83 protein-coding genes, 3 tRNA genes and 2 pseudogenes (2 of these 88 only partly in view) are annotated in these 115,343 nt (G+C 66.4%); 28 read left to right on the plus strand and 60 right to left on the minus strand.

The window, feature by feature from the left end:
- On the plus strand, window positions 1–2,027 hold the 3' portion of the coding sequence (locus LCY71_RS05455) for a 3-keto-alpha-glucoside-1,2-lyase-like domain-containing protein (protein ID WP_225335349.1). It extends 3,004 nt beyond the left edge of the window; only the last 2,027 of its 5,031 coding nucleotides appear in the window; its start codon lies beyond the left edge, outside the window; it ends in the stop codon at window positions 2,025–2,027.
- 709 nt (window positions 2,028–2,736) lie between these two features.
- A pseudogene (gene nirK / locus LCY71_RS05460) lies at window positions 2,737–3,786 on the plus strand (copper-containing nitrite reductase); the annotation flags it as partial.
- Window positions 3,787–4,244: 458 nt separating this feature from the next.
- On the opposite strand, the gene LCY71_RS05465 reads toward nirK, so the two are convergent.
- Both LCY71_RS05465 and LCY71_RS05470 read right to left on the minus strand, forming a co-directional pair.
- Entirely contained in the window at window positions 4,245–5,243 is a 999-nt protein-coding gene (locus LCY71_RS05465; protein ID WP_225335350.1) for a sugar phosphate isomerase/epimerase family protein, read from the minus strand.
- 499 nt (window positions 5,244–5,742) lie between these two features.
- Window positions 5,743–5,949, minus strand: a complete 207-nt coding sequence (locus LCY71_RS05470; RefSeq protein WP_225335351.1) for a hypothetical protein — start codon at window positions 5,947–5,949, stop codon at window positions 5,743–5,745.
- A gap of 443 nt (window positions 5,950–6,392) precedes the next feature.
- Here LCY71_RS05470 and LCY71_RS05475 point away from each other — a divergent pair, with 443 nt between their 5' ends.
- The 3 genes from LCY71_RS05475 (at window position 6,393) to LCY71_RS05485 (ending at window position 13,844) form a co-directional block, all read left to right on the plus strand.
- Window positions 6,393–7,538 carry a Gfo/Idh/MocA family protein gene (locus tag LCY71_RS05475; RefSeq protein WP_225335352.1) on the plus strand — a complete coding sequence of 382 codons (1,146 nt, stop codon included), beginning with the start codon at window positions 6,393–6,395 and terminating at the stop codon, window positions 7,536–7,538.
- A gap of 563 nt (window positions 7,539–8,101) precedes the next feature.
- On the plus strand, window positions 8,102–9,190 hold the full coding sequence (locus LCY71_RS05480) for a hypothetical protein (protein WP_225335353.1): 1,089 nt from the start codon (window positions 8,102–8,104) through the stop codon (window positions 9,188–9,190).
- Between the two features lie 70 nt (window positions 9,191–9,260).
- Complete coding sequence (locus LCY71_RS05485) at window positions 9,261–13,844, plus strand: 3-keto-alpha-glucoside-1,2-lyase-like domain-containing protein (protein ID WP_225335354.1); 4,584 nt, start codon at window positions 9,261–9,263, stop codon at window positions 13,842–13,844.
- A 363-nt stretch (window positions 13,845–14,207) separates the two neighbouring features.
- On the opposite strand, the gene LCY71_RS05490 is transcribed toward LCY71_RS05485, so the two are convergent.
- Window positions 14,208–14,900: an O-methyltransferase gene (locus tag LCY71_RS05490; protein ID WP_225335355.1), complete on the minus strand. Its 693-nt coding sequence runs from the start codon at window positions 14,898–14,900 to the stop codon at window positions 14,208–14,210.
- A 958-nt stretch (window positions 14,901–15,858) separates the two neighbouring features.
- Here LCY71_RS05490 and LCY71_RS05495 point away from each other — a divergent pair.
- The 4 genes from LCY71_RS05495 to LCY71_RS05510 all read left to right on the plus strand — a co-directional run bounded on the left by LCY71_RS05495 (window position 15,859) and on the right by LCY71_RS05510 (window position 29,469).
- Entirely contained in the window at window positions 15,859–17,025 is a 1,167-nt protein-coding gene (locus LCY71_RS05495; RefSeq protein WP_225335356.1) for a hypothetical protein, read from the plus strand.
- 65 nt (window positions 17,026–17,090) lie between these two features.
- Entirely contained in the window at window positions 17,091–22,715 is a 5,625-nt protein-coding gene (locus LCY71_RS05500) for a ThuA domain-containing protein (RefSeq protein ID WP_225335357.1), read from the plus strand.
- Window positions 22,716–23,063: 348 nt separating this feature from the next.
- The gene (locus LCY71_RS05505) at window positions 23,064–24,149 is read left to right on the plus strand and encodes a hypothetical protein (protein ID WP_225335358.1); all 1,086 of its coding nucleotides are present in this window, start codon (window positions 23,064–23,066) and stop codon (window positions 24,147–24,149) included.
- A gap of 70 nt (window positions 24,150–24,219) precedes the next feature.
- A complete protein-coding gene (locus LCY71_RS05510) occupies window positions 24,220–29,469 on the plus strand; it encodes a ThuA domain-containing protein (protein WP_225335359.1) in 5,250 nt (1,749 codons plus the stop codon).
- Here the strand turns inward: LCY71_RS05510 and LCY71_RS21390 are convergent.
- The 12 genes from LCY71_RS21390 to LCY71_RS05565 all read right to left on the minus strand — a co-directional run bounded on the left by LCY71_RS21390 (window position 29,466) and on the right by LCY71_RS05565 (window position 46,072).
- Window positions 29,466–29,600 (minus strand): hypothetical protein, encoded by a 135-nt coding sequence (locus LCY71_RS21390; protein WP_263654233.1) that lies wholly within the window; start codon window positions 29,598–29,600, stop codon window positions 29,466–29,468. The two genes, LCY71_RS05510 and LCY71_RS21390, sit on opposite strands and share 4 nt — an antisense overlap.
- 791 nt (window positions 29,601–30,391) lie before the next feature.
- The gene (locus LCY71_RS05515) at window positions 30,392–30,991 is read right to left on the minus strand and encodes a YqaA family protein (RefSeq protein ID WP_225335360.1); all 600 of its coding nucleotides are present in this window, start codon (window positions 30,989–30,991) and stop codon (window positions 30,392–30,394) included.
- A 136-nt stretch (window positions 30,992–31,127) separates the two neighbouring features.
- Window positions 31,128–36,137: a PVC-type heme-binding CxxCH protein gene (locus tag LCY71_RS05520; RefSeq protein WP_225335361.1), complete on the minus strand. Its 5,010-nt coding sequence runs from the start codon at window positions 36,135–36,137 to the stop codon at window positions 31,128–31,130.
- Between the two features lie 371 nt (window positions 36,138–36,508).
- Entirely contained in the window at window positions 36,509–37,768 is a 1,260-nt protein-coding gene (locus tag LCY71_RS05525; protein ID WP_225335362.1) for an outer membrane protein assembly factor BamB family protein, read from the minus strand.
- A 116-nt stretch (window positions 37,769–37,884) separates the two neighbouring features.
- The gene (locus LCY71_RS05530; RefSeq protein WP_225335363.1) at window positions 37,885–38,628 is read right to left on the minus strand and encodes an ABC transporter ATP-binding protein; all 744 of its coding nucleotides are present in this window, start codon (window positions 38,626–38,628) and stop codon (window positions 37,885–37,887) included.
- Entirely contained in the window at window positions 38,625–39,383 is a 759-nt protein-coding gene (locus LCY71_RS05535) for an ABC transporter ATP-binding protein (protein ID WP_225335364.1), read from the minus strand. Before LCY71_RS05535 ends, LCY71_RS05530 begins: the two co-directional genes overlap by 4 nt.
- Entirely contained in the window at window positions 39,383–40,471 is a 1,089-nt protein-coding gene (locus LCY71_RS05540) for a branched-chain amino acid ABC transporter permease (RefSeq protein ID WP_225335365.1), read from the minus strand. Before LCY71_RS05540 ends, LCY71_RS05535 begins: the two co-directional genes overlap by 1 nt.
- Window positions 40,468–41,400, minus strand: a complete 933-nt coding sequence (locus LCY71_RS05545) for a branched-chain amino acid ABC transporter permease (protein WP_225335366.1) — start codon at window positions 41,398–41,400, stop codon at window positions 40,468–40,470. The genes LCY71_RS05540 and LCY71_RS05545 overlap by 4 nt, the downstream gene beginning before the upstream one ends.
- A 254-nt stretch (window positions 41,401–41,654) precedes the next feature.
- Window positions 41,655–43,061: a substrate-binding protein gene (locus LCY71_RS05550; RefSeq protein ID WP_225335367.1), complete on the minus strand. Its 1,407-nt coding sequence runs from the start codon at window positions 43,059–43,061 to the stop codon at window positions 41,655–41,657.
- A gap of 140 nt (window positions 43,062–43,201) precedes the next feature.
- Window positions 43,202–44,413, minus strand: coding sequence for a Tm-1-like ATP-binding domain-containing protein (locus LCY71_RS05555; protein ID WP_225335368.1), 1,212 nt, complete (start codon window positions 44,411–44,413; stop codon window positions 43,202–43,204).
- Window positions 44,414–44,444: 31 nt separating this feature from the next.
- Complete coding sequence (locus LCY71_RS05560; RefSeq protein WP_225335369.1) at window positions 44,445–45,278, minus strand: phosphoenolpyruvate hydrolase family protein; 834 nt, start codon at window positions 45,276–45,278, stop codon at window positions 44,445–44,447.
- Between the two features lie 383 nt (window positions 45,279–45,661).
- On the minus strand, window positions 45,662–46,072 hold the full coding sequence (locus LCY71_RS05565) for a cupin domain-containing protein (RefSeq protein ID WP_225335370.1): 411 nt from the start codon (window positions 46,070–46,072) through the stop codon (window positions 45,662–45,664).
- A 399-nt stretch (window positions 46,073–46,471) separates the two neighbouring features.
- Here LCY71_RS05565 and LCY71_RS05570 point away from each other — a divergent pair, with 399 nt between their 5' ends.
- Window positions 46,472–47,236: an IclR family transcriptional regulator gene (locus LCY71_RS05570; protein WP_225335371.1), complete on the plus strand. Its 765-nt coding sequence runs from the start codon at window positions 46,472–46,474 to the stop codon at window positions 47,234–47,236.
- Window positions 47,237–47,335: 99 nt separating this feature from the next.
- On the opposite strand, the gene LCY71_RS05575 is transcribed toward LCY71_RS05570, so the two are convergent.
- The 3 genes from LCY71_RS05575 to LCY71_RS05585 all read right to left on the minus strand — a co-directional run bounded on the left by LCY71_RS05575 (window position 47,336) and on the right by LCY71_RS05585 (window position 53,808).
- Complete coding sequence (locus LCY71_RS05575; RefSeq protein ID WP_225335372.1) at window positions 47,336–50,314, minus strand: FAD-binding and (Fe-S)-binding domain-containing protein; 2,979 nt, start codon at window positions 50,312–50,314, stop codon at window positions 47,336–47,338.
- Between the two features lie 723 nt (window positions 50,315–51,037).
- A complete protein-coding gene (aceB, locus tag LCY71_RS05580) occupies window positions 51,038–52,345 on the minus strand; it encodes a malate synthase AceB (protein WP_225335373.1) in 1,308 nt (435 codons plus the stop codon).
- A 668-nt stretch (window positions 52,346–53,013) separates the two neighbouring features.
- The gene (locus LCY71_RS05585; RefSeq protein ID WP_225335374.1) at window positions 53,014–53,808 is read right to left on the minus strand and encodes a DUF8054 domain-containing protein; all 795 of its coding nucleotides are present in this window, start codon (window positions 53,806–53,808) and stop codon (window positions 53,014–53,016) included.
- 567 nt (window positions 53,809–54,375) lie between these two features.
- On the opposite strand from LCY71_RS05585, the gene LCY71_RS05590 reads away from it, so the two are divergent.
- The 3 genes from LCY71_RS05590 (at window position 54,376) to LCY71_RS05600 (ending at window position 57,939) form a co-directional block, all read left to right on the plus strand.
- On the plus strand, window positions 54,376–55,107 hold the full coding sequence (locus LCY71_RS05590; RefSeq protein WP_225335375.1) for an IclR family transcriptional regulator: 732 nt from the start codon (window positions 54,376–54,378) through the stop codon (window positions 55,105–55,107).
- Window positions 55,108–55,223: 116 nt separating this feature from the next.
- Window positions 55,224–57,167, plus strand: a complete 1,944-nt coding sequence (locus LCY71_RS05595; RefSeq protein ID WP_225335376.1) for a coiled-coil domain-containing protein — start codon at window positions 55,224–55,226, stop codon at window positions 57,165–57,167.
- Window positions 57,168–57,504: 337 nt separating this feature from the next.
- Window positions 57,505–57,939, plus strand: a complete 435-nt coding sequence (locus tag LCY71_RS05600; protein WP_225335377.1) for a hypothetical protein — start codon at window positions 57,505–57,507, stop codon at window positions 57,937–57,939.
- Between the two features lie 370 nt (window positions 57,940–58,309).
- Here LCY71_RS05600 and LCY71_RS05605 read toward each other — a convergent pair whose 3' ends face one another.
- Complete coding sequence (locus tag LCY71_RS05605; RefSeq protein WP_225335378.1) at window positions 58,310–59,038, minus strand: hypothetical protein; 729 nt, start codon at window positions 59,036–59,038, stop codon at window positions 58,310–58,312.
- A 639-nt stretch (window positions 59,039–59,677) separates the two neighbouring features.
- Here LCY71_RS05605 and LCY71_RS05610 point away from each other — a divergent pair.
- Window positions 59,678–61,576, plus strand: coding sequence for a multicopper oxidase family protein (locus LCY71_RS05610; protein WP_225335379.1), 1,899 nt, complete (start codon window positions 59,678–59,680; stop codon window positions 61,574–61,576).
- 144 nt (window positions 61,577–61,720) lie between these two features.
- On the opposite strand, the gene LCY71_RS05615 is transcribed toward LCY71_RS05610, so the two are convergent.
- From LCY71_RS05615 to LCY71_RS05630, 4 genes are all read right to left on the minus strand, one after another.
- The gene (locus LCY71_RS05615; protein WP_225335380.1) at window positions 61,721–62,572 is read right to left on the minus strand and encodes a sugar phosphate isomerase/epimerase family protein; all 852 of its coding nucleotides are present in this window, start codon (window positions 62,570–62,572) and stop codon (window positions 61,721–61,723) included.
- A 75-nt stretch (window positions 62,573–62,647) separates the two neighbouring features.
- Window positions 62,648–63,586: a UbiA family prenyltransferase gene (locus LCY71_RS05620; RefSeq protein ID WP_373325154.1), complete on the minus strand. Its 939-nt coding sequence runs from the start codon at window positions 63,584–63,586 to the stop codon at window positions 62,648–62,650.
- Window positions 63,587–63,609: 23 nt separating this feature from the next.
- The gene (locus tag LCY71_RS05625) at window positions 63,610–64,485 is read right to left on the minus strand and encodes a sugar phosphate isomerase/epimerase family protein (protein ID WP_373325144.1); all 876 of its coding nucleotides are present in this window, start codon (window positions 64,483–64,485) and stop codon (window positions 63,610–63,612) included.
- A gap of 2 nt (window positions 64,486–64,487) precedes the next feature.
- Window positions 64,488–65,267: a TatD family hydrolase gene (locus tag LCY71_RS05630; RefSeq protein WP_373325155.1), complete on the minus strand. Its 780-nt coding sequence runs from the start codon at window positions 65,265–65,267 to the stop codon at window positions 64,488–64,490.
- 484 nt (window positions 65,268–65,751) lie between these two features.
- Here LCY71_RS05630 and LCY71_RS05635 point away from each other — a divergent pair, with 484 nt between their 5' ends.
- Window positions 65,752–66,939 carry an inositol-3-phosphate synthase gene (locus tag LCY71_RS05635; RefSeq protein WP_225335384.1) on the plus strand — a complete coding sequence of 396 codons (1,188 nt, stop codon included), beginning with the start codon at window positions 65,752–65,754 and terminating at the stop codon, window positions 66,937–66,939.
- A gap of 1,282 nt (window positions 66,940–68,221) precedes the next feature.
- On the opposite strand, the gene LCY71_RS05640 is transcribed toward LCY71_RS05635, so the two are convergent.
- Window positions 68,222–69,355: a PKD domain-containing protein gene (locus tag LCY71_RS05640; RefSeq protein WP_225335385.1), complete on the minus strand. Its 1,134-nt coding sequence runs from the start codon at window positions 69,353–69,355 to the stop codon at window positions 68,222–68,224.
- A gap of 182 nt (window positions 69,356–69,537) precedes the next feature.
- Complete coding sequence (locus LCY71_RS05645; protein WP_225335386.1) at window positions 69,538–70,569, minus strand: glycosyltransferase family 2 protein; 1,032 nt, start codon at window positions 70,567–70,569, stop codon at window positions 69,538–69,540.
- Between the two features lie 339 nt (window positions 70,570–70,908).
- Here LCY71_RS05645 and LCY71_RS05650 point away from each other — a divergent pair, with 339 nt between their 5' ends.
- A complete protein-coding gene (locus LCY71_RS05650) occupies window positions 70,909–72,426 on the plus strand; it encodes a lipopolysaccharide biosynthesis protein (RefSeq protein WP_225335387.1) in 1,518 nt (505 codons plus the stop codon).
- 46 nt (window positions 72,427–72,472) lie between these two features.
- On the opposite strand, the gene LCY71_RS05655 is transcribed toward LCY71_RS05650, so the two are convergent.
- The 4 genes from LCY71_RS05655 to LCY71_RS05670 form a co-directional block, all read right to left on the minus strand.
- Window positions 72,473–73,444: a glycosyltransferase family 2 protein gene (locus tag LCY71_RS05655; protein ID WP_225335388.1), complete on the minus strand. Its 972-nt coding sequence runs from the start codon at window positions 73,442–73,444 to the stop codon at window positions 72,473–72,475.
- Between the two features lie 682 nt (window positions 73,445–74,126).
- Window positions 74,127–76,751, minus strand: coding sequence for a CARDB domain-containing protein (locus LCY71_RS05660; RefSeq protein WP_225335389.1), 2,625 nt, complete (start codon window positions 76,749–76,751; stop codon window positions 74,127–74,129).
- A gap of 462 nt (window positions 76,752–77,213) precedes the next feature.
- Window positions 77,214–78,401 carry a glycosyltransferase family 2 protein gene (locus tag LCY71_RS05665; RefSeq protein WP_225335390.1) on the minus strand — a complete coding sequence of 396 codons (1,188 nt, stop codon included), beginning with the start codon at window positions 78,399–78,401 and terminating at the stop codon, window positions 77,214–77,216.
- A 756-nt stretch (window positions 78,402–79,157) separates the two neighbouring features.
- Window positions 79,158–79,493, minus strand: a complete 336-nt coding sequence (locus tag LCY71_RS05670; RefSeq protein WP_225335391.1) for a DUF5789 family protein — start codon at window positions 79,491–79,493, stop codon at window positions 79,158–79,160.
- A gap of 49 nt (window positions 79,494–79,542) precedes the next feature.
- On the opposite strand from LCY71_RS05670, the gene LCY71_RS05675 reads away from it, so the two are divergent.
- The gene (locus LCY71_RS05675; protein ID WP_225335392.1) at window positions 79,543–79,722 is read left to right on the plus strand and encodes a hypothetical protein; all 180 of its coding nucleotides are present in this window, start codon (window positions 79,543–79,545) and stop codon (window positions 79,720–79,722) included.
- 126 nt (window positions 79,723–79,848) lie between these two features.
- On the opposite strand, the gene LCY71_RS05680 is transcribed toward LCY71_RS05675, so the two are convergent.
- Window positions 79,849–81,117 carry a glycosyltransferase family 2 protein gene (locus LCY71_RS05680; RefSeq protein WP_373325145.1) on the minus strand — a complete coding sequence of 423 codons (1,269 nt, stop codon included), beginning with the start codon at window positions 81,115–81,117 and terminating at the stop codon, window positions 79,849–79,851.
- A gap of 377 nt (window positions 81,118–81,494) precedes the next feature.
- Complete coding sequence (locus tag LCY71_RS05685) at window positions 81,495–82,580, minus strand: Gfo/Idh/MocA family protein (RefSeq protein WP_225335394.1); 1,086 nt, start codon at window positions 82,578–82,580, stop codon at window positions 81,495–81,497.
- Between the two features lie 150 nt (window positions 82,581–82,730).
- Here LCY71_RS05685 and LCY71_RS05690 point away from each other — a divergent pair, with 150 nt between their 5' ends.
- A complete protein-coding gene (locus tag LCY71_RS05690) occupies window positions 82,731–83,117 on the plus strand; it encodes a hypothetical protein (protein WP_225335395.1) in 387 nt (128 codons plus the stop codon).
- Here the strand turns inward: LCY71_RS05690 and LCY71_RS05695 are convergent.
- Both LCY71_RS05695 and LCY71_RS05700 read right to left on the minus strand, forming a co-directional pair.
- Window positions 83,099–83,353 carry a hypothetical protein gene (locus tag LCY71_RS05695; RefSeq protein WP_225335396.1) on the minus strand — a complete coding sequence of 85 codons (255 nt, stop codon included), beginning with the start codon at window positions 83,351–83,353 and terminating at the stop codon, window positions 83,099–83,101. The two genes, LCY71_RS05690 and LCY71_RS05695, sit on opposite strands and share 19 nt — an antisense overlap.
- A 153-nt stretch (window positions 83,354–83,506) precedes the next feature.
- Complete coding sequence (locus tag LCY71_RS05700) at window positions 83,507–84,535, minus strand: phosphoribosylaminoimidazolesuccinocarboxamide synthase (protein ID WP_225335397.1); 1,029 nt, start codon at window positions 84,533–84,535, stop codon at window positions 83,507–83,509.
- Window positions 84,536–84,619: 84 nt separating this feature from the next.
- Here LCY71_RS05700 and LCY71_RS05705 point away from each other — a divergent pair, with 84 nt between their 5' ends.
- The 5 genes and pseudogenes from LCY71_RS05705 (at window position 84,620) to LCY71_RS05725 (ending at window position 88,464) form a co-directional block, all read left to right on the plus strand.
- Window positions 84,620–85,624: a sodium:calcium antiporter gene (locus LCY71_RS05705; RefSeq protein ID WP_225335398.1), complete on the plus strand. Its 1,005-nt coding sequence runs from the start codon at window positions 84,620–84,622 to the stop codon at window positions 85,622–85,624.
- A gap of 40 nt (window positions 85,625–85,664) precedes the next feature.
- Window positions 85,665–87,017: a 7,8-didemethyl-8-hydroxy-5-deazariboflavin synthase subunit CofH gene (gene cofH, locus LCY71_RS05710; RefSeq protein ID WP_225335399.1), complete on the plus strand. Its 1,353-nt coding sequence runs from the start codon at window positions 85,665–85,667 to the stop codon at window positions 87,015–87,017.
- 455 nt (window positions 87,018–87,472) lie between these two features.
- Window positions 87,473–87,839: pseudogene (locus tag LCY71_RS21805) on the plus strand (helix-turn-helix domain-containing protein); the annotation flags it as partial.
- 134 nt (window positions 87,840–87,973) lie between these two features.
- Window positions 87,974–88,123 (plus strand): helix-turn-helix domain-containing protein, encoded by a 150-nt coding sequence (locus tag LCY71_RS21810; protein ID WP_444542726.1) that lies wholly within the window; start codon window positions 87,974–87,976, stop codon window positions 88,121–88,123.
- 200 nt (window positions 88,124–88,323) lie between these two features.
- Window positions 88,324–88,464: a hypothetical protein gene (locus LCY71_RS05725; protein ID WP_225335402.1), complete on the plus strand. Its 141-nt coding sequence runs from the start codon at window positions 88,324–88,326 to the stop codon at window positions 88,462–88,464.
- 71 nt (window positions 88,465–88,535) lie between these two features.
- Here the strand turns inward: LCY71_RS05725 and cofG are convergent, their stop codons facing one another.
- The 5 genes from cofG to LCY71_RS05750 form a co-directional block, all read right to left on the minus strand.
- On the minus strand, window positions 88,536–89,642 hold the full coding sequence (gene cofG / locus LCY71_RS05730) for a 7,8-didemethyl-8-hydroxy-5-deazariboflavin synthase subunit CofG (protein WP_225335403.1): 1,107 nt from the start codon (window positions 89,640–89,642) through the stop codon (window positions 88,536–88,538).
- Between the two features lie 34 nt (window positions 89,643–89,676).
- Window positions 89,677–90,291 carry a 2-phospho-L-lactate guanylyltransferase gene (gene cofC / locus LCY71_RS05735; protein ID WP_225335404.1) on the minus strand — a complete coding sequence of 205 codons (615 nt, stop codon included), beginning with the start codon at window positions 90,289–90,291 and terminating at the stop codon, window positions 89,677–89,679.
- Complete coding sequence (locus tag LCY71_RS05740; RefSeq protein ID WP_225335405.1) at window positions 90,291–91,031, minus strand: hypothetical protein; 741 nt, start codon at window positions 91,029–91,031, stop codon at window positions 90,291–90,293. The genes cofC and LCY71_RS05740 overlap by 1 nt, the downstream gene beginning before the upstream one ends.
- A 7-nt stretch (window positions 91,032–91,038) precedes the next feature.
- Window positions 91,039–92,214, minus strand: coding sequence for a tubulin/FtsZ family protein (locus tag LCY71_RS05745; RefSeq protein WP_225335406.1), 1,176 nt, complete (start codon window positions 92,212–92,214; stop codon window positions 91,039–91,041).
- Between the two features lie 145 nt (window positions 92,215–92,359).
- Entirely contained in the window at window positions 92,360–93,262 is a 903-nt protein-coding gene (locus LCY71_RS05750) for a complex I NDUFA9 subunit family protein (protein ID WP_225335407.1), read from the minus strand.
- Between the two features lie 194 nt (window positions 93,263–93,456).
- On the opposite strand from LCY71_RS05750, the gene tmk reads away from it, so the two are divergent.
- On the plus strand, window positions 93,457–94,044 hold the full coding sequence (gene tmk, locus LCY71_RS05755) for a dTMP kinase (protein WP_225335408.1): 588 nt from the start codon (window positions 93,457–93,459) through the stop codon (window positions 94,042–94,044).
- 29 nt (window positions 94,045–94,073) lie between these two features.
- Here tmk and LCY71_RS05760 read toward each other — a convergent pair whose 3' ends face one another.
- Window positions 94,074–94,394, minus strand: coding sequence for a DUF7991 family protein (locus LCY71_RS05760; RefSeq protein ID WP_225335409.1), 321 nt, complete (start codon window positions 94,392–94,394; stop codon window positions 94,074–94,076).
- A gap of 124 nt (window positions 94,395–94,518) precedes the next feature.
- Window positions 94,519–94,749: an Lrp/AsnC ligand binding domain-containing protein gene (locus tag LCY71_RS05765; RefSeq protein ID WP_225335410.1), complete on the minus strand. Its 231-nt coding sequence runs from the start codon at window positions 94,747–94,749 to the stop codon at window positions 94,519–94,521.
- Window positions 94,750–94,834: 85 nt separating this feature from the next.
- Between LCY71_RS05765 and LCY71_RS05770 the strand changes: the two genes are divergently transcribed.
- Window positions 94,835–95,521, plus strand: a complete 687-nt coding sequence (locus tag LCY71_RS05770; protein WP_225335411.1) for a potassium channel family protein — start codon at window positions 94,835–94,837, stop codon at window positions 95,519–95,521.
- Between the two features lies 1 nt (window position 95,522).
- Window positions 95,523–95,753 (plus strand): Lrp/AsnC family transcriptional regulator, encoded by a 231-nt coding sequence (locus LCY71_RS05775; protein WP_225335412.1) that lies wholly within the window; start codon window positions 95,523–95,525, stop codon window positions 95,751–95,753.
- 223 nt (window positions 95,754–95,976) lie between these two features.
- On the opposite strand, the gene LCY71_RS05780 is transcribed toward LCY71_RS05775, so the two are convergent.
- From LCY71_RS05780 to LCY71_RS05800, 5 genes are all read right to left on the minus strand, one after another.
- A complete protein-coding gene (locus tag LCY71_RS05780; RefSeq protein WP_225335413.1) occupies window positions 95,977–96,489 on the minus strand; it encodes a DUF5813 family protein in 513 nt (170 codons plus the stop codon).
- Between the two features lie 53 nt (window positions 96,490–96,542).
- Complete coding sequence (locus LCY71_RS05785; RefSeq protein WP_225335414.1) at window positions 96,543–97,001, minus strand: low molecular weight phosphatase family protein; 459 nt, start codon at window positions 96,999–97,001, stop codon at window positions 96,543–96,545.
- Between the two features lie 3 nt (window positions 97,002–97,004).
- On the minus strand, window positions 97,005–98,165 hold the full coding sequence (arsB, locus tag LCY71_RS05790) for an ACR3 family arsenite efflux transporter (RefSeq protein WP_308444692.1): 1,161 nt from the start codon (window positions 98,163–98,165) through the stop codon (window positions 97,005–97,007).
- A complete protein-coding gene (locus LCY71_RS05795) occupies window positions 98,158–98,559 on the minus strand; it encodes an ArsR/SmtB family transcription factor (protein WP_225335415.1) in 402 nt (133 codons plus the stop codon). Before LCY71_RS05795 ends, arsB begins: the two co-directional genes overlap by 8 nt.
- A 420-nt stretch (window positions 98,560–98,979) precedes the next feature.
- A tRNA-Met gene (locus LCY71_RS05800) sits at window positions 98,980–99,054 on the minus strand.
- A 159-nt stretch (window positions 99,055–99,213) separates the two neighbouring features.
- On the opposite strand from LCY71_RS05800, the gene LCY71_RS05805 reads away from it, so the two are divergent.
- Window positions 99,214–99,396 carry a DUF5786 family protein gene (locus LCY71_RS05805; RefSeq protein WP_225335416.1) on the plus strand — a complete coding sequence of 61 codons (183 nt, stop codon included), beginning with the start codon at window positions 99,214–99,216 and terminating at the stop codon, window positions 99,394–99,396.
- Between the two features lie 120 nt (window positions 99,397–99,516).
- Here the strand turns inward: LCY71_RS05805 and LCY71_RS05810 are convergent.
- From LCY71_RS05810 to LCY71_RS05880, 15 genes are all read right to left on the minus strand, one after another.
- Window positions 99,517–99,601: transfer RNA gene (locus tag LCY71_RS05810), tRNA-Leu, on the minus strand.
- Between the two features lie 246 nt (window positions 99,602–99,847).
- Window positions 99,848–99,971 (minus strand) — tRNA-Pro (locus tag LCY71_RS05815).
- A gap of 43 nt (window positions 99,972–100,014) precedes the next feature.
- Window positions 100,015–100,536 (minus strand): DUF7529 family protein, encoded by a 522-nt coding sequence (locus LCY71_RS05820; protein ID WP_225335417.1) that lies wholly within the window; start codon window positions 100,534–100,536, stop codon window positions 100,015–100,017.
- 36 nt (window positions 100,537–100,572) lie between these two features.
- Complete coding sequence (locus LCY71_RS05825; protein WP_225335418.1) at window positions 100,573–100,965, minus strand: DUF7555 family protein; 393 nt, start codon at window positions 100,963–100,965, stop codon at window positions 100,573–100,575.
- Window positions 100,958–102,295, minus strand: coding sequence for an ABC transporter ATP-binding protein (locus LCY71_RS05830; RefSeq protein WP_225335419.1), 1,338 nt, complete (start codon window positions 102,293–102,295; stop codon window positions 100,958–100,960). Before LCY71_RS05830 ends, LCY71_RS05825 begins: the two co-directional genes overlap by 8 nt.
- Window positions 102,292–103,419 carry an ABC transporter ATP-binding protein gene (locus tag LCY71_RS05835; protein ID WP_225335420.1) on the minus strand — a complete coding sequence of 376 codons (1,128 nt, stop codon included), beginning with the start codon at window positions 103,417–103,419 and terminating at the stop codon, window positions 102,292–102,294. Before LCY71_RS05835 ends, LCY71_RS05830 begins: the two co-directional genes overlap by 4 nt.
- Complete coding sequence (locus LCY71_RS05840) at window positions 103,416–104,882, minus strand: ABC transporter permease (protein WP_225335421.1); 1,467 nt, start codon at window positions 104,880–104,882, stop codon at window positions 103,416–103,418. The genes LCY71_RS05835 and LCY71_RS05840 overlap by 4 nt, the downstream gene beginning before the upstream one ends.
- Window positions 104,879–105,922, minus strand: a complete 1,044-nt coding sequence (locus LCY71_RS05845; protein ID WP_225335422.1) for an ABC transporter permease — start codon at window positions 105,920–105,922, stop codon at window positions 104,879–104,881. Before LCY71_RS05845 ends, LCY71_RS05840 begins: the two co-directional genes overlap by 4 nt.
- Window positions 105,923–106,027: 105 nt before the next feature.
- Window positions 106,028–107,884 carry an ABC transporter substrate-binding protein gene (locus LCY71_RS05850; protein ID WP_225335423.1) on the minus strand — a complete coding sequence of 619 codons (1,857 nt, stop codon included), beginning with the start codon at window positions 107,882–107,884 and terminating at the stop codon, window positions 106,028–106,030.
- A 178-nt stretch (window positions 107,885–108,062) separates the two neighbouring features.
- On the minus strand, window positions 108,063–108,404 hold the full coding sequence (locus LCY71_RS05855; protein ID WP_225335424.1) for a ferredoxin: 342 nt from the start codon (window positions 108,402–108,404) through the stop codon (window positions 108,063–108,065).
- A 58-nt stretch (window positions 108,405–108,462) separates the two neighbouring features.
- On the minus strand, window positions 108,463–109,920 hold the full coding sequence (locus LCY71_RS05860) for an aryl-sulfate sulfotransferase (RefSeq protein ID WP_225335425.1): 1,458 nt from the start codon (window positions 109,918–109,920) through the stop codon (window positions 108,463–108,465).
- Between the two features lie 44 nt (window positions 109,921–109,964).
- Window positions 109,965–111,128: an MFS transporter gene (locus tag LCY71_RS05865; RefSeq protein WP_225335426.1), complete on the minus strand. Its 1,164-nt coding sequence runs from the start codon at window positions 111,126–111,128 to the stop codon at window positions 109,965–109,967.
- 192 nt (window positions 111,129–111,320) lie between these two features.
- Window positions 111,321–111,869 carry a peptidylprolyl isomerase gene (locus tag LCY71_RS05870; protein WP_225335427.1) on the minus strand — a complete coding sequence of 183 codons (549 nt, stop codon included), beginning with the start codon at window positions 111,867–111,869 and terminating at the stop codon, window positions 111,321–111,323.
- Between the two features lie 159 nt (window positions 111,870–112,028).
- Window positions 112,029–113,015, minus strand: coding sequence for an alpha/beta fold hydrolase (locus tag LCY71_RS05875; RefSeq protein ID WP_225335428.1), 987 nt, complete (start codon window positions 113,013–113,015; stop codon window positions 112,029–112,031).
- A gap of 54 nt (window positions 113,016–113,069) precedes the next feature.
- On the minus strand, window positions 113,070–114,155 hold the full coding sequence (locus LCY71_RS05880) for an anthranilate phosphoribosyltransferase (RefSeq protein ID WP_225335429.1): 1,086 nt from the start codon (window positions 114,153–114,155) through the stop codon (window positions 113,070–113,072).
- Window positions 114,156–114,540: 385 nt separating this feature from the next.
- On the opposite strand from LCY71_RS05880, the gene ahbB reads away from it, so the two are divergent.
- Window positions 114,541–115,343: the 5' portion of a siroheme decarboxylase subunit beta gene (gene ahbB / locus LCY71_RS05885; protein WP_225335430.1), read on the plus strand. Its footprint extends 286 nt past the window's final position; 803 of the gene's 1,089 nt are visible here — the first part of the coding sequence; its start codon is at window positions 114,541–114,543; the stop codon falls past the right edge of the window.

A 115,343-nucleotide genomic window follows, 5' to 3' on the forward strand; every position in this document is an offset into this window, starting at 1 on the left:
TCAACGGCGTCGTCGTCCAGCAGCACCTCAACATCCCGGGTCCCGTCTGGTACAAGACGCTGTACCCGTTCGATCACGAGGACTTCGGCCACCCGCGCGACGAGAACGGCGACTTCCTGACGGAAGCGCCGTTCCACCTGCAGAACCACGGCAACGAGAACGACATCGTGCAGTTCCGGAACGTCTGGTACCGCGACCTGCCCGAGCGCCCGGTCACCGAGAGCGAGCACCCGGACAACGTTCCGGAGTACTCGACCTCCGGCGGCCCCTGGACGCTCCCGTCCGGCGACCAGTACCAGCCGCAGCAGATTAGCCCCGGTGGATCCAGTACCACCGGCACGCCGCCGGGCGACGCCGACGTGTTGCTCGACGACTCGATCACCATCCAGCCCGGCGACGGCGACTGGGTGAGCGACAGCAAGTACGGCGACGCTCAGGTGCACGTCGAGTACCGCATCCCCGAGGACGTCGAGGGCGAGGGGCCGCTGCGCGGCAACAGCGGCGTCCTGATGATGGGCAACTACGAGATCCAGATCCTCGACACCTGGGAGAACCCGGTCGAAGCCGACGAGTGGGCCGGCGCCTACACCCACCAGAACGGGCCGCATCACGACGCGGTCCGCGAACCCGGCGAGTGGCAGCAGCTGGACCTCGTCTGGCAGGCGCCACGGTTCTCGGGCGGCGAGCTCGAGAAGCCGGCGCAGGTCACGGCGTTCCTCAACGGCGTGGCCGTCCAGACGCGCCTCGTCGTCGACGGACCTAACAAAGGCTTCACCGTCAACCCGTACAGCGAACACGGGAAGATGCCGCTGCGCCTCCGGGAGGAAGGCAGCGAGATCGACTTCCGCAACGCCTGGATCCGGGAGGAGCAAGCCGAACTCGTCAGCGACGAACCGACGGACACCTCGGTCTCGGCTCCGTTCGGATTCGACGCAGGCGGCGAATTCCTCGACGGGACGGTCACCATCGACGGACTCGACTTCGTCGCCGACTCTCCCGCGGTGGAAGCGTCGGGCGACCCGAGCGCGAGCTCGACCAACACGGCGGCACAGGCGAGCATGTACCCGGACCCGCCGAATTCGATCGAGGGGACCGAGCACGACGCGCTCTATCAGACCGAGGTCTTCGGCGGCGACCTCACGTTCGACATCGACATCGAGAACGGTGTCTACGACGTGACCCTCCACTTCGCGGAGACGAACAGCGCGCTCACCGCGGGCGACCGCGTGTTCGACGTCTCCGTCGAAGGGCAACAGGTGCTCTCCGAGTTCGACATCTACTCCGCGGCCGGCGGGCACAACATCGCCGTGACGCGGACGTTCGAGGGAGTCGAAGTCACCGACGGTGTCCTCACCATCGCCACCGATACGATATCGGACAACTCGAAGGTCGACGGAATCGAGATCCGCCCGAGCGACGGCGGCGGCGACGGCGCTCTCGAGTACACCGTCCCGCAGACGGGCGGTGGCACGGCGGACGAGGCCGCCTTCTCGCTGGCGCCCGAGGGCGACGTGTTCGAGGACGTCGACGGCGACGGCGACCCCAGCGACGCCGACGACCTCTCGGCGGACGTCTACCTCGGCTACGACGCCGACAACCTCTACCTCACGGTGGAGGTGACCGACGACACGCACACGGCGATCAGCGGCACGGACATGTGGCAGGCTGACAGCATCCAGTGGGCCGTCGGCAGCGGCGATACGTACGGCCCCGAGTACGGCCTCAGCCACGCCGACGGCAGCACGTCCATCCATCGGTGGTTCGACGGTGACGCCGCGGCGGACGCGTCGGCCGTCGACGCCGCCACGTCGCGGTCCGGGTCCACGACGACCTATGACGCGACGATCCCCTGGGAGGCGCTGTTCGCCGAGAGCAAGGGGCCCGGCGACTCCTTCCCGTTCAGCCTCCTCGTCAACGAGAACGACGGCGACAGCCGCGACGGCGTCCTCGAGTGGGCGCTCCCGGCGATCAGTTCCGACAAGTCGGCGGACGCACTGGGCACGCTCGTGCTCGAAGACAGCGGGTGACTGGCGTCGATCACCGCCGTGACGGACGAATAGCGCGGTAGCTGGGAGGGACCGATTCCCTCCGAACTCCAGGGAAACGACGAGCCCGACGCCAAGGCCGGCGTCGGGACGCCGTTTACGAACGGTGACGTCGGTAGTTCCGATTTTCTCTTCTCTTCGACGACGACGGCCCGAGTGACGGGAGAGCGGCAACGGCAGCGATGGAGCGCCGTCCAGGAGTGACGCCCAGTGCTTTCACAGGACGCTGGCCATCACGTCTGAACCATCTGCGACGCCGGCCGCTCCAGCGTCGGTGAACGCTTGCTCCCTCGTCAGCCCCGAACCGTTGCTGCACCCGCCGACTGCAAGACGGCCGGATCAGCGGCGAAAGCAGTCCTCAGTGACGGGTACGCTGTCTGTTCGGCGTGCCTCACGGCGCGCTCACCGGTTTCACCAGCCGACTCCGCCGACGCGGCCAGAGCAAACGGACCGAGACCGCAACGCGAGCGTCGATCGCGAGTTTCCAGCTGGATCGAAGTCACGCCCTGGTCCTCTCGAACAGCTACCGTCCTGGTGCCCCCGTCCACGGGACGAAGGTTCGTGCCCTATCGATAATGATGGTCGTATAAACGATCTGGAGAACATGTCTGCCAGCGTTCTCGTCTGCCAGGAACCTCCCCCCGGTTAAAGCACCTCTGCACGGCCATCATTTGATTGAGGTATTCGAACCATGTTCGAGAGTACCAGGCGGACAGTGCTGCGAACGCTCGGTCTCGGTACAGCGGCGTCCCTGGCCGCTACCGGGACGATGCAGGCCAGCGAAGCAGCGCAATCGACCGCGAACGAGAGACAGACCGACACTGAGCGTGTCGCCGCCGATCCGACCGACGTCCCCGATCCGATCACCCGCGACGAACCGACACACCACGACGTCACGCTGACGGCGGAGGAACGCGTCGCGGAGATCGAGGACGGCGTCTCGTTCCGATTCCTGACGTTCGACGGCCAGGTCCCCGGGCCGATGCTCCGCGTTCGGCAGGGGGACACCGTGTCGCTGACCCTGGAGAACGCGTCGGACAGCAGGCTCCCCCACAACGTGGACCTGCACGCCGTCTACGGGACGGGCGGGGGTAGCGACGCCACGACCGCGGCCCCCGGCGAGCAGGCCAGTGTGCGATTCAAAGCGATGTACCCGGGCGCGTACATCTACCACTGCGCCGTTCCCAACCTCGATTACCACGTCTCTTCGGGGATGTTCGGGCTGATCCTCGTCGAGCCGACGGACGGGCTCCCCGAGGTCGACAGGGAGTTCTACCTCGGCCAGCACGAGGTGTACACCGACAAAGCCGTCGGCGAGGAGGGGCGCCACGACTTCAGCTTCGAGCGGATGACGGCCGAAGAGCCGACGTACGTCCTCTTCAACGGGGAGAAGTACCCGTTCACGCCGGACCGGTACGGGACGCTGACGGCACAGCGCGGTGAGCGCGTCCGCGTTTACCTGGTCGCCGGCGGTCCGAACTATCCCTCGAACTTCCATCCCATCGGTAACGTCTGGGCGCGCGCGTGGCCGAACGGGGCGCTCGCCACGGACCCGGACGAATACGTGCAGACGATGACGGTCCCTCCGGGGAGCTGCTTCGTCGGAGACATGGAGACGCCGGTTCCCGAGCGCATCAAGCTCGTCGACCACGCCTTGACGCGCGTCGCGCGTCGCGGTCTGCTCGCAGAGATAGACGTCGAGGGCGAGCAACGGCGCGACGTCTTCGATCCGTCGCCCGACGGGTCGACGGGCGGCGACCAGGACGACAGCAACGGAGACGAGAACGGAGGCAACGACGAGGGCGAGGACGGAGACGATGGGGACGGAGACGACGACAGCGACGACGGAGGCGACGATGGAAACGAAGACGGCGACGGGGACGAGAACGATGACGGAAACGGCGACGAGAACGAGGACGGAGAAGACGAGAGTGGGGAGGTCCCGTTGTACCTCGAATCGAACACCTGTTGACGCAGGCGGGGAACCGATCTACCACCGGAGGCGCGCACGCCGCAGAGAGCGGTATCGGCGTCCGGACAGCTACGTCCGGTCCGATAGAATGACGTCGCGTACGCGATCCGCGGACGGGTCACTGCGGCTTGCCCCTGTCACGTGGTGACCCCGTTACCTATCGCTTCTCGAAACTCGAGCGGACCAGAAAATGGGCGCAGGGGTGATCGGTGGGGACGAGTCGCCGATCAGGCCGGATTGTGCAGCTTGGCGGGGTGGGTGTCAGCGTCGACGGCGCAGATGCCGCCGGGATGCCAGGGCTGGTTGACCTTCTCTAGCCCCTCAGCACCGAGCTGCATGGACTCGAGGGGATTCTCGGGCTCGTCGTGTTCGAATACGAGGTACTCTGGATTACCCGCGTTTCGGATGGTGTTCGCGACCGCACGCATGTTGACGTCGCCTTCGTGGAACTCGGTAAACGCCTCCGGATCGACGGTCATGTTCTTCATGTGCAGCGTCCGGACGTTCTCCGGGTGGTCTGCGATGAAGCGGATCGGGTCGGCCCCGCCGACGAGGACCCAGCCGACGTCGAGCTGGATCTGGACCTGGTCCTCGAGGTTCTCGGCGAAGACGTCGTACCCGGTCGTGTCGCCGATCTGCGCGAACTCGGCGTCGTGGTTGTGGTGGCCGAGCGCGAGCTCGGTATCGGAGAGCAGATCGGCCGCGGCGTTGAATCGCTCGGCCAGGTCGATGACCGCCGATTCGTTGCCCCAACCGCCGTCGGGGGCCACACCCGGATCGATGAGGATGGGATCTCCGAACTGCGAGAACGTATCGATCATCGCCTGGGTGTTGTTTTCGATCTCACTGAGACTGATGTGCGCGCTACTCATCTCCAGACCGGTGTCGTTCGCCGCCTGGAGGATCGGATCCACGTCAGTCCCGGCGCCGACCCGATAGGTTTCGAACGCGTCGTAGCCGACGTCTGCGGCTTCGTGAACCAGTTCTGCGGGCGAGAGGCCCGTGTCCCGGTACGAGTAGAACTGCGTGGAGGTCGGGATGTCGTCCGACGTCTCCTCCGCCGCACCGGCCTGGGATTGCCAGGAGTCCGTCTGTCCGCTGGCCGCTCCGGCGGCGAACGTCGCCGCCATACCGGCTGCTCCGATGCCCTGGAGTACTTCTCGCCGGTTCACGTCCAGGCTTTTGGTTTCACTTCTCTCACTCCGGTCGGTAGCCTTCTGGGGCATGGATGACATATTATCGTAGACGAACTTAATTGTTTGGTGGCAGATATCCGTAAGTGAGCGCCGATCAGCCGACGAGCTTCTGGACTGTTCTATCCGTGTTCTCGTCTCAGGGGGCGAGAGACTCTATCACGGGGCGGCTGAATTCCTGCGACGCTACAGCGATCGGGAACTGTTCCGAATGCCGGAACGACCATTATAGATAACATGGGTATCGATGTTATGTTGAACTACCTTTCCCGCTTTCGCGAACAGCACTGTCCTGTGAATCGGACCCCACCGTCTCGGGGTCGGCCACCGACGGACGGTCCGTCGGGCGGACGACCGCCGAACCGTGGTCCGTCTCCGCGAGCACAGGTCCTGCCAGTTGGAAGCGGCTGACAGATCCGTAGACGAACGAGGGCGAGTCCCTCGAGACCACTCCCGATGTGGACTCTAAAGGGGCGCTGTAGCCGCGTACACGCGGACCGGACTCTCCCCCGTTCGACCGTCGGTCGGACGGCTACTCTGGAACCCAGTCCACGTCCGCTTCCTTCTCGAACACGCCGTCCCGAAGCATGGTGCCGGCTTTTTCGAGCCCCTCCGTCGGCCCGGCGAGCGAGTCCACCCACTCGATGCTCATGACGTCGTCGTAGCCGACGAGTCGGAACGTGCTGACGCTGTCCCGCCCGGCGTCCTCGTCGTGCCCGTATCCGACGGAGCGGAACATCTACGCCCGCCCTGTTCGCGGTTGAAGGACGTGTTGTCGAGGACGCCTTCGATCTCGGCGTTGGCGTCGGACACTCGCACGTCCTTTGCGTGCACGTAGTGGCGCGCGTCGCGATCGGCCAGACACCGGATCGCCTTCGGGACGTCGATCCCCTGCTACCACAGAAGAGACGGGTCGAGGTTCGCCCCGACGCGCTCGTTCGTCGCCCCCCGGAGTCGCACGAGCTGGGTCGGATCGGACACGAGCACGTTCGGATGCAGCTCGACGGCGATCTCCTGGGGTGACGCGTCGATTGCTGAGCCGCCGTGATCGCAGCGTGGCAGCGAAATATTTACGTCTACGCTAGCTGCCACTGTTCACGTGATCGCGACGCTGACTGCAACTCGACGCTATCGTCTACCGGCCCGACCGTCGACCGCGACCGACCGTCGAGGGGTGGATCGATGACGCTCGACGTCGGAATGCTCGGATACCGGTTCATGGGGAAGGCTCACTCGAACGCGCTCGACCGCCTCCCCATGTTCTTCCCCGACGCCCCGGAGACCAACCGAGACGTCATCGTCGGTCGGGACGAGGACGCGCTCGCCGAGGCCGCGGAGACGCTCGGGTTCGATCGGACCGCCACGGACTGGCGGGACGTCGTCGACGAGGTGGACGTCTTCTACAACCTCGCGCCGAACCACGTCCATCCGGAGCCCTCCGTCGCGGCGCTGGACGCCGGAACGCCCGTCTTCTGCGAGAAGCCGCTCGCACCTACCCTGGCGGCTGCCGAGGAGATGGCGGCGGCGGCCGCCGACGCGGCCGTCCCCGCGGGCGTCGCGTTCAACTATCGGTTCGTGCCTGCACTGCGGTACGCACGGAACCTGATCCAGGCGGGCGAGCTCGGGGAGATCCATCACTTCCGCGGGCGGTACCGCCAGGACTGGCTCGTCGACCCCGAGGCCCCCTGGAGCTGGCGCAACGACGAGGAGATGGCCGGCAGCGGCGCGCTGGGCGACCTCGGCGCACACACGATCGACCTGGCGCGATTCCTGATCGGTGACGTGGTCGGTGACGTCGACCGCGTGAGCGGCCACCTCCGGACGTTCGTCGAGGAGCGACCGGTCGACTCCGGGGGTGGCAGCCTGGAGAGCGACGGGGCCGACGCCGCCGAAACGCGGGCGGTGACGGTCGACGACGCGTACAGCGCGCTCGCGGAGTTCGAGAACGGTGCCACGGGGACCTTCGAGGCCACCAGGTTCGCGAACGGCTACAAGAACGATCACGCCATCGAGATAGAGGGTTCGCAGGGGAGCCTCCGGTTCGACCTCGAACGGCTCAACGAGCTCGAGGTGCGGCTGGACGGTAACCGGGGCTTCGAGACGATTCTCGTGACGGACGCCGACGACCCGTACGTCGAGCACTGGTGGCCGCCGGGTCACGTCCTCGGCTGGGAACACCTGTTCGTCCACGAGAACTACGAGTTCCTCTCGGCTATCGCCGAGGGGTCGACGTACGAACCCAACTTCGGCGACGGGGTAGCCGTCCAGCGCGTCCTCGCGGCGATCGACCGGAGCGACGAGATCGGCGAGTGGGTCTCCGTCGAGTAGGATCGCTCTATTTCGATCCACTGAACGCAGCCCTCTTGCGACGCTTGCGGCGCCCCTCGGCGAGCAGACAGTCGCTCGTCTCGACGTCTGCTGCACCCCAGTGGTACCACACGCAATCCACGGCCAGCAGCCGGCACAACTACGGAAGCACGTTCGAAGTGCCCGGTAGTGCCACCAGTGCCAGTCCCGCTCGAATACCGCATCGAGACCGGCCACGTGCCCACGTACTGAGAGTGGACCGGCCCTCTGGATGACTCTCGATAGTCAGTGTCCGGAAGCAGACTCTGTCCTTTTCAGTTACGTGTGAGCTGGCAGAACACAACACAGGACGGCTGTTATTGTACAACTCTCTGTTCCGGTTGCCCGACAGCTACCTGAGACGGGTACTCGAAGACAGTGACAATCTTTGATCCTAGCTCCTCAGCGAATAGGCATCTATCACTCCAAATGACCCTCAGAATTAAATACCAGTTGGACATAATTTCTGTCATACACCTCTGCGTCAAGCCAGTCACGCGGAGGTGTGCTAACCACCCACGCCCTCGTGGGACGGAGACAGTCACATGTCCAAGGACACATCTGACGGTTTGTACGGCGCGGACAGACGTAGCGTACTCAAATACCTGGGAACGTCGGGGGCAGTCGCCGCCGGCTCGGGCCTCGGGCTGACGATGTTCAGTGGCTCCGGTGCAGCGGCGTCGGCCGACATCTCGGCGTCGAACCCGGAGGCGCTGTCCAGCGACGACGGGTCGGTCGACGAGGTGTTCATCAAGCCGTCGCTGTCGGTTTCGTGGGACGGCTTCGACGACGTCGTCGGCAAAGTCCGGATTCTGGTCGAGACCGCTACGGGCGCGTCCGACCTCGACCCGCCAGAGATCGCGGAGCTCGACTTCAATCCCGTGTTCCGTGCCACCGGCTATGCTAACGGCACGGACAACGACAGCGAGGAGGAAACCGGACCGGGTACCAACGGCGAGTACCACATCAACTGGTTCAGTGGCGACAAACGCATCACCCTGTTCGATTCGGACGGCGCGCCCGACTACGAGAACGCCGAGTACAACTGCGGGGCGACGATGGAGTCGTATCTGAACGGCACGCTGATGGGGGACCCCATTGACGACGCCCAGAACGGCTTCTACGGCGCCGCCGGCAGCACCGACGCCTTCGAGGAGACCACCGACGCCGGCACCAACGACACGACGGTATATCTTCGGTATACTATCAGTCTCCACCGGCCGGACATCTCGTTCGTCACCGAAGACAACTACGCGCTGGACGCCGAGGACGTCCGACCGTTCTCGCCGCTGGCGATGGTGGACGGTGACGGTGGTCAATATCCCGACCTCACCGCCGAGGAGTACGGTACTACGGTCACCAGCGACGTCGCCGGCGACTACGACGCGCTGTCGGCCGGCGACCTCGTGGCTGCGACGGCGGTGCCCTACGGTGTGATGCAGGACAGCACCGACCACCCGGCGCTGATGACCAGTTACGCCAACTTCACCGTCACCGTCGACAACGAACAGGCCAGCGCCAACGCCTCCGGCGACACCGGTGCCGGCGCCGAGGTCGACGAGGACATCGAAACCATCGCCGACGACGACGACGCGGGCGGCAACGAGACCGCCGGCAACCAGACGGACGAATGAGACAGATATCGACCGCTTCGTCGATAACGTATCGCGCGACAACCGGACGCCAGAACGCACAACTGCGGCAATGACGAACGACTCCACCAACGACGCGACAGACGTATCGACGTTGACCACCAACCGCCGCCGATTCTTGCAGTCGGCCGGCGTGAGTGCTGCTGGACTCGCGGCATTCGGCGGCCTCACTAGCGCCCAGCAGAGCGAGGATAACCACATCGAACTAGAGGCCGTCACTGTCGAAACCGGCGGCGGCCGCGGCCGCTCGGAGTACGCCTGGGAGGACGGCGAGGGCGGCGTCGTACGCGGCCCACCCGAAGAAGTCTGTAACATTGCGGGTGGGGCCCACGTCTGGGTGGGGGTTTCACCGGACTCGATTGCCGACCTCACGAATCCGACGCTGAAGCTGACGGCCGGCGAGACGTACACCGTCGAGTGGACCAACACCGACGGCGAAGAGCACAACTTCGTCGTCGCCGACGCCAACGGTACCGAGCTCATCTCGTCTGAGACCGTCTCCGAGGAAGGCGCCACCCAGTCCGTCGAGTTCGAGGCCACCGAGGAGATGGCCACCTACTACTGCGGCCCCCACTCCGAATCCCAGAGCGGCGACATCGAGATCGAAGGCGGTGACGGAGGTGACGACGAGTGGATCCAGCTCTTCGACGGCGAGAGCCTTGACGGGTGGACGCCCAAATTCTCGGGCCGTCCCGTCGGCGAGAACTACAAGGACACGTTCACCGTCGAGGACGGCGTCCTCAGAGTCGATTACGACGGGTACGACGAGTGGGACAGTACGTTCGGCCACCTCTTCTACGAGGAGGAGTTCTCCCACTACATGCTCCGGGCCGAGTACCGATTCGTCGGCGATCAGGTCTCCAGCGCCCCTGACTGGGCCTTCCGGAACAACGGGCTCATGCTCCACGGCCAGACGCCGGAGGAGATGGACGTCGATCAGGACTATCCCGACTCGATCGAGGTCCAGCTCCTGGGTCAGTCGGCGGACAGCGATACAGAGCGTGCCACCGCTAACGTCTGTACGCCGGGCACCAACATCGTCATGGACGGCTCGTTACACGAGCAACACTGTACCCGCTCGGAGTCGGACACGTACCGCGGCGACCAGTGGGTGACGGTCACGGTCGTGGTCCGCGGGAACGAAGCCATCCGTCACATCGTCGAGGACGAGGGGGTCGTGATGAGTTACTCCGAGCCGCAGCTGAACGACGGGACTCCGCTCACGGGGGGAACCATCTCCATCCAGTCGGAGAGTCACCCGACGGAGTTCCGCACGATCGAACTGAAGCCGATCGATCCCGAGGCGCCGATCGAAGCGGTCGAGCCGTCGAGCCCGCTCTGGAGCAGCTACACCAAGGACGAGCTGGCCTCGGGCCTCGAACAGCCGATGGCGATCGAGGTCACGCCGGACCACCGGGTCTTCTTCACCACGCGCGGGCCACCGGTCGACGGGGACGGAAACACCGCGACGACGGAGGTCGGCGTGGTCGATCCCGAGACCATGGAGACCACGACGGCGCTCGAACTCGACGTGTACACCTCCGGCGAAGACGGGTTACAGGGACTCACGCTCGATCCGGACTTCGAGGAGAACGGGTGGATCTATCTCTACTACTCCGCGCCACATGGAATCATCGACGAGGAGCCCCACAAGCGGTTGTCGCGGTTCACGGTCGAGGGCAACACGATCGATCCGGAGTCCGAAGTCGAGTTACTCAGGGTCCCATCGGTGGACAACCCGTGCTGTCACGTCGGCGGCGACCTCGAGTTCGGACCGGAGGGGAACCTCTGGCTCTCGGTCGGTGACGACACGAGTCCGTTCGCGACCCTCTACTCGCCGATGGACGAACGCGACGGACGGGAGCTGTACGACGCCCAGCGGTCGGCCTCGAACACCAACGATCTCAGAGGGAGCATCCTCCGGATCACGCCGACCGACGACGGCGGCTACGAGATTCCCGACGACAACATGTTCACCGGTCCGGAGTACGCCGACGCGCGCGAGAACGACCTCGTGCGCGAGGAGATCTACGTGATGGGCTGTCGCAACCCCTTCCGGATGGACATCGACGAGGACGGCGTCCTGTACTGGGGCGACTACGGACCCGACGCACGAGAGTGGGCCGACGACCAGGGTCCGCCGGGAATGGTCGAGTTCAACCGGGCCGAGGAGCCCGGCTATTACGGATGGCCGTACGTCGTCGGGCCCAACATCCCCTACGTCGACGGTGAGTTCGTCGACGCCGACAACGATCAGGGGTGGACCTTCGAGTCCTCCGGCGATCCGTTCGATCCGCAGAACCTGCGGAACACCTCGCCGAACAACACCGGCCTCACCGACTTGCCCGAACCCGAGGATCCGACGATCTGGTACCCCTACAGCTGGGACGCCCTGCTGGGTTCCCCGCCCGCCTACGCGGAGGAGTACCTGCCCGACGAACCACCGTTCCCGGACTTCGAGGGCGGCGCGCCGATGGGCCTGCCGGTCTACGAGCACCAGGACTCCCACGGCGAGAACGCTCTGCCCGAGCGGTTCTTCGACGGGAAGCAGATCATCGGCGAGTGGGGCCAGCAGTGGATTAGGTACGTATCCTACGACGAGGAGGGCGACGTCGAGGAGATCAACGAGTTCATGCCGGACACGGACTTCCTCTCGCCGATGGACATGACCGTCGGGCCGGACGGGACGCTGTACCTCCTGGAGTGGGGCGACGGGTACGCCGGCGATCCCATCTCCGAGAACTCCGGGATCTACCGCATCCAACGCGAGATCGGCGTCGACTTCGAGAACGTCGGAAGCGAACTGGTCACCGGACCGGGGACGACGACCACGGTGAACGCGACGGTCACGAACCCGTTCGGCTCGGCCATCGAGAACGGCGAGGTCACGCTTAGTGCACCGGACGATTCGGCGATCGAGGTGACCGCCGTCGAGGGCCAAACGTTCGACTCGCTCGGGTCGTACCAGTCCCAGTCGATGTCCTGGGACGTGACGGTCCCAGACGGGGCCAGTGACAGTCACGAGCTGACGGCGGCCGTCAGTTACACCGGTACGGACGGTGAGCAGAGCCGCACCACGCCCGCATTCACGATCACGGTCGGTCAGAGCATCGCCGGCGACTGGCAGTTCCAGACCGGCGACGACGACGCCTGGAGCGACCCGTCGTTCGACGACAGCGGCTGGGAGACCGTCGAGCTTCCGGATCACTGGGAGGACCACTCGAACTACACCGACGACGAGGTCTTCGGGTGGTACCGAAAGACCGTGACCGTCCCCGAGAGCTGGGAAGGCCAGGACATCACGCTCAGAGTCGGCAAGATCGACGACGTCGATGAGACGTTCTTCAACGGTACGAAGGTCGGCCAGACAGGGACGTTCCCGGAGAACGGGTACGAAACCGCCTGGGATGCGTCCCGAGAGTACACGGTCAGCTCTGAGACCGTCGACTACGGCGGCGAGAACGTTATTGCGATCCGCGTCTACGACGGTGCTTCCGGCGGCGGGCTCTACGAGGGGCCGCTCCTGATGATCCCGTCGTCCGACGGCAGTGGCGGCGGTGACGACGGCGACCAGACGCTCCAGGACGGCCTGGAGGTGCACCTCCCGCTGGACGGCGACACGCCGACCAACGAGATCACCGGCACCGACGCTACCATCGAAGGCGACGTGACGACCGGTCAGTCCGGTGTCCTCGGGAGCGCCTACGAGTTCGACGTCAACCAAGAGACCGGGGTCGAGATCCCTCCGTCCGAAGCGACGGCGGGCGATGGCGTGATAACCGAGCCTCTCCCGATCAACGGCGATGGGGCGACCGCGGCCGCGTGGATCAACTACACCGACCACGAGCAGTGGGGCCGCGCCCCGTTCCAGATCGGCGGCTCTCTCGAGGACGCGCCCGCAGACGGCTGGAACGTCCAGTTCGAGAGTAACACGGATACGATTCGGCCGGAGCTCTGGGACGGCGGTACTCCCAGCAATGGATCCGGTGGGACGCCCATCCCGGTCGAGTCGGGAACGTGGTACTTCGTCGTGGTAGTCGTCGAGGGTGGGACCTCTAGGCTCCACGTCTTCGACCAGGAGGGCGAACTCGACGCCTCGCCACAGGTCTGGACCGGCGGGTCGCGCAGTCAGGCCGAGAGCGCGCCCCTCTGCATCGGCGTCGGCCAGGGCTACGACATGGCAGGCCGCGTCGACGACGTCTGGGCGCACTCCCGCGCCCTCTCCGCGGACAAAGTCAGCGAGCTCCACTCGCTGTCGCTCGAGGGAAGCGGTTCGAGGGCACTCGACCCGTCGACGACGATCCGACTCGACGGCCAGATCAGCAGTTGGGTGGGACAGGCCCCGTCGAGCATCGACGGGACCTCGAATCCCACGCTCACGCTACAGGCCGGTGAAACCTACACGGTCGAGTGGACGAACGTCGACGGGATCGGACACAACTTCGAGATCCTCGATCACGACCAACCCGAGTACTCCGGCCACATTGTCAACGACATCTCGACGTCCCTCATGTCCAATCAAGGCGAAACCCAGACCGTCGAGTTCACGGCCACCGAGGAGATGGCTCGATACCAGTGCCGTCCGCACCGGTCGAGTATGCACGGCGACATCGAGGTGATCGGAAGCAGTCAGTAACGACGGTATCGAACTGACCGCTCTGGTCCGCGGGCGTGTCTACTGACGAGGCGCCTGGACTGTCCCACGTTAGCTCACCGACAGTTCGGCTCTCGCCGGTCGTCGACCGACGGCTGGCAAAACGTCGACAGACTGTACCCGGGAGCGGGAGCACTCGCAAGTCCGTCATCGTGCCACGTAGCAACGAGGACCGGTGAACCGACTGCGTGAGCGGTCACTGTCAGACGTTCGTCGCGGAGCACACGGACATCGCCGATTGTCCGATCAGGTCTGGAAATCTGGCAGCAACGAGGACGGCGAGTGGCCTCCGAGGTATGACGGCCTAGTCCGCTGCGTTCTCCAGTCCTCTGATCGGCGCTCGACCTATTTCTTCACGCTGACGACGAGGCCTTCCCCGACGGGGAGGAGGCTCGTCTCGAAGTTCGGTTCGTCTCGGACGTGCTGGAGGTATCGCACGACGCCAGCGGTAGTCTCGTCCATCGCGTCCCAGTCCGGGTCTCCTCGTAACGCCGCGAGCGCGCGGTCCTCCTGGACAGCGGGACCGGCCATCACGTTGTCGGCGCAGATCACGCCCCCCGACGGGACGTCGTCCTCGACGAGTTCGAACGTCTCCAGGTACTCCTGCTCCAGGTTGTCGATCAGCACGAAGTCGAACTGACCGTCGTACTGCCGGTAGGTCTCCAGCGCGTCGCCTACTTCGAAACGAGCCAGATCGGCGTAGCCGCCGCGCTCGAAGAACGACCGCGCTTCGTCGAGGTTCGCTCCGTCGAAGTCGGTCAGGACGATCTCGCCGTCGGACGGTAACGCCGGGGCGATCCAGTACGCGGAGTATCCCTTCCCCGATCCGAACTCGAAGGCGCGGTTAGCACCAGTCATCCGCGCGACGATTCTGAGCGTCCCACCGACCTCGGGACCCACGATCGGGAAGTCGTCGTTCACGTTGTGGGTGACCATCTCGTCGAACACGGAGTCCGTTTCCGGTGTCATCGCCCGCACGAACTGGGCCACGTCGTCGTCGAGAACTGAGTTCAGTACGTCGTATTCGTCCGGAACCATACCCCGGTAGTCGCCACAGGGGTGGAAAAGGTCTTCGTCGACGGCTGATCGAGCGACCAGAGCGGCCTTCGAGCCGTCGTCACGACGCCTCTCTACCGCCCCGCATTCGAAGGCGGCGGCGACGGCGATGACGGGGCAGCGATGCAGCGCAGGGAGACCAGGGACTCCGCTAGACTAGAACACCTGATGCGCTAGACGGTGCCACAGGAACTGGGAGGGTGTCGACGCGGATGCCACAGAGTCACTGGCTCGGTTGCCGTCTACGCTGACGAGCCGTACAGCAGCGTAGCCCCGGATCGACGATCTGCTGCGTAACTCGTCTCACTGAAGCGTCCTGAAACCGACGGTGCGGGAGTCGAGGACCGGCGTGATCGTGGACGTGCACCGGCAACCCATCTGGTCTGACTCTGTCCCTTCGCCGAGGAGCACTGTGGACTAGAACTAGTAGGAGCGATCCCGGATCGAATTACGCTCTCTCGTACGAGACCGAAGTATAACAGCAGTACCGTCGTTACTATACTATCCTGTTTCCGATTACCGGAATCGTGGCGCAGTATTCACGGGGAGTACGTTTTCCCTGTGAGGCAACGAAGTGGTCACTCGCGATTCGTGCCGGTCTACGCAGAGTGACCCCCTGAACCAGTCGTAGCTGTGATCGAGCCGCGGTCGCGGTACTCGCGATCGCCGTGGTACCGATCGGTCCGGTAGGAGAATCTCAGACACGGAGACCGTTCGAACGAGCGAGTGCCGGTAGTGGGATCGGCGGAGACCAGCGCTACACGCTACGCGCGATCACTGGCAGCCGCGTCCGATCTGTGATGGTCTAGATGGCACGCCTTTCGTACCACCATCAAGACTAAATAACACCAGTTCGTTCTTATCACCGTACACTTCCGCGCCAGATAGACGCGTGAAGTTGTGCCAATAACCCACGTCATCGTGGGGCGGAGATATCCACATGTCCAAGGACACATCTGACGGTCTGTACGACGCGGACAGACGTAGCGTACTCAAATACCTGGGAACGTCGGGGGTAGTCGCTGCCGGCTCTGGGCTCGGGCTGACGATGTTCAGCGGCTCGGGCGCGGCCGCGTCGGCGGACATCTCGGCGTCGAACCCGGAAGCGCTGTCGAGCGACGACGGCACGGTCGACGAGGTGTTCATCAAGCCGTCGCTGTCGGTTTCGTGGGACGGCTTCGACGACGTCGTCGGCAAAGTCCGCATCCTGGTCGAGGCCGCCACCGGCGCGTCCGATCTGGACCCGCCCGAAATCGCCGACCTCGACTTCATGCCGGTGTTCCGCGCCACGGGTTACGCCAACGGGACGGACAACGACAGCGAAGAGGAGACGGGCCCGGGCACCAGCGGCCAGTACCAGATCAACTGGTTCGACGGCGACCGCCGTATCACCCTGTTCGACGAGGACGGCGCGCCCGACTACGAGAACGCCGGGTACAACTGCGGCGCGACGATGGAGTCGTACCTCAGCGGCACGCTCATGGGCGACCCCATCGACGGCGCCCAGAACGGCTTCTACGGCGCCGCCGGCAGCACCGACGCCTTCGAGGAGACCACCGACGCCGGTACCAACGACACGACGGTATATCTTCGGTACACGATCAGTCTCCACCGGCCGGACATCTCGTTCGTCACCGAGGACAACTACGCGCTGGACGCCGAGGACGTCCGCCCGTTCTCGCCGCTGGCGATGGTGGACGGTGACGGCGGCCAGTATCCCGACCTCACCGCCGAGGAGTACGGTACTACGGTCACCAGCGACGACGCCGACGACTACGACGCGCTGTCGGCCGGCGACCTCGTCCATGCCACGGCCGTCCCCTACGGCGTCATGCAGGACAGCACCGACCACCCGGCGCTGATGACCAGCTACGCCAACTTCACCGTCACCGTCGACAACGAACAGGCCAGCGCCAACGCCTCCGGCGACACCGGCGCCGGTGCCGAGGTCGACGAAGACGTCGAAACCATCGCCGACGGCGACAACAGCTCCGACGAGGCCGACGACGCTCCGGCCGACGTCGGCAACGGCACCGTCGGCAACGGCACCGTCGGCAACGGCACCGCCGACGACGGGACCAGCGGTAACGAGACGAATGACACCTGATAGCGAGCACTATATGGACCGATTCAGACACTACCTGACAACTGTGCTGAACGGAGGAGACAGAGATGACATCTGACAACTACGATTACGACGTACCGACGGACGACTATGGGAATCGAGAACTGAAGTTTCCGACCAACCGTCGTCAGTTCCTGCAGGCGGCTAGCGCTGGCGCGGCCACCCTGAGCGGTCTGGCCGGCCTCACCAGCGCCCAGCAGGGCGGGGACAACCACATCGAACTCGAGGCCGTCACTGTCGAGACCAGCGGTGGCCGCGGCCGCTCGGAGTACGCCTGGGAGGACGGCGAGGGCGGCGTCGTGCGCGGCCCGCCCGAGGAGGTCTGTAACATCGTCGGCGGGACCCACGTCTGGGTGGGCGTTTCGCCCGACTCCATCGCTGAGGTCACGAATCCGACGCTGGAGCTGACCGCCGGCGAGACCTACACGGTCGAGTGGACCAACACCGACGGCGAGGAGCACAACTTCGTCATCGCCGACGCCGACGGCACCGAACTCGTCACCTCTGATACCGTCTCCGAGGAAGGCGCCACCCAGACGGTGGAGTTCACCGCCACCGAGGAGATGGCCACCTACTACTGCGCCCCCCACTCCGGGTCCCAGAGTGGCTCCATCGAGGTGGGCGACGGCGCTCCGGCGCCCGAGAACCCGACCCCCACGGCGATCCAGTTCTGGACGCTCCGTGACCTGGGCTACTCGACGGCGGACGTCATCCGCCTCGTGGGTGCGGTAGACAACAACGGCGGCCCGGGGTACGACGCGGTCGAGCCGTTCCAGCTGAACGGCTCGTCGCCGAGCGAGGTCCGACAGGCCCTCGACGAGACGGGCCTCGAAGCGCCGTTCGCACACGTCGGTTTCGGAGGACTCGAGGGCGACAGCCTCGAGGGCACCCTCGACGACTGGTACGATACGGTCGGCGTCAGGACCTTCGTCATCCCCTGGATCTCTCCGGACGAGATGGACACGGTCGAGAAGGCCCGGAACCTCGCCGAGCGGATGAACGCCGTCGCGGAGAACCTCCCCGACGACGCGCGCCTGGGTTACCACACTCACAACCAGGAGTTCATGGAGATCGGCGACGGTCGGACGCCGCTCGGGATCATGGACGAGAACCTGAACGACGACGTCGTCTTCGAGATCGACGTCGGGTGGGCCTACCACGCCGGTGAGGACCCGGTCGAGGTCCTGCGGACGTACAGCGACCGGACGCAGCTGATCCACCTGAAGGAGATGAACCGCGGCGACGAGGCCGAGTTCATCACCCTCGGCGAGGGCGAGATGGACGTGGCGGAGATCGCCCGTGTCGCGCGGAACGAGGCCGGCGTCGACTACCTCATCTACGAGAACGACGAGCCCACGGACGAGAAGGGCGAGCTCTCGACCGCCGGCGGCGTCATGTCGTTCGTCGACGGTCGGGCCGGTCTCGAGTGCCTCGACTTCGCCGACGTCGGCGGTCCCGACTACGACGGCTCGCTCAGCGGCGTCCCGATGGGCGATCCCGCCGACGAGGACGGCATCCCGACCGGGATCCAGCTCTACACGCTCCGTGACCTCCCCGACTCGACGCCGGAGCTGATCCGACGGGTCGGCGCCGTCGACGACAACGGCGGTCCCGGGTACGACACCATCGAGTTCGCCGGACTCGACGGGAGCGTGAGCGACGTCCAGACCGCGCTCGAGGAGACGGGAGTTGAGGCCTCGTCCGCGCACATCGGCCTCGGTTCGCTCGAGGGCGACAGCCTCGAGGACACCGTCGACACCTACTCGCAGTTCGGCATCGACTACTACATCGTCCCGAGCATCCGCGGCGTGGACGATAACGCGACGGAGGACAGCGTCCAGCAGCTCGCCGAGCGGTTCAACGCCGTCTCGGAGAACCTCGGTGACGAGGGCCAGGTCGGGTTCCACAACCACTCGTCGGTGTTCACGGAACTCGACGACGGTCGCACCATCCTCGAGGTCCTCGACGAGTACCTCAACGACGACGTCGTCTTCGAGATCGACGCCGGGTGGGTGCTTACCGCCGGCCACGATCCGGTCGAGGTCATCAGTAAGTACAGCGACCGCGTCCAGCTCCTTCACATGAAGGACATGGCCGACGGCGACTTCCACGAGATCGGCGAAGGTGCCGTCGACTGGGCAGCGGTCGCAGACGTGGCGCAGAACGAGGCGGACGTCGACTACATCATCTACGAGCACGACGTGCCCTCAGATCCCGCCGGCTCGACCGGCACGGGCGCGGGCTTCCTCTCCTTCGTCGACGGCGCACCCGGCCTCGAGTGCCTGGAGCTCTCTGATATCGGTGGACCCGACTACAGCGGCACGCTCTCCGGAGCGCCGGGCGCGAACGAGGTGAACCTGATGATCCTGTCGGCGACGCCCGGTTACCGCCACGGGAACATCGAATACGGCATCCAGCGCCTGAAGGAGGAGTCCGACCGGATCGCCTCGCGCGTGGGCGCCGATTCCGTCAATTACGACGTCATCGCCCCGAACGGGCCCGCGGAGTCGTTCCCGACGGACGTGAGCGAACTCGAGATGTACGACGCGATCGTCTGGTTCAACTCGTGCGGGAACGTCCTGGCCGACCAGGCCCAGCGCGACGCTTTCGAGGAGTACATCCAGAACGGCGGCGGCTACGTCGGCATCCACGCCGCCAGCGACACCCACCACCCGGGCGACGGCGAGTGGGACTTCTACATGGGTCTGCTCGGCGACGCGTACTTCGTCGACCACCCCAGCCCACAGGAGGCCGAGATCACGGTCACGGATCAGGTCCACCCCTCGACCGAGCACCTGCCGGCCCGATGGACCGCGACAGACGAGTGGTACGACTTCTCGAAGAGCCCGCGCGGCGACGTCCACGTGCTCGCCTCGCTCGACGAGGACAGCTACAGCGGCGCGTCGATGGAGAACGGCCGGGAAGACCACCCGATCGCGTGGTGTCAGGAGTACCAGGGCGGCAAGGCCTGGTACACCGGCCGCGGCCACACCGAGGAGTCCTTCGACGAGGAGGCCTTCCTCGATCACGTCGTCGGCGGCATCGCCTGGGCCGGCGGCTACGAGGAGGGCGACGCGACCGGAACCGTCTGGGACAGCTACACCAAGTCGGAGATCACGACCGACCTCGGGGAGCCGATGAAGATGGACACGACGCCCGACGGACGCCTGCTGTTCACCGAGCGCGTCTCGGGCGACGTGAGCGTCTACCATCCCGAGTCGGGCGACATCACGACGGCGCTCTCGCTGGACGTGTACAGCGGACAGGAGGACGGCCTCCAGGGCGTCGCCGTCGATCCCGACTTCGAGGAGAACGGCTGGGTCTACGTCTACTACGCGCCGCCGAACGACGTCGTCGGCGACGACCCGTACAACCTGCTGTCGCGGTTCACGATGGACGGCGACACGATCGATCCGTCCTCCGAGACGGAGATCATGCGGGTCCACACCCAGCGCCAGACCTGCTGCCACGTCGGTGGCGACATCGCGTTCGGTCCCGACGGCGAGGAGCTCTACCTCTCGACCGGCGACGACACCAACCCGTTCAACAGCTCCGGCTACGCCCCGATCGACGAGCGGTCGGGCGAGTGGACGGAGGAGGAGACGGGCGATCCCGAGGCCGGTCGCAACGGCAAGCCCCACGAGTACTGGGACGCCCAGCGGACGTCCGCGAACACGAACGACCTCCGCGGGAGCATCCTCCGGATCGTCCCCGAGGACGACGGCGGCTACTCCGTCCCCGACGGGAACCTCTTCACCGGCGACGAGTACGCCGACGCCCGCGAGAACGACCTCGTGCGCGAGGAGATCTACGTGATGGGCCTACGCAACCCCTTCACGATCGACGTCGACGAGGAGACCGGTCGGCTCTACTTCGCCGATTACGGTCCCGACGCCGGTTCCTGGGACCCGGAGCGCGGTCCGATCGGCATGGTCGAGATCACCGCGGTGGACGAGCCCGGCTTCTACGGCTGGCCGTACTTCACCGGCTCGAACATCCCCTACGTCGACTACGACTTCGAGACCGGCGAGTCCGGCGATCCGTTCGACCCGCAGAACCCGGTCAACACCTCGCCGAACAACACCGGGCTCGAGGAACTGCCGCCCGCTGAGGGCGCGACGATCTTCTACCCGTTCGACTGGGCGGAGCTCATCGACAACGCGCCCGACTACGCGCAGGAGTACGTCCCCGACGAGATCCCGCACCCGGAGATCGGCACCGGCGGCGCGCCGATGACCGGACCGCTCTTCCGGCACGAGGACGGCTTCGACGACAGCGGGCTACCGCGGTACTTCGACGGCAAGCAGTTCACCATGGAGTGGGGGGCGAACTGGATCAAGTACGTCTCCTACGACGAGGACGGCGAGGTGCTCGACATCGAGCCGTTCCTCCCCGACATGGACTTCGCCGGTCCGCAGGACATCGCGGTCGGCCAGAACGGCGAGCTGTTCGTGATGGAGTACGGGAACTGCTTCTTCGGCTGCGAGGACTCCGGTCTCTACGTGATCGAGCAGATGGAGGGCGACGGTGGCGGTCAACCGGAGCCCGAACCGGTCTCGGTCCCGTACGGCCTCGACTCCGGCGGGGAGACCGACGACCAGTCGGTCACGATCGGTGATCTGGAGTTCCAGACGGTCTCGGACTCCGGCGTCACCCAGACCGGGGACCACTCGACCGCCTCGCTCCTGAACGCCGACAGCGAGTACTCCATCGACGGTACGGACAACGACCTGCTCTACAAGACCGAGCACTACGGTCAGAACATCGGCTACGACGTCAAGGTCCCCAACGGCACCTACGACGTGACGTTGCACTTCGCCGAGATCTGGTGGGGCATCGAGGGCCGAGGCGGCACCGACACCGGCGAAGGCGACCGCGTGTTCGACGTCTCCGTCCAGGGCGAGACGGTGCTCAGCGACTACGACATCTACGCCGAAGTCGGAGCGCTGACCGCCGCGACGGAGACGATCGAGGGCGTGGAGGTCACCGACGGTACGCTGTCGATCTCCTCGACCACTCAGGTGGACAACACCAAGTTCTCCGGGATCGAGATCCGTCCGAGCGACGGCGGCGGCGGCAACGAGTCGCCGACGGCGGAGTTCACGGCGTCGTCGACGTCCGTCGCGCCCGGCGACGCGGTGACGTTCGACGCCGCGGACTCGTCCGACCCCGACGGCTCGATCGAGAGCTACGAGTGGACGTTCGGCGACGGCTCGTCGGCCACCGGACAGTCCGTGGAGCACTCCTACGGCTCCGCCGGCGAGTACGACGTGACGCTGACTGTCACCGACGACGCCGGGGCGACCGCCACTGCCACGCAGACGATCACTGTGGAGAGCGAGAGCCCCGGGCTCGACCCGTCCGCGACGATCGCACTCGACGGTGAATTTGCCGGCTGGCAGGCGACTGCTCCGGACGCCATCGCCGGAGAGACCAATCCGACGCTCACGCTTCGAGAAGGAGCCGAGTACACCGTCGAATGGACGAACACCGACGGCCAAATCCACAACTTCGTCATCTGGGACTCGGAGAGCAACTCCCTCGCCGAGACTGAGGACGTGTCCACTCAGGGCGAGTCCGCGTCAGTGACCTTCACTGCCTCGTCAGAGATGGCCACGTACGTGTGCGTCTATCACCAGACGACCATGGTCGGCGACATAGAGGTGGTCTGACGGAAGGTAGTCCTCTCCATCGATCGGGCTCTCACGTATCGCTCGCCGTTTCGGCGTAACCCCGGACACCGACTCCGGTTCTTTCGATTTTGCTCCGCTGTCCTCCCGGTAGAGATACTGCAGTGCACTCAGATTTCGACCGGGAAACTCACCGACGCGACTACCCGTCGAACGGAAGTGCGTCGAGACGGGTGATGGCTTAACGTCACAGCACGCCCGATATACCCGGTTATTAATTACCGAAAACTTATTGTTCTACGTGATATTAGTTGTCACATACACGTTCGCGCTTGGGGAGACGCGGAGGTGTGCCAGTGAGACACCCGTACCGGGTGGAGAGAGGGACCAATGTCAAATTTCACGTTCGACAACATCAACGACGCAGATCGACGCAGTGTGCTGAAAATGCTCGGTGCAGGCGGTGCCGCAGCCGCCGGTGGCGGGTTCGGCCTGACGGCCTTGACCGGATCGGGAGCAGCCGCCACCACCGATATCTCGGCCTCGAACCCCGAGGCACTCACGAGCGACGACGGCTCGGTCGACGAGGTGTTCGTCAAGCCGTCACTGTCGGTCTCCTGGGACGGCTTCGACGACGTCGTCGGCAAAGTCCGCATTCTGGTCGAAGCGGCGACCGGCGATGCCGACCTCAAGACGTCCGAAGTCGAGAGCCTCGACTACACGCCCGTCTTCAGGGCGACGGGCTACGCCAACGGGACGGACAACGACAGCGAAGAGGAGACGGGCCCGGGCACCAACGGCCAGTACCAGATCAACTGGTTCGAGGGTGACAAACGCATCACCCTGTTCGATTCGGAGGGTGCACCCGACTACGAGAGCGCCGGGTACAACTGCGGCGCGACGATGGAGTCGTACCTCAGCGGCACGCTCATGGGCGATCCGATCGACGACGCCCAGAACGGCTTCTACGGGGCTGCTGGTACCACCGACGCCTTCGAGGAGGCCACCGATCAGGAGGCCACCGACACGACGGTGTACCTGCGGTATACCATCAGCCTCCACCGGCCGGACATCTCGTTCGTCACCGAGGACAACTACGCGCTGGACGCCGAGGACGTCCGCCCGTTCTCGCCGCTGGCGATGGCCGACGGCGACGGCGGCCAGTATCCCGACCTCACCGCCGAGGAGTACGGTACTACGGTCACCAGCGACGTCGCCGGCGACTACGACGCGCTGTCGGCCGGCGACCTCGTCCATGCCACGGCAGTGCCCTACGGTGTGATGCAGGACAGCACCGACCACCCGGCGCTGATGACCAGCTACGCCAACTTCACCGTCACCGTCGACAACGAACAGGCCAGCGCCAACGCCTCCGGCGACACCGGCGCCGGTGCCGAGGTCGACGAGGACGTCGGAACCCTCACCGACGGCGACGCAGGCGGCAACGAGACCGCCGGCAACGAGACGGACGAATGAGACGGACCCCGGCTCCCTCGTTAGCAATGTATCGCACGACGACCGGACGCCAGATCGAACAACTGCGACAATGACAGACGACAGTTCCACGAACGACGCGGAGGACGTATCGACGTTGACCACCGACCGCCGGCGGTTCGTGCAGGCCGCCGGCCTCGCCGGTGCCGGCCTCACTGGCCTCGGCGGTTTCGCCAGCGCCCAGCAGGGCGGGGACAACCACATCGAACTCGAGGCCGTCACTGTCGAGACCAGCGGTGGCCGCGGTCGCTCCGAGTACGCCTGGGAGGACGGCCAGGAAGGAATCGTCAAGGGCCCGCCCGAAGCGGTGTGTGACTTCGTCGGCGGTAATCACGTCTGGGTGGGCGTCACGCCCGACTCGATCGCCGACGTCACGAATCCGACTCTGACGCTCACGGCGGGTGAGACCTACACGGTCGAGTGGACCAATACGGACGGCGAGGAGCACAACTTCGTCATCGCCGACGCCGACGGCACCGAACTCGTCGCCTCGGACACGATCGCCGAAGAGGGCGCTACTCAGACGGTGGAGTTCACCGCCACCGAGGAGATGGCTACCTACTACTGTGGCCCCCACTCCGGTTCTCAGCGCGGCGACGTCCAGGTCGGCGACGGTGCTCCGCCGGGCGGCGTCGAGGTCAGCAACCTCGACCCGAGCAGCGCGACCGTCACCGCGGGCGATACGTTCAGCGTTTCCGCGACGGTGACGAACACGGGCGATTCCAGCGTCACGCAGGAGGTCCACTTCTACCTCGACGACGAACATCTCGGCACCGCGGAAGTGACACTCGACGCGGGCGCCCAGAAAACGGTCACGTTCGAGAACGTCGATACGTCGGACCTCTCCACTGGTGACTACACCTACTTCGTCGAGAGCGGCGAGAGCAAGGTCACGGGGACACTCACCGTGCAAGCCGCTGGACCCGCCGAGCTCGACCTGATGATCCTGTCGGCGACGCCCGGCTTCCGCCACGGGAACATCGAGTATGGCATCCAGCGCATGCAGGAGGAGTCCGACCGGATCGCCTCGCGCGTCGGCGCTGACACCGTCAACTACGACGTCATCGACAACAACGGGCCCGCGGACGCGTTCCCGACGGACGCGAGCGAACTCGAGAAGTACGACGCGATCATCTGGTTCAACACGGTCGGGGACGTCCTGGCCGATCCCGACCAGCGGGCCGCCTTCGAGGAGTACATCCAGAACGGCGGCGGCTACGTCGGCATCCACGCCGCCAGCGACACCCACCACCCGGGCGACGGCGAGTGGGACTTCTACATGGACATGCTCGGCGACGCGTACTTCGTCGACCACCCCAGCCCCCAGGAGGCCGAGATTCACGTCACCGACCAGTCCCATCCCTCGACCGAGCACCTGCCGGCGCAGTGGAACGTCACCGACGAGTGGTACGACTTCGGCGCGAACCCACGTGGGGACGTCCACGTGCTGGCCACTCTCGACGAGACCAGCTACGATGCCACGGGCAGCATGAACTACGAAGGGTTCGGCCGCGACCACCCCATCGCCTGGTGTCAGCACTACCAGGGCGGCCGCGCCTGGTACACCGGCCGCGGCCACACCGAGGGCGCCTTCGACGAGGAGGCCTTCCTCGACCACGTCGCCGGCGGCATCGCCTGGGCCGGCGGCTTCGAGGACGATCCGTCCAACGGCACCATCTGGGACAGCTACGACCGCGAGGTGCTCGCCGACGGGCTGAACGAGCCGATGAAGATGGACATCGACGCCGACGGGCGGGTCTTCTTCACCGAGCGCACCACTGGCAACCTGAAGATCCTCGATTCCGACACGGGCGAGACGACGACGGCGCTGACGCTCGACGTCTACACCGGCCAGGAAGACGGGATGCAGGGCGTCGCGCTCGATCCGGACTTCGAAGAGAACGGCTGGCTCTACCTGTACTACTCGCCGGCGGGCGACGAGAGCGTCAACCGCCTCTCGCGCTTTACCGTCGAGGGCGATTCGATCGACCCCGCGACGGAGACGCAGATCCTCGACGTCGACACGCAACGAGAGACCTGTTGTCACACGGGCGGCGACCTCGAGTTCGACACGCAGGGCAACCTGTATCTGACGACGGGAGACGACACGAACCCGTTCGAGTCCAGCGGCTACACGCCGATCGACGAGCGCGACGGGCGCGAACCGTTCGACGCCCAGCGCACCTCGGGTAATACGAACGACCTCCGTGGCAGTGTGCTGCGGATCACGCCCCAGGACGACGGGTCGTACACGGTACCGGACGACAACCTGTTCGTCGACGACCAGTACGACGACTCGCTCGTCCGCGACGAGATCTACGGCATGGGCTTCCGGAACCCGTTCACGGCGGCGGTCGACCCCGCCACGGACGAAGCGTGGGTCGCCGATTACGGCCCTGACTCCGGCGGCTGGAGCGCCGACCGCGGGCCGATGGGTACTACTGAGTACGCGAAAGTCGACGAGGCCGGTTTCTACGGCTGGCCGTACTTCACCGGTCACAGCGTGCCGTACAAGCACTACGACTTCGAGACCGGCGAGTCCGGTCGGATCTTCGACCCGGAGAACCCGATCAACGACTCGGTGAACAACACCGGCCTCGAAGAGCTTCCCGTCGCCGAAGGCACCAGCATCATGAGCCCGTACGACTGGGGCGGCTACATCGACGGCGTCCCGTCCGAGTGGGAGGAGTACGTCCCCTACTCCAGCATGGACGAGGTGCCGTTCCCCCAGGTCACCGGCGGCGCGCCCATGGTAGGCACCGTCTACCGCCACGACCCCGAGTTCGGCGACGGGTCGCTGACGGCGGCCATGGACGGGAAGGTGTTCATCATGGAGTACGGCAGCGGCTGGATCAAGTACGTCTCGCTGGACGACGATGGCGAGGTGATGGAAGTCGATCCGTTCCTGCCCGACGAGAACTGGGGCTCGCCGTTCGACATGAACGTCGGTCCCGACGGCGCGCTGTACTTCATCGACTACGGCGGGAGTATCAGCAAGATCACGGGCGGCGGCTCGTCCACGACGGCCTCCGTCTCCGTGAGCGTCGAGAGCAACGAGCTCGTACCCGAAGAGTCGACGACGGCGACCGTGGAGATCGAGAACATCTCCGACAGCGAACTCTCGAACCTCGAGTTCTCGCTTACCGCCGGCGACGACGTGCTCCAGGTGACGGCGCCGTCGACGACGACGTTCGACTCGCTGGCACCCGGCTCGACCCAGTCGGTCGAGTTCGACGTCGCCGCGAGCGCGGACGCCACCCAGGGCACCTACGCGCTCGACGCCGAGGTCACGTTCACCCACGAGGGCGAGGAGACGTCCGCCACCGCGAGCGGGGCCGTCTCGGTCCCGAAGACGATCGTCGAAGCCCCGTACGGCGCGAACCTCGGCGGCTCGCCTCCGGAGGACTCTAGCGCGACCTCGCCGGTCGTCGTCGACGGACTGGAGTTCGTCGCGCCGGACTCGATCCCCGGCCTCCAGCCGGTGACGGTGTACGACGAGAACGCGTCCGAGGCTCCGGACTGGTACAGTGGTCCCTCGATCGGCAGTCCCACCACTGACGAGATCGCGAACACCGAGCACGACGCGCTCTACCAGACCGAGCTCTTCGGCTACAACCTCGGCCTGGAGGTCCCGATCCCCAACGGCACCTACGACGTGACCTTCCACGAGGCGGAGATCTACCACGGCGGGAATGGCAACGGCGGCGGTGAAGGGACGCGCGTGTTCGACATCTCGGTGCAGGGCCAGACGGTCGTCGAAGACCTCGACGTCTACGCCGAGGTCGGCCACGACGCCGCCTGGACGACGACTGTCGAAGGCGTCGAGGTGACGGACGGGACCCTGAACATCTCGACGACGACCAAGTCGGACATGTCGAAGTTCTCGGCCGTCGAGATCCGGTACAGCGAACCGCTCCGGAACGGCCTGGAGGCGTACTACTCGCTGGACGAGGAGACGCCGGTCAACCAGGTCACCGGCAACGAGGCCAGCGTCGTCGGCGAACCCACGAGCGGCGTGCCGGGCTTCCGCAACGACGCCTGGGAGTTCGACACCAACGGTGACATCGGGTCGGTCGCGTCCACGGTCGTCTCGGAGCCCTTGCCGCTCAACGGCGAGGAAGTGACCGTCGGCGCCTGGGTCAACCACGAGGCGATCACGGAAGACTACAGCCGCGTGTACCACGTCGACGAGGGAGGAGACCCCAACAACCCCTCGAACGGCTGGAACATCGAGTTCGGCGGTACCAGTAACGAGATAACCCAGCAGTACTGGGACGGCGGCAGTATCGGCGCAAACACGCAACCCGGCCTCCCCTGCCCGGAGGGCGAGTGGGTGTTCGTCGTCACCGTCGTCGACGGCGACGAGGCCACGATCTACGTCTACGACGAGGAGGGACAACTCGACGGCTCTCCCGGTACCGGAGACGGCAACCGGGCCCAGTCCGAGCTGGCGTCGCTCATCTTCATGGCGGGCGACGGCAGAGAGACGCCCGGCCTCATGGACGAGGTGTGGGCGTACTCTCGCGCGCTCTCCGACGGCGAAGTCGACCGGCTCTGGAACCAGTCGTTCCAGGGGCTGGACGGCGACGGCAACGGTGACAACGGCGACGATGGCGACACCCTCCAGCAGGGGCTGGAGGCACACGTCCCGCTGGACGGTGACTCGCCTACCAACGAGGTCACCGGGAACGACGTCAGCGTCGTGGGTGACGTCGAGACCGGCCAGTCCGGCGTGACCGGTGACGCCGTCGAGGTCCACGCCAACCAGAACACCGACGGCGAGCTAACGGCCGAGGCCGACGCCGGTGACCACCTCGTGACCGAGCCCCTGCCGCTCAACGGCGACGGGGCGACCGTCGGTGCCTGGATGAACTACACCGCCTTCGAGCAGTGGGCCCGTGCGCCGTTCCAGGTCGGCGGCTCCGCGGAAGGCACCCTGTCCGCCGGCTGGGACATCGAGTTCGACTCGACCAGCCAGGCGATCGTCCCGCAGGTGTGGGACGGCGGGAGTCCGACTCGCGGGGACGGCGGCTCGTCCATCGCCGTCGATCCGGAGACGTGGTACTTCGTCGTCGGCGTCGTCGACGGCGACGACGCGAGACTTCACGTCTTCGACGAGAGCGGCGAACTCGACGCCTCACCGCAGAGCTGGCCGGGGACTCGCGCACAGTCCGACGCCGAGAACCTCATCCTCGGAGTTGGCGACGGCCGCGACGTGGCCGGCCGCATCGACGACGTGTGGGCGTACTCACGCGCGCTCTCGGAGAGCGAGGTCGCCCAGCTCCACTCGCAGTCGCTCTAGGGTAGCGGCGACAGCGAGTCGCTGGCGGCGTCGTCGACCGTATCGCCCGATACGGCGATATCGACGGACGAGTCCGTTAGGTTCGACGCGTCGGACTCGTCCGACCCGGACGGCTCGATCGAGGAGGACATGAATCCGACGTTGACCCTTCGGGAGGGGCGACAGCTGCGAACTCGGCTGGACTGACGGCGGCGGATTCGGCCACACCATCGCAATCCGCGCTGCGGACGGCGACGTCGCCGTCGACCTCGAAACCCGGAGGGCGGCCGACCCCGGCGACGCGCTCGGTGACGGGGTACTGCGCGACTATTCGTGCGCTCAAACGCTGGAATTCGACCGGGCACTTCCGGACTCGCTGATCGCCGGTGACTGGTGATGCGGCGCTATTACTCCCGTTTCGGTCGACGCACGGCAGTCGTCGTGCGAACGCGGAATCTCTCCTACTACCGGCACCAGTGGGAATCAGGCCGAGAAGGAGCGGGCTAATCTGTAGCCTGAGGAGGCGTTACTCGTCGTCCGGTTCGACCCGCATGTCGCTCATGTACTCCCAGAACTCGGCGCAGCCGGAGATGTCGTCCACCTCTCCGAGATGTTCGATCGTCTCTTCGCGTTCTGTGTCGGTCATGGCGTAATCAAACGGGTGTTGGGTTACAATTGACATATGCGTTGCGGTAGTTTGGACAGTAGCGTCGCACAGAGTGGATACGACCGGTGTGACAGGGACGAGACGCCGTCCACAGTAGCTCGATCGGGGTGTTTCGTTACGGTCGACGAGACCTCGTTCCGAATCGGGCTGTCGTGCGTACACCGTTGCCGGCGAGGGAAGCAGCGGATTGCTCCACACCGACCACGGTGAGCGTGAGCCATCCGGGATCGCTGCCCCCGGTCGGAGGGGTTCCGCCTGGTCTCTGGGGCCCCTCCGCTACCACGTCGGCCGCGGGATCCAGTAGTCCCGGGAGACGTACGCCAGCACGACGACGACTACGACGACTCCGATGACCGAGTAGACCTCCGCCTCGCTGAGCGATCGAGCGGTCCGACCCAGTGCCACTCCGAGGCCCGCCACGATGAAGTACTTCGCCCCGCGGCCGAGTGCGGCGGCGCCGAGGTACGTCCGGAGGCGCATACCGAACGCCCCCGAACCGATCGAGAGCAGTTCGTGCGCTTCCGGGATCGGCGCGAAGGCACCGAACGCGACCGTCGCGAAGCCGTGTTCGTCGACGTACCGCTCGGCCTGATCGACGCGTCGCTCGGGAAACCGGGAGGTGACGACCGGGCGGCCGCCCGTACGGCCGATGGTGAACCCGACGACGCCCGCGATGACCGACCCGGTCGCCGCCGACAGCGCGTACACGACTGCCATCTCCGGATGGGCGACCGCCAACGGGATCACCACGAACATCGGCGGGAGCGGGAAGAAGAAGAACTCCAGGAAGCCCAGGACGACGAGGCCCGGGGCGCCGAGCGATACGAAGAACTCGCGGGAGACGTTGATCGTCGAGTCGATCGAAAACGGTTGCATCGATAGGCGCGTCATGAATCGTTGGTCTGGTTGTATCAGTGGTAGTTCTCGGAGCTGTTCCAGCGAGGTCCCAGCGAACCCGCTCGTTCACTCTGGGTGCGGACAGCGGGGACGACGACAGGCTGACCTCGCCCGCTCAGACCACCTCGACGTCGCCCTGCATCCCGAGGCCCTGGTGGGGCGCACAGTAGTAGATGTCCAGATCGCTGGTCGCGGTGAACGTGACCGTCTGTGTGCCGCCCTGTTCCGCCATGATATCGGTACTGACGGGTGTATTTCCGTCGGCGTCTTCGATGACGACGTTGTGAGTACCACCGTTGACGTTCGTCCACGTCAGGGTGTACTCTTCGCCCTCTGCGAGGGTCAGCGTCGGGTTCTCGCCTTCGATCTCCGACGGTGCAACGCCCGTCCACGCATCGTTGCTCTGGGCCTCCAGCTGGATCGTCGTGGACGGATCGATCGCACCCGAACCGGCCTCGACCGCGACGGTCGTCGTCGTCGAGTCCGTCGCACCGGTCTCGTCGGTGACGGTCAGCGTCACGTCGTACTCGCCGGCGGAGCCGTAGGTGTGGCTCACGGACTCGCCGCTGGCCGTCGCGCCGTCGCCGAAGTCCCACTCGTAGCTCGTGATGGCGCCGTCGGGACTGGAGGAGTCGGCGGCGTCGAAGCTCACTTCCTCGCCCGGCGCCACCGCGGTCGGGGACGCGGTGAACTCGGCGGTCACCCCCATCATGTCGATGTGGGCCACGACGCGGTTGTACACCTGCTCGTGACCGTCGCCGAACCCGCTGAGCTGCACGAGCGAGGCGTCGTCCCACCACGCGGTGCCGGTCGCGAAGCCCCACCCGCCGTACAGGCAGTTGAAGGTGAGCTGGTCGTTCGAGCCGCTGTTGATCGTGGTGCTGATCTCCGTCCAGTCCTGCCCGGACTCCGTGATGGGATCGGCCAGTGAGTCCTGGCCGAGTTCGTGGACGTTGAGCGTCGCGCCGAAGCCGGTGTCGGGCGCGAAGTCCTCGCCGGTCTTCACGTAGGCGGAGAAGCGATACTCAGTGTTCGGTTCGACGTCGAACACCTGCGTCCAGGAGGCGTCGGCCCCCTCCGTCGAGTCGACGCGGACGCTGTAGTCCCCGCTCCGGGACACCGAGGCGTCGTGAGCGAACTCGACCTCCGTCCCCTGCCAGTTGTTTGTCTCCCACGCGGTCGGCTGGCTGGACGACGTACCGGACTCGAAGCCGCCGTTGGACAGCAGGTTGGTGCCGTCGGGACCGGTCAGGGAGACGTCGTCGAACCAGGCGGTCCCGGTCGCGTTCCCGTACCCGCCAAACAGGGCGTTGATCTGGAGGTCGGAGACGTCGGCCCCGGTGGTGAAGGTCACGCTGACCTCGGTCCAGTCGTTGGTCCCGGTCAGCACGTCCGTCTCGTAGTCGGTCGTGTGGACGTTGAACAGCGCCCCCAGGGCGGAGTCGCTCTGTGTCTCGACCTGCTCGGTCCGGATCCAGCCGCTGAGCGTGTACTCCGTCTCCGGTTCGACCGACGCCGTCGCGTACCACACCGCGTCGGCGCCGTCGTCGGAGGAGATCCGGACGCTGTGATCGCCGCTGTGGGCGGTTCCCTCGGCGTAGGTGTAATCGGCCGACCCGCCGAAGGTGTTCGTCGACCAGCCGTCCGGACCGACGGTCGATTGGGTCTCCTCGAAGCTCGGATTCTCGAAGAGGTTCTCGGACTGCTGCTCGTCGTCGTCGTCGCTGGTGTCCTCGTTGGCCTCGTAGGCGGAGACGAAGCTCTCGGCGTGGCTGGCTGCCCCGACCGAGGCCGCGTCGATCAGGAGGTCGTCGCTCGCGTTCTCCTCCTGACTGATCATCTCGTAGATGGCCTGGCCGGCCGCGTCGGACTCGGGCGTTTCGGCCAGCGTCAGCAGCGCCCACATCTGGACGCGGCCGTCGGGGTCGGTGAGCAGGTCGTGGTCGAGGATGGCGTCGCGGGTGGCGGCCGTCGGCGGGAGGACCCGCAGCGCGTTCAGCCGGACGCCAGCCGACGTGTGCGTGAGGGCGTCCCGCAGCGCGTCGGCGTTGTCCGCGACGGCGTCGAGACCCTCTAGCGTCCACAGCGCGTGGATCGAGCCGACGTCGAGGCCGATGTCGTCGAGGCTCTCGCTGGTCGCCAGCGAGACGAGGTCGTCGACGACGTCGGTGGCGTCCCGCTCGATGAGTTTCCGCTGGGCGGTCTGGCGCCAGAACATGTTGTCATCGCCCAGCGCGTCGACCAGCTCCGACGCGCTCGCGTCGTTCAGGTCCTGCGGGTGCGGGTCGACACCGTCGCCGGTCGTCACGCGGTAGAGTCGAGAGTGTTGCGTGTCCCGGATTGCGGATTCGTAGGCGTTGCCGGGGCCGTTCTCGTAGCCTTCCGGGGTGGGATTGTGCTGGAAGACGAAGTCGTACATGTCGATCAGCCAGACCATCCCGTCGGGGCCGGTGTTGACGTAGGTCGGCGATGACCACTCGTCGTTGCTCGCGAAGAGGTTGTGGTGGTAGATCGACTCGTAGCCGGCGCCGTCCTGCTCGAGGTAGTACGTCGAGGTGAGCTGTCCGGTGCCGTCGCTGACGAACGTGGTGCTGTTCCAGTACTGCTCGGGGAACTCCCGGGCGGTGTAGATCTCCTGGTCGGTCGCGGCCGTGAACCCGCCGTGGAAGTCGACCTGCCGGTACCGGTTGTTGATCGGCAGGATCCGGTTCTCGTTGTCCGTCCGACTGTAGGTGAAGTCGGCGCGGATGTCGATCGTCGTGTACCCCTCGAAGCCGTTGATGTAGTCGTAGTAGGCGGCCGGGATGGCGGCGTAGGAGGTGACGTTGTTGCCGGCGGTGGCCGACGAGCAGAACACAAGTCCCTCCTCGTTGGTCTTGACGCCGGCCATGTTCGACGCACCGCCGCCGACGAACTCGATTTCGGAGCCGTCGGGCTTGAACCGGAAGACGTCCTGACTGAGGGAGAGGTCCTCGTCGATCGACGGCGTGAGCCCCGCGTAGCCCACGACCCCGTAGATCCAGTTGTCCAGGCCCCAGTAGAGCTGGTTCAGGCCGGCGTGGGTGTCGCCGGTGCCGTAGCCGGTGAAGACGGTCTCCTCGACGTCGGCGACGTCGTCGCCGTCCTCGTCGCCCAGGTAGACGACGCGGCCCGACTCGTCCGTTCCGACTTCGGCGGCGATGACGCCGTCCTCGTGGGGGACGAGGCTGTGAGGGATCGAGAGGTCCTCCCGGAAGACCGTGAATTCGTCGGCCGTCCCGTCGCCGTCGGCGTCCTCGCAGATGACGATCATGTCCTCGCCGGCCCCGGGGTCGTTGGGGTAGTCCTGCGTCACCGAGACGAAGCAGCGGCCGGCGGCGTCGAAGGTCATGTCGAGGATTTCGCCCTCGATGCCGTCGGGGAGGACGTCCTCGCTGACGAAGTACTCCAGTTCGAGCTCCGCGGGCGTGATCGAGTGGGCCATCGAGTCGGCGACGGGGAACGGATCCTGAACGAGGTCCCAGACGCCGTCGTCCTCGGAACTCACCGGATCGGGCGCCTCGCCCTGGTAGTAGGGGACCTCGCTGTGGCCGTACTCGCTGACGTTGGTGTAGGTCTTCTCGGGCGCCATCGGGTGGTCGCCGATGGTATCCTCGTTACCCGACGCCCACCGGAGGGCGTTGTGCAGTAGCTGTTTGAATCCGCTCGTCTCCCAGACGTCGCTGTGGCCCCAGGCCGTGTAGAAGACGCGCCCGTCGCCCTGCGTGCGGATCCAGTTCCAGGGCTCGTTCTCGTCCGCCCCGAAGTCGGCACCGGCCCCGTAGGCGAGCACCTCGATGTCGTCGTTCAGGTTCGAGTGCCGGTACGTCTCCTCCCAGACCTCGATCTCGTCGACGCCCTCGAAGACGGGGTGGTCCGGCTGGATCCGATCGGTCGTCATCACCCCGTCGTTGTGAGTCTGGAACTGGCCGCCGACCAGGTCGACGAACCGGTCCGAACTGGTGAACGACGCCGAGGCCGCGTGGACCGGCACGAACCCGCCCCCGTCCTCGACGAACTCGATCAGCGCGTCGATCTGCGCCTCCGTTGGATCGAGCCGGTTGCCGTACAGCATCACGGCGTCGTAGTGGGCCAGCGTCTCCGCGTTGAGATCCGCCTGCCGCTCCGTGTAGTGGAGCCGGACGCCCCGTTCGAGCATGTACGGTCCGAGGACCTTCAGCAGGTCCTCCGAGTAGTGCGTCGCCCCGTCTTCGACGCCACCCAGGTACAGCACCTCCAGGATGGCGTCGTCGGGGCCGCCTTCGACGACGAGCGTCCCCGAGACCCGTGAGTCCCCGCTCGCGATCGTCATCGCGTGCTCGCCGCCGGCCATCTCCGACGTGTCCACGTCGAACGTCACCGTCGTCTGCGCTCCCCCGTCGAGCGAGACCTCCTGTGAGGCGATGTCCTGACCGTCCATCACCATCGTGACCGCGTCAGTCGCGCTCTCGTCGGTGGCGTTGGTGACGGTCACTGAGACGCTGGCGGTCTCGCCGTGCTCGACGGTCGTCTCGGTCGGCTCCAGCCCGCTGAGTTCGAATGGACCGCCGTCGCCGACGCGGATCGTGCCGCTCTGAGAGCCGGAGTGGGTCCGGCAGTAGTACTCGGCCATCTCCTCGGTGGCCTCGAACTCGACGGACTGGGTCTCCCCCTCGCCGGAGACGTCGGTCGAGGAGACCAGTTCGGTGCCCTCGTCGTCCACGACGACGAAGTCGTGCGTTCCGCCGTCGACGTTGGTCCACTCGACGGTGTACGTCTCGCCGGCCGTCAGCTCCAGCGTCGGGTTGACCACGTCGGCGATGTCGTCCGGGGAGACGCCCATCCACACGTGGTTGCCCCCTGCGACGTTACAGACGGCCTCCGGCGGGCCGCGGACGAGTCCCTCCTCGCCGTCTTCCCAGACGTACTCCGAGCGGCCGCGGCCGCCGCCGACGTCTATCGTCACCGCCTCGAGCCGGATGCGGTTGTCGTCGCTCTGTGCACCGACCGTCCCGTTCAGGCCCGACAGCCCGAGTGCGCCGAGTCCGGCCGCCTTCATGAACCGCCGTCGATACGTCTGCGGGTGTGAACCCGCCCCGACGGACGTCCTGTGCTCCTCGTCCGTCATGACGGTACCCCCGCTTGCGTGGCAGTGCGTCCGGCAGCCGAACCCGGCGGCGACGGGATTACGGGTTCGGTTCTGGCGGCCGGTATGCCGCTGCTACCGAGGGATTCAGGTGCGCTTCGCCTGTCCGCGTCCGAGAGGTCGCTGATATCGAATTCTGGCATAGCTGCTCCTCACCCCGCCGAGAAAGGGCCTGGTGGACGAGCCGCTCGGTACCCTCTCCCGTGCAGGCTACTAGCACAATAAATGACACGAAACCTTAAGTTTAATGTGAGGTGAATATTTCGAAGTGGTACGTATCGCGGGTGTTCCCCGTCCGCAGGCTATGCCGGCGCGTCACGGACGGCCTCGCCGTATTCGCGGCGACGAGCGCCCTACTCGACGGCGTAGACGCTGCCGTCCGTTCCGCCGAAGTACAGCGTCCCGTCGATCAACGCCGGGCTCGATCCGACGCCTCGCGCGCCGACCTCGAGGAACCACTCCTCCTCGCCGCTCGTGGACAGCGCGTAGACGCCGAGCCCGTCGCGTTCGGTCTGACCGTGCGTACCGAAGTACAGCCGCTCCTCCGTGACGACGGGGCTACTCCCAATCTCGAGGGCCGTCGTTTCGAAGCTCCACAGCTCGGCACCGGTCCGCCGGTCGAACTTGAACATCTTCCCGTAGTGCGTCTGCGGGTCGTCGAGGGAGTTGTACGGCGTGTGCCCGACGTAGACCCCCTCCTCGTCGACGGCGACCGACCCGGAGATGTAGTTGGCGAGCGGGTCGGCGGTCCACTCCTCCTCGCCGGAGTCCGCGTCGACGGCGTGGACGCGACCGTTCCAGTCCGCGAAAAACAGGGTCCCGAACGCGAGAGCCGGGCTCGACCAGATCATATCGTTGACGTCGTAGGTCCACTCGACGTCGCCGGTGTCCGCGGCGAGCGCGTACATCGTCGCGTCGGACGCGCCGACGTACACCGTGCCCTCGTCGACTGCGGGGGTGCTGACCACCTCGTCGCCGACGGGATACTTCCACCTCGTCTCGCCGGACGCCGCGTCGAGGGCATAGACCCAGCCGTCCTGGGTGACGTCCGCCTCGTCGGCGTACCAGCTACACGCCAGGTTGTGACAACCGACGCCGATGAAGACGGTGTCGTCCCGGACGGTCGGACTGCCCCGGATCAGCCCGCCGAGGGCGCGGTTCCACCGCTCCTCCCCGGACGCCGCATCGACGGCGTAGACGCGCGTGTCGTAGGAGCCGACGTAGACGGTCCCGTCCGCGTACGCCGGCGCGCCCTCGACGCGATGGTCCGTCGCGAAGGCCCACTGCCTGTCGCCGGTCTCGGCGTCCAGCGCGTACAGCGCGCCGTCCGTGCCTCCGATGAACACGGCGTCCTCGGCGACGACGGGGCTTCCCCAGAACGGACCGCTCGCCTCGTACGTCCATGCGACCGTCGGCTCGGGGCCGGTTGGTTCGACGCCCCGGGCGTAGCCGGTGTTGAACCGGCTGCCGCGGAACGTCGGCCACTCCGTCACCGGATCAGCGATGGGGTGACCGTCCGATTGCTCCGCCGTCGGCGCCGTACAGCCGCTCGCCAGGGGGACGGCAGACGCAGCGACCGCGGCGAGGAACCGGCGACGGTCTGTCGTCAGCATGTCCGCGATGATTCCCCGTGACGCATATAGTTCTATGGTCTAGCCGATCGACGGAACGTAGCGTCGCGAGTTACGGCGGCGGCGTACGCGAACGGGAACGCGGCCGGTCCGCCGGCCTAGACGACGAGGTACTGATCGAGGTCCTCGGCCTCGAGCTCCGGAACCGTCCCTTCGTAGACGATGTCGCCCTGGTCGAGTACGTACCCACGGTCCGCGAGCTTCAGCGCCTCGCGAACGTTCTGTTCGATGAGCAGCACGGTCAGGCCCTCGTCGGCGATCTGTCGGATCGCCGTCGTGACGTCGTCGACGATCTGCGGGGCCAGCCCCTCCGTCGGCTCGTCGAGCAGGAGCAGCTTGAGGTTCGGGAGCCGGAGCGTCCGAGCGATCGAGAGCATCTGCTGTTCGCCGCCCGAGAGCGTCCCGGATCGCTGATTCCGGCGCTCCTCCAGGCGGGGAAACAGTTCGTACAGTTCCTCGATGCCCATGGTACTGCCGCCGTTCCTGGAGCCGCGTCGGCGGATCGTGTTCCACGTTCCACGGGTGATCTTCGACATCTCGAGGTTCTCCTCGACCGTCAGCTCCGTGAACAGTCGCCGCCCTTCGGGCACCACCCCGACGCCGGCTCGAACGACGTCGTCGGCCGGCCAGTCCGTGACGTCGTCGCCGTCGAACCTGACCGATCCGGATCGGACCTCGGGCGGCTCGACGCCGACGATGCTCCGGACCGTCGTCGTCTTGCCGGCCCCGTTGCGCCCGAGCAGCGAGACGACCTCTCCCTCGTCGATTTCGAGCGAGATCCCCCGGAGGATGTGACTGGCGCCGTAGTAGGAGTGGACGCCGTCGAGTTCGAGCAGCGTCACACCTCTTCACCTCCGAGATAGGCCTCGCGAACGGTCGGATCGTCCCTGATCTCGGCGGGCGTCCCCTTCGCGATTATCTCGCCTTTGTCGAGCGTGACGATCCGGTCGGAGACGTCGAAGATCACGTCCATGTCGTGTTCCACCAGGAAGACCGTCATCCCCTGCTCTTCGAGCAGGTCGCGGATCAGGCTCACTGTCATGTCCGTCTCACTGGGGGACATCCCCGCAGTGGGCTCGTCCATGAACATCAGGTCCGGATCCGTCGCCAGTCCGATGGCGACCTCGAGGCGACGCTTGTCGCCGTAGGGAAGCGCTTCCGCCGCGTCGTCGGCTTCGTCCTCGAGTTCGATCACCTCCAGGATCCGGTCGGTCCGAGTGCGGACGTCGTCGTAGGCGTCCCGCCGTCGGAAGAAGTTGACGCTGAAGGAGTCGTGTTCGGTCGCGAACGCGGCGACTTCGACGTTCTCCCTGACGGTCAGATCGGGGAAGATCGACGCGGTCTGGAACGACCGTCCGACGCCGAGCTGGGCGATCTCGAACGGTTCCATACCGACGATGTCCGTGCCGGCGTAGGTGATCTCCCCGGTGGTCGGCTCCAGCATCCCTGTGATCGTGTTAATCAGCGTCGACTTGCCCGCCCCGTTGGGGCCGATGAGCGAGACGAGCTCGCCCTGCTCGATCGAGATGTCCACCTGGTTCAGTGCCGTGAGACCGCCGAACTCCTTCGTCAGGTTACGCGTTTCGAGTAGTGCCATTAGCGATCACCTCGCTGTGAGCGAAGCCGTTCGCTGGCGTTCGTGACCATCCCCCATATACCGTCGGGGTACTTCCAGACGACCGCCGTGAACGCCAGCGCGAGCGTCAGGAGCCAGTAGCCCCCGATCTGGTCGAGGCCGTTGACGACTCCCTCGAAGTAGACGAAGACGCTCACGCCCAGGATGGGGCCGACAATCGTTCCGAGCCCGCCCAGGACGGTCATCATGACGACGTCCCCGCTGGTCGTCCAGTGGAGGCGATTCACGCCGGTGAACATCGTCTCCATGGGCATGAGACCGCCGGCGATCCCGGCGACGAACCCCGAGAGGACGAAGGCGGCGTACTTGTATCGCCAGACGTTCAGGCCGACGAACGAAGCACGCGTCCCGTTCTCGCGAATCGCCTTGAGGATCAGACCGTACGGCGACTTCCGGACGCGCGTGATGAACGCCACCACCGCGACGAAGAACGCGGCGATGAACAGGTACATGTAGTCCATCCAGAGCACGCCGGCGATGCCAGTGAGCGGCTCGTTCAGGTCGACGACGCCGAAGAGCGCGTTGCGGTCGACCCCGAGACCGTTGATGCCGCCGGTGAGATCTCCCAGCGGTTCTCTGGCGAGGTAGAACAGCATCTGGGCGATCGCCAGGGTCACGATGGAGAAGTACACCGTGTGCAGTCGCAGGAGCGGGAACGCCGTCACGGCGGCTACCAGCACCGCGAACAGCACGCCGACGACGACCGCGAGGAACGGGTCCGCGACGACGTGGTTCGCGAACAGTGACGTGGCGTAGGCCGCACCGCCGAAGAACATGGCGTGGCCGAAGGACAGCATGCCCGTCTGTCCGAGCAGGAGGTTGAACCCCAGCGCGAAGATTCCCCAGATAAGGATCCGTCGCACCAGCGAGTTGTAGCCGAGGAGTTCGGACGGGACGAACGGTGCGCTCGTGAACACCCACGGGAACACCGAGACGAACACGACCGTGGCTAACAGGATGAACCACTCGGTGTGTTTGATCCGGTCCCACGTCTGCCAGCTGAGGTACGACGATCCCTCCGCGTTCGCGTCGGTCGTCTCCGTGCTCATTGGCCGATCTCCCCCGTCGGGTAGATCCCGCTCGGACGGACCGTGAGGATCACGATCGCGAGCGCGTAGATGCTCGCCGTCGCCATGCTCGGCCACAGCTGGGTAACCGTAGCGAAGACGAAGCCCGCGAGCAACGCGCCGACGGTGGTTCCCTTGATGCTGCCGACTCCGCCCATGATCACGATCACCAGCGCCGGGATGATGTTGGCGAAGCCCATCCCCGCGTTGACGCCGAACAGCGATCCGCCGAGGATCCCCGCGAGGCCGGCGTAGGAGGCCCCGATGGCGAAGATCAGCAGGAACGGGCGTCCGATCCTGATGCCGAGCAGTTCAGTCATCTCCGTGTCCTCGGTCCCCGCTCTGACGGCGAGACCGTAGTCGGTGTACTTGTAGAAGGCGATGATGATCCCCAGGAAGACGAGCGTCAGGAAGACGACGTAGGCGCGCCACCGCGAGACCGCGCCGACGCCCGGGATGAGTACCGGTCCCGACGCCCAGCCCGGCCGCGGGTAGTTGAACCCCGTCCGGCCGAAGACGAGGTTGAACCCTTCCTGAAAGATCAACAGGATGCCGAAGGTCACCAGCAACTGATCGAGCAGGGAACGGTCGTACAGCGGGTCGGCCAGCAGCCGCTCCATGACGACGCCGAGGCCGAACACGACGACCGGTGTTACGACGAGCGCGGCGAGAAACCCGAGCTCGATTCCGAGCGGGGAGAGCCCGTAGCTCGCGAGCAGGCCGCCGAATTCGATCTCGTATCCCACGAGCAGACCGACGTACGCCCCGATCAGGTACAGGGCGCCGTGAGCCATGTTGATGAACTGGAGCGAGCCGAACACGATCGACAGCCCCAGCGCGACGAGCAGGTACACCGACGCGACGCTCAACGCGATGAACACGAACTGAACCGCCGATTCGAGGAGGCTCATCCTCGCCCCCACCTCGTGTCTATTGCTAACATGACTTGTAAAGATCCACCTCAGGTAATCAATCTTGCGCAACACGATCGGCTCGACACGGACCGTCGACGGACACCGCCGTCCGTGTCCGCAGGTCGGTTCCCGCTGCAGGGGCCGTCCCGCTCAGTTCGTCGATAGCGGGATCGGGGGCGACGGACTCGTTCCGGGTGCGACGGGACGAGCGATCGATCACGGCTGCGGATTGCTGATCGTCGTCCACCTCGTCACTCGTCGCCGTACTCATTGTCGTCCATGTTACACTCGTTGGCCGGGTATGCACCGCATTCGTACACGAGGGGGTCGGTCGTCTGAACGATGTCGGTCCGGATCCCCAGCTCCTCGGCGGTCGAGTTGTCGACGCCCTGAACCAGGTGCCAGGGGCGTTCGACCTGGTGGTCGCACGTCCGGAACTGCGAGGGCCCCCACGCTTGCTCCCACGAGAACTCCTCGAGGGTGCGCACGACGGTCGGGGGGTGGAACGTCCCGGCCTGCTCGACGGCGGCGGCGTAGACCATCATCGACTCGTACGTATGCATCGAGCTCTGGTTGGGCACCGCTCCGTATTCGTCCTGGTAGGCCTGCACGAAGGTGTTCGACGCCTCGTTGTCGTAGTTGGGGTTCCACGGCTCCATACCGTAGACGCCCTCGGCGTCCGATCCCATCGGGTCGAGCGTGAACGCGCTCACGTGCGGGATGAACACCTCGACGTCCTCCGTCACGCCGGCGTCGACCATCTGGGAGAGGCCACTGGCCGCGAACTCGCCGAAGCTCGCGAAGTGGACGACGTCGGCGCCGGAGTCCTGCAGCGCCTGGATCTGCGTCTGGTGGTCACTCTCGCCCTCGGCGATGGCCGCCCCGCCCACGTCCTCCCACGGGCCGTTCTCAGCGAGGTGCTTCCGCATCGCGTCGCGGTTGGACTGGCCGTAGGAGTAGTCCATGTAGATGTGGAACAGTTGGCGGTCCTCGCCCAGGACCTGCGGCAGCGCTTCGCCGGCGGCCATTCCGATAATCTCCGCGTGGAAGGTCGGATGGAAGTAGTACCGCGAGCAGTTCTCCCCGCTGATGCCGGCCGACGTCGAGTTCCCGCCCATGAACGGGACCTTCTCGCGCTGGGCGACGTCCTGCATCGCCATCGTCACCGTACTCGACATACCGCCGGTCCAGAACTGGATGTTGTCCTGCTGGATCATCCCGTTGATGTTCTGGTTGGCGGTGTCGGGGTCGCCCGCGGTGTCGGCCTTCGTCGGCTCGACCTGTTTTCCGAGGATCCCGTCGCCGCTCAGGGCGTCCCAGGAGTCGACGAGTCCGCCGCCGTTGTTCAGGTGCTTGACCGCGAGGTCGAAGCCCTTCTCCTGATCCTGCCCGTCCGGGCCGAGCGCGCCCGAGAGGGGGCCGTTGAATCCGATCGCGACCGTGTCACCTTCCGGCGGGAAGTTGCCCATCGGATCGTACTGCTGGCCGCCGCTGCCATCGCCGCTGCCATCGCCGCTGCTGTTACCGTCGCCCCCGCCGTCGCCGCCGTCGCCGCCGTCGCCCTGACAACCGGCGAGGCCGGCCGCGAGGCCGCCCGCTGCAAGTCCTTTGAGGTACTGACGCCTGGATTCGCCCGCTGATTGACTATTGTCCGTCATGTTTTATCGGGTAGCTCATGGGCATATGGAACTATCTATGACTTAAACTTTTGGCACAGATGACTACAATACGCGTCGCTCCCGGGGGCGCCGAATCACAGGTGGGGCGAATCACCCCCGGTCTGTCCAGCGCCGTCAGCTCAGTCCGCCGACTGCATGTACTCGTCTAGCTGTTCGGCTACCGCGACGGCGAAGGACTCGTCGTTGACGTTCGCCTCTAGCTCGAGCAGGTCGACGTCGTCGTCGAGGTGGTCACGGAGGGCTTCGAACAGCGCCGCGTCGGCCTCGGGGTCGTAGAAGTCCTCTCCCTCGTCGTCTAGCATCGAGACGCCACCGAGGGGGAGTGCGACGCTAGCGGGGCCGGTCGCGGCGTTGACCTTCTCGGCGATGATCCGACCGATCTCTGCGTTCTCCTCGGGCGTCGTCCGCATGAGCGTTACCTGGGGGTTGTGGACGTGGAACGTCCGGTCCTCGAACTCCTCGGGGACTGTCTCGCGCGGCCCGAAGTTGACCATGTCGAGCGCGCCCGTCGAGACGACCTGCGGGACGCCGGTCTCGGCGGCCGCGTCGAGGCGCTCCGGACCGGCGGCGAGGACCCCGCCGACGTGTTCGTCGGCCCACTCCGTCGTCGTCACGTCGAGGACGCCGTCGATGACGCCCTCTTCGATCAGGTTCTCCATCGCTCGGCCGCCGGTCCCCGTCGCGTGGAAGACGATCGTCTCGTAGCCTCGGTCCTCGAGCCACTCGCGAGCCGTCTGCACGCAGGGCGTCGTGACCCCGAACATCGTGATCCCGATCGTCGGTTTGTCGGGTACCGCAACGTCGGGATCGTTGGTCACCATCCCGGCCATCGCGAGGGCGGCGTTCGCGATGACGGTGCGAGAGAGCTGGTTGAGCCCTTCGATGTCCGCCACCGAGTACATCATCGCGATGTCCCGCGTCCCGACGTAGGGTTCGGTGTCGCCGGAGGCGACCGTCGAGACCATCAGCTTCGGCACGCCGACCGGCAGCGACCGCATCGCGGCCGTCGCGATCGACGTGTTCCCCGAGCCGCCGAGCCCGAGGACGCCGTCGAGTTCGCCGTCGTCGTGGAGCTTCTGGACGACGGCGGCCGCACCGTCCCCCATCGCTTCCATCGCCTCGCCCCGGTCCCCCGCCTCCTGGAGCGCGTCGAGGGTCGTGCCACCCGCCTCGGCGACGGCTGACGCCGGCGTGTCGGGCTCGATCTCGGGGTCGCCCATGACTCCGACATCGACGAGGTGGACGTCGACGCCCTGGGCTGTGAGGACGTCGCGAGCGAAGCCGATCTCTTCGCCCTTCGTGTCGAGGGTCCCCACGACGGCGACAGTCACGGTACTCGCCTCCGTTGAGTGACGAGAGTCATCAGAAATCTATCTCCTTGAACTCGCGGGCCTGGTTCTCGATGGCCTCCTCGGTCGGCAGCCGTTCGATGCTAGAGGCGCCGAAGAACCCGACGATGCCCTCGGTGTTGTTCAGAACGTATTCCGCGTCGTCCGGCCAGGCGATGGGGCCGCCGTGACAGATGACGAGGACGTCTTCGTTCACCTCCTTGGCCGCGTCGTGGTGGGCCTGAACGCGCTCGGCCGCCTCGTCGAGGTCGAGCGCGGTCTCGGCGCCGATGTCGCCGGAGGTCGTCAGGCCCATGTGCGAGACGACGACGTCCGCGCCGGCCTCGGCCATCGCCCGCGCCTGATCTTCGTTAAACACGTAGGGGCACGTGAGCATCCCCTGACCGCTGGCCTCGCGGATCATCTCGACCTCCTCGTCGTATCCCATCCCCGTCTCCTCGAGGTTCTGGCGGAACGTGCTGTCCTCGTCGATGAGTCCGACGGTCGGGAAGTTCTGGACGCCGGAGAACCCGCGTCGGCGGAGGTCCTCGATGAAGACCTCCATCTCCCGGAACGGGTCGGTACCGTTGACGCCCGCGAGGACCGGGGTGTCCTCGACGACTGGAATCACCTCGTGACCCATCTCGACGACGATCTCGTTGGCGTCGCCGTACGGCAGGATGCCCGCGAGCGAACCGCGCCCGTTCATCCGGTAGCGCCCGGAGTTGTAGATGATCAGTAGGTCGACGCCGCCACGCTCGGCGAACTTCGCGGAGATCCCGGTGCCGGCGCCGGCTCCGATTATCGGTTCGCCGCTGTCGATGACCGATTCCAGCCGTTCGAGGGACTCGCTTCGCGTGAACTTCATGGACGTTTTGACTGTCTTCGGACTGCGTAATTAATATTGGGATCGACCCCAGAATCGGCGAGACAACGCCGAGCGCGACCTCCTTCGGCAGTATCGGTCCGATTGGTCGGTGATCTGGCTCCAGTCCCGTCGAGGGCGATCGGCGGTGCCGGAGGGACCGAGCGGCACGATCCGCAGGCGTTTGAGGGCGGTTCGAACCGCACGGGACTCTCTAGTAGAAATTGAAACTATGTACCCATCGAGGGGCACCCCGGGTGCCCCTCGACGTGTCAGTGCGTTAAATTTTCACTATAGCTCGTTCGAGCACCGGATCGGCGTCGCGTTCGGTTCGAACGCAGTTCGCGCTGGCGTCGGTCGCACGTCCGTGGGTTCTGAGTCGATCGCTAGCCCTGCGTGCGCTCTCCCGGCGGCACGACGGTACATTCAGCCAGGTGACGGATCTCCGCTTCGGGCCCCGGCGGCCCGTACATCGCCAGAAACCGGAGCGGTTCCCAGGACGTGTTCGTGGTGCTGTGTTCGACGCCGGCCGGGATGTGCAGCATGTCGCCCGGCCGTATCTCCCGTTCCTCGTCGTCGATCATCTGTACGCCCCGACCGCTGAGGACGAACAGGACCTCCTCGCTGTCCGGATGGGTGTGACGCTCGTGACCTTTTCCGGGTTCGACGACGACGATCCCCGCACTGAACGTCTCCGATCCCGTCGTCTCCGGGGTAGAGAGCCACTTGATCGTTCCCCAGTCCAGTTCGAGCGTTTCGATCTCCGACGGCCGAATGAACCGCTGCTCGTCAGCCATTGCGCCCGATAGATCACTGCTAGTTTATATAAGTGTTTGGGGAGAGTCGAGCGATCCGTCGCCCGGTCAGCGCTAGAGACCGCGACGACCGGAGCCGTATCCGACGCACCGGTCAAGCCGGACAGTCGCGTCTTCCTATAGTAGAAACTGAAACTATTTGCACATCGAGGGGCTCCCGAGGTGTCCCTCGAGTGTGTCAGTGCGTTCAAGTTCTACTATAGACGCACATGCGGTAGCGTTCCCGGTGAACGCTTCGTCCGTCGGCGGCCAACTGACTGACGTACGACCGCCGGGGAAGTACCGATCCGCTCACGGCCTCACGCACCGCTCCGCTGGAGTTCCGATACAACGTTCTCTATTGATGAATAGATTAATTGTCATTCGGAGCGACGTCCCGCTATGAACGAGCGCGCCCGGCATCCAGTGAAAGCCCTGGAGAAGAGCGTCGAGATAATCGAGGTGTTGAAGGAACGGCGATCGGCGTACCTCCGGGAGATCGCCGCGGAGCTGGACATGAACAAGAGCACCGTCCACAACCACCTCGCCACGCTGCGCGAGCAGGAGTACGTGATCAAAGACGGGGACGCCTACGAACTGAGCCTCCAGTTTCTGAACATCGGCGGCGTTCTCCGGAACGAGATCGACCTCTTCGAGGCGGCGAAACCGGAGATCGACGAACTCGCCGCCAGTAGCGGCGAACTCGTGACCCTCGTGACCCACGAACGGGGATTCGGGGTCGTCCTCTACCGGGCGAAGGGGGAGAACGCGGTCGAACTCGACACCCACATCGGTGCGCAGGTCCCCCTCCACAACTCGGCGTTCGGGAAGGCGATGCTGGCTCACCTGCCGAGCGACCGGATCAACGCCGTATTCGAAGCGCGCGGACTGCCGCCGGAGACCCCGAACACGATCACCGACGAGGACGAGATACGCGCCGAACTCGAACGAATCGAGGAGCAGGGCTTCGCGTACGACGACGAGGAGCGGTGGCGCGGGCTCCGCTGCGTCGCCGCGCCGATCCGAACCGAGGACGGGACCGTGAAGGGCGCGGTCAGCATCTCGACGCCCAAGAGCCGCATGGCCGACGACGCCGCCAGAGAGGAGCACGTCGACGCGGTGAAGAACACCGCCAACCTCGTCGAGCTCAGTCTCACGTACTCGTAGCGGGCGTCGCGGCCCCAGGGGTCTAGCTCCCGCTAGAACTGGCGGCGACCGCTCCCTGTCGCGGTCGCGGCGGTAGAGCTGGCCCGACGGTAGGACGGGTCACGCCTGGACGGCCCGGTCGAGCATCTCGATCGGGTGGGGTGGATTGTCAGCCACGACGTCGCTGTCGCCGATCTGCGTCCGACAGGACCCGCCCGGGGCGACGACCTGAGACGCGTCGCTCGATCTGATCTTCTCGAACAGCAGTTCGCCGATGGATTTCGAGAGGTCGTAGTGCTCGGCCTCGTAGCCGAAGCTCCCCGCCATGCCACAGCAGCTCGAATCGAGCGGGTCGACGGCGTAGCCGGCGCGGCGGAGGACGCCGACGGCGTGGTGATCCTTGCCGGCCGCGTGCTGGTGGCAGTGGCCGTGGTAGGCGAGCGAGGTCGACGGACTTCGGGTGGGGAGGTCCTCGACCAACCGATGGGCGTCGAGGTACTCACAGACGCCGTAGGCGTGTTCCGCGACCTGATCCGTTCGCATACCGGGTAGGAGGTCGGTGTACTCGTCCTGGAAGCACACCGCGTCACTCGGTTCGACGGCGACGACCTCCCAGCCGTCGTCGATGTACTCCGTGAACGCGTTCACGTTCGTCCGCGCGCGGTCCTTCGCGACGTCGAGGAGGCCGACGGAGTAGGCCGCGCGTCCGCTCGGTGCGATCTCGTCGGGGACTCGGACGTGGACGCCCGCGGCTTCGAGGACGCGGACGGCGGCCTTCCCCGGCGCCGGATAGTTGTAGTTCGTGTACGTGTCCGGGAACAGGAGCACCTTGCGGTCCGCCTCCCGGGCCGAGACTGCCGGCTCGCGGTCGTCGGCCCACTGCTGGAGGGATTGGTCGGCGAACGTGGGTAGTTGCCTGTCAGCCGCGATGCCGAACACCGACTCCATGACCGTCCGGAATCCGGGCACCGAGGTCGCCCAGTTCGACAGCGGCGCGAGGCGCGACCCCACCTCGGAGAGGCGGTCGATGTTGCCGAAGAGCTTCGTCCGCAGCCCGGCCCCTTCCGACTCGTGGTACTGGTGTTTGACTTCCGTCTTGAGCTTCGCCAGGTCGACGCCGGTCGGGCAGTCCGACTTGCACCCTTTGCACCCGACACAGAGGTCGAGGACGTCCTCCTGGAACGCCTCCGAGTACAGCTGCTCTTCGGAGATTTCGCCGCTGATGGCGGCGCGTAGCATGTTGGCACGGCCACGCGTGGCTGTGAGCTCGTCGTCGGTGGCCCGGTAGGTCGGACACATCACGTCGGTGTCCTGCTGTCGACAGGTCCCGCAGCCGTTGCACAGTTCGACGAGGTGGAAGAACCCTCCCTCGTCGGAGAAGTCAAGCGTCGTCTGGGGCTCGATCGAGGAGTACGCGGCGCCGTACCGGAGGTGCTCTCGCATGTCGGTCGGGTCCTCGTCGGTGTACACCACCTTGCCGGGGTTCATCCGCCAGTCGGGGTCGAAGGCGGTCTTCAGGTCCTGGAACGCGGACCAGAGGTCGTCGCCGTACATCTTCGGATTGAACTCGGTCCGGGCGAGCCCGTCGCCGTGTTCGCCCGAGAACGCCCCGTGGTGGTCGACGACGAGGTCCGTCACGTCGTCGGTGATCGAACGCATCATCTGGACGCCCTTGTCCTCCTTCAGCGAGAGGATGGGACGGATGTGCAACGTCCCGCTGCCGGCGTGGGCGAAGTACGCCGCCGTGGTGTCGTGGTCCTCCAGGACGTCCATGAACCGCTGGGTGTACTCGGCCAGTTCCTCCGGCGGGACCGTCGCGTCCTCGATGAACGGATACGGCTTCGGATTGCCCTCGAGGCTCATCAACAGCGGAATGGCCGCCTTCCGGAGCTTCCAGAGCTTCGCTTGGGCCTCCTCGGAGTAGGCTTCGATGACCTCGAAGGCCGCCCCGTTCTCGACGAAGCGCTCGTTGGTCTCGCCGATGGCCGCCTCGAAGTCCTCTACGAGTTCGGAGTCGAACTCGATCATCAGCGCCGCGGCCGCCTCGTCGGGAATCGGCTCCTCGTACCGGGCGTACTGTTCGGACTCCCTGGCGAGACGGAACACCTCCTCGTCCATCAGCTCCACGGCGCTCACGTCGTGTTCCAGCGCCCGCGGGACCGCTTCGAGCGCCTCGATGAGGTCCGTGAAGCAGTACAGGGCCAGCGCCGTCGACTCCGGCTGGGTCACCAGGGAGATCTCGGCCTCGACGACCACGCCGAGCGTCGACTCGGCGCCGACGAACAGCTTCGAGAGGTTGATCACCTCCTCTCCCTCGTCGTTCTCGTAGATGACTTTCTGGAGGTTGTACCCGGAGACGTTCCGCTTTAGGTCCGGGTACCGCTCGTCGATCTCCTTCTCGTTCGACTCGACGAGTTCCCGGACCGTCTCGTAGATCTCGGCCTCTCGGGTGTCGGCTCCGACGACGTCGTCCCACTCGTCGCTGTCGAGAACCACCTCCCGCGTCTCCATGAGCGTGCCGTCGGCGAGCACCACTTTCAGCCGCTCCGTGTACGCGTCGGTGATCCCGTACCTGACTGAGTGGGCGCCGGTCGAGTTGTTTCCGATACCGCCGCCGATGGTCGCCCTGTTCGAGGACGCCGGGTCGGGTGCGAACTTGAGGCCGTACTCGGCAGCCGCCGCATCGAACTCGTCCTGGACGACGCCCGGCTGGACCACGGCCCGCATCTCGTCGGGCCGTATCTCGACGATGTCGTCCATGTACGTAGACATGTCCAGCACGACGCATCCCGGCCCGACCGCCTGGCCCCCGAGCGACGAGCCCGCTCCGCGGGCGATGATCGGTACGTCGTGGTCGGCAGCGATGCGGACGGCCGCCTGAACGTCCTCGACGTGTCTGGGCTCGACCGCACCCGCCGGGCGGGCCTGGTAGATGCTACCGTCCGTCGCGTAGAGGACCTGTGCGTACTCGTTGAACCTGACCTCGCCGTCGACCTCCGCACGGAGATCCCTGGCCAGTTCCGCGTACTCCTCGGCGTCGTCTCGCAACGACCCCGTCCGGGCCGCCTGCGGTCCGTCCGCGCTCATGTTCTGGGTCATAATTGCTGTTGTATTGATGGGTTGTGATATAGCTTGGGGGTCGATAGCTAACCACACGTCTCACCGTCACCGAGCGGCCGCCGGCACGCGGGGACGCGTACCGTCGCCGACGGCGCCGTACCTGTGAGCCTGTAGACGCGACGTCCTCGTCACTGGCCGCCGTCCGTCGACGCCTGTCCTCGCCAGCGACACCGCCGTCCACGGCCGCCGCTCGAAGTGCCGCGCTGTCCACGTCGTATCGCACCGGTGAGTCCAGCGCCGGTAAAATTAGTGTGTTCTAGTCGGGTAATATTGCCTCGTCTTGCCACCAGCCGCCGTCGCACGCACGACCGCGCCTAGCGAAGTCGCCGAGGGGGGTCCAGCTCTGCCCGGAGCCGCTGGACAGTGACGGTTGGACCGCGCCCGTGATTCGGCGATCGAACGTCGTCGTCGGCTGCCCGTTTTGTATTATGGAACAGCGTGACCCGGTGACCACCGCCTGGGTGGCGAGGAACTGGTCGCACTCTGGCTCCGCCGCGGGTCGCTGGCATCCCGGATCGACGCGGCCCCCGTACAGGCGCGTCTCGCTCACCGGCGCGGAGACACGGTCCGAATGCGCCGAACGTTCTGACCCGAACGTCGCCGATCCACGCTGGGAGTAACAGCGGTTCAGCCCGTCCGTGCAGGCGGTCGTGTACCGACGTGCGGGCGTCCGGCCGGCCGCGGTCGCGACGGCGAGGCGAGCTAGTTGCCCAGGTTCATCGCGCGTTCGACGACGTCGGTCCCGTACATCTCTTCCAGGTCCTCGTGCTGGTCCGGACGATGCTCGTAGACGTCCTGGAAGAGGGAGATCGGCGTCTGAGCGGCCTGGTACGTCGCCTCGTCCCACATCCTGTCGCGGCTGATTTCGACCTCGACGCCGTCGATCACCAGCGTCGCCGACTGCGTCATAGCGATCGCGCCTTTACCCGCCTCCTTGGCGGCTTCGAACTCGGCCATCGAGTCGACCACGTCATTCATGCTCGGAACGTAGGAGGCCATCGCAAGCAACTGCTCGCGGAGTTCGTCTTCGTCGAGTTCCTGCGCGTCTGAACCCACGTGGAGCACGTACTCCCCGTCACCGCTCTCCTCGAGTGAGAGGTGGTTGCCGTCGTAGACCTGCAGGCCGTCCTCCCCGGACAGTTCGACGTCCTCGCCGTCGACTTCGAGCAGCCAGCTGCCGGATTCGGGCGGCAACGGCGCCGTGTTCGCCTCGACCACCTGATTCGGCGTCAGCGCCCAGATGCCCGTCATCCCCTTCGCCCGATTGTCGATCATCCGCTCGCGGTATCCTTCGACGTCGCGGATGTCGTCGTACGGCCCATCGACTGCGACGAGGCCGGCGGCGCTGGCCCCGCGGGACGTGTTGTGTCGGAGTTCCGGCCAGGGGGGCAGTTCACCCGTCGGCGTCGTGGCCCGCATGTCCTTGGTGTAGTCGACCTCGCCGTCGACCAGCAGGAACAGGCGCTCGAGGTTGTTCGAGGGCTTGCCCATCTCGTCGCGCAGGTCGCCGAGGGCGAGTTCGGCTTCGCCGCTTTCGACGATCACGGACATGGACAGGCTTCCCTCCTCGAGGCCGTACTCGTTCTCGACGATAGTGAGGAACTCGTCGGCCTTCTTCCAGTCGTCCAGGTCTCCGACCTCGGGGACGACGAACCCGTCGATGTGCTCGACGGCACCCTCGCTGGGGTCCGCGATCCGGAGCATCTGCTGGAAACCACTGTGTCGGGTCGCGGGGCTGTCCCGGTGCCAGACGATGCGGGGATGGATTTCGCCGGGGAAGTCGGCGCCGTTTTCGGCGACGACGTCCACGATGTTTTCGACGCCTTCGTCGCGCATGGAGGGCGCAGTCGCGTCCTCGTTGTCGGGAATCCAAGTGTCGGGAGCCTCCATGCCCCGGAGCTGAGCCGCTCTCCGGAGCATCTTTGCGGAGTCGTCCTCGCCCTCCACCGCCGCTGGGGAGGTGAAAAACGTCCGTACGAACTCGCGATTATAGTGTCTTGCAAGGCTCATGGTAAGCCACCTCAACTGCATTAGTGCTCTCTAATAAGTGTTGCTGTGAGCGACTGTTCGCACGGCCGTCGAATCAGTCCGTTTCGCCCGTCTCGAGTGGTCTACCGGTTCCTCGTCGATCGTCCGGGAATCCAGGGTGCTCCGTCGGTCACCGGCAGACGACGGCTTTCCGGATTCCCCGCGAGCCCGCGCACGGCGCTGACTCCCCGGCTACGCGGAACCGTGACTGATTCCCCGATAGAGAACGCTGTCCGATGTCTGTCTGAACGGAAACCCGATGTGGGCGGAGAACACGTCGATCCGGGAAAACTGGAACGGGAGCGGTTAGCCGACTGATCGGCCGGACGGGAAGGTGACGGGGGGATTCGCGGTCCCGTTGCTCTCGGACGCATTCACTCAGCGAGAATGGACGCCGCGAGACGCCGATTCCTCGGCTGTGAGCCCCGCCGTCGTCAGCCGCCCTCCCGCGCTCTGGTCCCGAGCGGTCTAGCTGAGCGTCATCGACCCATCTGGATAACATGCGTACCAGTGGTATCCGTCTAGGACGTGCGGTTGCTCGTGATACTGACCACGCTGGCGATCGACGCTAGATTCATCTCTAGCGTCGACGGCTCTGCTAGCGACACCGTGCCGTCAGAGGGATCGCCCGCCGCTCGCTGTCACGGGCCTCACACTGACATCGACCCCGGTGACGAGTAGAGTTGAATATCGCAGTGGGTACAGAATATCTCCGTCACCTCGTACGGATTACGCTCGTCTCCCCTGCCTCCGCGGCCGACCGTTACGGGTTCTCCGCATTGGGGGCACGTGTCCAGCAAAGTTCGTAGTACGGAGAGCACCTCTCCCTGCTCCGGTTTCGACAGGTCGGTCCAGCGGTCGTATTTCTCTTTCAGGAGGTAGGCTGCCGCCATGTCGATCCTGAACGCCACTTCCGATTCCCAGCATCCGTAATAGACGTCGTCGATGCGGACCTCGTAGGCGTCCCCCTCGTCGACGAACGTCGCCCTGTCCGCCTCGATACAGAGGGACTGACGGAAGATCTCGGTCCCTTTGTCGGTCCCTCCGATCGTCGAAGCGATCCGCAACCACGTCGATTCGAAGTCGTCGCGTAGTGAGATAGTGCCGCCCGACGTCCGCGTTCCGGCCCCTGCTTCGACGAGCAGTCCGATGGCATCGTGATCGTTGTCGATCCACCCGCCGTCCGCGAGCATCCGCTTCGCCGAGTTGCGCTGCGGTGATCCTCCTCGCTCCTGGTGCGACGCTGGTGGAAGTACGTCACGGGCGTAGAGTACGGCGATCGAGAACAGCGTGCTCAGCGTAAGGCTCGCGTACGCGAGCACGGGGCGTCCGGTAGTAGCCGCCACGGCGGCCCCGATCCCGCCGGCGAACAGGGCCACCAGTATCAGGGCTCCAGCCGCTGCGAGGGTCTGGTGGCTCTGTTCGCCACCTGTGGAGCCCTCCATTCCACTGTGAACTTCCCACATACTCTGGTTGCTACTGTGACACTACTGCACTTAAGATTTCCTCTCGTTGCTTCCCTCCCGGGGCGCATTCAGTCCCGTGTACCGATACTCTAGCGTCCGGGAGCAAACGGATTTATCAGCCAGACACTCCTCGAACGACAGCGTGGTAGACGGCGAAGAGAGTCGACGGCTGGCACTATAGTAGCAATTGAAACTAGTTACACATCGAGGGGCACCACGGGTGCCCCTCAAGCGTGTCAGTGCGTTCGATCTCTACTATAGCCGTAGTGTTCTTCCCGCCATTCGGACGGCTAGAATGGAGGTAACACAGGTACCCCTGTTACATAGGCTAGCGGAGTTTTATGGATCACCCGAGTGAGTCGTCTAGCACAGCAGTCGATTGGCGGTTCGAGAACCGAGGGCGAGACGTGGTCTCTGGAGCCACTCTAGTTTCCGTCCTTCGTGCAGCGTCGAGCGCGCTGGCTACCTCTCGCTGTAGTATTGATTGCTAGGTATTTACATAGTCGCTACAATTATTAGAGAGCCACTTCGAGGCTCTTTGGTATAATGTCCGGAGACGAGGAAAGCCGAGTGCAGGCCACCGTGACGACAAATGCGATTCTCGATTGCGTCACCCGGTACAACGGTGCGACCCTGACGGAGATAGCGAACGAGATGGAGGTCGCGACGAGCACCGCTCATCGACACGTCAACACGCTGGTCGACCTCGGTTTTCTCGTGAAGGACGACAAGCAGTATCTCCCGGGGTTTCGCCCGTTGCGGTACGCCTGCGCCGCGACTGCGCAGTTCCCGATCGCACGGATCGCCTGGCAGGAGCTAGAGCGGATCGCGGAGATAACGAACGAGCAGGCGTCCATGTACCTCGAATGGAACGACCGCCTCTACGAACTGCTTCGGGTCCCGCCCGACACCACCGACGACATAGCGGACGGAGAGACGGAGCCGCTATACACGACAGCCCCGGGAAAGGTCATCATCGCGTACGAGGAGTGGGAGGAAGTCAGGTCGCTGCCCGGCATCACTGATCAGCGGGCGGACCTCGACCAGTTGCGCGAGGAGTTGGGACAGATACACGTACGAGAACTCGACGTCGAGCGGGACGAGGAGGCGGGTCGCGCGCGCGTCGCCGTCCCGATACTCGTCCGCGGTGACCCCGTCGCTTCACTCTGCGTTTCGGGACCGATGAACCGGCTCTCCGGAAAGCGACTGACCGAGGACGTTCCCGGTCTCCTCCGAAGCGCGTCGAAGGCGATCGAGTTGCAACTGACATCACGCTAGATGTCCGGCCATCGCCGTCCGTGAGGAGACCCGGAAAGGCGGTCGACCGCGCGCAATATAATCAATATTCCATGTTATCGAATAGTTTATTATTATAGACTAACTGTATAGCATCGATGACTTCCGCGCAGCGATCTGATGGGGTCACGCGGCTGGAAGTTACCGGCATCGACGGGCTCGAAACGGGGGAAATCGAGCTTCGTGGAGGGGTCGGCGTGCTCGTCGACGAGAGTCCGGAACGCAGGAAACGGTGCTTTCAGGCCATCCAGTTCGCTCTGGCCGGCCCCGACAGAGCGCTGTCGCAGGAACTGGGCGAATGCCGCGTCACGGTCGACTTCGGAGACGAGGTCCACGAGCGGGCAAGCGTCCGCGACGGCGGTGAACTGGTCGTAAACGGCGGCGAAGAGTCAGACCCCGTTCGACTCACGGATCTGTTCGGGTACCTGTACGGGTGCGACGGCCTCCGACAGCAGTTCGTCGGATCGCCTGACGTGGGACCACTGCTGGCGTATTGCGACCGCAACGTCCGTCTGGACGGGGCAGTAGCCGAGCTTACCCGTCGTATCAGCGAGCGTAATCGACGTCACTCTCGCCGCGCCAGAGCAGACCGAGAGCTCCAGCAGCTAGAGGACCGGGCCGACTCGCTCGCCGGGACGGCCGAGTCGATGGCGTCCGGCCTCGAAGCCGCGAGTGAAGAACTCGCCACCGGGAACGAAGTCAGCCGGCTCCGAGTGCAGAACCGCGACCGGCTTTCGTCGACGCTCGCCGAGGTCGAGGAGACGGTCGAAGAGCTCGTCACCGTCCGCCGGGGCGTCTCCTCGGACGAGAACCGCCTCGTCGCTCTCCGTGAGGAACGTGACGAACTGCGGACGAAACTCCCGGCCAGTTCGACGGGCGAGACCGACGAGCGGAGCGAACTGGAGAGCAAACTGGCGGACGCGAGAGAAGAGAAGCAACGGCTCGAACAGGAGATCCAGAACGTCCAGAACCTCATTCAGTTCAACAGGGACGTCCTCGTCGGTGAAGCGGACGAGAAGTTCCCGCAGGTCGGTATCGACGGTGTCGCCGACGAGGAGAGCCAGAAGGAGACGAAGGGCGACCTCACGACCTGTGTGCTCTGTCACTCGGAGGTCCCCGCCCCACGGATCGAGAGCGGGCTGGAGAGCCTGAACTCGATACTCACGAAGAAACTGGACAGAGTGGACGAAGTCGAGGCCCGGATCGAGACGCTACAGGAGCGAAAACGCGCGGCGGAGAGCAGACAGGATCAGTGTCAGCGGCTTCACGACCGGAAGTCAGAGATCGAGTCCGACATTCAGACGCTAGAAGAGCGGCTCGCGGACCGACGACATCGGAAAGCGGCGTTGACGAACAGGGCCGCAGCTCTCAAGTCGGAACTGGCTGCGCTCGCAGAAGAGGAGGGGGAGATCACGGCACTGCGCCCGTATCTCGACGCGCTCCGGCTGGCCCTCGATCTCGATCAGACTGAAACGGCGTTGGGAGACGTGCGGGAAGAAGTGGAAGCCAAGCGAGCGGCGATCGCGGAGCGGAGCAGTCCGGCGAAGCAGGGAGCAGACGGAGCAGCCGGCTGGAACGACGGCTCGGGCGAACGAGCGCCGGAGGTGCGGGCGACGCTCGTCGACGAGTACAACGCGACAATCGACATACTGCTCGACATCGTCGACTACGATCCGATCGAACGGATCTGGATCACGCAATCAGACGGCTCCACCGAGGCGGACCCCTTGACCGCTCCGGCCCACACTGTCCTGGTCGAGGAGGGAACGCAGTCCGGCGGTCGTCGCGTCGTTCCACCCGGACTGCTCCGGGAACCGGATCGCGACGTCGTCGCGCTACTCGTCTCTATCGCCGGGTACATCGTCTACGAGGTTTACGAGGACCAGCGGGTCCTCCTCCTGGATTCCCTCACAGCGCTCGAGCCCCAACAGATCGAGAGGCTCGTAGAGTACCTGGCTCCGCTCACCGACCACGTCGTCGTCGGCTTGCCGCCGGCACTGGGGCACGCGATCGACGAAGACCAGATCACGCTTCGGGGTTGAAAGCAGCGCACCGTGGCGAACGGTAACGCCCGGCGACAGACCGGTAGCGGCAATTGCTGCTGCATTTCACCGGCTCCGCCGCGAGTCAGATCGCCGCGGAGCGTCCTCACGAAACCGCCGCAGTGAGTGACTGGACAGACCGGACCCGGGGACGACCGACGCCGGAAGGGGTCGTCGGTTCCGACAGCAACGGATACGGTAGCCGGCTTCATCCGGAGTAGTAACCGACTACCACCAACTACAGCACCGGTAGAAACAGGCTAAACGCAATTTACTCCTGACTGCTTGGAGTCAGGTTTCAATTAACCATTTAACGCTGTGGCTACTCTATGCAGGTATGCGACCCCAGTACAGGCTTTCGCTGCCGGGAGCGGCGGTGATCTCCCACCGAAAGCGAAACTGGCCGTTCACGATCCTCATCGCAGTGGGGACGAGTGTCGGCTACGTGGCGGCAGTTCGCGTATACACTCTCCTGTTGGCAACCGACGTCTCGTCTTCGTACCCGATCTGGCGGAACGTGGGACTCCTGTTGCTACTCGCCTTCGGTACGGTCGGTGTTCCGGTCGCACTGTTCGGTCGATATCGCCTGTTGAGCCCCCTCGGTCTGTTCCTCGGGATCGTCCTCTTCTGGCACGGCCTCGTCCGCGTGACGTCCTGGACTTCCCCCGCCGAGGCAGTCCCTCCCTTCCTCTTCGTGTTTCTACTCGCACCTCTGTACGTCGCCGCATACGGGAGTCTGGCCGGGATAGAGCGCCGAATTCGGTCTCGGTAGACGGACCGGATCTCGGTAACGGTCTAGACGCCGCGCGGCAGGACGCCTCGCTCTGAGCGCGGACAGTCCAGCAACGAGGGCGTCGTTTCGATCGGTCTAGCGGAGTGCTTGTAATTCAGTCATAGATAATGACACGCACGGAGATTCGATCCAGACCCGGACTGCTCACGCTCGTTAGTGTCGTCGTCGCTGGATACCTCACCTGGCACCGCACGGCCGGCTGGCCCTCCGAGTAGCGTCTCGGCGGAATCGACGGAACTGAATCGCCTAACGGACTCCGCAGCGGTTTCCCGCGAGACCGCATCACAGGACCGGAATGGGACCCGGACACCACGCGCGTTCGAACGCCGGGGGTCACCGTTGCCTGGGGCTATTCGACGAGCTGTTTGATGATGTCGAGCTCCTCTTCCTCGCTGATGTGATCCGAGGCCATACAGGCCTGGATGACCCTGTGCAGAAGGTCCGGATCCGAGAGCGACTCTTCGAGACCGGGGGACTTCCCCTCGATCGTCCGTTCGAGATCCGACACCTGCGACTCGAGCTCGTCGACCTTTGCAGCCACCTCGCCCATGGAATCGCCGCCGGCCTCCCGCTCGTCGTCGCGGTTACGTCGGTCGTCGAAGAGTCGCTGAACGGTTTCCCGTCGTCGTTCCCACTCGAAGTTGGAGATCGAGTCCACCGTCCGCAGCACCTCGTCGACCGAGCAGCCGAGCCTGTCGGCGAGTTGCGCTTTCGTCGCGTCCGGATACTCGTAGACCGTCTGGAGAAGCTGTTTCTGGTTCTCGGAGAGATGCAGATAATCGATGCTGTCGAGGGACCCCCCATCGTGGTCGGGGTCCGTAGCCCCGTCGACGCTGGCGTCAGCGTCGTCGCGTTTCGGATCGGGAGTCGAGTGAACAGCGCCCCCGTCCGAAGCGGGATCGCCGTATTCCTCCAGCACCTTCTTCGCTAGCTTCACCGACGCACCGCTCACGTTGTCTGCGATCTCCTCGACGGAGGCGTCCGGCTGCTTCTCCGCTTCGTCGAGAATGTTCTTGTGGATGATTGCGCGCGGTACCCGCTGGGATGACGAACCTGATTTGGTTTGGGAGTTGGTCATGGTGAGTCCTGCTTTCGCCCCGGTTTGCCCAAGTGGTACTGTATCAACACGTACCCTAAATGTTAACTAAAATATGCAGGTTAAACATGATGATATAATGTAGATATGAGATCAGAGAGGATGGCGACAGCCTGCTCGGCGTCTATAGAGTACGTCGCCCTGTTAGCTACCGCCTCCGCCGTCTACGACCAGCAGATCAGTACACACCGAGAGGCGTCTCGGAAGCGACTGTGGTAATTCCTGAGCAGGTTATCGACTGGTGAATCGGAGAGAACGGATCAGTCCGGGGCGAGGCGGCAAGTGATCCACTTCGATACGGGGTCGCTCTGACTGAGCGGCCCACTGCCGAAGCCGGGGTCACCCTGGCTGATTGTCAGTGGCCCACTTCCGAAGCGACGACGGAGACGGTCTGATTGGCAGGCGCTAGACCCGTCGTCGGTCGAGCCAACGAGCCCCGGTCTAGCGGTCGACCGGAACCCGTCTGCAGTCCTCGCGCCTCCGGCCGGATAAAGTGTTAAATGTGTTAGCCTCTGATTGTCTGTAAATCGATCACGTCTGGGAAGTACGTGATCGGTCACCGGTAGCCACTCGCGACGTGACTGAGGCTACGCGAAGCTAAACCACCGACACGGGCCACACATGCCACGAGACAATTCACACACGGACGGATCGCAGGACAGTACCGGAACAGGATCGTCGTTCGTTCCCCGTCGGAGCCTGATACAGAGCCTGAGCGCGATCGGCCTGGGCGGTTTCGTCGGGAACACCGCTTCGGGACAGTCGCACTCGCTCCGCGGCGAGACCAGGGCAGTACAGGACGCGCAGGCGACGGCGTCGTCTCCTGATCTCGCCAGGTGGGTCGACGAGGTCCCGCGCCCCGGCGTCATCGAACCGACGGGGACGAAGGACGGCCAGCCCTACTACGAGGTCGAAATGCGGGAGGTCGAGCAGAGCCTCCACCGTGACCTCCCACCGACGACGGTCTGGGGATACGACGGCCAGTACCCCGGGCCCACGATCGAAGCCCGGCGGGGCGAACCAGTCTACGTCCGGTGGGAGAACAAGTTGCCCGACGAGCACCTGCTGCCCGTCGACACGACGATCCACGGCGACGAAGTCCCGTACGACTCGACCGGGGTCAGGGTCGTCACGCACCTCCACGGCGGGAACGTCGAGCACACGAGCGACGGGAAGCCACAGGCGTGGTTCACGCGGGACTTCGAGGAGACGGGGCCGAAGTTCGAGAAGAAAGACTACTACTACGTCAACGACCAGCCGGCCGCGACGCTGTGGTACCACGACCACTCCCTCGGGATTACTCGACTGAACGTCTACGCGGGGCTCGCCGGCTTCTACCTGCTCCGGTCCGATCGGGAGGACGAGCTCGGCCTCCCCGCCGGTGAGTACGAGATCCCGCTCGTCCTGCAGGACAGGACGTTCAACGACGACGGGAGCCTCTTCTATCCGACGGGACCGAGCGACGGCGACGGATCGACACCCGACCCGAGTATCGTCCCGCAGTTCTACGGCGACACGTCCGTCGTCAACGGGAAGGCCTGGCCGCGATTGACCGTCGAGCCTCGATCGTATCGACTTCGGTTACTCAACGGGTCGAACAGCCGGTTCTACAACCTGAAGCTCGTCGAGTACGACGAGGCGGCGGGGACGACGGGGGCGGACGGTCCGCCTCTCACCCTCATCGGGAACGACGGCGGACTCCTCGCGCAACCGCGACAGGTCGACGGTCGCCTGCAACTCGGGTCGAGCGGTCGCGCCGACGTCGTCGTCGACTTCTCCGACTACGCCGGCTCGACGCTGCTCCTCCACAACGACGCGCCCGCGGAGTTCCGCGGATCGGTCGCCACCGACGACGACGTCGAACCGCTGCCGGAGGTGCTGCTCATCGACGTCGAGGACGCTTCGGACGGCGACGACACGAGTCAGGTTCCGAGCTCCCTCGGTCGAGTGCCCGAGATCCCGGTCGAATCGGCGGACCGGAACCGCCACGTCACGCTGGCGACGCAGTCGGACGAGTACGGTCGCCTGTTACACCTCCTCGGAACGGGTGAGGAACCGCTGGGGAACCGGCTCTACGACCCGGCGACCGAGACGCCCCGGAAGGGGACGACGGAGATCTGGAGCATCGCTAACCTCACCGGGATGTCTCATCCCATCCACCTCCATCTCGTCCACTTCCAGGTGCTCGGTCACCAGTCCTACAGCGACTTCGACCCCGAGGCGGACTCCGTCGATCCCGAGACGCTCTCGCCGCCGAAGCAGGGAGAACGGGGATGGAACGACGTCGTCACCGTCGACCCCGGCCAGGTCACGCACGTCATCGTCCACTTCGGGGAGTACGAGGGGCTGTTCAACGACCAGACCGGCTGGTACATGTGGCACTGCCACATGCTCGAACACGAGGATCACGACATGATGCGTCCGCTCCGGGTACTGCCCGAGAAGGACGACGACGACGAGACGTGTGAGTTCCCGGCAGACGACTCCAACCGTAACGACGGCGGCCCGATCTTCGAGTAGCCGCCCCAGTCTCCGCTCACACAGACCGACCGTCGATTCACAGCGGGATCGCCGCAGTCCGATCGGGGTTTGGTTTCTGGATACCTACGAACGGCATGCGTCCCACGGAGGAGTCCGCGCCGTCAGGGCAGAGAAGACGTCGACCTAGTCGACGTACCGTTCGAGGGCGTCGATCGCCGCTTTCGCCGCCGCGTCTGGCTCGTCGGGATACGTGTACAGTTCGAGCGTTGCGAAGCCGTCGTAGCCGATGTCGTCGAGGGCGGCGAACATCGCGTCGAAGTCCAGGTCCCCCTCGCCGGGAATCTTGTGATAGTGTTTCCCGCGTCGACCGCCGTCGATGTCTTCGAGGTGAACGCCGGTGATATTGCCGGCGCACTGACGGATGCTCTCGGCGGGGTCCTCGCCGTACACTGCCGCGTGTCCGACGTCGAGGTTGACGCCGAGCGCGTCGCTCCCGACGTCGTCGACGAGCTCCATCACTTCGTCAGTGCACTCCACGAGCAGTTCCGGTTCGTACTCGATACCCACTGAGACGCCCTCCGTTTCCGCGTAGTCCGTGATCTCTGCGAGCGATTCGAGGAGATACTCTCTCGCCTGCTCGGGCGGGTTGCCCGGCAGCGGGCGACCGGTCGCGACGCAGACTGCCGGGGCGTCGACCGCCGAAGCGAGGTCGATTGCCTGCTTCGTGTAATCCACCCGCCAAGCACGCTCCTCTTCGTCCGACGTGATGATGGTCGGATCGAAGAACGCGGACGGCGGCGCGTCGTCATAGTACCCGACCGTCGTGTTCGCGTTGATGTTCGAGACGGCGAGCCCGGTCTCGGCGAGCGCCGTTACGAGCGCGTCACGGTTCTCTGCGTCGAACTCGGGGAGGTAGGCGTGCGGCTCGTCGGCCAGGAGTTCCACTCCGTCATAGCCGTGGTCGGCGATTCGTCTGACAGCGTCAGGCAGGTCGAATCGGGTGTACGCGTTGGTAGAGAACGCCAGGCGAACCATGTCAATTAGCTACGATCCCCCCTATAAAATAGTACTGGAAACCCCAATCGAGACGGTTATCGGTCTAGGGCCGGGTTAGCTGACGTCGAATACTTCTGCGAGGCCGAGCGCCGGGAGAAAGAACGCCGCGACGCAGAGGGCCCAGACCAGAGAGGTGGTTCCGGCAAACGCGGCGTTCAACGGGACCAGACCCAGTACGCACGCGCCGACCGCCGGACCGATCGTGTCCGGAGAGGGATCGGCGAACGCCGCGGACAGCGGCCGACCGATCCACACCACAAACGCGACGAGGAACGCTACTGACGCGAGGGAGTCCAGCGGGAGCGGAGGCGTCGCTACTAGGGCACCGACGACGCCGGCCGCTGCGAGCACCCCACCGGCAGCGGCGACGCCCACGCCGCCGCGGCCGCCGACTTCCGTTTCGCCGTCGGCCATGTACGTGACGGCGGCTATGTACAGCGCCACGACTACCGGTATCGAGACGACGTCCGCCGGCAGCTCCGTCGGACGCAGCGCCACCGTCGTTCCCAGGATGACGTTCGTTCCGCGAGTGCCGCCCATCGCTAGATGCCCTAGAACCGACCCCTTGAGAACCGCGTCGTAGCCGACGACGAGCAGGGCTAGCACTATCGAAACGACGCCGGCACGCACGCCGCTGGCGAGGAACGCGATAGAGACCCCACTGAGCAGCAGCGAGGTCCCTAGCAGGAGTGCCCGGAAACGTGAGATAGCTCCGGACGGGATCGGTCGTTCGGGCCGCTCGTCTGCGTCCACCGGGGCGTCGAAGTAGTCGTTCAGCGTCGTCCCGGCCGCGTACAGCAACATCGACGCGACGGAGAGCCCGACGAGTGACGACACGTGAACGGAACGTCCCAGACCCGTGACGATGGCCGCACCGAGGATGACGTCGGGCGGGGCCGTGAAGAGGTTCGGAAGCCGAACGAGTCGGGCGACGACAGTGAGGCGTCTGACGAGCCACCGACCGAACTGTTCGTCGCCGCCGTATTCCGTCATTTCAAGGCCGCGGCGAGTGTCGTTCAGACCCACCCATGCTCTTTCAGGAACTCCATGGCGGCCCATGCCGTCTCCGGTGCAGTCTCCTCGTAGGGGTACAGTTCGACGGTCACGAATCCGTCGTATCCACTGTCCTGCAACGCCTGGAGGAACCCGTCGATATCCATGCTTCCCTCCCCCAGTTGGGTGTGCTCGTGGGTCCGATCTGCGGGGATGTCCTCGATGTGGTAGTGGCGAGTGTAGTCGGCCAGCTTGTCGATGATCTGAGCGGGATCCTCGCCGACTGAATAGAAGTGACCCGCGTCGAAGTTACAGCCGACCCGAGGCGAGTCGACGCGGTCGATAAACTCCAGGAAGTCGTCCGACGTCTCGATCAGCAGCTCCGGTTCCGGTTCGACGAGGATGTCGACGCCGACGTCCTCCGCCGTCTCGGCCGCTGTCCGGACACCACTGACGAACGCGTCCATCGCTTCGTCTTCCGGTACTCGCTTGGGTATCGGACCTCCGGGGGGAATCGAGATGTGGCTCGCCCCGAGTGCAGCCGCTGTCCGGAGCGCGTTTTCCGTGTGTTCGATTCGGGCCTGGCGATCGTCGGGCGAATACTCGACAAATGACGGATGGTGGAAGTCTTCGGTGTCACGACTGTACTCGGACGAGCGAATCTCGTCCGAGAGGTCGATCGCGCTGAGCATGAATGCGTTGCAGTTGCTGACGGACAGACCGTAGTTCGTCAGCCGCCGTCGAACGTCCGCGATATCGTTCTCGTCTACGGCACCGGGAAAGAGGTGCGGTTCATCGAGCAGTAGCTCGACGCCATCGTATCCGATGTCTGCGAGTACCGCCAGGGCCTCGTCCAGTTCGTGCTGCCGAAACGCGTTCATTGAGAAGCCGAATTCCATGGTTAAATCTCGTAGGTGAAGTTCGGTGACTGGTCAAAGAAGTCGTACGGGTTCTCGAGAACGACCTTGCGGACGTCCTCTCGATCCCACCCCCGATCGAGCATCTTGTCCCGGGCTTTCGGGACCGCGAGCGGGTCCGACGGGTCCCAGTCTGCGGCACTATTGAAGAGCATCTTGTCGGTTCCGTGCTCCTCGAGCAGGTCTATCGCGGTATCGGCGTCTATCTTCCCCGGATACAGCGTGAATCCGATCCAGCAGTCGGTCTGCGTGCTGATGTCGATGGTGTTCTCCGTGTTGTGATCGATGACGATGCGCTCCTGAGTCACGTCTTCGTCCTCGATTATGTCAACGATCCGTTTCGTCCCCTCGGGCTTGTCCGTGTGCGGCGTGTGGATGATTACGGGCAGTTCACGCTCCTCGGCCATGCGAAGCTGCCGCCTGAAGGCGTACTCTTCCGCTTCCGTGCCCTGGTCGAACCCGATTTCGCCGACACCGACGACGTTGTCACGATCGAGGTAGTCGGGGATGCGGTCCAGGACGCGCTCGGCCATCTCTTCGTAGTTCGCCTCCTTCGGCTCGAGCCCGATCGTCACGTAGTGGTCGACCCCGGCGGCGCGCTCGGCCCGACGCGTCTCGAAGTCGATGATCTGCTCGAAGTAATCGAAGAACGATCCCGCATTCTGCTTGTCTGTCCCGCTCCAGAAGGCCGGTTCTATGCAACACTCGACGCCAGCTAACCGTGCACGTTCGTAGTCGTTCGTCGAACGCGACACCATGTGCATGTGCGGGTCGATTATCGGTATCGACATACGAACGACATGAGAACCGTAGTATAACTATCTTTTTCTAGCGTCGTTGTCTCGCCATTTACTAGAGGTTGGCATTCTCCCGTGCTTTCACGGCACCCTGCAGTAATTTCATGCCCGTCGGATCAGTACCCCCTCTAGCATGCCCGAGTACTGCCCCCACTGTGGTCAGCCAGTCAGCTCAGTCCGGAGGGAGTCCGACGACGGCCCTGCGACTGAAGTATGGCAGTGTGCGGACTGTGACGAGAAGTGGCGCCATCCCGAAGAGACCGTGCTCAATCGAGAGCTAGACTTTAGCAAAGAGAAGGATCAGATATCGCGACGCGATTCAGATACGGATCTCAGCTGGTAGCAAACGCGGGAGAATCCGGAGATGGAGGCGTTGTCGGCCAGAATACGACCGGTTTGAATCGTTCAGGCGGGCGTAACCCTTTTCAAACACTGTGTCAAGTCCCCTACTATGTCAACCGGTGTCTGGTTAGTGGGTGCGAGAGGCAACGTGGCCAGTACGGCGATCACGGGCGCACGAGCGATAGCCAGGGGGGCCGTCGACGGGACTGGAATGGTCACCGAGGTCGAACCGATCGCGTCGCTCGACCTCCCCGAGGTCGACCAGCTCGTCTTCGGTGGACACGACATCCAGACCCAGAGCATCGAGGAAACGGTGGAGCAGGCACACCGGGACGGGGGCGTTCCCGACCGAGAGACCCTCGACGCGGTACGCGAGGACCTCCGTGAGATCGACGACCGAGTGAACATCGGAACAGCCAGGCAATGCGGAGAGACGATCGAGAACCTGTCGGACGGTACTGAGACGGGCGAGGAATCGCTCTCCGGAATCGTGTCGCGGATCCGAGACGACTACGCGAGCTTCGTCCGGGACCACGGGCTCGACCGGCTCGTCGTAGTTAACGTCTCCTCGACCGAACCGCCGATGGACGAGCCCGAGCGATACGCGTCGCTCGCGGATTTCGAGGCGGCGATCGAGGACGACGACCCGGACCTTCCCGCGAGCACGCTGTACGCCTATTCGGCGCTCGTTGACGGCCACCCGTACGTGAACTTCACGCCGAGTACCGGATCGGCGCTCGGCGGGCTCCGCGAACTGGCCGAACAGAACGACGTCCCGCATATGGGTCGAGACGGGAAAACCGGCGAGACGCTCGTCAAGTCGGCTCTCGCCCCGATGTTTGCGGGACGCAATCTCCGGGTCCTCTCCTGGGAAGGCCACAACATCCTCGGAAACACCGACGGTCTCGTCCTCGAGGACGACGACAACAAGGCCGGAAAGGTCGCCAGTAAGGGCAACCTGTTAGAGGAGATCCTCGGATACGATACGCACAACGCTGTGCGCATCGACTACACCCCGTCGCTCGGTGACTGGAAGACCGCCTGGGATCACATCCACTTTCAGGGGTTCCTCGAGACGGAGATGAAGATGCAGTTCACGTGGGAGGGGTCGGACTCGGCGCTAGCGGCACCGCTGGTTCTGGATCTGGCTCGTCTCGTCGCACACGCCGACGAACACGGTGACGGCGGCTGTCAGCCACAGCTCGCATCGTTCTTCAAGTCACCACAGGAAGTAGACGAGCACGACCTGTCCCGCCAGCTGGAGCTACTGTACGACTACGCCGAACAACATCGATAGCGGGCCGTGACTGGCCCCGAGAGCACAGACTCGAGGGCAGCCGGACTATCGTGCTCGATATCGTCGGCTTCTGGACTCGGTCCTCCAACAGCAGCGACGCGCCGAACCTACCAGCGTAGCTGGAGGGGCGGCCGACAGCGGAGCTCTGACCACCCCTTCCTGCCGTCACTCGCCCGGCTCAGACGCACTGGGAACCAGTCAGGCGCTCGAGATCCGTGGTGACGTCGCTAGCGGCGAACGCGACCGCGACGGACGCGGAGCCCATCTTATAATATATACTTATTACTAATAGATGTGGTATTTAGATTCAACCCCACTGGTCAACCGTTCGAGACCAGAGACGGGAACTGGACCGCGTCTGGAAACGGAATCGACGGTCGGACTGTCGAGGCCCCTGAGCCAGTCTTGTGAGGACCGAAGACGGCTGTCCGTTGCGTGGCGCGGTGGTTCTGGTGGCCGTGCACCGTGCAGGAGCGGCGGTCAGCGGTTCACCACGAACCGTGTCTGAATCGTTCTATCGCAGAAACTGGACGCAATGACACACTCGAGGGGCACCCCGGATACCCTCGATGTGTAAACAGTTCCAACTTCTACTATAGTGAGGCCGATATCGGCCTCTGTGCGTCTTCGCGGATAGATATTCGGAATCACGCACCCACACCTCGCGGTTCTCCACAGCGTCGTATAGCGGCGTAAACCGAGTGTCGTCGTTCTGCTCACCGAGCCCGGCAAGCAGTGGCCTCTACTAGCGCGTTACAGAACCATACTGTAGTTGGTATATCCTCAAATAGAACAGAATAGTTATGCTTAGGTCGAGCTGCAGCTGTCACCGCTGAAGCCCACTCCACTGCCCCATAGTTGTGGGAATCGACCAGTCGGGCGGCCACGGATACGATGCCGTCCCCTCACGGGGTACTTTCCGCGCTGGACGACGTCCGCGCGTTGGACGCGATCGACATCTCGGCTCTCAGCAGGTAGCACTCCTCGAGAACAATTGAAACGGAGGTGTGTCCAGCCTGACTTTGAGTGGCAGGTATCGACAGCTGAATCAAGAATCGAGTTCACGCGATTCACGCCCGCCGTGAACGGCGTGATTCTCTCGCTGTGTCAAGATAGTCACGGAGTGTCGGCTTCAACCCCGGGGTCAAGCCCCGGGGCATTCGCCTCGACAGCCTGTAAAATCGCGATTTCGATAATTCGGGGCTCATCCCCGGTCGAACTCAGAGAACCGCTGGACCGCTCTGTTTCGTCGACGTCGCCGGGGAGTACCCGACGCCTCAGGTCACCCGTCGACCGCGGTGTCGTTCTGCCACATGTGAATCAGCTCCTGCAGCTGCGTCGAGCTAATCGTCTCGCCGTCGGTCCCGGGCACCGCGGTATCGTTCTGCCACCAGTTGATCGCGAGCTGGAGCTCCCGTGATTCGATCCGCGAGTCGTCGCCGTCGCCGTAACTCGCCACGGCTTTCTCGACGGTCATCGTCTCCGTCGCCGCCTCGACGGACACAGTCGCCGACGCGGTATCGGTCTGTCCGTCGCCGTCCACGACGGTCACGGACGGTTCGACCGTTCCCGACGAGCCGTACGCGTGCTCGTAGGTCGCCGACCCGGTCGTGGCGTCGACGCTGCCGTCGCCGTCGACGTCCCACTGGTACTCAGTGATGCCCACGTCGTCGGACGAGCCGCTCGCGTCGAGCGTCACCGACTCGCCGACCTGAACGGTCCCCGACGCGGAGAGCGACGCGGTCGGCGCACACGACTTCGTGATCGTCACGGAGTCGTTCATCGACAGCGACACGCTATCGGAGGGACTGGTCCGGAGGAGCCACTCGTCGGTCCGGTCGTAGTACCACGGCCACGTGGGGTAGTGCTCGGCGTCCTCGTTGAACCCGGGCTCGATGACGATCTCGTCGTAGTTCCCGTCCAGCCCGCGGTACGCGCCGCCGTCGGTGCGGTTGGGTGCCCACTTCCAGTCGATGTGGGCCTCCGATCCCTCGAAGACCCAGTCGTCGTCGGTGTCGTTACCGTAGTAGTCGTCCCGGACGGCCCACTCGCCGTCGGACGGGAGGCCGTACACGTCGAAGGTCGTCGTGCCGCCGCCGTCGCCGTCGTTCAGCTTGTCGTGGATGATCACGAGGCTCAGACCCTCGCTACCGTCGTAGACGAGCAGCTGGCTCGTCTGGGACTGCTGGATGCCCGTGGTGCCGTAGGAGGCGAACTTCGTGCCCGTTCCGGAGCGGTAGTCGTAGAAGTCCTCGACGGTGTCCGATCCGTCGCCGTAGGCGTCCACCGAGTAGCACTCGCCGTTCTGCGTCACGGCCACGGTGTCGGAGTCCGCACTCGCGGGCGCGGGGACGACGGCGACGGACGCGATCAACAGCGCGGCGAGGAGCAGCGACCGGTACCGGTCAGCGACCATCAGTCACCTCCCGGACGCGGACGGCTGGTGTGTCGATACGACCAACTGTGAACAGCTGACGCATATCCGGCGGTATCCGTGGTCGGACTATTGTTTCACAGCGTATAACGCAGGTGCAAGCGGCGGGTAGTTGGCTCCTATACGCGGCGATCCGACGCGATCGGGATCGTCGGACGACGGCGCTACTCGCCCTCGGTCGTCGCACGCGACCGCGACGACGCGACCGTGCCTCTGGACACGTCGACCTGCTCCCCGGGCGCCGCGGCCTGCTCCCCGGCCGGGTCGATCCGGTCCTCGGACGGGTCGACGCGCTCGGCGAGCCGGCCCGCCGTCGTGGCCAGCACCAGCAGCTGATCGAGGAGGTAGAAGACGGCCAGCGTCGGGAGGGACAGGTCGGCGTCGACGTCGGCCTGGACCTCGTCCGCGGAGTCCCGGAGCTGCCCCGGCGAGATCGTCGGCAGGAGCGCGCGCCAGTCGACGACGGGCCGCGCCTCGAACCGCTCGGGGTACAGCCGCTGGCGCTGCTCGATGCCGCGGCCGATCCGGACGTACTTCCCGATCAACTCGCGCGCGTTCCGCGCTGGGTGGTACACGGTGACCGACGGCTCGTAGGCCGTCTCGAACCCGGCGGCGTGGACCCGGCGTCCGAACTCCACGTCGCCGGAAGAGACGAACCGCTCGTCGAACGGGCCTACCTCTTCCACGACGCGGCGCCGGACGGCCAGACAGCACGTGGGCACGAACCGGTCCCGCCGCAGATCGCGCTCGACGGTGAACTCCGCGACGTGGTTGTAGGCGACGACCGGGCCCGCGTCGAGCGACTCGTCGATGCGCACGTCGAAGCCCACGTAGTCGGCCTCTTCGAGGGCGTCCAGCGCCGACGCGAGCCACGTCCGCTCGACGCCCGCGTCGGCGTCGGCGAAGGCGAACACCTCGCCACGCGCCCGCTCGATGCCGGCGTTCCGGGCGGCGTAGGAGCCCTGTACCTCGTCCTCGACGACGAGGTCGACGAGGTCCGGATGCCGCCGACAGTAGTCCTCGATCACCGACCGCGTCCCGTCCGTCGACCCGTTGTCCACCGCCAGCACCTCGTACTCCGAGTCCGGGACCGTCTGGTCGGTCACGGCGGAGAGCGTCCGATCGATCCCCGCCGGATCGTTGTACACCGGCACTATCACCGACGCCGCGGGCGCATCGTCGTCCGTCTCCCTCATGCTTCTCCGGATGATCCGACGCCCCGGATATAGTCATACGCCGTCTACCGACCGGTCGACGGCGGTAGAACGCCTCACGCGGCCGCAACGTCTCCCACGACGGAGACCGACCGACGCCGGGCGGGACTGGGGGAGGCGAAGCCCCCGCGAAGGTCGGAAGACGCCTCGGGTCTTCCGGGACTGAAAGGGCCTGAGCTCGCTGGCCGTTCACACCCGCAGGAGAGCGTGCTCACGTTCGGCCCGTTCCCACCTGTAGACACCCCACTACCAGCGAAGACAGAACGACAACCAGCTGGTAGCGATCACATAACTTTCTCCCGGAGACCACACGGCACAGACGTGGGACGGACGTCGCGCCTCGCCGGGGCGGTAGAGACAGTACTGAGGATACTCAGGCCGGGCGATTCGACCCTGGAACGGACCGTCACGAGCGGCGTCTGGCTGTCGCTGCTGACGGTCACGGACAGGGTCGTCCGCCTCGGACTGTACCTCGTCCTCGCGCGGCTGCTCGCCCCGGAGGAGTTCGGCCTCCTCGGGCTGGGGATGGTCGCGCTGACCGTCCTCAGGCGGCTCTCGCGGCTGGGGCTGGACGAAGCGCTGATCCAGCGCGAGGACGACGACGTCGACGCGTACCTTGACACGACGTGGACGCTGACGGTCGGGCGCGGCCTCGCGCTCGCGGCCGTCGCGTACCTGGTGGCGCCGTTCGTCGCCGAGTTCTTCGCCGAACCCCGCCTGACCGGGATCGTCCGCGTGCTCGGGTTCGTCCCGCTGCTGGACGGCCTCCGGAACCCCGGCGTGGTGTACTTCCGGAAGCGCCTCGCCTTCCACCGGCAGTTCGTCCACGTCGTCAGCGGCACGGTCGCCTACGCCGGTACCGCACTCGTCGCGGCAGTGGTCCTCGAGGACGTCTGGGCCCTCGTCGTCGGCGCGGTCGCCGGCCCGGTCGCGCGGACCCTCGTCTCCCACCGGATCCACGACTACCGGCCGGGATTCGGGTTCGACCCGGACGCGGCGCGCGAGCTACTGGGGTTCGGTAAGTGGATCTTCGGGTCGGGCGTGGTCCTGCTGGCGCTCAACCAGGGCGACGACGCGATCGTCGGGTGGTTGCTGGGCTCGTCGGCGGTCGGGCTCTACGGGATGGCCTTCCGCCTGTCCAACGCGCCCGCCACGGAGGTCAGCCACGTCGTCTCCGAGGTGACGTTCCCGGCGTTCTCGGAGGTCCAGGACGACGCGGCCGAGCTGCGGGCGGGCTTCTTCCGGACACTCAGGGTCGTCGCTGCGCTCGCGCTCCCGATGGCGGTCGGAATCGCGGCTGTGGCGCCGGTGTTCGTCCGCGCCGTCCTCGGCCCGGAGTGGACGCCCGCGATCGCCGCCATGCGCGTCCTCGCGGTGTGGGGCGCCTTCCGGGCGCTCGTCGCCGCGGTGGGGCCGCTATTCAAGGCCATCGGCCACCCGGAGTACAGCACCCTGCTTCAGGTCTCCCGGCTCGCCGTCGTCGCGCTCCTGATCTACCCCGCGACGGAGGCCTGGGGGATCACGGGCACCGCGGCCGTCCTCGTCGCCAGCGCGGTCCTGCAGAACCCCGTCGCCTTCGCCGTCGCGCTGCGGGCCGTCGACGCCCGTCCGCGGCGCTTGCTCCGGGCGCTGGCGGCCCCCTGTCTCGCCGCCGCCTTCATGGGCAGCGCCGTCCTGCTCGCGGACGCGGCGCTGTCGCCGCTTCCCGGGCTGGTACGGCTCTGTTGTCTCGTCGGCATCGGCGTCGCGACGTACGCGGCAACGATTGCCGCCACGACGCAGGTGTGGGACACCGGGCTGGCGGACGACGTCGCCGTCCTGCGGCGGTCGCTGGCGTAGTCGTCACCACCGCGGTGATCCACGCGCCGTCCGCAGCAGAAACGGTCTACTGCGGTTCCGGCCCGCGCAGTGTCCGCGCGATGGCTCGCCGCGAGACCTGCGCGGGGATCCAGGTGTACTTGCCGCCGAGCAGCGCGAGCAGGTAGCCGTAGGTGCCCAGGCTCGACGGCCGGAGGCGGATCGCCCGCAGCAGGTAGCCCAGCGCCGCCCGGTGGTAGTCGTTGTCAGCGGCGGAGACGGCGAGTCCGCGACACAGCGTCGCCAGGAAGCGCCGCTCGTAGGACCGGCCCAGTTCGGCCACCGCCGGCCGGTGCTTCTCGACCAGCAGCGGGTAGGCGACGTCCCGCTTCTGCCGGAACCCGTCGGAGATCTGCCTCCGCCGAGTGAACTGCCTGACCGTCAGCGGTTCGGGGACCGCCGTCCAGTCGACGTGTGGCGCGATCGAGAGGTACCAGTCGCGGTCCTGCCAGCAGGGGAACCGCTCGTCGAGGGACCCGAACTCGTCGAACACCGAGCGTCGGACCAGCACGGTCGAGAACGTGCCGAAACTGGCGCCGCGGGCGAGGGTCGCGAGGAAGTCTCCGTCGGTCACGGGCCTCGTGATCCCGGTCACCGCCCCGTCGCCGTCGACGCGCTCCTGGCCGGTGAAGGCGATGGCACAGTCCTCGGAGGCCTCTTCCAGCGCGGCGACCTGTCGCTTGATCTTCTCCGGCTTCCAGTAGTCGTCGTCGTCGAGGAAGGCGACGTACTCGCCGCTGGCCGCCTCGACGCCGGTGTTCCGCGCCGCGTTCGCCCCCCGGTTCCCGTCGTGCTGGAACACCCGATGATCGACGAGGCCGTCGAGCGGGACCTCCGCCAGCGCGGCGGTCGGATCCGCATCGGAGCCGTCGTCGACGACGATCAGCTCGATCGCGTCGTAGGTCTGGTCGACGACGCTGCGGACGGCGTCGGCCAGCAGCGCCGGCCGGTCGTAGGTGGGCACGACGGCGGTGACTAGCGGGCGGTCACTGGTTCCCATCACCACCGTCTCCGCTTTCGATCCACTTTGTTAATCTACTTGTACGATCCGACCGGAATCAGTTCGACCGCGGCTACCGCCCGCGGAGGCGGGCCAGCGAGCCCGAGCGTCAGTGACGAACGCCTCTGACACGGACTGTACGTGCGTACAGCGGGCCCCAGCAGTCGACGTCTCACACGATGAGAACGATAGTGGTCGAGGGACCCAGCCCCGGATGTCATCCGACTGGGGACGGGTGGTTTCTCTTCGATGCACGGCCGGGCTGACGGACCCGACGGTTCACGGATTGGGTATCCTGGTACAAATAAATTATAGTGAAGTATATGGATTCTTACACCACAGCCGGTCGAGCGTCGGTCGGGACGGGGCCGGACGTGCGACTGCTTCTCGGCGAAGAGTCCGTGGGACGGTGAGCGGGGCTTCCGAGCGCGTAAATCCCGTCGTCGACCGTGCGCCCGCCATCCAGCGTCGTGGTCGCGCTCTCGCTGTGCTGGACCGTGTGGTCGTCGCCCGGTCCGTCACGGTCGCGACAGTCTTCGATTCTCGGACGACAGCGAGCCACGGACTCCAGCCAACCGCGGCTTCTCTCGCCCCACACTGACGTCCCGTCAGCGACTACGCCGGGCGACTCGCACCGAAAAAAGAAGTCCCGGTCGGACCCGGGTCGTCGTCGATCGACGCGTTACTCGTCGGTCTCGGTGGGCAGTTCGACGGTCAGCTCGTGGGTGCCGGGGCCGAGCGTCTTCGTCGTCGAGTCGATCAGCTCCTGCTGGTCCGCCATCTCGCGGCTCCAGCCGGCGTCGGGCTTGTCGTAGCTGACCATCGAGACGGTCAGTTCACAGCCTTCTTCGACGGTGACGGTGACCGAGGCGGTGTCGCCGTCGACTTCCATGGTCTCGTCGGCGACGCACTCGCTCGTGTCGCTGTCGAGCGTCGAGGGGCGACCTCGGCGGGTCACCGGATCCTCGGTGCTGCCGTGCATGTGCTGGATGAGCCGCGCCTGATCGCTGTAGAAGTTGTCGCTGTCGGCGGGGCCCAGCTCCTCGAGCGGTTCGCCGCGAACGAGGTCGACCTGGTAGTACCGGGCGTCGTCACCGTCGTCCTGCTTGGCCTCGACGGTGAGCGTGTCCGTCACGGAGTCGTTGTCCGTGAACACGCCGTAGGCGTACTCGCCGGGTGCCAGGCTACCGGTGTCGACGTCCTCCGCGGTGATGGTCGTCGACTCGCCGGCGTCGAGGGCGACCTCGCGCGTCCGGACGGTCTCGTCGTCGCTCAGTTCGCCGTCGGCGTCAGCGCGGAGTGCGACCGTCTGCGTGCCGTCGGTCTCGCCGGTGTTGGTGACCGTGACCGAGGCGTCGATCTTCTCACCGCGGGTGACGGTGTCCGGCGCCGTCAGGTCGGACACCTCGAAGGTGGCTGCGCCGGGTTCGGGCTCGGGCTTCTTCTTCGCGCCGGTGACCACGATCGTACCGGTCGCGGAGTCGTTGGCCGTGAACACGCCGTAGCGGTACTTGCCCGGTTTCAGGCCGCTGGTGTCGACGTCCTCGGCCGTGATGGTCGTCGATTCCCCGGCGTCGAGCGACACGTCCCAGGTCCGGAGCGGGTCGTCGCCCGTCAGGTCGCCGTCGCTGACGTGGGCGGCCCGGAGCTCGACGGCCTGGGTGCCGCTCTCGTCGCCGACGTTGGCGATCGTCACGGAGGCGTCGAACGCCTCGCCTTTGGCGACTTTATCCGGCGCCGTCAGGTCGGACACCTCGAAGGTGGCAGCGCCGGGTTCGGGCTCGGGTTCCGGTTCGGGCTCCGATTCATCGCTGGTGATGGTGATCGCACCCGTCGCGGAGTCGTTGGCCGTGAACACGCCGTAGGTGTACTCGCCGGGTTCCAGGTCGCTGGTGTTCACGTCCTCCGCGGAGATGGTCGTCGACTCGCCGGCGTCGAGGGCAATCTCGCGCGTCCGGACGGTCTCGTCGTCGCTCAGTTCGCCGTCGCCGTCGGCGTCGACGCGGAGCCCGACGGTCTGGGTGCCGTTCTCGTCACCGGCGTTGGAGACGGTGACGGAGGCGTCGAAGGACTCGCTCTGAGCGACGCTATCCGGTGCGGTCAGACCGGATACCTCGAAGGTGGCCGGATCGGGCTTCGGGTCGGGGTCAGGGTCGCCCTCGGTGACCGTGACCACGCCCGTTGCCGAGTCGTTAGCCGTGAACACGCCGTAGGCGTACTCGCCGGGCGCCAGCGTGCTCGTGTTGCGGTCCTGGAACGTGACCGTCGTCGATTCGTTGGCGTCGAGGGCGACCTCCGTCGCGCCGGCGACCTCGTTCTCCGAGAGCTGGCCGTCGCCGTTCACGTCGAACAGGAGCGCGACCGTCTGGGTGCCGTTGGTCTCGCCCGTGTTGGTCACGTCGGCGGAGACGTCGATCAGGTCGCCCTGGGTCACGTTGGCCGGCGCGGTGAGGTTCGACGCCTCGAAGGTCGCCGCGTCCGGTTCGGGCTCCGATTCGCCCTCGGTGACGTTGATCACGCCCGTCGTCGAGTCGTTGGCCGTGATCACGGCGTAGACGTACGTGCCGGGCGCCAGGTCGGTCGTGCCGAAGCCGGCGAGGTCGACCGACGCCGACGCGCCGGCGTCGAGGGTCACGTTCTCGGCGCCGAGCGTCTCGTTCTCCTCGAGCGTCGCGTCCCGGTCGGCGTCCAGCCGGAACTCCACCGTCTGGGTGTCCGACTGGCCGCCCGCGTTGGTGATCTCCGCGGACGCGTCGACGGTGTCGTCGCGCGTGACGTTGCCGGGCACGTCGACGCCAGAGACACGGAAGTCAGGTGACGTCGACTCCGTCGGCTCGCCCTCGACGGTGATCGTCGTCGCGGCGGTTTCGTTGACGAACCCGCCGCTGCTGGGATCGATCACCGAGCCGGTCGCGTCGACCGCGTACTCGCCGGGGGCGGCGTCGGCGGGCACCTGCACCTCGTAGGTCACCTCGTGCGTGCCCGCGCCGAGCCAGATGACCTCGAGGACGTTCGCCGTCCCGATGGGCGGCTTCGGACTCCCGCCCGACGAGTAGTCAGCGATCGACCCGGACCAGTTTCCGGGCAACTGTACCGAGGCGCGCGGCGCACTCGCGTTCGTCGCCTCCATCGTCGTCGTCAGCGTGACGTTCTCTCCGGGCGCCGCCGTCACCGCCGTCTCCGACTGCGACACCGAGAGGTTCTCTGGCGCGGCCATTCCGACCGGCGCGAGGACCGACAGGACGACGGCGACCGCCATCCCGACCGCCGCGACCTTCGTGAATCGTGCTCTGGAATCCCGCATCATCGGTTCCGGTTACTCACTCCCGTCCAGCTCGGTCCGGTGCCCGACCGAGCGGCGTCTATTCCGTCTGTATTCCGTACGGATCGGTTTTGTATTCATGCCGTACACGCTGGAAGAGGAGCAACCAACTCTTGGTAATCGGCTCTGTGCGGTCCGATAGTCCGAGTATGACGATTCGTAGTGACTAGCTGACTGTCGTGATACGGGTCGCTGGATACGTCAGGCGAAATGTTATGGCAACCAACTAGCTGCAATATGTGGATATCTGAGACGGAAGCAGCAGAGAAACGTCGGCGAGATAGAACTGATCGACATCTCGGCAGTAGCGAACTGACGACGCGGCGCCGGTCCGTCGGACGGGTTCGGGAGGGGCAACTCGCCGCATCACCGCGCTCGAGGACCGGGTGCGAACCGGGCGCGGCGATCACGGCCGACCAACTGGATCGGTCGGCCGTTCGCCGGTCGTCAGCTGCAGTCGCCGACGACGCTGAGGAAGAACGAGCCGAAGAAGGCCTGCATCCCGACGACCAGTGCGGTGAACGCGACCATCGACCCCAGCGTGAACGAGAGGTTGCCGAAGCCGCTGGCTGCCCACGTCCAGACGAGATAGCCGGCCTGGACCGCACCGAGCGCGAACACGACGATGCCGAGCGTCGCGTTCTCGACGATCCAGTTCGTCAGCGCGTCGTTCGGCCGCTGGATGGGGTCCGTGCCGACGGTGGCGAACACGCCCAGCGAGAACGCCTGCAGCCCGGCGATCAGGAACAGGCTCCCCGCTATCATCGAGTGGACCCCGAAGTTCACCCCGTTGATCGGGACGCCTCCGTAGGCCAGTCCCATGACCACGGTGCCGAACAGCCCCAGCAGGAGCCCCGGAGCGGAAAAGAGGTAGCCCGGCGCGTTGACGAGCATGAACCGGACGTGGCGCCAGCCGTCGCTGAAGCTGTCCAGCGTCTCCTCGCCCTCGCGCTCGTGATAGACGATCGGGACTTCCCGGATGTCCAGTTCCTTCGCGCCGGCGTCCATGATCGTCTCGCTGGCGAACTCCATGCCCGTCGTCTCCAGGCCCAGCGTCACCAGGGCTTCCCGTGAGAACACGCGGAAGCCGCTGTGGGCGTCGCTGACGCCGGCGTCGTAGAACGTGTTCAGGAACCGCGTCAGCAGCGGGTTCCCGACGTACTGGTGCAGCGGCGGCATCGCGCCGGAACAGATCTCGCCGTCCAGCCGGCTCCCCATACAGATGTCCGCGTCCCCTTCGCGGACCGGCTCCAGGAGCCGCGGGATCCCCTCGAAGTCGTAGGTGGTGTCGGCGTCGCCCATGACGATGAACTCCCCGCGAGTTCGCTCGAAGGCGTAGCGGTAGGCGTAGCCGGGTTCGTCCGGCGTGACGACGATCGCTCCCAGTTCCTCGGCCAGTTCGGGCGTCCGATCGGTCGAGCTGTCGGAGACGACGATCTCCGTGGGCACTTCGAGCTCGTCGACGGCGGTCTTGATCCAGTCGATGCACTCGACGATGCCCTCCTCCTCGTTGAGCGTCGGCATCACGACGCTCAACACCGGCGTGACCTCGCTGCCCTCGCCGACGATGTACTCGTCGGCCGACGCCTCCCGCTGCAGCGACGGCGCGTGCCCGGAGTCGACTGTCTGGCTCACGGTTGCGCCGGTTTCGCGTCCGCTTCGTTGATCGGCGATTCCCCACGTTCCACACACGCGAACCCGCCGTCCACGGTCTCGACGACCGGCGCGTTACAGTCGGTGCACTTCAGCGCCGAGCCGCGGACGGGTCTCGGATACCGACCCATGCTGTTTATTCATTGATTGATGTGGTATATAGCTACTGGAGCCGACGTTATTTTTTGGCAGGTGAACGGTGCGGAAAGGTCGAGACACCGGATAGAGCTGCGTTTTCGCAATACGTCGATCGACGCACACGTACACACGTAAATTACAGTTTATGTCCGACGCTTCGTCGAGCGCCGGGGACGCACTACGAGAGACGCGTTGCCACCGGACGGGTGCCAGTTGCGAACTATCTACGTTCCAGCAAACTCACTATAGATATCATCACATACTAGTTAACTGTGTGATAGTAGAGGCCGACTGTTCGGCGAGCCGGCGGGCGACGGGGAGCGTCGCCGCGGCGACCAGCCCGACCGATCGACGGCGTCGGTGACGGCCGGTGCTCGCTCCGGGCCCGCCGACGCGCTGGCTGGAGGCGACGATGCCGGACGACCCGCCGGCGAGACGGTGATCGACCTCGCCGACCGGCGCCGACCGCGAGACGATCGCCCTGACAGCGGCCGCTCTGAGGGGCTCCGGCGGAGGAGAACCGGCGGGTGGGAAGAACCGGCGGTCAGCGTTCGAGACGCCCGGCGACGAGGTCGGCGCGGACCGGCTACGCCAACTCCCTTACCGATGTATCAGGCCCTGGATCCGGTTGCGGGCGTCGTCGGGGGACTCGTAGGACTCGTCGTCGTCGGCCTCGGCGAGTACCTCGGCGACGGATGTCGATCCGGACTGCGTCTCGACCTTGCGGTCGCCGTGGGCGTCGATCAGTTCCGCCGCGGTCGTCGGGTAGTCGAGGCCTTCGAGCGCCTCGTCCAGGTCGCCGAGTCGCTCGCTGGACTCGGCGTCCATCGGTTCCGGTTCGTCGGCGCGGTCGCGCGCTTCCCGCATGTCCCGCTCGCGCTGGCGTCGCTCCTCGTCGGCCGCCTGTTTGTCTCGGCCCGATTTGTCGTCTGCCATCCCGCGATGTAGGAGAGCGAAGGGGATAACCCTGTGGCCGTTACCCACAGTGCCGCCCGGGAGGGAATCGACGCTTCAGTCCGCGCTGGACGTCGTCGATCCGACGCTCTTCGCGCTGATCGGCGACTCCCCGCAGTCCACGCACGCGAACCCGCCGTCCACGGTCTCGACGACCGGCGCGTTACAGTCGATGCACTTCAGCGCGGAGCTACGGGCGGGCCTCGGATAGCGACTCATAGGTATACACTATTCACGGCCCCGACGTGGATATGCTAGACGCCTAATACTTTTCCCGGCGTTCGCCCGGAGACGAGTCGGCGACCGGCGCTGGCCGAGGACGGTCGCCCCGCGGTTTTCACTGCCGGTCGCCGACGACGCTGAGGAAGAACGAGCCGAAGAAGGTCTGCATTCCGACGACCAGCGCGGTGAACGCGACCATCGACCCCAGCGTGAACGAGAGGTTGCCGAAGCCGCTGGTCACCCACGTCCAGACGAGATAGCCGGCCTGGACCGCACCGAGCGCGAACACGACGGTGCCGAGCGTCGCGCCGCGCTCCAGCGTCGCGTTCTCGACGATCCAGCTGGTGAGGGCGTCGTCGGGGCGCTGGATGGGGTCCGTGCCGACGGTGGCGAACACGCCCAGCGAGAACGCCTGCGGCCCGGCGATCAGGAACAGGCTCCCCGCTATCATCGAGTGGACCCCGAAGTTCACCCCGTTGATCGGGACGCCTCCGTAGGCCAGTCCCATGACGGCGGCGCCGAACAGCCCCAGCAGGAGCCCCGGAGCGGAAAAGAGGTAGCCCGGCGCGTTGACGAGCATGAACCGGACGTGGCGCCAGCCGTCGCTGAAGCTGTCCAGCGTCTCCTCGCCCTCGCGCTCGTGGTAGACGATCGGCACCTCCGCTATCTCGAGGCCCTTCGCGCCGGCGTCCATGATCATCTCGCTGGCGAACTCCATGCCCGTCGTCTCCAGGTCCAGCGTCTCCAGGGCTTCCCGTGAGAACACGCGGAAGCCGCTGTGGGCGTCGCTGACGCCGGCGTCGTAGAACGTGTTCAGGAACCGCGTCAGCAGCGGGTTCCCGACGTACTGGTGCAGCGGCGGCATCGCGCCGTCCCTGACCTCTCCCTCGAGGCGACTGCCCATGCAGATGTCGGCCTCGCCCTCGCGGACTGGTTCGAGCAGGCGCGGAATCTCCTCGAAGTCGTAGGTGGTGTCGGCGTCGCCCATGACGATGAACTCCCCGCGAGTTCGCTCGAAGGCGTAGCGGAAGGCGTAGCCGTAGCCGGGTTCGTCCGGCGTGACGACGATCGCGCCGCGTTCCTCGGCCAGCTCGGGCGTCCGATCAGTGGAACTGTCGGAGACGACGATCTCCGTGGGCACCTCGAGCTCGCCGACGGCGGTCTTGATCCAGTCGATGCACTCGACGATGCCTTCCTCCTCGTTGAGCGTCGGCATCACGACGCTCAACACCGGCGTGACCTCGCTGCCCTCACCGACGATGTACTCGTCGGCCGACGCCTCCCGCTGCAGCGACGGCGACGGTCCGCTCCCCGAACTGTCGGTCGTCTGGCTCACGGTTGCGCCGGTTCGACGTCTTTTCCGTTGATCGGCGATTCCCCACATTCCACACACGCGTACCTACCGTCTACTGTCTCGACGACCGGCGCGTTGCACCCGATGCACTTCAGCGCCGAACTGCGGACAGGTCTCGGATACCGACCCATGTTTGCGTATGACCGACGGACCTGACAAATAGCTATCAGACACCCGATCATTTTGCCGATCCTACATGCGCCGTCTGGAGCCTCTGATAGCCGAATTCGCGTAGCTAATTCGGACAATATCCTTTCCAGTGTTAAATCTCCGAATAAAGTCCATTATATAATATTTTTGTTATATATTCGGCTGGCGGTCGCGGCCGCTCCGGTCGGGCCCGTTCCCGAGGCTGCCAGTGGACGGACCCGCGGTTGACGAGGGAAGCGGAGCGGCGGCGGGGCCGCTCACTCGTCGTTTACGGAGACGGCCGTTCCCTCGGCGGCGGAACGGTAGATGCCGTCGATGACGCGCTGGACTGTCAGGCCCTGCTCGACGGTGTTGAGGTCCGGTGCGTCCTCCTCGGCGACGGCGTCGAGAAAAAGCTTGTCGCTTCCCTCCCAGCCGGTGTGTTCGAGCGACCCCGTGGTGACCTCCGATTCGACGAGGTGATCGACGCCCTCGTGGCCGTCGTCGATCATCGCGAGGTCCTCGCCGCCGAGATCCAGTCGCGCACCGCCCTCCGTCCCGCGGACGACGAACTCCTGGGTCTCGGTCTGGTTGGCCGCCCAGGACACCTCCAGCGAGACCGTCCGGTCGCCGGCGCACTTGATCAGCGCGGTCGCGGAGTCCTCGACGTCGAAGACGGCCTCGTCCATGGCGTCGTACCAGTCCTCCGGGTCGACGTAGTCCGGATCGGTGCCGAAGTTGTCCCGCGTGACTGCGAGCACCTCCTCGACGCGGGGAAAGCCCATCAGGTACAGTGCCAGGTCGATGGCGTGGACGCCGATGTCGATGACTGCGCCGCCGCCGGAGAGGTCCTCGTTGGTGAACCACGAACCCACGCCGGGGATGCCCCGCGAGCGGACGTAGTTGGCCTGGACGTGGGTGATCTCGCCGAAGCGGCCCGCCTCGCGGTAGCCCGTGAAGACCTCGGCGCCGGTCGAGATGCGGTTGTGGAAGTTGACCGCACAGAAGCCGTCGGAGTCGCGGGCCGCGGCGGCGATGCGTTCAGCGCTCTCCAGGCCGTCGGCGAGCGGCTTCTCGCAGAGGACGTTCAGGTCCCGTTCCAGGGCCGGGACGACCGCCTCCTCGTGGAAGGCGTTGGGCGTCGAGACGGCCACGGCGTCCAGGTCCTCCCCGTCGTACATCGCCTCCGGGTCCTCGTAGGTCGTCGCTCCGAAGGCCTCCGCGAAGTCCTCGCGGGGCCTCTGGGCCACGTCGGCCCCGGCGACGACGTCGTGGCCGAACTCCTCGGCGTTGGTGGCGTGGGTGCTCCCCATGAATCCGAGACCGACGATACCGAGTCGCACCGGCGCGCTGTCTACGGACATACCGAAACCAACGTATCGCATTGCCAAAAAGATTGGACGGGACGGTGGCTCACAGACGGCACCTCCGGCAGCCGCCGAAGGTGGCACGCGGCGATCGGGGAGCGATTTCCCGGCCCCAGTAATTCATAGGAGGGAGGCGAAGGCACGCCCATGGAGGACGCCGGACGCGATAGCACGGGACCGCACACTCCGCCGGCCGTGCGGCCGTCGGTCGACGAGGAGGACCTCGACGTCGAGTGCTGGTGGTGTCGGGCCGTCGTCGCGTACCTGCTTGAGAGCGGGGGCGTCGCGGCGCTGGGCGCCGTCGCACGGGCCATCGCGTCGACCCGCAGCAACGCGGCGCTGGACGAGGTCGATCCGGCGCCGGCCCGCGAGCGCCTCGTGGCGCGGCACCTCCCGGCGCTCGCGAACGCCGGGGTCGTCCTGTGGTTCGAGACGGACGACGCCGAGACGGTCGTCCTCGACGAAGAGCTGCTGGGACGGGCGACCGGCCCCGGAGACGCCCCGGGGTCGGGGGATCACATCGACCGCGAGTAGTTACAGCGCGGACAGCGCATGGAGCCGTTCCGTACGATGAGGAGGCTCTTCTCGCAGCGGTTGCACGCGTGGCTCACCGAGACGTCGCTCGCCTCCTGTGCGACCGCACAGAGCGCGTTCTCGACCTGTGTGACCCGCCGTTCGGCCGTCTCGACGCGCTTCGTGAGTTCACGTAACTGGTCGACCACCAGCTGGCGGCGCTCCTCCTCGGCCGGCTGCTTGTATTCCGGAGACATAGACGGTGGTATGCCATGTCGCCACATATACCTATTTACCAGTTGATCAGTCCCGCAGTGGGATCGACTGTCTGGTGTCCCGGCACGTGAGGGACCAGCGGGCTCGTCCGTACCGGAGGCGGCCGGCGAATATCCGAGTCGCAGTGGCGGTCCTCAGAGGGACCGGACCGCGTCGACGGCCTCGGGCAGCGAGGGGGCCTCGAAGACGTCCTGCCCGACGTAGGCGTTAGTGCCGGCGCAGTAGAGGTCGCGCGCGGCCCGAATCACGTCGTCGTCGAGCGGTTCGGGGGACTCCTCGCAGAGGGACTTCCAGTCGGCCACGTCCTCCTCGTCGGCGCGTTCCTTGGCCTCGCCCACGGCCTCGACCCACTCGGGCTGGGTGCGCTTGTGGTACTGGCGGACGACCTCCTTGGAGACCTGCTGGCCGTCGTAGGAGAAGCGGTTCTCGTCGAAGGTGCCGACGACGTCGGCGACGCGGATCTCCCCCTCGTGGTAGAGGCACTCGATCTTGCCGTCCTCGTGGACGAGTCCGGCCTCGCTGGCCTGCTCGGTCACGACGTAGTTGACGGCACGGGCCAGTTCCTCCAGGCGGTCGATCGACGCCTCGCCCGCGACCGCGTCGGCCCCCTCGCGGTCGAGGTAGCGGTCCTGCTCCTCGTACTTCGTGGAGAACTCGACCACGGGCTCGTTGAGGTCGACGACCTCGTCGGGCCACTCGTCGTGGTCGAGCCCGTGGTCGGCGGGGTCGGTGCGCTCGCGGAGCGACGAGCCGACGGGCACGCGGTTCCGGAAGACGATCTCCAGGGGGACGAGGTAGTTCTCGCCCGCTTCCTCGTGGTAGGCGTCGTAGTCGTACTCGCCGTCCGCGAAGGGGAGGTCGGGCACCTGCGTCAGCGAGATGGCCATCTCCTCGGGCGTCGCGCCCGCGGCGAGCGCCTCGCCGAGGTCGACGGTCTCGTCGTCGATAACTACGCCCTCGTAGTGGGTGGGGATGTCGTTGGCCTCCAGCAGTTCGAAGTTGAACGCGCCCATCGTGCAGAGGGAAGCGCCCTTGTCCGGAATCTCGTCGGGCATCTTGCCCCAGTCGAAGACCGAGTAGTCGTCGGTGAACACGAACGACCCGCGGCCCAGTTCGCCGGGGCTCGCGGGCTCGTCCACGCGAAACTCCTTGACGCTGGTCATTGGCGGTTCCTTTCGCTCCCGCGACTAAGCGGTTTGTGTTTCCGGGCGCGACACGCACTTTGTCCGGGCGCGCGAACCCCGTCCATGAGCGTGCTGACGAACGTCGCCGTCGTGGTCGGGGCGACGGTCGCCATCTACTTCGGCAGCGGCTGGCTGGAGGGCGCGAGCGAACGGCTCTCGACGTACTACGGCCTGCCGCTGGTCGTCCAGGGCGCCGTCGTGGCCGCAGTCGGGTCCAGCTTCCCGGAGCTCGCGACCGTCGTCGTCGCGGCCCTCGCGGGGTCGTTCAACCTCGGCGTCGGCGGCATCGTCGGCTCGGCCATCTTCAACGTCCTGGTGATCCCGGCCGTCGCCGGCATCGCGACCCCGGAGGACGTCGAGGCCAGCCGGACGCTCGTCTACAAGGAGGCCCAGTTCTACATGATCGCGGTCTCGGCGATGGTCATCACCTTCGCGCTGGCGGTCATCTACGTCCCGGCTGCGGGCCTGCGGGGCACGGTCACGCGGGAACTCGCGGCCATCCCGCTGGCGCTCTACGGCCTCTACCTCTTCACTCAGTGGGCCGACACCGCCGAGCACCAGCCGGAGGACCCGCCCGAACAGATCAGCGTCGTCACCCAGTGGGGGCTGCTGGTTCTGGGCCTGGCGACCATCCTCGTCGCGATCGAGGGCATGGTCCACGCGCTCCGGTCCATCGGGCATACCTACGACGCCTCGGAGTTCCTGCTGGGCATCACCGTCCTCGCCGCCGCGACGAGCCTGCCGGACACGCTGGTCAGCGTCCGGGCCGCGCGCGCCGACCGCCACGTCACCAGCCTGGCGAACGTCCTCGGCTCCAACACGTTCGACCTGCTGGTCGCGATCCCCGTCGGCGTCCTGATCGCGGGCGCGGCCACGATCGACTTCGCGGTCGCGGTGCCGATGCTGGGCTTCCTGACGCTGGCGACGGTGATCCTGTTCGCGCTCCTGCGGACCGATCTCTCGCTGTCCACGCCGGAGGCCTACGGCCTGCTGGTCACCTACGCGCTGTTCGTCTGCTGGATGGTCGGCGAGGTACTGGGCCTGATCGACGCCGTCCCCGGCGCCTGACCCGCCATGTTTTTGCCCGGGAGGACCGTCCGTCCGCTGGATGGCGGACGCCTTCGAGAAGACGGCGAACGTTCCGCGGGGCGAGTTCGACTTCGACCACCGCCCCCGGACGGACCAGTCCTTCGAGAACGCGCTGGCGAAGGCCCGGAGCGGCGAGCGACTGTCGGTCGCCGACGGCGTCGAGCTGATGACGACCGGCACCGCTCGCCCGGGCATCGACCCCGAGCGCAAGGAACAGGTTCTGGAGGCGGCCGACCGCCGCCGCGCCGAGGTGGTCGGCGACGAGGTCACGTTCGTCGCGAACCTCAACAACAACGTCACCACCGCCTGCAACACGGGCTGTCTGTTCTGCAACTTCAAGGACCGCTCCGAGCAGTTCCGCGCGGCGAACGACGACGACCACGGCGGGTTCACGAAGACGCCGGCGGAGTCCCGCGAGATCGTCGCCGACGCGCTGGAGATGGGCATCTACGAGGTGTGTTCGGTGTCGGGACTGCACCCGGCGTTCGCGCTGGACGACGAACACCGAGAGATCCTCGAAGCGAGCGGCCGCGAGGACCTGAACTACCGCCCGCCCGAGGAGTACGAGGGGGATCCGGGCACCTACTGCGAGCAGATCAGCGCGATGTCCGTCGGCGACGTCCACGTCCACTCGGTGACGCCCGAGGAGGCCTACCACGCCCGCCGCGGCACCGACTGGGACTACGAGGAGGTCTACGGCCGCCTGAAAGAGGCCGGCCTCGACTCGGTGCCGGGCACCGCGGCGGAAGTGCTCGTCGACGAGGTCCGGGAGGTGATCTGCCCGGGCAAGATTCGCACCGACGAGTGGCTCGAAGCGATGGAAGCCGCGGCGAACGTCGGCCTCGATACCACCGCGACCATCATGTACGGCCACGTCGAGAACGAGATGCACCGCGTCGTGCACCTCCAGCGAATCCGCGAGCTACAGGACCGGACGGGGGCGATTACGGAGTTCGTTCCCCTCTCGTTCGTCCACGAGGAGACGCCCCTCTACGAGGAGGGGATGGTCGAACGCGGCGCCAGCGACGCCGAGGACGAACTGATGATCGCGGTCTCGCGGCTGTTCCTCGACAATATCGAGCACGTCCAGTCCTCGTGGGTGAAGTTCGGCGACGCGAAGGGACTCAAGTTGCTCAACTGCGGGGCCGACGACTTCATGGGGACGATCCTCTCCGAGGAGATCACCAAGCGCGCCGGCGGCGACTACGGCGAGGTCCGCTCGGTCGCCGACTACGTCGAGATGATCACCGCGATCGGCCGCGAACCCGTCGAACGCTCGACCGATTACGAGCAGCGCCGCCGGATCGATCCGGACGACCCGCCGTTCGGTCCGACGCTCGGCCCGCGCGCCGACGGCACGCCAATGTTATGAGGGCGACCGCGTCCCGCGGTCGCCCAGGGACCAGTCGCGATCGTCACTGAGCAGACGAGTCGACCCGTCCGCCGCCGGGCAGTGCGACGGACGGCGGGACTGGTGCCCGGGATGGCAGTCAGAGGCGGATCCGGGCACTCCCGGATTTCCTCCCCGGGAACCTAATAATTGCGATCTATTTTCACCTCAATTTACATCAAACGTTGCCGACGGTCGGGCGTCTGGCCGGTCGGCGGTCCGGCACGCGTCCGCCGACGCGCTCAGTCCGACGGCGTCGTAGACGCCCCGCTCCGCGAGGCCGACGTCCCGGCGGCGGTCTGGTCGCCACCGGTCGGGGCACCCTGCGTGGACGTTCGCGGGCTACCGCCCTGGCGGTTCCGCCCGGCTTCGGGGTCCGTTCTTGCGAGAGTTATTTGGCTGCTCCGCCGGTAGCGCCGCGCATGCGCTACGTCGAGATGCGGGTGACGCCGCGGGAGGGGACCGCGTTCCACCCGCTCGGGGAGCGACTGGCGGAGGATTCCGACGTGATCCGCGGCGCGATCCACCAGCTGGACCTGCTGGCCGACGGGACGGCCGTCATGCTCGCCGAGGCGCGCGGTGATCAGGACCGATAAGATCCTCGAGACCAGCGAGCACGTCGTCGACTTCGCCGTCACGGGCGCAGAGGGGTGGTGGTACTCGTACACGCACTTCGAGCCGGCCCCGCTGACGGAGCGCGTGGTTCGCCGCCGCGAGGAATCCGAGGCCATCGTGGAGATGCCCGTCGAGGTCGAGGAGGACGGGTCGCTGTTGATCACCCTCGCGGGAGACGAGGCCAACGTCGCCGACGCGATGCCGCCAGACACGGACGCCTACGACGTGGAGATGCTCTCGACCGGCGAGCGCCCGCCCGACGGCGACGACCCCTTCGCCGACCTCACCGACCGCCAGCGGAGATCCTCGACGCTGCCGTCCGCCTGGGTTACTACCGGAATCCCCGCGAGGCCACCCACGAGGACGTCGCCGAGCGGGTCGGGACGACGGCCTCCACCGTCGGCGAACACCTCCGGAAGATCGAGTCCCGGGTGTTCTCCCGGTTCGTCCGGGAAGGCCGCGGGCCGGACTGATCGCGACGGGCCGACCCGAGACGGCGACTCCCGACCAGACGTACCAGATATATAATGTTATTTTGTGGCCGCGCCATGGTATCACAAATCGTCCTGAATGGTTTTGATACGCGTCGACGTGGAGGTTCAGTGAATACCTACACGATCGTCCCGGCATAGTACATCACTCTACTTATACGTGTGCGACGCCTCGTTCAGGTATGAACAAGTTCCAGCACGTGAAGCTGTTCGCCGACGACCTGCGGAGAAACGTCCGAACCCGAACCGCCGCGCCGGCCCGCGGCCGCGACGCCGACGACGAGGAGGAGTCGCCCGCGAAGGTCTTCCCCGCCGGCTTCTGAGCGACGCGGTCTCCCGAACGCGCTCTTTTCGACGTCGATCGGTACCCCGGTAGCCGCTGCCGTCCCCGAGGTCAGGGCTGGACGGGGTTCTCTCCGCGCTCCAGCACCGCGCGGTAGCGCTCGCCCGCCGCATCGTCCGCGTCGATAGCGGCGCGGATCCGGTCGGAGCACCACTCCTCGTCGACGTAACGCTCGTAGACGGGCAGGCGCTCGCGCAGGGGGACGCCGGCGCTGTCGGCGACGGCCCGCAACTCCTGCAGGGCGGGCCACTCGTACTCGGGGTTGATGTGGTCGACCGTCACCGGCGAGACGCCGCCGAGGTCGTCGATCCCGCAGTCGGTCAGGTCCCGCGCGGGCGCGAGGTTCGGCGGCACCTGGACGGACACCTCGCTGGGGAGGCCGACGCGGGCCATCGCCGTCACTCGACGCATGGTCTCAAGGTCGGGGCTGCCGCCGTCCCAGCGCTCGTTCTCGACGACGGGCTGGACGATCACTTCCTGAACGTGGCCGTGGCGTTCGTGCATCGCCCGGATGGCCAGGACGCTCTCGGCCCGGTCTCGCCAGTCCTCGCCGACGCCGACGAGGATGCCCGTCGTGAACGGGACGCCCAGTTCCCCCGCCACGTCCAGCGTGTTGAGCCGCTGGCCGGGCGACTTCGCACGGGGGCCGCCGTGGGCGCGCACGTCCGCGGTCGTCTCCAGCATCACGCCCATGGAGGCGTTGACGTCCGCGACCTCGGCCATCTGCTCGCGCGTCTGGTCGCCCGGGTTGGCGTGGGGCAGCAGCCCCTCTGCCAGCGCGATCTCGCAGGCCTCCCTGAGGTAGGAGTGGATCGAGTCGTGGCCCAGGTCGGCCAGTTGCTCGTAGATCCCGTCGTAGCGGTCGTCCGGGTCGTCGCCGAAGGTGAAGAGCGCCTCCGTACAGCCCGCGTCTGCGCCCCGGCGGCAGGTCTCGCGGACCTCGTCGGGCGTCATCAACTCGGCCTGACCCGGCGGGTCGTAGTAGGTGCAGTACGTGCAGGTGTACCGGCAGGCAGTCGTCAGCGGGACGAACACGTTCCGCGAGAAGGAGAGTTCGTCGGCGGCCGCCACGTCGTCGGGCGACGCGTCGAGCAGTCGCTCGACCTCGGCCTCGTCGATAGCGACGGCAACGTCGTACTCGTCGGCACCGGGAATCACGTCCACTCCTCTGACCGCCGACGCCAAAAATGGTTCAGTCCTCGCCGTCGCGCCCGACGCCGGTGCGGCCGTCCGTCGCCACCGCGAACCCGCGCTCGCGGAGCCAGTCGGGCGCCTCGCCCGCGCCGTGCAGCAGCACCTCGGCGAGGTCGTCCGGTTCGTCGACGTCGACCGCCAGCCGGAACGAGTCGACCTCGGCGACGGAGCCGACGGCGTTCGCGTTCTCGCGGTGGTCACGGATCGACGCGTCGTGGTAGTCGACGCGGAAGTCGTCGGTCCGGGCGACGAAGGCGTTCGTCCCGCCGCCCAGCCCCGGTGCCAGTACGACACCGGCGTCGGGCGCGAACAGCCGCTCGATCGCGGCGGGCGTCGCCAGCGCGAGGTCGGCCATCACCACCGCGAGCGGCCCCGCCTCGAGGCGGTCGTTGATCGCCGGGTCCAGCGGCCGGTCGTCGACGGTCACGGGCGCGTCGCAGTCCACGTCGGCCGTGGCCAGGACCTCGACGTCGGTCTCGACGTCCGCCGCCGCTATCGCGTCCAGCACGTCGCCGAGCAGCACCGTCGCGAACTCGCGGCGCTCGTCGGGCGAGAGAACGGGAGAGAGGCGCGTTTTCGGCTCGGTGGCGTCGAACGGGACGACGACGCGCATCAGAGCTTGCTGTACTCGTCCCCCTGGGACCGCCAGTAGTAGATCCCGCCGGCGACCAGCGCGATCACCAGCAGCGCGCCGACGGCCATCAGGGCCAGCTGCATCGTCTGCTGGGACTGCTGGGCCGACTGAGCCTTGGACTCGGCCTCCTCGGCGAGGTCCTGGGCGTTGCCGAAGTTCCCGACCTCGTACGCGGAAACAGCGTTGTCCCGGAGGTTCCCGGCCTCGTCGTGGCCGCCCGCGGCGTCGATGGCGGACTCGGCGTCCTCGATGGACTGGCGGGCCGCCCGGCTGTCCTCGGTGTAGTGGTGGGCCGTGTCGTTGCGGAACTCCTCGGCGTTGTTGCCGGTGACTCGCTCCAGCGAGGCCACCACGAACTCCTCGCGCGGTTCGTAGGTGAAGTTCTCGACCTCGGGGACCTCGCCGGTCAGTTCGATCCGGACCTGGTCGCCGTTGTTGTCGACGCTGAGGTCGCGCTCGAAGGACTGGTCCCCGTAGGTCGTCTCCCCGTCGTCGATGGGGTTGCCGGCCCGCAGGACCGTCACGGTCCAGCCGACGTTCTCCAGTTCCGTCGTCGCGTTCAGCGTCCACTCGCTGGGCGCGTCTGTGAAGGGGTCGTCGACGGTGTAGGTGACGCTGACCTCCTCGCCGACGGCCGCGCTGGAGGGCACCCCGTCCGCGGAGACGGAGAAGGCGCTGGCGACACCGGTGGCGAGCAGGACCACGCACAGCAGCGCCACTGCGAGCCTAGAACAGCGGGTCAAGTTCATCCTCGTCATCTTCCACCAGCTCTTCGAGGTTGTCCTCGCTCTCCTGGCGGATGTCGTCGATGTTCTCCTGGGCCTCGATGGCGACCTGCTGCAGTTCCTTCACGCGTGGGACGTTGTGGACGCCCGAGAGGAGCACCGCCGCGGCGACGCGGGGCTCGTTGGTCGGGTAGTCGCCGCCCCGGACCTCCATAGAACCGGTCTGCTCCTCGAGCCACTTGCGGCCGCGCTCAATGCCCTTCCGGTTGAGGTGGGCGGAGGGACCGGCCATCACGAGCAGGGCCCGCTCTGCGCCGTCGATCTCGCAGGGCAGCGTGAGCCGACCCAGCGCGGCCTTGCGGACCAGCGACGTGATGCGGTTGGTCGTGTTGGCCGTGTCCATCTCGCCGCCGTCGTCGTCCTTGAACCGCGACAGGAGGCCGCCGCCGCCCGAGGAGAGCTCGACGTCCTCGGAGGCGTATCCCACAGTTGAGACGCCGCCGCCCGAGAGGGTGTTGATGATCTCGGAGGAGTCGACGACGCTCTCGGCGACGTTGTCGCCGGAGCCGATCTCGCCGGCGCCGAACAGGACGCCGAACCGGCGGACGATCTCCTCGTTGATGTGGTCGTAGCCGCCCTCCATGGACTCGCCCGTCTTCCGCCAGGCGTCGTTGTCGAACACCAGGAGGTTGTCTACCTCGCGCACGAACGTCTGGAACGACCGGGCGGCGTTGAGCGTGTAGATGCCGCCCTCGTCGCTGCCGGGCAGCACGCCCAGGCCGTAGACGGGTTCGGTGTAGATGCGCTGGAGGTGCTTCGCGAGGACCGGAGAGCCGCCGGAACCGGTGCCCCCGCCGAGCCCGGCGACGACCAGAAAGGCGTCGATCTCGTGGACCGGGATGTTGTCGATGGCCCCCTGAATTTCGTCGATGTCCTCTTCGGCGATCTCCGCGCCGAGTTCGTTGTCGGCGCCGACGCCGTGCCCCTTGACGCGTGCCTGCCCGATGAGGACCCGATTCTCCTCCGGAATGTTGTCGAGCCCGAGCAGGTCGGCCTTCGCGGTGTTGACCGCGACGGCCGCGCGGACGATCCCCGAGTTCGTCCGTTCGTCGTACTCGAGGAACTTGTCCACGATTTTTCCGCCGGCCTGCCCGAAGCCGATCATCGCGAGTTTCATTGATTGAAGTCTCCGCTTAAAACTCCCATGACGGAATGCGCGTAAAAGCCTTTTGCCGCGCTCAGCCGACCTTCACCGCGGCCAACAAATCGCAAGACGGCGACGTGACGGGCGCGAGAGACGCCGTGGCCGGCGGTGGCCCCGCTCAGGCCGTCGTGAGGTAGTCCCACAGGCGCAGCAGTTCGCTCTGGTCGACGCCGAACGCGTCGACGTCGTTGTCCGCCGTGGTGTTGTCGATGTTCAGAGAACGATACTGGTCGGACCCCAGCGGAAGGCCGACCGTACCCATGACGGTAAGCCCGGCTTTCGCCAGCCCCATCGGGAGCGGGACGATCCTGATCGACCGCCCCTCGGACTCGTAGACCTGATCGGTCACCTGCCGCAGGGTCAGCGTCTCCGGGCCGCCGATCTCGTAAGCCTCGCCGACGTGTTCGTCGTCCTCGACCGCGTCGGCGATCATCGGCGCGAAGTCGCCGATCCAGACGGGCTGGAACCGCGTCTGGTCGCCCCCACCGGGCAGGGGATAGACCGGCAGCCCCGGCGCGAACATCCTCTTCAGCCGCTTGGTGAAGCCGACGAACTCGTCGCCCTCGCCGAAGACGACCGAGGGCCGGAAGATCACCCAGTCCAGGTCCGAGTTCCGGACGACGTCCTCCGCCCGACCCTTGGACCGGAGGAAGTGGGTCGGCGCTCGGGAGTCCGCCCCGAGCGCACTCATCTGGACGAATCGCTCGACGCCGTGCTCCTCGGCGGCCCGGACGCAGTTCTCCGTCCCGCCGAGGTGGATCCGCTCGTGCATCTCGTCGCCGCCGTCGGGCCTGAACAGCGGCGACAGCGACACCAGGTAGACGACCGCGTCCTGCCCCTCGAAGGCGCCCTCGATGGAATCGTAGTCGGTCACGTCGCCACGGGACGTCTCGACGCCCGCCGGGAGGTCGGCGTCTCCCGGCGACCGCGCGAGGGCCGTCACATCGTGGCCCCGTTCGTCGAGTTCTCGACACAGGTGCTGGCCGATGAAGCCGCTCCCGCCGACCACCAGAACGTTCATGTTCGGTCCTTCGAAGGTATCCGACGTAAAGCTAGTCCGAACGCGGTTACAGCAGGAATTGAAACTATTTGCACGTCGGCGGGCACCCGGATGCCATTCGAGTGTGCCATTGCGTTCAATTTCTACGACGGGTACGTGCAGGCGCTCCCGTCGCCCTCCGGTCGGTTTACGTGCCGGGGGTGCGAGGAGCGGGTATGCTCGTCACGCTGGAGGGGCTGGACGGCAGCGGCAAGACGACCGCCTGGGAGCACCTCCGCGAGGTCATCGACGCCGACGCCGTCTTCACGCGCGAACCGACCGACTCGTGGTACGGCGAGGCGGTCGAGCGCTCCATCGCCGACGACGACGCGGACCCGCTCGCCGAACTGTTCCTCTACACGGCCGACCACGCGGCCCACCTCAGCGACACGATCCGTCCGGCCCTGGCAGAGGACACGGTAGTCGTCTCGGACCGTTACTCCGACTCCCGGTACGCCTACCAGGGGGCCACGCTGGAGGGCGTCGTCGACGACCCCCTGGAGTACGTCCGCGGGATTCACGAGCCGTTTACCCGACCGCCGGACGCCACCGTCTACCTCGACGTCGACCCGGAGACCGCCGCCGACCGCAGCGGCGCGACCAACAAGTTCGAGACCGCCGAGTACCTCGCCGACGTCCGCGAGAACTACGAGCGCCTGATCGAGGCCGAGCCCGATCGGTTCGTCCGGATCGACGCGACCCGACCCGCGGCGGAGGTCCGCGACGCCGTCGCGTCGGCCGTCCGCGACTGCATCGAAAGCTGATCGGCGGCGTCCGCTACTTTCCCACCCGCCTACTGCGCCGCCTCGGGCAGTTCCACTTCCTCGGGCGCGGGCATCCAGAGGTAGTCGAAGGTGATCCCGACGGCCACGGGCAGCAGGACCGTGAGTGCCACGGCCGCCGCCCTGCTGCCGAGGTTCTCGCCCAGGCCGAGCACGCCGGACAGGACCAGGAGCAGGATCAGGCAGACGACCGGCGAGATCAGCAGCGCGTACAGCATGCTCCCCCAGCTCGTGTCCAGTCGCACGCGGAAGAACCGGGTCAGGAGCGCGGTGACGGCGCTGTTGACCAGCACGATGACGAGCAGCCCGGCGAGCCCCACGACGCTGACCATGTCGCCAGTTGCGGGGCGAGGACCTTTGCCGTTACTACACGCTGCGGACGCCACCGCGGACGGCGCAGCGGAGCGCGACGCCTGATCGGCCCCGAACCGGTGGCCTCGGGTTTCAGTGTCTCCGCTAGTCGAGGCAGATGTAGGTCCGCGTGTCGACGACGCCGTCGAGGTTCCTGACGTCCGTCGACGCGGCGTGGACCACGTCGTACACGTTCTCCCCGCCGACCTCGGCGATGATGTCGTACTGGCCGGCGACGATGTGGGCCTCGTGGACGCCCTCCTGCTCCTCGATGGCGGTCAGCAGGTCGGCCGACTTCCCGGCCGCCGTCTTGATCATGAGATAGGCACTGACCATGGGGAGTGTGGGGTGTGGTAACGCGAAAAAACTTCCCCCGCGACCGCGGGGTACATTTATCCACCGCCGTCTCGTACGGGTGTGTATGCGATTCGTTATCGTGGGTGCCGGTCGCGTCGGGCTCCGGACCGCCCGGGTGCTCGGCGAGAGCGGCCACGAGGTCGTCATCGTCGAGCAGGACCCCACGAAGGTGTCCCGCGCTCGCGAGGAGGGATTCGAGGTCATCGAGGGCGACGGCGCCCTGGAAGAGACGCTAGAAGAGACTGATCTGGAAGCCGCGGACGCCATCGGCGCGCTCACCGGCGACCTGAACGACAACTTCGTCGCCTGCATGATCGCCAAGGAGTTCGGCTGCCGGACCGTCATGCGCATCGACGAGGACTACCGCGAGGAGATATACCGCAAGTACGCCCAGGACGTCGACGAGGTCATCTACCCCGAGCGCCTCGGCGCCATCGCCGCGAAGAACGCGCTGCTGGGCGGCAACATCCGCGCCGTCGCCGACGTCGACGAGAACCTCCAGCTCGTCGAGTTCACCATCACCGAGCAGTCACCGATGGCCGGCTACAGCATCTCCGAACTGGAACTGCCCGCCAACGCCCGTCTGCTCGCGTACGGCAAGGAGGACGAAGCGCTCCGCCTCCCCGGCGAGGACGACACGCTCGAACTGGGCGACTCCATGGTCGTCCTCGCGGACTTCGACGTCCTCGGGGACGTCCGCAGCATCGTCGTCGGCGAGACCGGCCGCGCGAGGGCCGCGGGAGGTGCCTGAGATGGTCGTCGCCTACGTCATGATCAAGGCCCACACCGGCGACGCCGACCGCCTCAAGAGCGAGACCGAGGCCATCGACGGCGTCGTCGAGGCCCACATCGTCGCCGGCGACGTCGACCTCATCGCGAAGGTCGAGGTCGACACCCCCGCCGAGGTCAAGGACATCGCCGCCACCCGGATCCAGGGCATCGACGGCGTCGAGGACACCCAGACCTACATCGCGATGGGATAGTACCTTTTTACTTCGTCGGGTTTCCTCGGGCGCTCTTCGAGCGCCCTGCGGGAACCACTCTCTGCTCACGGGCGGCGAAGCCGCCCGTTCGCACGGCCAGCGGGACCTTCGGTCCCGCTCGGCTCGTGAAAATCTACGCTAAAAACTACCTTCTCGCTCAGTCGCTTCGCTCCCTCGCGGGAAGTGAACCGGCAGCCTTCGGCCGCCGGATGCTCGACGACCGCTACAGCGGCGTCCCGCCGGCCTGGCCGTGCCCGTCGCCGCTGGCGGCGTCGCTGACGAGGTCGGCGACGGCGCCCTCGTACTCGTAGCCGGGGATCACGCCCTCGACGTAGGTGCCCTCGACGTACTCGACGAAGGCCTTCGCGACGTCGGCGGCCTGGCTGGCGCTTCCCAGCTCGAAGCCGTAGGTGACGACCACCTCGTCGCCATCGCGCACGACGGCGAACTCCTCCAGGTCGACCGACGCGCGGGTCGCCTTCGGCGCGTCCTCCAGGCGTCGGCGGAGCGTGTCGAACCAGCCGTCGCGGACGGCGTCGCCAACCTCGTCCGCGGTGGCCGCCCGCAGCGTCGGCGCTCGGACGGTGACGGTGTAGGCGATCCGCCACTCCGGCGCGTCGGCGATTTCGACACGCCCGTCGAACGCCGTGGTCGTCACCCGGAACCCGTCGCCGTCGCGCGCGTAGGCGTCGGCCCGCTCGAAGGTCCGCTCCACGTCCGCTAGCTCCTCGCTCATTACACCACGATAGGGCGTTCCGCTGGAAAAGCGCGTCGTCACGGGGCGACCGTTCACTCCCCGCTCACGCGCTCCCGCTCGACCTCGTCGAACAGCGCGCTCACCGTTCGCTCTATCTCGTCGCGGATCTCCCGCACCCGGTCGGGATCCTGCCCGTCGGGGTCGTCCAGCGCCCAGTCGCGGACGTCGACCGCGTCGTCAACGCCGCCGACGTCGAGCGTCGAGCAGCCCATCGTGGCGACGTAGTCGCAGGCGCGGAGCTCCCCGTTAGTGATCGCGCGCGGCGTCCGGTCGGAGAGGTCGAACTCCGCGTCTGCCATCGCGTCGACCACCTCCTCGTGGACGTGATCGGCCGGGTCCGTCCCGCCCGTGAGAATCTCGACGTCGTCGGCGAGCCCCCGGCGGTCGCGCTCGCGCTCGGCGAACGCGGTCGACATCTGCGAGCGGCCGGCGTTCTGGACGCACACGAAGGCGATGCGAATCGGATCGGTGTCGTCGGTGTCGGTGGACATGGTTCAGTCGTCGGTAGGCAGGTCGGTCGCGGTCGCGTCGGCGCTCGCCGCCGCGTCGCCGCCCCAGTCGAACCGCCGCTGGAAGTACAGCGCCACGTTCACCAGCGCCAGGAGGACGGGAACCTCGATGAGCGGGCCGACGACGGTCGCGAACGCGACGCCGGAGCCGACGCCGAACACCGCGACCGCCACGGCGATGGCCAGCTCGAAGTTGTTCGACGCCGCGGTGAAGCCGATGGCCGTCGTCGTCGAGTAGTCCGCCCCGATGCCCCGTCCCATCCCGAAGCTCACCAGAAACATGACCACGAAGTAGATGGTCAGCGGCACGGCGATCAGCAGGACGTCGCCCGGCGACGCGACGATAGTCTCGCCCTGCGTGGCGAACATCACGATCACCGTGAATAGCAGTGCGACCAGCGTCAGCGGATCGATCGTCGGGATAAACTCCTCGTCGTACCACTCCTCGCCCTTCACGCGCGTTCCGACGTAGCGGGTCAGGAATCCGCCGGCGAAGGGGATGCCGAGGAAGACGACGATCGCCTCGAACACCTGCATCGGCGTCACGTCGAACGTCGTGATGCCCGCGACGAGCGACTCCATCCCCAGAAGCGGCGGCAGGAACAGGGCGAAGAACCAGACGTACACCCCGTAGGTGACGATCTGGAAGAGACTGTTGAACGCGACGAGGCCGGTGACGTACTCCGTCGACCCCTCCGCCAGTTCGTTCCACACCAGCACCATCGCGATACAGCGGGCCATCCCGATGAACACCAGTCCCAGGAAGTACTCGGGACGCGCCGGCAGGCCGGGCACGAGGCCGCCGAAGAACACGACTGCCAGCCCGAACATCAGCGTCGGGCCGAGCAGCCAGTTCTGGACCAGGCTCAGTCCGAGCACTCGCCAGTTGCTGAACACCGCCCGCAGCCGGGAGTAGTCGGCCTTCGCCAGCGGCGGGTACATCATCAGGATCAACCCGACCTCGACGAGGTGGAGGTCCCCGATCGGCTGCGTCACCGACGGCGCGACGAAGCCGAGGCCGACGCCGATCGCCATCGCGCCGAAGATCCAGACGGTGAGGTACTTGTCGAGGAAGTCCATCGACCGCGGGTCTCCGCAGTCCGGGCAGCTGCAGTCCGGGCCGTGCTCGCGGGCGACCTCACTCATCGACGCTCACGCTCCCCTCGAGGACCGTCACGAGCGCCACCGCGCGGTTGGTCGCGCGGTACTTCTTCCAACGGCCGTCCTTCCGGTCCTCGACCAGCCCCGCGTCGACGAGCGCCGAGAGCGCGTGACTCAGCCCGCTCTCGCTGACGTCGACGACGGCCTGTAGCTCGCAGACGCACAGCTCCTCGCCGGCCGCCACGAGGACGCGCACGAGCGTGTAGCGCGTCTCGTTGGCCAGTGCCGAGAGCACGTCCAGCTCGGCGGACACCCGCTCCGCCCCGAGCGCCGCCTCCAGCGCCCCCAGTTCGTCGAGGCGCTCCTCGACGTCCCCGCTCCGGCATTCGCCGAGCTCGTCTTCCAGGTATCGCCGTAGCCGCTCCGTCGACTGTGCCATCGCCAGATGGTTGAATGAAATCTCAAGTAGTTCTTTCGAATTTCGCCTGAGAAAAGACATTAGAATCGAATAGAGCGCCAATGCGCGCCTCCCCGGAACAATTGAGATGAAGAGGAATTAAATCGAATCGGACCTGAGAACCGTAGTCTGCATCCGGTCGGAGTGAGTGTCTCGGCGTAGTAGGACCCGTCGCCTCGCTCTCTTGTGGTCTGCTTCAGCTCCGTCACCAGCGACAGCACGGCGAGTCGGCCGCGGAGATGAAACTCCGCGGCGGTCGTTCGCTGAGGAGTAGCGGGAGGTAGATTTGAACCGGAGGAAGACTCGCTGACGCTCGTCTTCCAGGGTTCAAATCCACGATCAGCGACAGCACGGCGAGTCGGCCGCGGAGATGAAACTCCGTGGCGGTCGTTCGCTGAAGAGTAGCGGGAGGTAGATTTGAACTACCGATCTCCGGGTCATGAGCCCAGCGGAATCTCCAGGCTATCCTATCCCGCTATCATGCAGTCGTGGCTCGGTCCCTTTACACCTTCCGTACTCGACGCAGTCTGCCAATCGTGACCGTGGTAGTCATTGTCACCCGAAATCCGCTGCCGGCACGGGCACGAACCTGTTCACCGGTCGATTTTTGCCGAGGGCCCGACAAGTGTCAAACGCATGGGGTTCGGAAGTTACGACGAATCCGAGCAGCAGAACCAGAAGGTCGACGTCAGTGACGACGAGGACGGGGTATCTGTCCACGAAAGCGACCACGACGGCGAGGTCACCTTCGAGGTCGACGCCTCGACAGACGACCTGCTCGACAAGCTGCAGGACATCCGGGACGAAGACGCGTCCTGACCGGCGCGCGTCGCCATTTTGCGTTCTCTCTGTGATCCACTGACTCCGCGCCGTTCGGCCGCTGCGACTCCCAGGGCTCGAATCCCGCTCGCATCGCTCCTCACGTCCGTTCGTCGCAGATGCGAGGGATGGGATTCGAACCCATGGACCCCTACGGGAGCGGGTCTTAAGCCCACCGCCTTTGGCCAGGCTCGGCTACCCTCGCGCGTCCTCGAATCGGTCGTCGGTCCGGTTGTTGCTTTCGGTCCGCAGTCGACTCTGTGTACCCCCTCAACAGGGAATCGACAGGCGCTGTAGTAGAAAGTGAACGCACTGACACACTCGAGGGGCACTCGTGATGCCCTTCGACGTGTAAATAGTTTCAGTTGCTACTATAGAAGGAATCGTCTAACGCGAGGTACGGGACCGAGCGAACGCGGAGCGTTCTCGAAGGTCTAGCGCCGCGTCGTCAGGCGAGGGAGCGAACCCATGGACTACCGGAAGACGCACTCGTTCGCTCGCTGTGCTCGCTCACGAGGACCCTGCGGGAGCGGGTCCCAAGCCCACCGCCTTCGGCCGGGCTCGGCTCCCCTCGCACAGCGGGGACTCTGCAGTCGTGCGGTTTGTGGCTTTCAGTCCTCACTCCCCGACCGACACGCGGTCCTCTGGGACGAACTTCGAGCGGTCGGCGTGGGCGAACTCGGCGACGGGCGTGCGGTCGAGTTTCTGGAGCCGGGTGTAGAACGCGGGGTCGTCGGCCGCGGCCGCGAACGCGTTGCCGGCGTTCCGGAGCTCGTACGTGCTGGCGACGAGCAGCGCCGGTCCCCCGGACTCGAAGTACTCAACGACGAGGAACACGTTCTGGTCCACGGTGCGCCGGTAGACGTCGAAGCGGTCCAGCGAGTGCTCGGTCACGAGGCGCTCGGCGGTCTCGGCGTCGTCGCCCGGGACGACGAACTCGAGGCGGACGTCGCCGTCGTCCGTGGTCGTCAGGCCGGCGTCGCCGGCTGCGACGACGACCGCTTCGCGACCCTCCTCGCTGCGGCGCTGGGCCAGCGCCTCGGCCTCGTCGAGCGTTGCCTGCCAGGCCGACTTCGCCGCGTCGGCGCCGGCGGCGATCCGATCGGCGCGGTCCGGTCCGTCCTCGCCTGTCTCGACCATGGCGGTAGTTCGAGCGGGGCCCCGTAAAGCGTGGGGTCACCGGACGCCGAAGACGGTCTCCATGGCGAGGGAGACGCCCAGGACGAGCAGGCTCGCGACGAACAGCTTCACGGACGGCGAGAGGCGGTCGTCCGGAGGGACGAGACCGCCCGCGGCGGGCACGGCGCGGGCGAGCGCCGACTCGAAGGGCGTGGGCTCGCGGTAGCCCCGGGCGGAGACCCCCTCGTCCGGGTCGGGCGAGAGGGCGCGCCACATCGAGATCGAAGCGTAGCCGAACAGCGCGAAGCCGACGACGAAGAGAGTCACCTTCACGGGGATCCAGCCGCCGCCGGCCAGGAGGGCTGCGGCGCCGCCGAGCAGCGTCGCGACGGCGGTCACCGCGACGGCGTAGACGGCGGCGTCCAGCGCTGCGCCCGCGCGGTCATCCATCGTGGGTTTCGAAGCCGCGGTTGCGGAGCTTCTCGCCCGGGGGCGCGTGCTCCGGGTCGTGGAGGTGACAGAAGCTCACGCGCCCCTCGTCGACCTCGTAGTAGTCAGGCGTCTCGACGTCGCAGCGGCCGCCGAAGGCCTCCCGGAGGTACGCGCGGGCGGTGTCGGGATCGCCGTCGCTCAGGTAGTCTGCGGCCTGTTCGACGTGGCGGCGGACCTCCGGTGGAACGTCGACGTCGTCGAAGGTCTCCGCGACGAGGTCGTCGGCGTCGGCGAGGGCGGTCTCGAGCCCGAGTCGGTCTCTGACGCGGTCCCCGAGCGAGCGCTCGGCGCGGGACCGCTCGCGGACGGCGTCGCGGAACTCCCGGATTCGCTCCCAGACGGCCTCGCTGGCGTCGACGTCGTCGGGGCGGAGCCGGACGGGACAGCGGGTCGCGAACGGGCAGCCCTGCGGGGGGTCCCGGGGGCTCGGCGGCGACCCGGGGAGCGTGATCCGCTCGCTCTCGTCGGTCGGGTCGGGCTCCGGGATCGCCGACAGCAGCGCCCTGGTGTAGGGGTTGGCCGGGCTCTGGAACAGCTGCTCCGTGGGGCCGACCTCCATGAGGTTGCCGAGGTACATTACGCCGACGCGGTCGCAGATGTGGCGGACGACGCTCAGGTCGTGGGCGATGAACAGGTAGGTCAGCCCGAACTCGTCTTGAAGGTCCTCCAGCAGGTTGAGGATCTGGGCCTGGACGGAGACGTCCAGCGCGGAGACGGGCTCGTCGAGGACGACGAACTCCGGCTCCAGCGCCAGCGCCCGGGCGATGCCGATCCGCTGGCGCTGTCCCCCGGAGAACTGGTGGGGGTAGCGGTAGTAGTGCTCGGGCTGGAGGCCGACCTCGCCGAGCAGGTCCCGCACTTTCTCGCGGCGCTCTCTGGGCGTCCCCACGTCGTGGACGTCCAGCGGCTCCCGGACGATCTCGCCGACGGTCATCCGGTCGTTGAGGCTCGATTCGGGATCCTGGAACACCATCTGGGCGTTGCGCCGCCACTCGGTGAGGTCGTCGCCGCTCAGGTCGGTGACGTCCGTGCCGGCGAAGGAGATCCGCCCTCCGGTGGCGGTCTCGAGCTGGATCAGCGTCCGGCCCAGCGTCGTCTTGCCGCAGCCCGACTCGCCGACGAGGCCGAACGTCTCGCCACGGGCGATCTCGAAGCTGACGCCGTCGACGGCCTTGACCGGGTCGCCGCCGAACAGCCCGGTGTCCTCGTAGTACTTCCTGAGCCCCTCGACCTCGATCAGCGTCTCGCCGGTCCGGCGGCGGTCGGCGTCGACGACGGGCTCGCTCATTCGTCCTCACCCCCGGCCCGGCCGCCGGCGGCCGTCTCCTCGTCGATATCGGTCTCGCCGGGACGCGGTTCGTCGCCGATCTCCTCGTGGTGGCGGACGGCGTTCTCGGTAGTCATCTCCTCGGGGTACAGCAGGCACGCGGCGGTGTGGTCCCCGTCCTCGCCCACGTCGACGTGGGCGGGGTGGACGTGCTCGCAGGCGCCGAAGGCCTCGGGACAGCGCGGCGCGAACCGGCAGTAGGAGGCCGGTTCGGTCGGCGTCGGCACGTCGCCCTCGATGGTGGGGAGCCGGTCGGCGTCGGGGTTCCGGCCGGGGATGCTCCGGAGGAGCCCCCGCGTGTAGGGGTGTTTCGGGTCCGCGAAGATCGCCTCGACGGGTCCGCGCTCGATGATTTCGCCGGCGTACATGACGGCCACGCGGTCGGCCACCTCGGCGATGACGCCCATGTCGTGAGTGATGAACATGATCGCCACGTCCCGCTCTTCCTGGACCTCCTGCAGCAGTTCGAGGATCTGGGCCTGGATGGTGACGTCCAGCGCGGTCGTGGGCTCGTCGCAGATCAACAGCTCCGGCTCGCAGGCCAGCGCCATCGCGATGACGGCCCGCTGGCGCATGCCGCCAGAGAACTGGTGGGGATACTCGTCGATCCGGCGGGCGGCGTCGGGGATGCCGACCGCCCGCAGGAGTTCGATGGCCTCCTCCTTGGCCGCGGCACCGCTCAGGCCGCGGTGGAGTTCCAGCGCTTCGATGATCTGGTTACCGACGGTGTAGACGGGGTTCAGCGAACTGAGCGGGTCCTGGAACACCATGGCGATCCGGCCGCCGCGCACGGACCGGTACTGCTTCTCCGAGAGGTCGGTCAGTTCCTCGCCGTCCAGCCGGATCGACGAGCCGTCCAGCACCTTGCCGGGGGAGTCGACCAGCCCCATGATCGAGCGGGCGGTGACGCTCTTGCCCGACCCCGACTCGCCGACGATACCCAGCGTCTCGCCGGCCTCGATGTCGAAGGAGACGCCGTCGACGGCCCTGACGGTCTCGTCGCGGCCGCTAAAGGTCGTCCGGAGGTCGTCGACGGACAGCAGCGGATCGCCCCCCGAGTCGGCGGGCGCGCGCTCGCTACTCATCCGCCGCCACCTCCGGCGGCCGCGGCAGTACGTCCGCCCTCGGCGCCCTCGCTCTGGGGATCGATGGCGTCGCGGATCCCGTCGCCCAGGGCGTTGAAGCCCGTGACGACGAGCGTGATCATGATCCCCGGGATCAGCGAGATGTGCCAGGACTGGCTGGCGATGTAGGGCTGGCCCATGTCGATGGCGCGGCCCCACTCGGGCGTGGGAGCGGTGATTCCGAGGCCGAGGAAGGAGAGGGCGGCCACGGAGATGATGACCCCGCCCAGCGTCAGCGACGCGTAGATCAGGAGGTACCCCAGGATGTACGGCGCCATGTGCTTCCGCATGATGACTGAGGGTCGCTGCCCGTAGCTCTTGGCGGCGTCGATCCACTCCTGCTCGGCTACCTGCAGGGCGGGGCCGCGGACCGCGCGCCACAGCCCCGGCCAGCGGATCAGCGCGAACAGGAGGATGAAGAGGACGGCGCCGTTGTAGAGGCCGGCGATCCACGTGCCCCGGAACACGACCGAGGCGAGGATCAAAAGCAACAGTGCGGGCATCGCCTGGACGGAGTCGCTGGTGAGGATCACCGCGAGGTCGGTCACCCCCTTGTAGTAGGCGGTGATCAGCGCCAGGCCGGCGGCCAGGACGCCGGCCAGCGCCATCGACCCGACGCCGATGAACAGCGACACGCGGGCCCCGAACGCGAGGAAGGTGAACAGGTCCTTCCCGTTGGTCAGGGTCCCGGCGGGGTGGAAGCGTCCGAAGTCGTCGTAGCTCCACAGGCCGACGTTGCTGTCGCCGCCGCCCCGCGAGGCCGATCCGAGGTTGGCGTCGCCGACAGTGGTCGTCCTGACCTCGCCCGCGTCCTCGTCGAAGTACTGCAACTGGTGGGAGTAGGGGGCCTCGATGTTCTCCTCGTAGGTGGTCGGACTGGCCATCGGCGCGAACAGCGCCAGCACGAGGAAAGCGACCACGATCAGCAGACCGAACTGCCCCCAGTAGTGGGAGCGCAGGCGGTCGACCACGTCGTCGGTCGGCGTCCAGTCGGCCGCGCGGTAGTGCCGGCGGAAGAGGACGTAGCCGTACCACAGCCACCCCAGCGTCACTGCGGCGTAGGCGTACACCAGGACGAACCGGACGAGCCAGGCGTGCATCGGCTCCAGTCCGAGGAACGTGCCCTGCCACTGACCGCCGTCCCGGTAGCCCCGGTTGGGGATCAGGTCGCGGCTCAGCAGGTGGGGGAGCTCGTCGAAGAACGCGGACGCGCCCGCCGCGGCGTCGGCCCCGGGATCGCCGGGGATCGCTCCGAGCGCGCCGCTGGCGGCGCTGAGAAGTCCCTCGAGGTAGAACGGCGCCTCGACGAGCACGAGCAGCGCCAGGCCGGCGAGCCACACGAGCGCCGGTCCGGGCTCGGCACCGATGCGGTCTCTGAGCGGTCTGTCCGCCTCGTCGTCGGATCGCGGTTTGCTCTCCGTCATGTGCCTTCGTACCCCACGCGCGGGTCGATGATCGTGTAGGCGATGTCTTGGACGATGTTCAGGCCGACGATCAGCAGGATGAACAGGTACATCAGCGTCCCCACCAGCGGGAGGTCGCCCTGGACGGAGGCCTGGAAGAACAGGCGACCGATCCCGTTGATCGCGAAGACCGTCTCGACGAGGACCGAGCCCCCGACGAGGATGAACGCCTCGGCCGTGATCACCGGGACCAGCGGGATCAGCGCGTTCCGGAAGACGTGCTTCCAGACGAGCACGCGCGGCGGGACGCCCTTGGCCTTCGCGGTCTCGACGTACTTCTCGTTGATCGTCTCGAGGATGGCCGTCCGGCCGATGCGCATCTCGGTCCCCATCGACGCCGACCCCAGCACGAGCGCGGCCGGCAGGATCTGTTTCGTCGCCGCCAGCACGTTCGTCCAGGCGGCCCGCGGGTCGGTTATCAACCGCGACGGCCTGGTGAAGACGCCCAGGTTCGGCGACGTGACCACGTTGGTCTCGACCAGGAAGGCCTGCCAGCTGAAGCCGAACAGCTGCTGGGACTGCGAGAGGACCGTCACGAGGATGACCGCCAGCCAGAAGTTCGGCATGGCGCGCCAGACGATGCCGCCGAAGGAGGCGGTGTAGTCCGAGAGCGTGTTCGGGTGCAGGCCCGCGTAGAAGCCCAGCGGGATGCCGATCAGCAGCGCGATCAGGATCGACCAGAAGCCGAGCCAGATGGTCCGGGGGGCGTAGGAGGCGATCAGCTCGACGGCCGGCGTCCCCGAGCTGATCACCCACGACTGGCCGAGATCGAACGTGAAGAGGTTGCCCATGAACTGGAAGTACTGCTCCCAGAGGGGCTCGTTGAGTCCGAGTCGGCGTTCGATCCGCTGGACGGCCAGCGGGTCGGGGTCCTGCCCGAGGATGGCGTCTGCCGGGCTGAGCGGTCCGAGCCGGATGATGGCGAACGTGATCGTCGTGCCGAATATCACGACGGGGATGGACATGAGCAGCCGCTTGAGCAGATACGTGAGCCGGCTCATGGATAGTCTAGCCGTGGTACTGACGTGAATAGTGGCATGCTTTCGTTGTTGTGATCGATTCGGGCGCCGTCCGCCGGAAAGCGGCGGGACGGGATCGCCGCGGCGTTACTCCCGCTCGCCGACCGAGACGGTGTTCATCATCTGGCGGCTCGGCCCCATGCCGCCGAACGGCGTGACGTCGACGTGGTCGTACCAGAACACCTCGCTGAGCTGGTGGTAGACGGGCAGCATAGCGACGTCCTCCCAGTTGGCGTTCTCGATCTGGACGTACGCCTCGTCGCGGGCGCTCCCGTCCTCGTCGGTCGGCGCCGAGTTGTCGAGCACCGTCTGGTAGGCCTGCGCGGCCTGCTCGGCGGCGTCGCCCGTCTCGGAGTTCCAGTTGAGATACGCCACGGGGAAGTCCATACTGGTGTCGGTCTGCGGCGGGTTCAGCAGCTGGAGGAAGTTGTCCGGGGCGGGCCAGTCGGCGACCCAGCCGAGCGAGTACATCTGTAGCTCGCCGTTGCGGCCCCGCTCCAGCAGCGTGTTGAGCGGCGCCTGGTTGACCTCCAGGTCGACGTAGGCGCTCTGGAGCTGGTCGCGGAGGATGCTGGCGGTCTCGCTCCAGACCTCGGACTCGTAGATGGTCAGCTCCACGCTGGCGCGCTCGCCGTCGCCGTAGCCGGCCTCCTCCATCACGGAGCGGGCCTGGTCCATTTGGGACTGTTCGTACCCGTAGGGATACTCGTTCTCGGCGCGACTGCGGTAGTTCTCGGCCCCGCCGGGGAAGATCGACGGCGGCGTGAAGTTGTAGGCGGGCTCGCCCCGCTGCTTGAAGATCTGTTCGACGATGGTGTGCTGGTTCAGCGCGTAGGCGACCGCCTGGCGGATCGGCTTCTCGACCCGGTCCATGTTGAACCCGAGGTAGTAGACGCCGATGTCGGCGACGCCGGAGTAGTTCATCGTCGCGCCGTTGCGCACCTCGCCGTAGGTCCCGATCTGGCGCCCCTGGTCGTCCTCCTCCTCGACGGAGACCTTCGAGGGATCGTACTGGGCGGTGGGGAAGTTCTCGGCGACGTCCGCGTTGCGGTTCATCAGGTAGTTGTACCGGGCGGTGTCGTCCTCGATGACCGCCCAGTGGACGCCGTCGACGTTCGGCCCCTCGCCGTAGTAGTCGCCGAAGGCGGCCACGCGGGCCTCGGTGCCGGACTCCCAGTCGTCGAACTCGAAGGGGCCGTTCCCGATCGGGTTCGAACTGGAGAACTCGTCCTGCTCCATCTCGCCGTCGTACCCCTCGACGTCGCCGAGGGTCCCCTCCGGGATCGGGGAGAACGCGGTGTAGGCGAGCATCTCCAGGGTGGCGTGGAACGGTTCGGACAGCTCGATGCGCAGCGTCGAGTCGTCGACGGCCTCGACGCCCAGCGTCCCGGGCTCGTAGACCTCCTCCTCCTCGCCGTCGACCGTCTCCGTCGTCGTCTCGTGGGTGACGCCCATCGAGTCGAGGATGAAGTACGCCCGGCTGGAGTTCTCCGAGGCGGCCAGCCGCTCGAAGGCGTAGGCGAAGTCCGAGGCCGTGACGTCGTCACCGTTGTGGAAGGTGGCGTCCTCGAGCTGGAACTCATAGGTGAGGAAGTCGTCGGACACCGAGTAGTCCGCGGCCTGTAGCGCCTCGACCGTCGGCAGGCCGTCGGGGTAGTTCATCAGCGGATCGAACATCTGCTGGATCAGGATCCCCGACGAGGTGTCCGTCGCCTCGATGGGGTCCAGCGTCGTGATGGTCCCCGAGAGGACGCGCCAGAGGTCGCCCTCCTGTTTCAGCTCCGTCGAGACGTCCCCGGAGCCGGTCTCCGTACCGCCGGTCTGGTTACCGCCGGTCCCGTCATCGCCGCCGTCGCCAGAACAGCCAGCGAGCGCGGCCGCCGCCGCGGCGCTACCTGTCGCCTTCAGAAAATTCCGCCGTTCGATCGATCGGTCGGATGACATAGCCACGTATACGGACCCCAACATATAGTGGTTTGTGTTATTTTAGCCCGTTTAACCGCTAAATGCTGGAAGAAAGGTAGGATGAATGTTTAGCGTGTGTGTGATCAGACCGGCCATTATCCGAATGTATCGGCTAACGATGACGTCCGTGCGCGACTCTCGCCACCGCACCCGGCTCTCACCAGTCGACCGAGAGGGTCCCGTCGCCCTCGGGGTCGGGCGCGATCTCCTCGTCCGTCCGGCGGTCGACGACGTGGATGACTCCGCGGTCCTTCTTCGCGGGACAGACCTCCGCGGCGCGGATTTCGTCGTCGACCTGCTCCTCGCCGACGAAGTAGGCCTTCGGCGCCGCGATGCCGGTGTCCAGGCTCAGTTCCCAGTTGTCGGAGACCTCCGCGCACTTGCCCGCGCCGATGCACTTGTTGGCCTCGAAGATAATCTTGTAGGGCTTGTCCTCGACGGGCGGGGCGTCGGTCTCACCGACGTCGCTCGGGTCGACGGGTTCGTCGTGGTCGCTCATAGCCGTCACTCGGTAGCGGGGGCAGTTAAGCCCGCCTTTTTCCGCAGAAACTCCGGGGCTATCCCAGGCGGCGGGTGAGCAGCGCAGCGGCGGCCAGCGCTGCCGCGCCCAGCAGGCCGGCGGCGAACATCCAGCCGTCGGGGCCGTCCGACTGGGTCCCGAGCGCCGGCGTCGCCGTCGTACCATCGTCGGACGCGTCCGTCGCGTTCGCGTCCCCGGCGTCGGTCGTCGCCGGTCCGGTCGTCCCGCCGTCGAGCACTCCGGGCCGGAGCAGGCGGTCGGCCCGGTCCGAACTGGTCAGGTACTCGTAGCACTGCTCCTGGCGCTCCACGTCGATGCCCTGGCTCCCGGTCATCTCGACGGTGCCCGTGGCGCCCGCCTCCCGCATCGTCGGGCCGCTGGACTCGTCGCCGGTGCCGACCCGCTCGGCGTCGTACGGCTGCCAGGGGCCGTACGTCTCCCAGACGACCTCGCCGGACGGCGTCACCTCCAGCAGGCGGTGGCCGCGTCGGTCGGAGACCAGCGTGTGGCCGTTCGGCAGGCGGTCGGCGTCCCGCGGGTCGTCCAGTTGCCCGCCCTCGAGGGTCCACGTGCGGACCCACTCGTCGTTCACGCGGGTCGCGTTCGCACCGAGGTCGACATCGGCGCCCGCCTCGATGCGGGCGTACTCGACGACGCGGTCGTTGCGGCTGTCGGCGACGATGACGGTCGGCGTCCCGTTCTCGCCCTCGAAGTAGTCGGGGTTGTGCTGCTCGAAGAGGACGTCGCGGTCGCCGTCCTCGCCGAGCATCCACGCGATCTCCTTGGTCTCGCGGTCGATGGCGACGACCTGGTCGAAGTTCCGGATCGAGGCCATGATCAGACCGCCACCGATCCGCTCGACGTCGTTGACGTGGGTCCAGTCGTCGGCGTAGGGACCGCCGCCCTCACGCGGGAAGGCCTCCGAGTGCTCGTCGAAGCGGTACTCCCAGGTGATCTCCTCCCGCGTGAGGTTGTAGATCAGCACCCGGTTGCGCTCGTCGCCCTTGTCGACGAGGTACAGTTCGTCGCCGTGGAGGTCGGCGTCGTGGCCGTCCTCGACGTTCTCGAAGCGGCGCTCAGAGACGTGTTCGCCGGTCGCGGGGTCGATCTCGGTCACGACGGTGATGCCGGGCTCGGTGCTCGCCATCAGCAGGTTCCCGTTCGGCAGCACGTCGACGTCGTAGGCCCACCGGCCGCCGTGGGCCGTGACGTCGTGGACGCCGATGATCGAGCCGTTCGGGGCGATGCCGGTCAGCAGCGCCGTGGTGTAGTTCGACCCCCGCGCCCCCTGGAGCGAGAGCAGCGTGGCGTTGTCGGGTCGCTCGCGGATCGTCCCGACGCAGGCGTTCGAGGCGTCGGTCTGGAGTGCCGGTCCGGAAGCGGCCGCCGACGAGGCGACTCCCTGGTCGGCCGTCGCGGTGGCCGCCGCCGGTGCGAACCCGGCGGTGACCGTGACGACGGCGAGGAGGCCCGTGACTGCGCGCGTCGCGTCCATGGGACGGCGTTCGTGCAGGGGGTCAAAAAGCCCCCGTCATTCGATTAGCGGCTGGTGCCGACGGCGGCGCCCAGGCGGCGGACCGCCGGCCCGTGGAAGTAGAGGCTCACCGCGACCGCGACGGCCCCGCCGGCCGCCAGGAAGTAGTACATCGACTGGACGCCGACCAGGTCCATCAGGCCGCCGGCCCCCAGTTGCCCGAGCGCCCGGCCGGTCCCGATGCCGAAGGAGAATAGGAGCGTCTGCGCCGTCGAGGACAGCTCCGGCGGCGCGAACTCGTGGGCGAAGTTGACCACGGCGAGGTAGAACAGCGCCAGTCCGACGCCGAGGAAGGGCTGGACCGCGAGGATGGCCGTCGGCGTCGCGACGGCGGCGTAGACGAAGTAGACCCCGATGTAGACGACGGCCCCGAGCGTCAGCTTCGTCGGGTTCGACAGCCCGATCCGCGCCATCGAGAGGAAGACGGCCGCCTCGGCGACGGTCTTGAGCATCCAGGCGGTCCCCGTCAGCCCGTCGGAGGAGCCGATGGCGCGCACGTACACCGAGAAGTACGCGCTGCCGGCCGAGCTGATGCCGCCGATCACCGTCGCGACGATCAGGAGGACGAGGAAGCGTCGGTCGGTCAGCAGGCCGACGGCGTCGCGCTGCAGGTCCGGCGTGAGGTCGGCGTCCGGTTCCGGCACGCCGACGACGATGGCCACGAAGACCACCATCCCCGCTGCGTACACGTAGAAGATCAGGTCCGTCGGGAGCCGGTCGAGCGCCCAGCCGATGCCGAGGACGCCGATGCCGAACGCGATCGAGCCGAACGCGCGCACCTGGCCGTAGTTCAGCCCGCCCGACAGTACCATCGAATTGGCGATGGGCATGATCGGGGACCGGACCGCTGCCAGCAGCGCCGTCGCGACCGCGAGCAGGAGGAACGGCTCCGGGAACCCGCCCGCGAACGGGTACGCCAGGACGATCACGCCCGAGGCGGCGGCCGCAACCAGCAGCACCCGCTTCCCCGCGGCGTATCGGTCGGCGACGACACCCCAGATCGGCTGGGCGATCATGCCCGCGACGACCAGCACCGCCCCAAGCAACCCCATCTGGCCGCCCGTCAGCCCGAGTTCCTCGAAGTAGACGTTCCGGAAGGCGATGAAGCCGTTCGCGGAGGCGTAGAAGACGAAGTAGAGAAGCTGATACTGGCGCTTGTCGGAGAGCACGTCACCGTCTGCCGCGCCGACCCTCTTCAAAGTACGGATTCGTTACTACAGGCGTTGTAAAAAATTCGACCCTGGGGCATCGCGGCGGGCTGACGGGCCCGGCGCGCTGCTCTATACAGAAATTGAAGCTATTTACACACCGAAGGGATCCCGGGGTGCCCTTCGCGTATGTCAGTGCTTTGAACTTCTACTCTAGTCGTGGACCTCGACGGACTCGATCTCGATGGGCGTCGTCGGGCGGTCGTGCATGTCCGTGTCGGCGCTGCCGATCTCTTCGACGACGTCCATGCCGTCGACGACCTCGCCGAAGACGGCGTGCTTGTCGTCGAGGTGGGGCGTCTCGTCCAGCGTGATGAAGAACTGCGAGCCGTTCGTGTCGGGGCCGCGGTTGGCCATCGACACCGTGCCGGCCGAGTCGTGGCGCAGGTCCTCGTGGAACTCGTCCTCGAAGGTGTAGCCGGGGCCGCCGCGGCCGGTGCCCTCGGGGTCGCCGGTCTGGATCATGAAGTCCTCGATGACGCGGTGGAACTCCACGCCGTCGTAGATGGGGTCGACCCGCTTCTCGCCCGTCTCGGGGTCCTCCCAGGCGCCCTCGCCCGGACCGATCTCCGCGTCGTCGTAGTCCTCGGCCTCGGTGGCGTGGTCGACGAACGCCTCGACGGTGCGCGGTGCGCGCTCGTCGAACAGTTCGATCTCGATGTCGCCCTTCGTCGTGTGGATCGTCGCGGTCAGGTCACTCATGGAATCTGAGACGCCACGGGCCGGCAAAACGCTGGCGGTGCCGCGCCGGGGTTGAAGTACGGAGACGGAACGAGGCCCGGGCGTGACGTGACGGCCGCCGCAGACCGGTTCGCGGGAGCGCGCCACGCCGGTCCGCGGGCAGTCCGTGGCGCCTGCTCGCTACTCCGCGCCGGCGGTTCCGGTGTCACCCGCCAGGAAGCCCGACAGCGCCCCGTTCACCCGATCGACCGCGTCGATGTGGATCCAGTGGCCGGCGTCCTCGAATCGCTCGACGCGCAGCTCGGGCACCCACCGCTCTACGCCGCGGGTCAGCGACGTCGCCAGCGCCAGGTCCCGCTCGCCCCACAGCAGCAGCGTCGGGACGTCGACGCGCCAGTCCGGCCAGCCGTCGAACGGGGCGATCGCGCCCTGTCTCGCTCGACGGCGAGCGAGTGCCCGGTAGTAGTTGACCGGCCCCGCCAGGCCGCTACGGCGGAACGCCGCGCGGTAGCGCTCGAGGTCCGCGTCGGTGAACGCGTCCGGGCGCACCGTCCCCTCGCGGAACATCTCGTCGAAGGCGGCGAAGTCGTCCCGCGAGATGCCCCACTCAGGGAGCCGAGGGACCTGGAAGGCGAGGACGTACCAGGACTTCCGGAGCTGCTCCCACGTCGTCAGGTCGCGCAGGTACGCGCCGGGGTGCGGGGCGTTCATGACGGCGAGGCGGTCCACCGCGTCGGGCCGGTCGATGCCGACCTGCCAGGCGACGAGGCCGCCCCAGTCGTGGCCCACGACGTGCGCTCGTTCGCGGCCGACGTGTTCGATCAGTCCCGCCACGTCGCCGACGAGTTCGTCCAGATCGTAGGCTGCGACGCCGTCGGGCGCCTCCGAGCGGTTGTACCCGCGCATGTCCGGCGCGAGGACGCGGTAGCCCGCGTCGACCAGTGCCGGAATCTGGCAGCGCCAGGAGTACCAGAACTCCGGGAAGCCGTGGAGCAGGACGACGAGGTCGCCGTCCTCCGGCCCGGCGGTCACGTAGTGCAGGCTGACGCCGTCGACGCGGGCGCGGTGGTGTTCGACGCGGTCGTCGACCGTCCGTTCGCCGCCCGCCTCGGTGCTCCCCGCGTCGTCTCCGGTGCCGGGACCAGGGCTGGCGTGGCTGTCGGCCATACGCCGCGTTCGAACGGACGGGAGAAGTGCGTTGGGCGGGCCGGTCGTCGCTCCTCAGAACGCCCGCAGGTCCTCGAGGACGGCGGCGGCGCTGCCGTCGTCGATGGCGGCGCGGGCCTCGTCGAGGCCGTCCTCGATGGACGCGACGTCCTCGCGGGCGTAGATCCGCAGCGCGGCGTTGAGCGCGACGGCGTCGGCGAAGCCGTCCTCGCGCTCGCCGGCCACTACTTCCTCGGTGATGGCGGCGGAGTCGGCCGCGACGTCGTCGACTTCCAGGTCCTCGCTCTCTACGTCCATCCCGTAGTCCGCCGTCCCGATCTCGTAGTCGAGGATGCCCTCTTCGTCGGCCGCCTCGTCGTCGCTGGGCCACTCGGCGACGACCGTCGATCCGGGACGAACGTCGTCGTACCCCTCCATGCCCTGGAAGAACAGCGCCCGACTCGCTGGGTTGGTCTCGCTCCGTGTCAGCGTCCGGACCATCCGCTTGGCGAACGCGAGGTGGTAGAAGCTCCCCAGGTGGACGTCGGCGTCGGCCGGGTTCGCCAGCGTCTCGACCGTGTTGACGAACGTCCGGACGCCCATCGCGTCGCGACGGTCGTACAGGTCGGCGACCCCGGGGTTGAACTCGGGCTGGTAGTAGAAGCCGAAGCCGGCGTCGTCGACCATGTCGGCGCTCTCGCCGGGCGACAGCTCCGTCCGGACGCCGAGCTCGTCGAGGACGTGCTTGTAGGCGTCCTGCTTCTGGGTGGGGACGCGGTCGCCGCTGTGGACGACGACGGGGGTGCCCGCCGCGGCCGCGACGACGCCGGCGGCGACGCCCAGGATGGCGCTGTCGCCCTTGCCGTCGTAGTTGGCCCCGCAGTCGACGGGGTCGGCACTCGGGACGCCCGTCTCGACGCTCTCCTCGCGCATCACGTCGACGAACGCCGCCAGCTCCTCGGGCGAGTTGCGCTTCCAGCGGTTGGCGAGCCAGAAGGCACCCAGCGTCGTCTCGTCCGGTTCCGCGTCGAGGATGCGCTGGAACGCCTCGCGGGCCTGCCCGCGGTCCATGTCGTCGGCCGACTTGTGCCCCGATCCGACGACCTCGGTCATCAGCCGCTTGAGCGGCCACTCCCCGTACTCGCGGGTAGTCTGAGCCATACGCGAACGTCCGTTCGGCCGGGCCAAAAGCGTCCCGTTTCCCGCTAGCATTGGGATGTGCTTGATCTGAACGAGTTGGATCAGGCGTTCAGAGAAATGCTGTAGCCGTGACCAAGAACAGCCTGAAAGGGGCCGCGGGCTGCGGGAACCCCGGCGTTCGCAAGAGCGAAGCTCTTGCGCAGCCCATCAGAAATCGAAGATTTCCGAGGACGACGTAGGCACTGGAACGAACGGAGTGAGTGAAGCGCGCAACGGGCCGCGGAACCGCAGCCTGCGGGGGGCTTTGTGGCTGTTCACGAGATCGGCATCACCTGTCATCGTCTCGTATTCAGAAGCCGATCCTGGACCCGAAAGCGATACACCCGTCCGCACCTAACGGCCGTCGATGAGCCTCCAGTCGGGCGACTGGCGCGAGGGGATCGACGAGGTGGACGCGGCCCTCGTCGACGGGTACCAGAGCGGCTTCCCGGTCACGGAGCGGCCCTTCGAGGCCGTCGGGGCGGAACTGGGCGTCGACGCCGAGGAGGCGCTCGCCCGGGTGGCGGACCTCCTCGACGAGGGCGTCTTCCGCCGGTTCGGCCCCGTACTGAACCCGCCGGTGATCGGGTCGTCGGCGCTGGCCGCGGTCCAGGCGCCCGCGGACCGGTTCGACGCCGTCGCCGAGACGATCAACGGCTACGACCAGGTCAACCACAACTACGCGCGGGACCACGAGTGGAACATGTGGTTCGTCGTGACGGCGGCGAGCCGGGAGATCCGCGACCGCATCCTGGACGAGATCGAGGAGCGGACGGGGTGTACGGTGCTGCGCCTGCCGATGCTGACGGACTACTACATCGACCTGGAGTTCCCCGTGGTCAATAGCGACGCGCTGGCACGGGAGAGCGTGGGCAGCGGCGGATCGGGCGGCGACGACGTGAGGGCCGGCCCGGACGCGGTCGGCGAGGGGAGCGTGTCGGCGACGCGGATCAGCGAGGACGCCGCCGCGGACCTGTCCGACCTGGAGCGGCGACTGCTCGTTGCGATCCAGGAGGGGTTCCCGACGTCGGCGACGCCGTACCGGGACGTCGCCGAGACCGTCGGCGCTCCGGTCGCGGACGTCCTGACGTCGATCGAGCGGCTGCTGGAGCGGGGCTGTATCAAGCGCGTCGGCTTCGTCGTCAACCACGTCCGGACGGGCTTCGACAG

It is taken from the genome of Halomicrobium urmianum, assembly GCF_020217425.1.
GTDB classification, from domain to species: Archaea; Halobacteriota; Halobacteria; order Halobacteriales; family Haloarculaceae; genus Halomicrobium; species Halomicrobium urmianum.

Bases quoted from the DNA above. Each gene is read 5' to 3' on its own strand.
- LCY71_RS05765 (WP_225335410.1), bottom strand. From the start codon at position 94,749: ATGGTCAGTGCCTATCTCATGATCAAGACGGCGGCCGGGAAGTCGGCC.
- LCY71_RS05495 (WP_225335356.1), top strand. From the start codon at position 15,859: ATGTCCAAGGACACATCTGACGGTCTGTACGACGCGGACAGACGTAGC.
- LCY71_RS05500 (WP_225335357.1), top strand. From the start codon at position 17,091: ATGACATCTGACAACTACGATTACGACGTACCGACGGACGACTATGGG.
- LCY71_RS05670 (WP_225335391.1), bottom strand. From the start codon at position 79,493: ATGGCAGACGACAAATCGGGCCGAGACAAACAGGCGGCCGACGAGGAG.
- LCY71_RS05565 (WP_225335370.1), bottom strand. From the start codon at position 46,072: ATGGCTGACGAGCAGCGGTTCATTCGGCCGTCGGAGATCGAAACGCTC.
- LCY71_RS05645 (WP_225335386.1), bottom strand. From the start codon at position 70,569: ATGAGGGAGACGGACGACGATGCGCCCGCGGCGTCGGTGATAGTGCCG.
- LCY71_RS05845 (WP_225335422.1), bottom strand. From the start codon at position 105,922: ATGAGCCGGCTCACGTATCTGCTCAAGCGGCTGCTCATGTCCATCCCC.
- LCY71_RS05515 (WP_225335360.1), bottom strand. From the start codon at position 30,991: ATGCAACCGTTTTCGATCGACTCGACGATCAACGTCTCCCGCGAGTTC.
- LCY71_RS05640 (WP_225335385.1), bottom strand. From the start codon at position 69,355: ATGGTCGCTGACCGGTACCGGTCGCTGCTCCTCGCCGCGCTGTTGATC.
- LCY71_RS05760 (WP_225335409.1), bottom strand. From the start codon at position 94,394: ATGGTCAGCGTCGTGGGGCTCGCCGGGCTGCTCGTCATCGTGCTGGTC.
- LCY71_RS05835 (WP_225335420.1), bottom strand. From the start codon at position 103,419: ATGAGTAGCGAGCGCGCGCCCGCCGACTCGGGGGGCGATCCGCTGCTG.
- LCY71_RS05625 (WP_373325144.1), bottom strand. From the start codon at position 64,485: ATGGAATTCGGCTTCTCAATGAACGCGTTTCGGCAGCACGAACTGGAC.
- LCY71_RS05690 (WP_225335395.1), top strand. From the start codon at position 82,731: ATGGAGGACGCCGGACGCGATAGCACGGGACCGCACACTCCGCCGGCC.
- arsB (WP_308444692.1), bottom strand. From the start codon at position 98,165: ATGAGTGAGGTCGCCCGCGAGCACGGCCCGGACTGCAGCTGCCCGGAC.
- LCY71_RS05610 (WP_225335379.1), top strand. From the start codon at position 59,678: ATGCCACGAGACAATTCACACACGGACGGATCGCAGGACAGTACCGGA.
- LCY71_RS05725 (WP_225335402.1), top strand. From the start codon at position 88,324: ATGAACAAGTTCCAGCACGTGAAGCTGTTCGCCGACGACCTGCGGAGA.
- LCY71_RS05545 (WP_225335366.1), bottom strand. From the start codon at position 41,400: ATGAGCCTCCTCGAATCGGCGGTTCAGTTCGTGTTCATCGCGTTGAGC.
- LCY71_RS05705 (WP_225335398.1), top strand. From the start codon at position 84,620: ATGAGCGTGCTGACGAACGTCGCCGTCGTGGTCGGGGCGACGGTCGCC.
- LCY71_RS05575 (WP_225335372.1), bottom strand. From the start codon at position 50,314: ATGACCCAGAACATGAGCGCGGACGGACCGCAGGCGGCCCGGACGGGG.
- LCY71_RS05635 (WP_225335384.1), top strand. From the start codon at position 65,752: ATGTCAACCGGTGTCTGGTTAGTGGGTGCGAGAGGCAACGTGGCCAGT.
- LCY71_RS05855 (WP_225335424.1), bottom strand. From the start codon at position 108,404: ATGAGCGACCACGACGAACCCGTCGACCCGAGCGACGTCGGTGAGACC.
- LCY71_RS05630 (WP_373325155.1), bottom strand. From the start codon at position 65,267: ATGCACATGGTGTCGCGTTCGACGAACGACTACGAACGTGCACGGTTA.
- LCY71_RS05750 (WP_225335407.1), bottom strand. From the start codon at position 93,262: ATGAACGTTCTGGTGGTCGGCGGGAGCGGCTTCATCGGCCAGCACCTG.
- cofC (WP_225335404.1), bottom strand. From the start codon at position 90,291: ATGCGCGTCGTCGTCCCGTTCGACGCCACCGAGCCGAAAACGCGCCTC.
- LCY71_RS05475 (WP_225335352.1), top strand. From the start codon at position 6,393: ATGACGCTCGACGTCGGAATGCTCGGATACCGGTTCATGGGGAAGGCT.
- LCY71_RS05490 (WP_225335355.1), bottom strand. From the start codon at position 14,900: ATGGTTCCGGACGAATACGACGTACTGAACTCAGTTCTCGACGACGAC.
- LCY71_RS05585 (WP_225335374.1), bottom strand. From the start codon at position 53,808: ATGGAGGGCTCCACAGGTGGCGAACAGAGCCACCAGACCCTCGCAGCG.
- LCY71_RS05620 (WP_373325154.1), bottom strand. From the start codon at position 63,586: ATGACGGAATACGGCGGCGACGAACAGTTCGGTCGGTGGCTCGTCAGA.
- LCY71_RS05595 (WP_225335376.1), top strand. From the start codon at position 55,224: ATGACTTCCGCGCAGCGATCTGATGGGGTCACGCGGCTGGAAGTTACC.
- LCY71_RS05825 (WP_225335418.1), bottom strand. From the start codon at position 100,965: ATGGATGACCGCGCGGGCGCAGCGCTGGACGCCGCCGTCTACGCCGTC.
- LCY71_RS05770 (WP_225335411.1), top strand. From the start codon at position 94,835: ATGCGATTCGTTATCGTGGGTGCCGGTCGCGTCGGGCTCCGGACCGCC.
- cofH (WP_225335399.1), top strand. From the start codon at position 85,665: ATGGCGGACGCCTTCGAGAAGACGGCGAACGTTCCGCGGGGCGAGTTC.
- LCY71_RS05795 (WP_225335415.1), bottom strand. From the start codon at position 98,559: ATGGCACAGTCGACGGAGCGGCTACGGCGATACCTGGAAGACGAGCTC.
- LCY71_RS05520 (WP_225335361.1), bottom strand. From the start codon at position 36,137: ATGACGGACGAGGAGCACAGGACGTCCGTCGGGGCGGGTTCACACCCG.
- LCY71_RS05485 (WP_225335354.1), top strand. From the start codon at position 9,261: ATGACGAACGACTCCACCAACGACGCGACAGACGTATCGACGTTGACC.
- LCY71_RS05685 (WP_225335394.1), bottom strand. From the start codon at position 82,580: ATGTCCGTAGACAGCGCGCCGGTGCGACTCGGTATCGTCGGTCTCGGA.
- LCY71_RS05785 (WP_225335414.1), bottom strand. From the start codon at position 97,001: ATGTCCACCGACACCGACGACACCGATCCGATTCGCATCGCCTTCGTG.
- LCY71_RS05780 (WP_225335413.1), bottom strand. From the start codon at position 96,489: ATGAGCGAGGAGCTAGCGGACGTGGAGCGGACCTTCGAGCGGGCCGAC.
- LCY71_RS05745 (WP_225335406.1), bottom strand. From the start codon at position 92,214: ATGAAACTCGCGATGATCGGCTTCGGGCAGGCCGGCGGAAAAATCGTG.
- LCY71_RS05570 (WP_225335371.1), top strand. From the start codon at position 46,472: ATGAACGAGCGCGCCCGGCATCCAGTGAAAGCCCTGGAGAAGAGCGTC.
- LCY71_RS05615 (WP_225335380.1), bottom strand. From the start codon at position 62,572: ATGGTTCGCCTGGCGTTCTCTACCAACGCGTACACCCGATTCGACCTG.
- LCY71_RS05505 (WP_225335358.1), top strand. From the start codon at position 23,064: ATGTCAAATTTCACGTTCGACAACATCAACGACGCAGATCGACGCAGT.
- LCY71_RS05465 (WP_225335350.1), bottom strand. From the start codon at position 5,243: ATGCCCCAGAAGGCTACCGACCGGAGTGAGAGAAGTGAAACCAAAAGC.
- LCY71_RS05860 (WP_225335425.1), bottom strand. From the start codon at position 109,920: ATGGACGCGACGCGCGCAGTCACGGGCCTCCTCGCCGTCGTCACGGTC.
- LCY71_RS05480 (WP_225335353.1), top strand. From the start codon at position 8,102: ATGTCCAAGGACACATCTGACGGTTTGTACGGCGCGGACAGACGTAGC.
- LCY71_RS05805 (WP_225335416.1), top strand. From the start codon at position 99,214: ATGGGGTTCGGAAGTTACGACGAATCCGAGCAGCAGAACCAGAAGGTC.
- tmk (WP_225335408.1), top strand. From the start codon at position 93,457: ATGCTCGTCACGCTGGAGGGGCTGGACGGCAGCGGCAAGACGACCGCC.
- LCY71_RS05850 (WP_225335423.1), bottom strand. From the start codon at position 107,884: ATGTCATCCGACCGATCGATCGAACGGCGGAATTTTCTGAAGGCGACA.
- LCY71_RS05775 (WP_225335412.1), top strand. From the start codon at position 95,523: ATGGTCGTCGCCTACGTCATGATCAAGGCCCACACCGGCGACGCCGAC.
- LCY71_RS05510 (WP_225335359.1), top strand. From the start codon at position 24,220: ATGACAGACGACAGTTCCACGAACGACGCGGAGGACGTATCGACGTTG.
- LCY71_RS05660 (WP_225335389.1), bottom strand. From the start codon at position 76,751: ATGATGCGGGATTCCAGAGCACGATTCACGAAGGTCGCGGCGGTCGGG.
- LCY71_RS05870 (WP_225335427.1), bottom strand. From the start codon at position 111,869: ATGAGTGACCTGACCGCGACGATCCACACGACGAAGGGCGACATCGAG.
- aceB (WP_225335373.1), bottom strand. From the start codon at position 52,345: ATGAGCCTTGCAAGACACTATAATCGCGAGTTCGTACGGACGTTTTTC.
- LCY71_RS05470 (WP_225335351.1), bottom strand. From the start codon at position 5,949: ATGTTCCGCTCCGTCGGATACGGGCACGACGAGGACGCCGGGCGGGAC.
- LCY71_RS05840 (WP_225335421.1), bottom strand. From the start codon at position 104,882: ATGACGGAGAGCAAACCGCGATCCGACGACGAGGCGGACAGACCGCTC.
- LCY71_RS05820 (WP_225335417.1), bottom strand. From the start codon at position 100,536: ATGGTCGAGACAGGCGAGGACGGACCGGACCGCGCCGATCGGATCGCC.
- LCY71_RS05535 (WP_225335364.1), bottom strand. From the start codon at position 39,383: ATGGCACTACTCGAAACGCGTAACCTGACGAAGGAGTTCGGCGGTCTC.
- LCY71_RS05550 (WP_225335367.1), bottom strand. From the start codon at position 43,061: ATGACGGACAATAGTCAATCAGCGGGCGAATCCAGGCGTCAGTACCTC.
- LCY71_RS05525 (WP_225335362.1), bottom strand. From the start codon at position 37,768: ATGCTGACGACAGACCGTCGCCGGTTCCTCGCCGCGGTCGCTGCGTCT.
- LCY71_RS05590 (WP_225335375.1), top strand. From the start codon at position 54,376: ATGTCCGGAGACGAGGAAAGCCGAGTGCAGGCCACCGTGACGACAAAT.
- LCY71_RS05605 (WP_225335378.1), bottom strand. From the start codon at position 59,038: ATGACCAACTCCCAAACCAAATCAGGTTCGTCATCCCAGCGGGTACCG.
- LCY71_RS05540 (WP_225335365.1), bottom strand. From the start codon at position 40,471: ATGAGCACGGAGACGACCGACGCGAACGCGGAGGGATCGTCGTACCTC.
- LCY71_RS05600 (WP_225335377.1), top strand. From the start codon at position 57,505: ATGCGACCCCAGTACAGGCTTTCGCTGCCGGGAGCGGCGGTGATCTCC.
- LCY71_RS05560 (WP_225335369.1), bottom strand. From the start codon at position 45,278: ATGAAGTTCACGCGAAGCGAGTCCCTCGAACGGCTGGAATCGGTCATC.
- LCY71_RS05655 (WP_225335388.1), bottom strand. From the start codon at position 73,444: ATGGGAACCAGTGACCGCCCGCTAGTCACCGCCGTCGTGCCCACCTAC.
- LCY71_RS05880 (WP_225335429.1), bottom strand. From the start codon at position 114,155: ATGGCTCAGACTACCCGCGAGTACGGGGAGTGGCCGCTCAAGCGGCTG.
- LCY71_RS21390 (WP_263654233.1), bottom strand. From the start codon at position 29,600: ATGTCCTCCTCGATCGAGCCGTCCGGGTCGGACGAGTCCGACGCGTCG.
- LCY71_RS05875 (WP_225335428.1), bottom strand. From the start codon at position 113,015: ATGGCCGACAGCCACGCCAGCCCTGGTCCCGGCACCGGAGACGACGCG.
- LCY71_RS05830 (WP_225335419.1), bottom strand. From the start codon at position 102,295: ATGAGCGAGCCCGTCGTCGACGCCGACCGCCGCCGGACCGGCGAGACG.
- LCY71_RS05700 (WP_225335397.1), bottom strand. From the start codon at position 84,535: ATGACCAGCGTCAAGGAGTTTCGCGTGGACGAGCCCGCGAGCCCCGGC.
- LCY71_RS05680 (WP_373325145.1), bottom strand. From the start codon at position 81,117: ATGTGGGGAATCGCCGATCAACGGAAAAGACGTCGAACCGGCGCAACC.
- LCY71_RS05695 (WP_225335396.1), bottom strand. From the start codon at position 83,353: ATGTCTCCGGAATACAAGCAGCCGGCCGAGGAGGAGCGCCGCCAGCTG.